95 protein-coding genes, 1 tRNA gene and 5 pseudogenes (1 of these 101 running past the window's edge) are annotated in these 115,343 nt (G+C 37.9%); 46 read left to right on the top strand and 55 right to left on the bottom strand.

Annotated features, from left to right (window positions below; translation table 11 throughout):
• Together NG743_RS08090 and NG743_RS08085 are read left to right on the top strand one after the other, a co-directional pair.
• Positions 1-8: pseudogene (locus NG743_RS08090) on the top strand (sodium:solute symporter family transporter); its annotated part reaches 517 nt to the left of the window's first position; the annotation flags it as partial.
• 202 nt (positions 9-210) lie between these two features.
• Positions 211-696, top strand: a pseudogene (locus NG743_RS08085) (sodium:solute symporter family transporter); the annotation flags it as partial.
• A gap of 9 nt (positions 697-705) precedes the next feature.
• On the opposite strand, the gene NG743_RS08080 reads toward NG743_RS08085, so the two are convergent.
• The 3 genes from NG743_RS08080 to rbp all read right to left on the bottom strand — a co-directional run bounded on the left by NG743_RS08080 (position 706) and on the right by rbp (position 3,525).
• Positions 706-1,548, bottom strand: a complete 843-nt coding sequence (locus NG743_RS08080; RefSeq protein WP_027404085.1) for a tetratricopeptide repeat protein — start codon at positions 1,546-1,548, stop codon at positions 706-708.
• 320 nt (positions 1,549-1,868) lie between these two features.
• A complete protein-coding gene (locus NG743_RS08075) occupies positions 1,869-2,783 on the bottom strand; it encodes a ribonuclease D (protein ID WP_193964734.1) in 915 nt (304 codons plus the stop codon).
• Between the two features lie 427 nt (positions 2,784-3,210).
• Positions 3,211-3,525, bottom strand: coding sequence for an RNA-binding regulator (gene rbp / locus NG743_RS08070; protein ID WP_027404087.1), 315 nt, complete (start codon positions 3,523-3,525; stop codon positions 3,211-3,213).
• Positions 3,526-3,893: 368 nt separating this feature from the next.
• On the opposite strand from rbp, the gene NG743_RS08065 reads away from it, so the two are divergent.
• Positions 3,894-4,340 carry an SRPBCC family protein gene (locus NG743_RS08065; protein WP_027404088.1) on the top strand — a complete coding sequence of 149 codons (447 nt, stop codon included), beginning with the start codon at positions 3,894-3,896 and terminating at the stop codon, positions 4,338-4,340.
• Positions 4,341-4,394: 54 nt separating this feature from the next.
• Here the strand turns inward: NG743_RS08065 and psbA (NG743_RS08060) are convergent, their stop codons facing one another.
• From psbA (NG743_RS08060) to NG743_RS08045, 4 genes are all read right to left on the bottom strand, one after another.
• Complete coding sequence (gene psbA / locus NG743_RS08060) at positions 4,395-5,477, bottom strand: photosystem II q(b) protein (RefSeq protein WP_027404089.1); 1,083 nt, start codon at positions 5,475-5,477, stop codon at positions 4,395-4,397.
• A gap of 1,074 nt (positions 5,478-6,551) precedes the next feature.
• Positions 6,552-7,634 carry a photosystem II q(b) protein gene (gene psbA, locus NG743_RS08055; RefSeq protein ID WP_027404090.1) on the bottom strand — a complete coding sequence of 361 codons (1,083 nt, stop codon included), beginning with the start codon at positions 7,632-7,634 and terminating at the stop codon, positions 6,552-6,554.
• A gap of 173 nt (positions 7,635-7,807) precedes the next feature.
• Entirely contained in the window at positions 7,808-9,307 is a 1,500-nt protein-coding gene (locus NG743_RS08050; protein ID WP_257121831.1) for an MBOAT family O-acyltransferase, read from the bottom strand.
• 125 nt (positions 9,308-9,432) lie between these two features.
• A complete protein-coding gene (locus NG743_RS08045) occupies positions 9,433-12,456 on the bottom strand; it encodes a DUF1574 domain-containing protein (RefSeq protein ID WP_257121830.1) in 3,024 nt (1,007 codons plus the stop codon).
• A 1,495-nt stretch (positions 12,457-13,951) separates the two neighbouring features.
• Between NG743_RS08045 and NG743_RS08040 the strand changes: the two genes are divergently transcribed.
• Positions 13,952-14,488: an REP-associated tyrosine transposase gene (locus NG743_RS08040; RefSeq protein WP_257121829.1), complete on the top strand. Its 537-nt coding sequence runs from the start codon at positions 13,952-13,954 to the stop codon at positions 14,486-14,488.
• Here the strand turns inward: NG743_RS08040 and NG743_RS08035 are convergent.
• Genes NG743_RS08035 through NG743_RS08025 form a run of 3 tightly spaced genes read right to left on the bottom strand, consistent with a single transcriptional unit; the run spans position 14,485 to position 15,305 of the window.
• The gene (locus NG743_RS08035) at positions 14,485-14,691 is read right to left on the bottom strand and encodes a DUF4926 domain-containing protein (protein ID WP_027404094.1); all 207 of its coding nucleotides are present in this window, start codon (positions 14,689-14,691) and stop codon (positions 14,485-14,487) included. The two genes, NG743_RS08040 and NG743_RS08035, sit on opposite strands and share 4 nt — an antisense overlap.
• Positions 14,684-15,061: a type II toxin-antitoxin system RelE family toxin gene (locus tag NG743_RS08030; RefSeq protein ID WP_193964921.1), complete on the bottom strand. Its 378-nt coding sequence runs from the start codon at positions 15,059-15,061 to the stop codon at positions 14,684-14,686. The genes NG743_RS08035 and NG743_RS08030 overlap by 8 nt, the downstream gene beginning before the upstream one ends.
• Entirely contained in the window at positions 15,051-15,305 is a 255-nt protein-coding gene (locus NG743_RS08025) for a hypothetical protein (RefSeq protein ID WP_257121828.1), read from the bottom strand. Before NG743_RS08025 ends, NG743_RS08030 begins: the two co-directional genes overlap by 11 nt.
• Before the next feature lie 173 nt (positions 15,306-15,478).
• Here NG743_RS08025 and NG743_RS08020 point away from each other — a divergent pair, with 173 nt between their 5' ends.
• The 3 genes from NG743_RS08020 to NG743_RS08010 all read left to right on the top strand — a co-directional run bounded on the left by NG743_RS08020 (position 15,479) and on the right by NG743_RS08010 (position 18,820).
• A complete protein-coding gene (locus tag NG743_RS08020; protein WP_193964917.1) occupies positions 15,479-16,255 on the top strand; it encodes a DUF5131 family protein in 777 nt (258 codons plus the stop codon).
• Between the two features lie 553 nt (positions 16,256-16,808).
• Positions 16,809-17,351, top strand: a complete 543-nt coding sequence (locus NG743_RS08015) for an REP-associated tyrosine transposase (protein ID WP_027404097.1) — start codon at positions 16,809-16,811, stop codon at positions 17,349-17,351.
• A 164-nt stretch (positions 17,352-17,515) separates the two neighbouring features.
• Positions 17,516-18,820 (top strand): hypothetical protein, encoded by a 1,305-nt coding sequence (locus tag NG743_RS08010; protein WP_257121827.1) that lies wholly within the window; start codon positions 17,516-17,518, stop codon positions 18,818-18,820.
• A gap of 24 nt (positions 18,821-18,844) precedes the next feature.
• Here the strand turns inward: NG743_RS08010 and NG743_RS08005 are convergent, their stop codons facing one another.
• Both NG743_RS08005 and NG743_RS08000 read right to left on the bottom strand, forming a co-directional pair.
• Complete coding sequence (locus NG743_RS08005; protein ID WP_035083200.1) at positions 18,845-19,627, bottom strand: DUF4276 family protein; 783 nt, start codon at positions 19,625-19,627, stop codon at positions 18,845-18,847.
• The gene (locus NG743_RS08000) at positions 19,627-20,820 is read right to left on the bottom strand and encodes an AAA family ATPase (RefSeq protein WP_027404100.1); all 1,194 of its coding nucleotides are present in this window, start codon (positions 20,818-20,820) and stop codon (positions 19,627-19,629) included. Before NG743_RS08000 ends, NG743_RS08005 begins: the two co-directional genes overlap by 1 nt.
• 164 nt (positions 20,821-20,984) lie before the next feature.
• Here NG743_RS08000 and ileS point away from each other — a divergent pair, with 164 nt between their 5' ends.
• The 3 genes and pseudogenes from ileS to NG743_RS07985 all read left to right on the top strand — a co-directional run bounded on the left by ileS (position 20,985) and on the right by NG743_RS07985 (position 25,425).
• Positions 20,985-24,002: an isoleucine--tRNA ligase gene (ileS, locus tag NG743_RS07995; RefSeq protein ID WP_257121826.1), complete on the top strand. Its 3,018-nt coding sequence runs from the start codon at positions 20,985-20,987 to the stop codon at positions 24,000-24,002.
• A gap of 178 nt (positions 24,003-24,180) precedes the next feature.
• Complete coding sequence (locus NG743_RS07990) at positions 24,181-24,786, top strand: Uma2 family endonuclease (protein ID WP_027404102.1); 606 nt, start codon at positions 24,181-24,183, stop codon at positions 24,784-24,786.
• Positions 24,787-24,842: 56 nt separating this feature from the next.
• Positions 24,843-25,425, top strand: a pseudogene (locus tag NG743_RS07985) (Uma2 family endonuclease).
• 164 nt (positions 25,426-25,589) lie between these two features.
• Here the strand turns inward: NG743_RS07985 and NG743_RS07980 are convergent.
• Positions 25,590-25,868, bottom strand: a complete 279-nt coding sequence (locus NG743_RS07980; RefSeq protein ID WP_035083202.1) for a hypothetical protein — start codon at positions 25,866-25,868, stop codon at positions 25,590-25,592.
• 335 nt (positions 25,869-26,203) lie between these two features.
• Here NG743_RS07980 and ppsA point away from each other — a divergent pair, with 335 nt between their 5' ends.
• The 3 genes from ppsA to rpsN all read left to right on the top strand — a co-directional run bounded on the left by ppsA (position 26,204) and on the right by rpsN (position 31,143).
• Positions 26,204-28,639, top strand: coding sequence for a phosphoenolpyruvate synthase (gene ppsA, locus NG743_RS07975; protein ID WP_257121825.1), 2,436 nt, complete (start codon positions 26,204-26,206; stop codon positions 28,637-28,639).
• 279 nt (positions 28,640-28,918) lie between these two features.
• Positions 28,919-30,427, top strand: coding sequence for a pyruvate kinase (locus NG743_RS07970; RefSeq protein WP_027404104.1), 1,509 nt, complete (start codon positions 28,919-28,921; stop codon positions 30,425-30,427).
• Between the two features lie 413 nt (positions 30,428-30,840).
• Positions 30,841-31,143 (top strand): 30S ribosomal protein S14, encoded by a 303-nt coding sequence (gene rpsN, locus NG743_RS07965; RefSeq protein ID WP_027404105.1) that lies wholly within the window; start codon positions 30,841-30,843, stop codon positions 31,141-31,143.
• A 142-nt stretch (positions 31,144-31,285) separates the two neighbouring features.
• Here rpsN and NG743_RS07960 read toward each other — a convergent pair whose 3' ends face one another.
• Entirely contained in the window at positions 31,286-31,615 is a 330-nt protein-coding gene (locus NG743_RS07960) for a DUF8822 family protein (RefSeq protein WP_027404106.1), read from the bottom strand.
• A 53-nt stretch (positions 31,616-31,668) separates the two neighbouring features.
• Between NG743_RS07960 and aat the strand changes: the two genes are divergently transcribed.
• The 3 genes from aat to NG743_RS07945 all read left to right on the top strand — a co-directional run bounded on the left by aat (position 31,669) and on the right by NG743_RS07945 (position 34,964).
• Complete coding sequence (gene aat, locus NG743_RS07955; RefSeq protein WP_257121824.1) at positions 31,669-32,244, top strand: leucyl/phenylalanyl-tRNA--protein transferase; 576 nt, start codon at positions 31,669-31,671, stop codon at positions 32,242-32,244.
• Positions 32,245-32,604: 360 nt separating this feature from the next.
• Positions 32,605-33,792 (top strand): glycosyltransferase family 4 protein, encoded by a 1,188-nt coding sequence (locus tag NG743_RS07950; protein WP_027404108.1) that lies wholly within the window; start codon positions 32,605-32,607, stop codon positions 33,790-33,792.
• A gap of 125 nt (positions 33,793-33,917) precedes the next feature.
• On the top strand, positions 33,918-34,964 hold the full coding sequence (locus NG743_RS07945; protein WP_027404109.1) for a cyanophycinase: 1,047 nt from the start codon (positions 33,918-33,920) through the stop codon (positions 34,962-34,964).
• A gap of 75 nt (positions 34,965-35,039) precedes the next feature.
• Here NG743_RS07945 and NG743_RS07940 read toward each other — a convergent pair whose 3' ends face one another.
• Complete coding sequence (locus NG743_RS07940; RefSeq protein ID WP_257121823.1) at positions 35,040-35,471, bottom strand: DUF29 domain-containing protein; 432 nt, start codon at positions 35,469-35,471, stop codon at positions 35,040-35,042.
• A gap of 51 nt (positions 35,472-35,522) precedes the next feature.
• A complete protein-coding gene (locus NG743_RS07935; RefSeq protein WP_027404111.1) occupies positions 35,523-35,801 on the bottom strand; it encodes a helix-turn-helix domain-containing protein in 279 nt (92 codons plus the stop codon).
• Between the two features lie 200 nt (positions 35,802-36,001).
• Between NG743_RS07935 and NG743_RS07930 the strand changes: the two genes are divergently transcribed.
• Together NG743_RS07930 and NG743_RS07925 are read left to right on the top strand one after the other, a co-directional pair.
• Positions 36,002-36,244 carry a CopG family ribbon-helix-helix protein gene (locus NG743_RS07930; RefSeq protein ID WP_257121822.1) on the top strand — a complete coding sequence of 81 codons (243 nt, stop codon included), beginning with the start codon at positions 36,002-36,004 and terminating at the stop codon, positions 36,242-36,244.
• On the top strand, positions 36,234-36,512 hold the full coding sequence (locus tag NG743_RS07925) for a type II toxin-antitoxin system RelE/ParE family toxin (RefSeq protein WP_027404113.1): 279 nt from the start codon (positions 36,234-36,236) through the stop codon (positions 36,510-36,512). The genes NG743_RS07930 and NG743_RS07925 overlap by 11 nt, the downstream gene beginning before the upstream one ends.
• Before the next feature lie 40 nt (positions 36,513-36,552).
• Here the strand turns inward: NG743_RS07925 and NG743_RS07920 are convergent, their stop codons facing one another.
• The 3 genes from NG743_RS07920 to NG743_RS07910 form a co-directional block, all read right to left on the bottom strand.
• Complete coding sequence (locus NG743_RS07920) at positions 36,553-36,828, bottom strand: lipopolysaccharide assembly protein LapA domain-containing protein (RefSeq protein ID WP_027404114.1); 276 nt, start codon at positions 36,826-36,828, stop codon at positions 36,553-36,555.
• Positions 36,829-36,953: 125 nt separating this feature from the next.
• A complete protein-coding gene (locus tag NG743_RS07915; protein ID WP_027404115.1) occupies positions 36,954-38,384 on the bottom strand; it encodes a DUF4335 domain-containing protein in 1,431 nt (476 codons plus the stop codon).
• A gap of 10 nt (positions 38,385-38,394) precedes the next feature.
• Entirely contained in the window at positions 38,395-39,021 is a 627-nt protein-coding gene (locus NG743_RS07910; RefSeq protein ID WP_027404116.1) for a DUF3038 domain-containing protein, read from the bottom strand.
• A gap of 285 nt (positions 39,022-39,306) precedes the next feature.
• Here NG743_RS07910 and NG743_RS07905 point away from each other — a divergent pair, with 285 nt between their 5' ends.
• From NG743_RS07905 to NG743_RS26845, 5 genes are all read left to right on the top strand, one after another.
• Entirely contained in the window at positions 39,307-39,825 is a 519-nt protein-coding gene (locus tag NG743_RS07905) for an adenine phosphoribosyltransferase (protein WP_027404117.1), read from the top strand.
• A gap of 173 nt (positions 39,826-39,998) precedes the next feature.
• Positions 39,999-41,045 (top strand): ABC transporter permease, encoded by a 1,047-nt coding sequence (locus tag NG743_RS07900; protein ID WP_027404118.1) that lies wholly within the window; start codon positions 39,999-40,001, stop codon positions 41,043-41,045.
• A gap of 53 nt (positions 41,046-41,098) precedes the next feature.
• On the top strand, positions 41,099-41,371 hold the full coding sequence (locus NG743_RS07895) for a hypothetical protein (RefSeq protein ID WP_027404119.1): 273 nt from the start codon (positions 41,099-41,101) through the stop codon (positions 41,369-41,371).
• A 22-nt stretch (positions 41,372-41,393) separates the two neighbouring features.
• Positions 41,394-41,846, top strand: coding sequence for a hypothetical protein (locus NG743_RS07890; RefSeq protein ID WP_193963898.1), 453 nt, complete (start codon positions 41,394-41,396; stop codon positions 41,844-41,846).
• A 1,082-nt stretch (positions 41,847-42,928) separates the two neighbouring features.
• Positions 42,929-43,984, top strand: coding sequence for an AIPR family protein (locus tag NG743_RS26845; RefSeq protein ID WP_371316534.1), 1,056 nt, complete (start codon positions 42,929-42,931; stop codon positions 43,982-43,984).
• Positions 43,985-44,050: 66 nt separating this feature from the next.
• Here the strand turns inward: NG743_RS26845 and NG743_RS07880 are convergent, their stop codons facing one another.
• From NG743_RS07880 to NG743_RS07870, 3 genes are all read right to left on the bottom strand, one after another.
• Positions 44,051-46,267, bottom strand: a complete 2,217-nt coding sequence (locus NG743_RS07880; RefSeq protein WP_257121820.1) for an NHL repeat-containing protein — start codon at positions 46,265-46,267, stop codon at positions 44,051-44,053.
• Positions 46,268-46,810: 543 nt separating this feature from the next.
• Positions 46,811-47,914, bottom strand: a complete 1,104-nt coding sequence (locus NG743_RS07875; protein WP_257121819.1) for an alkene reductase — start codon at positions 47,912-47,914, stop codon at positions 46,811-46,813.
• 268 nt (positions 47,915-48,182) lie between these two features.
• Complete coding sequence (locus tag NG743_RS07870; protein WP_257121818.1) at positions 48,183-48,359, bottom strand: transposase; 177 nt, start codon at positions 48,357-48,359, stop codon at positions 48,183-48,185.
• A gap of 233 nt (positions 48,360-48,592) precedes the next feature.
• Between NG743_RS07870 and NG743_RS07865 the strand changes: the two genes are divergently transcribed.
• The 3 genes from NG743_RS07865 to NG743_RS07855 all read left to right on the top strand — a co-directional run bounded on the left by NG743_RS07865 (position 48,593) and on the right by NG743_RS07855 (position 52,587).
• Entirely contained in the window at positions 48,593-49,747 is a 1,155-nt protein-coding gene (locus tag NG743_RS07865) for a glycosyltransferase family 4 protein (RefSeq protein WP_236630636.1), read from the top strand.
• 311 nt (positions 49,748-50,058) lie between these two features.
• Complete coding sequence (locus NG743_RS07860; RefSeq protein ID WP_027404125.1) at positions 50,059-51,210, top strand: glycosyltransferase family 4 protein; 1,152 nt, start codon at positions 50,059-50,061, stop codon at positions 51,208-51,210.
• 102 nt (positions 51,211-51,312) lie between these two features.
• Positions 51,313-52,587 carry an ABC transporter ATP-binding protein gene (locus NG743_RS07855; RefSeq protein WP_027404126.1) on the top strand — a complete coding sequence of 425 codons (1,275 nt, stop codon included), beginning with the start codon at positions 51,313-51,315 and terminating at the stop codon, positions 52,585-52,587.
• Between the two features lie 466 nt (positions 52,588-53,053).
• Here NG743_RS07855 and NG743_RS07850 read toward each other — a convergent pair whose 3' ends face one another.
• From NG743_RS07850 to NG743_RS07805, 10 genes are all read right to left on the bottom strand, one after another.
• Positions 53,054-53,722 carry a dienelactone hydrolase family protein gene (locus tag NG743_RS07850; protein WP_257121817.1) on the bottom strand — a complete coding sequence of 223 codons (669 nt, stop codon included), beginning with the start codon at positions 53,720-53,722 and terminating at the stop codon, positions 53,054-53,056.
• Between the two features lie 15 nt (positions 53,723-53,737).
• The gene (locus tag NG743_RS07845) at positions 53,738-54,400 is read right to left on the bottom strand and encodes a phosphoribosyltransferase (protein ID WP_193962728.1); all 663 of its coding nucleotides are present in this window, start codon (positions 54,398-54,400) and stop codon (positions 53,738-53,740) included.
• Between the two features lie 17 nt (positions 54,401-54,417).
• On the bottom strand, positions 54,418-55,356 hold the full coding sequence (locus NG743_RS07840) for a ribose-phosphate diphosphokinase (RefSeq protein ID WP_257121816.1): 939 nt from the start codon (positions 55,354-55,356) through the stop codon (positions 54,418-54,420).
• A gap of 138 nt (positions 55,357-55,494) precedes the next feature.
• Positions 55,495-56,268 (bottom strand): photosystem reaction center subunit H, encoded by a 774-nt coding sequence (locus tag NG743_RS07835; protein WP_027404130.1) that lies wholly within the window; start codon positions 56,266-56,268, stop codon positions 55,495-55,497.
• Positions 56,269-56,991: 723 nt separating this feature from the next.
• Entirely contained in the window at positions 56,992-58,680 is a 1,689-nt protein-coding gene (locus NG743_RS07830) for an NAD+ synthase (RefSeq protein ID WP_257121815.1), read from the bottom strand.
• A gap of 47 nt (positions 58,681-58,727) precedes the next feature.
• A complete protein-coding gene (locus NG743_RS07825; protein WP_257121814.1) occupies positions 58,728-59,474 on the bottom strand; it encodes an NUDIX hydrolase in 747 nt (248 codons plus the stop codon).
• Positions 59,444-60,034 carry a nicotinate-nucleotide adenylyltransferase gene (locus tag NG743_RS07820; protein ID WP_027404133.1) on the bottom strand — a complete coding sequence of 197 codons (591 nt, stop codon included), beginning with the start codon at positions 60,032-60,034 and terminating at the stop codon, positions 59,444-59,446. Before NG743_RS07820 ends, NG743_RS07825 begins: the two co-directional genes overlap by 31 nt.
• 82 nt (positions 60,035-60,116) lie before the next feature.
• A complete protein-coding gene (locus NG743_RS07815) occupies positions 60,117-61,502 on the bottom strand; it encodes a nicotinate phosphoribosyltransferase (RefSeq protein ID WP_027404134.1) in 1,386 nt (461 codons plus the stop codon).
• A 282-nt stretch (positions 61,503-61,784) separates the two neighbouring features.
• The gene (locus tag NG743_RS07810; RefSeq protein ID WP_027404135.1) at positions 61,785-62,222 is read right to left on the bottom strand and encodes a DUF29 domain-containing protein; all 438 of its coding nucleotides are present in this window, start codon (positions 62,220-62,222) and stop codon (positions 61,785-61,787) included.
• Between the two features lie 71 nt (positions 62,223-62,293).
• A complete protein-coding gene (locus NG743_RS07805; RefSeq protein ID WP_257121813.1) occupies positions 62,294-63,703 on the bottom strand; it encodes an aspartate ammonia-lyase in 1,410 nt (469 codons plus the stop codon).
• Between the two features lie 413 nt (positions 63,704-64,116).
• Between NG743_RS07805 and NG743_RS07800 the strand changes: the two genes are divergently transcribed.
• The 3 genes from NG743_RS07800 to NG743_RS07790 all read left to right on the top strand — a co-directional run bounded on the left by NG743_RS07800 (position 64,117) and on the right by NG743_RS07790 (position 67,030).
• Positions 64,117-64,299 (top strand): hypothetical protein, encoded by a 183-nt coding sequence (locus tag NG743_RS07800; protein WP_027404137.1) that lies wholly within the window; start codon positions 64,117-64,119, stop codon positions 64,297-64,299.
• 506 nt (positions 64,300-64,805) lie between these two features.
• Positions 64,806-66,194 (top strand): GAF domain-containing sensor histidine kinase, encoded by a 1,389-nt coding sequence (locus NG743_RS07795; protein WP_257121812.1) that lies wholly within the window; start codon positions 64,806-64,808, stop codon positions 66,192-66,194.
• Positions 66,195-66,958: 764 nt separating this feature from the next.
• Positions 66,959-67,030, top strand: a tRNA-Lys gene (locus NG743_RS07790).
• A gap of 260 nt (positions 67,031-67,290) precedes the next feature.
• On the opposite strand, the gene NG743_RS07785 is transcribed toward NG743_RS07790, so the two are convergent.
• The 6 genes from NG743_RS07785 to NG743_RS07760 all read right to left on the bottom strand — a co-directional run bounded on the left by NG743_RS07785 (position 67,291) and on the right by NG743_RS07760 (position 72,117).
• Complete coding sequence (locus NG743_RS07785) at positions 67,291-68,358, bottom strand: glycosyltransferase family 4 protein (protein ID WP_257121811.1); 1,068 nt, start codon at positions 68,356-68,358, stop codon at positions 67,291-67,293.
• A gap of 26 nt (positions 68,359-68,384) precedes the next feature.
• Positions 68,385-68,720 carry a XisI protein gene (locus NG743_RS07780; RefSeq protein ID WP_027404140.1) on the bottom strand — a complete coding sequence of 112 codons (336 nt, stop codon included), beginning with the start codon at positions 68,718-68,720 and terminating at the stop codon, positions 68,385-68,387.
• Positions 68,708-69,124 carry a XisH family protein gene (locus NG743_RS07775; RefSeq protein ID WP_027404141.1) on the bottom strand — a complete coding sequence of 139 codons (417 nt, stop codon included), beginning with the start codon at positions 69,122-69,124 and terminating at the stop codon, positions 68,708-68,710. Before NG743_RS07775 ends, NG743_RS07780 begins: the two co-directional genes overlap by 13 nt.
• Positions 69,125-69,320: 196 nt before the next feature.
• Positions 69,321-69,668 carry a hypothetical protein gene (locus tag NG743_RS07770; RefSeq protein WP_193964861.1) on the bottom strand — a complete coding sequence of 116 codons (348 nt, stop codon included), beginning with the start codon at positions 69,666-69,668 and terminating at the stop codon, positions 69,321-69,323.
• Between the two features lie 203 nt (positions 69,669-69,871).
• Complete coding sequence (locus NG743_RS07765) at positions 69,872-70,951, bottom strand: glycosyltransferase family 4 protein (protein WP_257121810.1); 1,080 nt, start codon at positions 70,949-70,951, stop codon at positions 69,872-69,874.
• A gap of 5 nt (positions 70,952-70,956) precedes the next feature.
• A complete protein-coding gene (locus tag NG743_RS07760) occupies positions 70,957-72,117 on the bottom strand; it encodes a glycosyltransferase family 4 protein (RefSeq protein WP_257121809.1) in 1,161 nt (386 codons plus the stop codon).
• 936 nt (positions 72,118-73,053) lie between these two features.
• Here NG743_RS07760 and NG743_RS07755 point away from each other — a divergent pair.
• The gene (locus NG743_RS07755; protein WP_257120501.1) at positions 73,054-74,721 is read left to right on the top strand and encodes an IS1634 family transposase; all 1,668 of its coding nucleotides are present in this window, start codon (positions 73,054-73,056) and stop codon (positions 74,719-74,721) included.
• Between the two features lie 477 nt (positions 74,722-75,198).
• Here NG743_RS07755 and NG743_RS07750 read toward each other — a convergent pair whose 3' ends face one another.
• Positions 75,199-78,900: a DUF4214 domain-containing protein gene (locus tag NG743_RS07750; protein ID WP_257121808.1), complete on the bottom strand. Its 3,702-nt coding sequence runs from the start codon at positions 78,898-78,900 to the stop codon at positions 75,199-75,201.
• A 15-nt stretch (positions 78,901-78,915) separates the two neighbouring features.
• Positions 78,916-79,320, bottom strand: coding sequence for a DUF4214 domain-containing protein (locus NG743_RS07745; RefSeq protein WP_257121807.1), 405 nt, complete (start codon positions 79,318-79,320; stop codon positions 78,916-78,918).
• A gap of 235 nt (positions 79,321-79,555) precedes the next feature.
• On the opposite strand from NG743_RS07745, the pseudogene NG743_RS27045 reads away from it, so the two are divergent.
• A pseudogene (locus NG743_RS27045) lies at positions 79,556-81,033 on the top strand (IS1634 family transposase).
• Between the two features lie 787 nt (positions 81,034-81,820).
• Here the strand turns inward: NG743_RS27045 and NG743_RS07730 are convergent.
• The 8 genes from NG743_RS07730 to NG743_RS07695 all read right to left on the bottom strand — a co-directional run bounded on the left by NG743_RS07730 (position 81,821) and on the right by NG743_RS07695 (position 91,883).
• Positions 81,821-85,177, bottom strand: a complete 3,357-nt coding sequence (locus NG743_RS07730; protein WP_257121804.1) for a glycosyltransferase family 4 protein — start codon at positions 85,175-85,177, stop codon at positions 81,821-81,823.
• Positions 85,174-86,514 (bottom strand): class I SAM-dependent methyltransferase, encoded by a 1,341-nt coding sequence (locus NG743_RS07725; RefSeq protein WP_257121803.1) that lies wholly within the window; start codon positions 86,512-86,514, stop codon positions 85,174-85,176. Before NG743_RS07725 ends, NG743_RS07730 begins: the two co-directional genes overlap by 4 nt.
• Before the next feature lie 35 nt (positions 86,515-86,549).
• A complete protein-coding gene (locus tag NG743_RS07720) occupies positions 86,550-87,281 on the bottom strand; it encodes an ABC transporter ATP-binding protein (protein ID WP_257121802.1) in 732 nt (243 codons plus the stop codon).
• A gap of 249 nt (positions 87,282-87,530) precedes the next feature.
• Complete coding sequence (locus NG743_RS07715; RefSeq protein WP_027404151.1) at positions 87,531-88,298, bottom strand: Uma2 family endonuclease; 768 nt, start codon at positions 88,296-88,298, stop codon at positions 87,531-87,533.
• A 595-nt stretch (positions 88,299-88,893) separates the two neighbouring features.
• Positions 88,894-89,700: an ABC transporter permease gene (locus NG743_RS07710; protein ID WP_027404152.1), complete on the bottom strand. Its 807-nt coding sequence runs from the start codon at positions 89,698-89,700 to the stop codon at positions 88,894-88,896.
• A 244-nt stretch (positions 89,701-89,944) separates the two neighbouring features.
• On the bottom strand, positions 89,945-90,544 hold the full coding sequence (locus NG743_RS07705) for a Uma2 family endonuclease (protein WP_257122129.1): 600 nt from the start codon (positions 90,542-90,544) through the stop codon (positions 89,945-89,947).
• 208 nt (positions 90,545-90,752) lie between these two features.
• Positions 90,753-91,040 (bottom strand): hypothetical protein, encoded by a 288-nt coding sequence (locus NG743_RS07700; RefSeq protein WP_193963441.1) that lies wholly within the window; start codon positions 91,038-91,040, stop codon positions 90,753-90,755.
• A gap of 60 nt (positions 91,041-91,100) precedes the next feature.
• The gene (locus tag NG743_RS07695; protein ID WP_257121801.1) at positions 91,101-91,883 is read right to left on the bottom strand and encodes a Uma2 family endonuclease; all 783 of its coding nucleotides are present in this window, start codon (positions 91,881-91,883) and stop codon (positions 91,101-91,103) included.
• Between the two features lie 102 nt (positions 91,884-91,985).
• Here NG743_RS07695 and petP point away from each other — a divergent pair, with 102 nt between their 5' ends.
• The 3 genes from petP (at position 91,986) to chlG (ending at position 94,493) form a co-directional block, all read left to right on the top strand.
• Entirely contained in the window at positions 91,986-92,177 is a 192-nt protein-coding gene (gene petP / locus NG743_RS07690) for a cytochrome b6f subunit PetP (RefSeq protein ID WP_027404155.1), read from the top strand.
• A gap of 85 nt (positions 92,178-92,262) precedes the next feature.
• Complete coding sequence (locus tag NG743_RS07685) at positions 92,263-93,363, top strand: Get3/ArsA fold putative tail anchor-mediating ATPase NosAFP (RefSeq protein WP_027404156.1); 1,101 nt, start codon at positions 92,263-92,265, stop codon at positions 93,361-93,363.
• A 95-nt stretch (positions 93,364-93,458) separates the two neighbouring features.
• A complete protein-coding gene (gene chlG / locus NG743_RS07680; protein ID WP_027404157.1) occupies positions 93,459-94,493 on the top strand; it encodes a chlorophyll synthase ChlG in 1,035 nt (344 codons plus the stop codon).
• A gap of 419 nt (positions 94,494-94,912) precedes the next feature.
• On the opposite strand, the gene NG743_RS07675 is transcribed toward chlG, so the two are convergent.
• Complete coding sequence (locus NG743_RS07675; protein WP_027400631.1) at positions 94,913-95,035, bottom strand: histone H1; 123 nt, start codon at positions 95,033-95,035, stop codon at positions 94,913-94,915.
• Positions 95,036-95,166: 131 nt separating this feature from the next.
• Here NG743_RS07675 and NG743_RS07670 point away from each other — a divergent pair, with 131 nt between their 5' ends.
• From NG743_RS07670 to NG743_RS07660, 3 genes are all read left to right on the top strand, one after another.
• Positions 95,167-96,642, top strand: a complete 1,476-nt coding sequence (locus NG743_RS07670) for an RNA-guided endonuclease InsQ/TnpB family protein (RefSeq protein WP_257121800.1) — start codon at positions 95,167-95,169, stop codon at positions 96,640-96,642.
• Positions 96,643-96,727: 85 nt separating this feature from the next.
• On the top strand, positions 96,728-97,294 hold the full coding sequence (locus NG743_RS07665) for a transposase (RefSeq protein WP_027404158.1): 567 nt from the start codon (positions 96,728-96,730) through the stop codon (positions 97,292-97,294).
• Positions 97,295-97,497: 203 nt separating this feature from the next.
• Positions 97,498-97,749: a hypothetical protein gene (locus NG743_RS07660; protein ID WP_257121799.1), complete on the top strand. Its 252-nt coding sequence runs from the start codon at positions 97,498-97,500 to the stop codon at positions 97,747-97,749.
• Between the two features lie 273 nt (positions 97,750-98,022).
• On the opposite strand, the gene NG743_RS07655 is transcribed toward NG743_RS07660, so the two are convergent.
• Entirely contained in the window at positions 98,023-98,259 is a 237-nt protein-coding gene (locus NG743_RS07655) for a DUF433 domain-containing protein (RefSeq protein WP_027404159.1), read from the bottom strand.
• A 137-nt stretch (positions 98,260-98,396) separates the two neighbouring features.
• Complete coding sequence (locus NG743_RS07650) at positions 98,397-99,029, bottom strand: bifunctional 4-hydroxy-2-oxoglutarate aldolase/2-dehydro-3-deoxy-phosphogluconate aldolase (RefSeq protein WP_027404160.1); 633 nt, start codon at positions 99,027-99,029, stop codon at positions 98,397-98,399.
• An 811-nt stretch (positions 99,030-99,840) separates the two neighbouring features.
• Between NG743_RS07650 and NG743_RS07640 the strand changes: the two genes are divergently transcribed.
• From NG743_RS07640 to panD, 5 genes are all read left to right on the top strand, one after another.
• Positions 99,841-101,019, top strand: coding sequence for an MFS transporter (locus NG743_RS07640; RefSeq protein ID WP_193963620.1), 1,179 nt, complete (start codon positions 99,841-99,843; stop codon positions 101,017-101,019).
• Between the two features lie 165 nt (positions 101,020-101,184).
• Positions 101,185-101,976 (top strand): DUF4231 domain-containing protein, encoded by a 792-nt coding sequence (locus NG743_RS07635; protein WP_035083214.1) that lies wholly within the window; start codon positions 101,185-101,187, stop codon positions 101,974-101,976.
• Between the two features lie 203 nt (positions 101,977-102,179).
• Entirely contained in the window at positions 102,180-102,368 is a 189-nt protein-coding gene (locus NG743_RS07630) for a TLTLP motif-containing protein (protein ID WP_027404162.1), read from the top strand.
• A gap of 201 nt (positions 102,369-102,569) precedes the next feature.
• Complete coding sequence (locus NG743_RS07625) at positions 102,570-103,088, top strand: inorganic diphosphatase (protein ID WP_257121798.1); 519 nt, start codon at positions 102,570-102,572, stop codon at positions 103,086-103,088.
• Positions 103,089-103,344: 256 nt separating this feature from the next.
• Positions 103,345-103,734, top strand: a complete 390-nt coding sequence (gene panD, locus NG743_RS07620) for an aspartate 1-decarboxylase (protein ID WP_027404164.1) — start codon at positions 103,345-103,347, stop codon at positions 103,732-103,734.
• Between the two features lie 52 nt (positions 103,735-103,786).
• On the opposite strand, the gene NG743_RS07615 is transcribed toward panD, so the two are convergent.
• The 3 genes and pseudogenes from NG743_RS07615 to NG743_RS07605 form a co-directional block, all read right to left on the bottom strand.
• The gene (locus NG743_RS07615; protein WP_027404165.1) at positions 103,787-104,824 is read right to left on the bottom strand and encodes an anthranilate phosphoribosyltransferase family protein; all 1,038 of its coding nucleotides are present in this window, start codon (positions 104,822-104,824) and stop codon (positions 103,787-103,789) included.
• 114 nt (positions 104,825-104,938) lie between these two features.
• Positions 104,939-105,869 (bottom strand): annotated as a pseudogene (locus tag NG743_RS07610) (LysR family transcriptional regulator).
• A 300-nt stretch (positions 105,870-106,169) separates the two neighbouring features.
• On the bottom strand, positions 106,170-106,610 hold the full coding sequence (locus NG743_RS07605; RefSeq protein WP_257121797.1) for a QcrA and Rieske domain-containing protein: 441 nt from the start codon (positions 106,608-106,610) through the stop codon (positions 106,170-106,172).
• 822 nt (positions 106,611-107,432) lie between these two features.
• Here NG743_RS07605 and NG743_RS07600 point away from each other — a divergent pair.
• The 4 genes from NG743_RS07600 to NG743_RS07585 all read left to right on the top strand — a co-directional run bounded on the left by NG743_RS07600 (position 107,433) and on the right by NG743_RS07585 (position 113,351).
• Positions 107,433-108,806 (top strand): CmpA/NrtA family ABC transporter substrate-binding protein, encoded by a 1,374-nt coding sequence (locus tag NG743_RS07600; protein WP_193963855.1) that lies wholly within the window; start codon positions 107,433-107,435, stop codon positions 108,804-108,806.
• A gap of 267 nt (positions 108,807-109,073) precedes the next feature.
• Complete coding sequence (gene ntrB / locus NG743_RS07595; RefSeq protein ID WP_027404169.1) at positions 109,074-109,913, top strand: nitrate ABC transporter permease; 840 nt, start codon at positions 109,074-109,076, stop codon at positions 109,911-109,913.
• Between the two features lie 298 nt (positions 109,914-110,211).
• The gene (locus NG743_RS07590; RefSeq protein WP_027404170.1) at positions 110,212-112,218 is read left to right on the top strand and encodes an ABC transporter ATP-binding/substrate-binding protein; all 2,007 of its coding nucleotides are present in this window, start codon (positions 110,212-110,214) and stop codon (positions 112,216-112,218) included.
• A 290-nt stretch (positions 112,219-112,508) separates the two neighbouring features.
• On the top strand, positions 112,509-113,351 hold the full coding sequence (locus NG743_RS07585) for a nitrate ABC transporter ATP-binding protein (RefSeq protein ID WP_027404171.1): 843 nt from the start codon (positions 112,509-112,511) through the stop codon (positions 113,349-113,351).
• 420 nt (positions 113,352-113,771) lie between these two features.
• On the opposite strand, the gene NG743_RS07580 is transcribed toward NG743_RS07585, so the two are convergent.
• Positions 113,772-115,133 (bottom strand): NAD(P)/FAD-dependent oxidoreductase, encoded by a 1,362-nt coding sequence (locus NG743_RS07580; protein WP_027404172.1) that lies wholly within the window; start codon positions 115,131-115,133, stop codon positions 113,772-113,774.
• Between the last annotated feature and the right edge of the window lie 210 nt (positions 115,134-115,343).

The raw sequence follows: 115,343 nt of genomic DNA, 5'->3' as shown, positions 1-115,343 counted from the left end.
GCATTACCTAGTGTGTTAATTTTGACAGACAAACCAGAAATTTCCTTCATGCAGAAAGTGTGATAGAAAAAAGAATCCCTGAAAGCCTGAAACCTTAAATCCGCAAATATTTCTGACACGGAACTTGCATGAAGTCTTACGGGTAAAGGATTCACAGAATTAACACACTAGGCATTACCAGGACACAAGTAGCCCAGTATTGTGTATTGATTATTATTAGTAATTTCTAGTTCTGTCGCTCACGATGTTTATTATCGCATTTTTGATTCCCAAGCTTCAGAAAAAAAACGGGTATTTGTAGGGCGAGTTGTTGTTGGTTTCGCCATTGTTCTCGCTGGATATTTTGGTGTAAATCCACCAGGATTTGTGAGTGAAGTGGTAGCTTTTGCCTTTGGTTTAGCGGCTGCAAGTTTTTTCCCGGTAATATTTCTGGGAATTTTTGATAAACGCACCAATTCTGAAGGTGCAATTGCCGGAATGTTAGCAGGTTTGATATTTACAGTTATTTACATTGTCGGCGTAAAATTTTTCGGTATGACACCTTGGTTTTTTGGCGTTTCTGCTGAAGGAATTGGCACTTTAGGGATGATTATTAACTTTATTGTCACCCTCACAGTTTCTCGGCTTACACCACCACCACCCGCAGAAATTCAGGCTTTGGTAGAGGATTTACGCACCCCAATTATTGAAGAATAGATGACAGAATTACTTACCCAATTCCTCAATATTCTTCATTGCTTGTTGATATAAGTCCTTATTTCCTTGTTTGTCAAAAATAGCTGCTGCCCGTTGTAAATCTTTTAATGCGCCCCGTTTATCGCCAATTGCAGCATAGGCGTTACCGCGATTATTAAAAGCAACACCAAAATTAGGATTAATGCGAACGGCTTCATTATAATCGGAGATTGCTTTTTGCTGTTCTCCTCTTGCAGCATAAGCATTACCCCGATTATTATAGGCTACAGCATATTCTTGATCAATCCGAATCGCTTGAGTATAGTCCTCTAACGCCCCGTTCTTATCACCTTGGTTAGCACGGGCATTACCTCGATTATTGTAAACCTCGGCAGATTTTGGTGCAATGCTAATTGCTTGATTATAATCCGCAAGCGCTCTTCTATAATCTCCGATAGAAGCAAAAGCATTAGCACGATTATTGTATGCTTCCGCATCCTTGGGCTTGAGACGCAATGCCTGATTATAATCCGCGATCGCTCCCTCTTTATTACCAGTATCAAAATAAACTAATCCCCGCCCCTTAAATGCTGGTGCATACTCAGGATTAAGACTAATAGATTTACTATAGGCAGCAATAGCCGCTTGGGAATTACCTTTAAGATGTTGAGTTTGTCCCTGAACATAAAATTCCCCAGCTTTAGATGTTCTCCCTATCTGGGGATTGGGGGTACTTGCTCCCCTTTCTGTTACCAAAACATCTTGATTATTACTGCAAGAAACGCAAATAATACCACTGAAAATTGTAAACATTGCTATAGTGAATGCCCTGTTTACTCCTCGCTGTTTTTGTGTCAATAACTGCCATTTCATAATTTACCAAAAATGCCATCTTACTGGGAGTAAATCATTCACTAAATTACTTACTTCTGGAATATGTTTGCTTTTTGATTAATATTCAATTCAAATTATAAAATTCCCTGAAGTTATTGAGAATTAATCAATAAATTTATCTAGCCAATCACCGCATATTAGTAAATATTAAAAATAAAATCCTTACTATCTAGATTTAGATTATTACTAGATTACCGCTGATAATTCTGTTAATTTTGTTAGCACTTTCATGAAAATTTTCATACCAGTATTCGGAAGTATGATTAAAATTAGTTCACAGAGGTTTTCAATATTTGCTCTTAATCTTCCTCATCTTCCTGATTTTTAGGAGTGATTTTCCAATAAGTATTTGTATCAACATTTACAGTTAACTTTTCCAGATTTACCCCCAAATTTTTGCGAATATCTTCAGTTAAAGTAATAGTAAAATCTAAATCAACACCTTGATTTTCTACTAAATTTACCAATTCCTGAAACTGAGTTTTAAAAGTTTTTCGCTCATAACTTGTTAATTTACAATGCGATGTTTCGGCAATATTTTGAACTAACATCGCTTTTTTTACCCGTTCTTGTAAATGCTCAAATTCTGACTTAAGTATTTTTTGTTGCTGTTCAATTTCTCTATATCTAGCAGTCAATAAATTTAAATCTTCCTTAATTGGATCTACCTGAAAATTAGCCTCTAATTCTAATAATCTTAAATGTACTTGAGCCAAATAAATACAATCAAGATAAGCATATTCTAGTTGAGATTCAGTTAATGGTCTTTTTCCCCAATCACTCCTTTGTTCTTGTTTATCAATATCATGAAAATTACAAAGTTCAGTTGCTAGAGTTTTCAGTTGATAATTAGGTAACGGTAGTAAATAAATGGGAATTTTCTTAGCCATTGTCAAAGTACAGGTAATATTTTTAGCCCTTTTACCTCCCAAATATTGCACATCATAACCAGCATTATGAAAAACTTTTTCAATAGCATCATTAGTCATAATCCTTTCCACAAAATCAGCAATTACATCTGATTTATCGAGAACATCTAACAAATAAACACTATTACCAGTCATATCAGTAGGATTATTCAACACCTGAATTAGTGATAATCTAGGATTACGAGTTTTATAATCAGCAACTTCTGTATCTATCCACAGAGTTTTAGCTTTGCTATATTCAGTAATTAGGGAACGAATTTCCCCAGCAGTGATAAGATAAGGCATGGGTAGATGTGCGAAAATATGACTTAGTTATAGTTTTCTAAAGTAACATTTTATGACTAATCATGCTGACAAGTGCTGACCCCTAATTATGATAATATTTGTCCATAACTTGTGCCAATTTGCCAAAATATCTCTTTTGATGCCATTTTACCCTGGATTTTTCACCAAAATTCTCAAACCCTCGTAAAATCTGGATTCTGGAGTTTCACACTGCATCAAAAATCAACCCAGTAAAAAATACCGGAAACCGATTCTCTATACGGGTTATAGAAACTGCGATTACATTGTTCGTGAGAAATACGGGTTAAGTCAATATTGATCCTGTGCAGAAAATTTGCCATAAAAAAGCCCAGGTATTCATTCCTGAGCTTTTGTTAAACCTAATTATCCTCAATGCGGATATTTATCCACCTTAAATCTATGGATATTAGTAACGGTTACGGCTTCCACCGCCGAAGTTCCCACCACCCCGATTTCCACCACCAAAAGGAGTACGTTCTTCTCTTGGTTTAGCTTTGTTCACTTTTAAATCACGTCCCATCCATTCAGCACCATCAAGTGCTTCAATGGCTTTTGCTTCTTCTGCTTCTGATTCCATTTCTACGAAACCGAAACCGCGAACTTTACCAGTTTCTCTGTCGGTAGGTAGCTGAACACGCTTTACAGTGCCATACTCCTTGAAAATTTCGCTTAAGCCGTCTTGGGTAACTTCATAAGAGAGGTTGCCTACATAAATTGACATAGATTTTCTCCAAAATCATAAGAGTGTAGAGATTTAGATTTCGGAGAAAAGTCTGTAAATACCAAAGGGAAAAAGCCTATCAATACTAAAAACAAACGAGGTCCACCGAATTACTTCTCGACTCCCATTATTGCATAATAAATGATATATCAACGGGTAAATTCCAAAAACTTGATAAAATATTTTTTATACCTCAATTAGCGAACTGCTTGCAGCAGCACTTCCCTATCGCCGCATCAGCTTTTTAGTGCATTCTCTCGTTATACTAAATTTAACTATTTTTAGATGACAATTCCGAGGTTTTCAGCCTATTTCCTCATGAAATTGTCAATAATGAATCTAAAGGCTCAATTTTAGGTTTTTTGTTCATGTTGCACTTTAAACATTCCTCAATCATTAACGCACCAGTTGAAGTAGTTTGGAAATTCCACGAAAGACCAGACATACTCCAAATACTCACTCCACCTTGGCAACCTGTACAAATCGTTAGACGTGAAGGTGGGCTAGAAGCCGGGGCAATTACAGAATTTCGGCTTTTTCTGGGTATTTTACCTTTAACTTGGTTAGCACGGCACACAGACTATGAAAAATATCGCCTATTTACCGATGAACAGATATCTGGACCTTTTGAGTCCTGGGTACATCGTCATGAATTTACAGAAGAAAACGGCAAAACTAAATTAACCGATAATATTACTTATGCCATGCCCGGTGGTGATGGCATAGAATTTATGAGTGGTTGGTTATTACAAGCACAACTAGAAGCCATGTTTCGCTATCGGCATTATGTGACTAAACGCGAATGTGAAAAATGAACACAAAAAAACGCCCCCCATAATTGGAGAGCGTTTTCTATTTAACTAAACCGATTAACCGTTGATTGCAGGAGCGCTTAAAGCAACAGGAGCAACATCAGCAGCAGCCAAGTCTAGGGGGAAGTTGTGAGCGTTGCGCTCGTGCATTACTTCCATACCTAAGTTAGCGCGGTTGATTACGTCAGCCCAAGTAGCGACTACGCGACCTTGAGAATCCATGATTGATTGGTTGAAGTTGAAACCGTTCAAGTTGAACGCCATGGTGCTGATACCCAAAGCTGTGAACCAAATACCAATTACAGGCCATGCAGCGAGTAAGAAGTGTAGTTGACGGCTGTTGTTGAAGGAAGCGTATTGGAATATCAAGCGACCAAAGTAACCGTGAGCAGCTACAATGTTATAGGTTTCTTCTTCTTGTCCGAATTTGTAACCGTAGTTCTGTGATTCGTTTTCGGTTGTTTCTTTAACTAATGAAGAAGTCACCAAAGAACCGTGCATTGCGGAGAACAAAGAACCACCGAAGACACCAGCTACACCTAACATATGGAAGGGGTGCATCAAGATGTTGTGTTCTGCTTGGAACACGATCATGAAGTTGAATGTTCCAGAGATACCTAAAGGCATACCGTCAGAGAATGAACCTTGACCGATTGGGTAGATCAAGAATACTGCGGTTGCTGCTGCTACAGGTGCAGAGAAGGCTAGGCAAATCCAAGGGCGCATACCTAAGCGGTAAGAAAGTTCCCATTCACGACCGAGGTAGCAGAATACTCCGATCAAGAAGTGGAATACTACCAACTGGTAAGGACCGCCGTTATACAACCACTCGTCTAAGGAAGCAGCTTCCCAAATTGGGTAGAAGTGTAAACCGATAGCGTTGGAGGAAGGAACTACTGCGCCGGAAATGATGTTGTTTCCGTAGAGTAAAGAACCTGCAACTGGTTCGCGGATACCATCAATGTCAACTGGAGGTGCGGCGATGAATGCAATTACGAAGCAAGCGATCGCAGATAGGAGGGTGGGGATCATGATTACGCCGAACCAGCCGATGTATAAACGGTTGTCAGTGCTTGTGATCCACTCGCAGAAGCGGCTCCATACGTTAGCACTTTCGCGCTGTTGTAAGGTGGTTGTCATGTGTTTATAATTGCGTTTGAGTTATGTATGTTCTGGTAGGTATTTCTACCTCATGTCTTTATAGTAAGCCTTATATTTCGATTTGTAAAGGGGTTTTCGTAATATTTTTCGATAAATCTAGAAACCTGGGTCGTCTTTATGGCTATAACCTAGATATGGCAAGGCTTTCTACTGTTAATATTTCTTATAAAAACTTTTAATTTTCTTGTTACCTACGCAAAACATTCCTCAAACCCTCATTTCTCTGTGTTCTCTGTGGCTGGAGTTGTATATCTATAAGTAATTGGACAAAAATATTTACAGTCATTGCGAGCGAAGGGAAGCAATCACAACCCTTGCGATTGCTTCATTTCGTTCCATATGGCTAACGCTGCGCTAACGCAATGACATTGTGTAATTAATTCTGTCTCACTACTTAACAAAACCCTTACGGTACAAGGGTTATAAACAATTATTTCCATATTTTCATGTCTGTTAGCTTCTACACCCGCCCGGAAATTCATTTCCGGGCTAATAGCGAAAGTAAACTCAAGTTTACTCAAAAATTTCCGGGTTATTTAGTCATCTTCAGATGACTTCTGCTATTAGACTGGGAATATGGCTAACGCCACGCTACGCTATCATTCCCAGGCGGGATAGATGTTTTACGTTAAGTTGACACCAATGAAGCTCTTGCTTTACCCCTACGTTTAGAATCAAACAATTAAGCCGTTTTCAGTATAACGCCACGCTGCGCTATTAGGAGGATTTAGAAGAAGTTAGAAGTAATATCAAGTCTGGAAAATTGAACGATTTTTTTTGACGGGTAATGATCGGAAAAACTTCTGTTCTTCCCTCCCCTGCCTCTTTTCTCCCCCTGCTTGCCTTCACCCGTCATTTTCGGGTTGACAGACTACTAGTACAAAACGGCGTAAATAAACCAACCATTCTAAATCCTCCAAAAGCCTATACTGTCTTCATTTTGACTTTTGACTTTTGACTTTTGACTTCCGCCTTGCGGTACTAGTCAGTATGTTCCCAAAACAAAAAAACGCTCCCCATAATTGGAGAGCGTTTTTTATTTAACTAAACCGATTAACCGTTGATTGCAGGAGCGCTTAAAGCAACAGGAGCAACATCAGCAGCAGCCAAGTCTAGGGGGAAGTTGTGAGCGTTGCGCTCGTGCATTACTTCCATACCTAAGTTAGCGCGGTTGATTACGTCAGCCCAAGTAGCGACTACGCGACCTTGAGAATCCATGATTGATTGGTTGAAGTTGAAACCGTTCAAGTTGAACGCCATGGTGCTGATACCCAAAGCTGTGAACCAAATACCAATTACAGGCCATGCAGCGAGTAAGAAGTGTAGTTGACGGCTGTTGTTGAAGGAAGCGTATTGGAATATCAAGCGACCAAAGTAACCGTGAGCAGCTACGATGTTATAGGTTTCTTCTTCTTGTCCGAATTTGTAACCGTAGTTTTGCGATTCGTTTTCGGTTGTTTCTTTAACTAAGGAAGAAGTAACCAAAGAACCGTGCATTGCGGAGAACAAAGAACCGCCGAAGACACCAGCTACACCTAACATATGGAAGGGGTGCATCAAGATGTTGTGTTCTGCTTGGAACACGATCATGAAGTTGAATGTTCCAGAGATACCTAAAGGCATACCGTCAGAGAATGAACCTTGACCGATTGGGTAGATCAAGAATACTGCGGTTGCTGCTGCTACAGGTGCAGAGAAGGCTAGGCAAATCCAAGGACGCATACCTAAGCGGTAAGAAAGTTCCCATTCACGACCGAGGTAGCAGAATACGCCGATCAAGAAGTGGAATACTACCAACTGGTAAGGACCGCCGTTGTACAACCACTCGTCTAAGGAAGCAGCTTCCCAAATTGGGTAGAAGTGTAAACCGATAGCGTTGGAGGAGGGAACTACTGCGCCGGAAATGATGTTGTTTCCGTAGAGTAAAGAACCTGCAACTGGTTCGCGGATACCGTCAATGTCAACTGGAGGTGCGGCGATGAATGCAATTACGAAGCAAGCGATCGCAGAGAGGAGGGTAGGGATCATGATTACGCCGAACCAACCGATATATAAACGATTGTCGGTGCTGGTGATCCAACCGCAGAAGCGATCCCACACATTAGCACTTTCGCGCTGTTGTAAGGTAGTTGTCATTTTATGATTGCTTTATGTTCTTATGATGTTAGTAGGTTGTTTTACTTACCTGAATACAATAGTAGAGGATAAGTTTAAATTTGTAAAGATAATTAAAATTAGTATTAGTTATATCAGTTATATGTTTTCCTAATGTGATGAGATGTACAGGAATTGCAGCAGAAAATTCACCTCTAAAAATCAAAGTATATATAAGGTAAACTACCCTCAGGAGCTAGTAACCAAACTGCATAAAAACATAGGGGAACCAAAACAATTTTAATTGGCCAGCTAAATTCTAATTTCATGCCTCGCTTAAAAGCATATGCTATGAACATTGTTAAAGCTATGCCTATTAACAAATAAGAAAGTTGGTACTGACTTATATTTAAGGCTTCTACATAGATTTTTTCTGAAAATTGTTGATCACCGGCATGACCCCAAAAGTTTTTGATCACTAAAGCGGAGTCTTGGAGGTTGGGGAGACGAAACCAAATCCAGGATGTGAAAACCATGATTTGTGTTAAAAGCCAAGCAAAAATAACTCCTAGCGGATTTTGCCAAAATGAATTAAGAATTGTCAAGCGATCGCTTAGTACAAATGTGAGACGATGAACTACTAAAGCGACACCATGCAATAGACCCCAAATAATAAAACCCCAAGCTGAACCGTGCCAAATACCAGCCACTAACATGACTATCAATAAATTTCCGCAGGTACGCATTAATCCGCGCCGAGAACCGCCTAAAGGAAAGTAAAGATAATTACGTAGCCAATCACCTAATGTAATGTGCCAGCGTCGCCAAAAATCAGCAATACTTGTACTGAAGTAAGGAAAATCAAAGTTTTCCGGTAAAACCAACCCAAATAGTAAAGCGCTACCACGAGTAATATCAACATAACCATTGAAATCTAAATACAACTGTAAGCCATAAGCAAAGGTAGCTAACCACAAATCTGTACTACCTGCCCTTTGTAAGTTACCAAAACATAAATCTACAAATATACCCAAATTATCAGCAAGGATACCTTTTTTAACTGCACCTCTAGCAATTAACCACATTCCTTCAGCAACTCTATCAATGCTGGGAAATCTGAGGGTATCAAATTGAATCGCTAAATTATGGTAACGAGTAATGGGTCCAGAAATTAGTTTAGCAAAAAATAATTTATATGTAGCAAATTGGATAAATTTAGTAGCAGCCTGAGCACCACGATAAATATCTATTAAATAAGCAATACATTCAAAGGTAAAGAAGGAAATTCCTAGAGGTGCAGCTAACTTAATCAATGATTCTGGTGAACTTGTTGGCTGATTAAAAACTAAATTTAGAAAATGATTTATGTATTTAAAGCCTAAAAGAATAAAAACATTAAAACCTATGCCAATCCACAATACTTTAAGACGGCGTTGATTCCAGTCAGCTTGAGCAAATTGCCATTCCTCATTAGATAAATTCCAGTTTTGAGAATGTTTTCCTGGTGAAGTATTACTGCCAATTTCTAAACCTAGATAGAAGTTGATAAAAGTTAGTGTTAAAAGTAATGGTAAATATTGAATATTCAAAGATGCGTAAAATAAAAGACTAGCTATTAACAGTATCCATAATCTTATATTTGCTAAATTAACAGTCCAGTAGATGCCTAAAACACTCAATAGAAACAACCCATAAAAAATTGATATAAATTTCATTGTTTGTTAATTGATAATTCTGAATTTGTGATGAGGAAGAAAGAATACAAGTATTTTGTTATTTTTCGTAAGTTAGGAGTTAGGATAAAGAATATTTTCTCATCTATTCTCTATTTCCTATTTAATCATTTTGTTGGCCAGCTAATCATTGGATCTATAGCTAGTTTCTTGGATACTTCATAAGCACCATAACGATTGAGGTGACTGGGATCTGAAAAGTAATCATTTGCTTTTGTCCATAGCTGACTTAAATCACGATAGATAAATTGAGGGTGATTGGTAAAGGTTAATAAATACTCTTGAAACTGTTGCTCATATTTCATGCGTACAGGATCTAAATAATCTGAAGTAAGAGGCATATTCACAAAGACGAGAGAGATATTATTATTTTTGGTAAACTCTAACATGGAATGGAATGCCTGATCTTGTTTACCTGCTAATTGGAAAGATTTATAATCATTATCGTAGTCTCCAGAAACTTTGGGATGTTTTTGATAGTATGTGGTGGGATTATAGCGAATAGATAAAGGTAAGAATCCATCAAAATCAACTCCTTGGAGAGAAGAATTATTGTCTATTTCTGAATCATGGGTGATGTGGACTTTTGATTTGACTGGGGAATGTTGATAGCTAAAAGGTAGATATTGAAGTTGTTTTTGGAGAAGAATTTTAATTTGATCACGGCTTTTATAACTAGCAGATAAATTAGCTACAGACTGATTTAACCAATCGTTAGTGGTTTGATAGATATTAGTATCTGCTGTTTTAGGTTTATTACTAACTTTTTCTGTGGGATCTTTTAGATTTTTATTACCTTCATTAGCTTTGACTTTTGTTGGAGATTTCTGCAATATTTGTTTGTATCCTGGTGAAGATTCAATTGCATTGAAAGTAATATCTTCTCTCCCATTGTTAAAGGCACGAGAACCATCTGCCCATAAAATTATTTTTGGTAGTTCTTGGGGTTCTAAAACCTGACGGATGAGGACATCAACGACTTGGGCTGTTGCTCCATTAATGCCAAAGTTAAATATATCAATATTGCTATGGTTTTGGGAGGATAAAGCTTTAGAAAGGGCGACAGGATCAACTCCTCTCAGTGCGCGAGAAGAACCAACAATTAAGACATCTGGCGGACGTTTTTTTGTAGCTAACCGCTGTTTATATAGAGCTAATTGTTCATCTAGTTGCCTAGCATTAAAACTGGGTATTTGCGATCTGGCTGCTAATAAAATAGCTGTAGAAGTGGCTTTTTCTTTTAATGGTCCGGCTGGCAAATTTCCTGATTGAGCATTATTATCATTAATAAATCCAGAAGCATTAAAGGCGGAGGGATCATTATTAAGTAATTCTGTTGTCCCTGGTTGATTTGAAAATGATGTTTTCTGATTATTTGGTGATAGTGAGGATGCTTGTGCTTGTGAGGATAATGGTGAAACAATATTATTACTAGCTTTTGGTGAATTTTTAACAGTATGTGCGACGACGTAGCCTAACATAAAATCACTTTGTAAGGCGAGAAGTAATCCTAATGCTAACCAAATCATCCCGCTGCCAATTCCTTGATTATCGGGATTTTCGTCTATTTCCTGATTAGATGGTGTAAATATTTGACTGTTTAAAAGTAAATTTCTGATTAATTTATTGGTGTTTAGCAACAAATTATTTGATGCTTCTTTGAGAAAGCTTTTTACTTTTTCATTGGTTAAATCGGGACGCAAAATTTCTTCACTGTTTTCATCTATCATTAGGGAATTTACATATTCTGATGTAGCGGCAAATTCTGGTGTTGCTTCGGGAACTAATCGAGAACGTTCTTCTAGATCAGCCCCATGATGCCATACGGGTTCTTTATCACCAGCACGACGACCATAAACACGGACACCAGTAATACCAGAAATTTTTAGTTGGCGGATAAATTGAGTCACTTTACTAGAAACTTGATAGCGTGTAGGACAAACGGGAGCATCACACATTATGTGTAATAAATCTTCTTTGCGAACTAGTAGTACCCGGATACCACCTGTTTTCAATCGCCAATCTAGGTTGGGATTGAGTAGTCGCTCTAGTAAAAAAATCATGGCTGGTTGATCACCAGCACGGGCAAGCTCCAATGCAGATGTGAGCAGGAATGGATGCTCAGATGCTGGTAAAGATACCCAATCTATCCAAGTTGGTTGTTTGTCTGTGGTTTTTTGTCCGTATATGGCGGCTGAGATAATGGCTTGAGGAGCAATACTTTCGAGTAGGGGGATAATGGCTTGTAGTGCGGTCGTTTTATCCGGTGCGGGTGCGGTTTCTAAGGGGTCAAAAGCTGGGGTACAGAAGATGTGCAAGGTAGATTCTTTGAGGGAAGTTTGCAGTGCTATTTCGAAGCCTAATAATTCTTCAGTTAATATTCTAGCGATCGCTTGCACATCTCCCCACCGCGCCCATTCTTTTAACATCACCTCTGGAGGTGTCAAATCTACTCTTACCCGCCAATCTGGCTCTGTTTCCCCTCGAACTTGGGCAACAATAATGGCATCCTGATAACCGACAAGCTGCAAATGTCTGAGCTTTTGGGCTACCGTTTCTGCCAATAATGATGAATCAGGGCTATAGCTAGACTGACAAAATACCCAAAGACGATTAGCGACAATCTGAGAGTTATTTTTCGCCGCAGAGGGTTTAATTTTTACCTGTACTGCTATACCTAAATGGCTGAGATGTTCGCTCAAATAGCGAGCAATGGCATCCCCATCCCCTTGACGTGCCAAACTTTCATTAGAGATAATCAGCGAGCCTCCGGGGCTTATAGGCATTTCTGTCTGTGCCAATAGTGCCTGTTCTAAATGTCGTTCCAGTTGATTTAAATATACCCGATGGCACCATTGAGGACGGTGTTCCCCTTTTTTTCGACCATAAATTAATACTTGGTATATTGACGGTTGTTCGTCATTGGTGAGGGTATCTACATCAGTTTGCTGTAGTGCTTGCAATAACTCCAATAAGGTTTGCCAGCGTTGTGGACATTCAGCATTTTCACAGAGAATATGTAGGTCATTACCTAGCAATCGGACTTTTACACCGAAAGTATTTATACCCGTTGCTTGGCTTACCCATTGCACTAAGGAATTTTGACGATCATCAAGTAATACTGTTTTCATGGGCGGTGGGATTTAACAGCAAGGTTGTATGGGGGAATTTCGGCTGTACTTGTCAACTAGAATCATAGAACTATCACATTTTGCCATTTTTTTAAATAATTTAGGACTTACGCAGCTTGCAAAATTGACAAAGATGGTCTTGGAGAATGTTTGAAAAGTGGTATCCCGTAATTTTCATCACATTGTTACCCCCCGTTTCCCTAAAGGAGGGTAACAATAAAAATCTAGTACAACACGGCATAAATAAACCAACCATTCTAAATCGTTAAAAAGCCTATACTGTCTTCGTTTTGACTTTTGACTTTTGATTTTTGACTTCCGCCCTGCGGTACTACTTCCCTCCGCTTTATAAGGGGAGGGTTAGGGAGGGGTAAAATATTTGATACAGCAATCATGACTTTTCAAACACCATCTTATGGAAGAATTTAGGAATTAGGAGGTAGGGGCGCAGCAGGGTTAGCGCATCTCAACCCCTATTGACAAAGGGATTTACTCGATATATGGGAGGATGTTCAATTGACACAACTCAAGGTAGTTTAAGAGATAACCCATCTAACCACTGTATCTAAGTAATGTCAACGGGATTTAAGAAGAACTGCAAAACCAAAACATCTGTTATACCCAGTGTAGACAGCAAAGAGATTACCAGTAAGTTTCTGCACCACTTTACGGGAATAAAAGATCCTAGAGCAGAAAGGACTCGAGTTTCACCATAACAATACTCGGTAACTGGGAAACTCAGGTTTTAACCGCTTTGAATATTTTTTCATTACCGCCTTGGAGTTGGGAAATTTGGGGTACTTTTGTAATTCACTTTCAACGGGACAATTACCGATTCAAATTTCCCAACTCTGTACGCATAATGTTTTGCTCACTCATAGCCTTCCATTTCTGGGGTAATGTTAGCTGATGCCTACGGCACGCTGCGCGAACAACCTGTTATAAGAGTTTGTTAGACTTGCAACACTGTTTCAGTGACATTGAAACAGTGTTGCAAATGACAGAGCAGAGAACTAGCTATGCCTTCCGGGGTGTCGTGACTCAAATAACGGCTACTATGAGAGTAAACTCAGGGTGGTCTGGTCTAGTACTGCTTGCTTGATTTCTCTTACAAGCCCAGTCCATTTAGGGCTGGGTTACTGACTAATCTTTCCTCAGTTCAGCAACAAGCGATCGCTCACCGCACCCTACAATCATACGATCTCCTATAATTGATCGGATAACCTGCACACCTACATTTAGGCATGAAACTGTGACTGAAACTGGAAAATACAAAGATACCGTCAACTTACCCAAAACCACCCACCAGAATAAGTAGTCGGACAAAATTAAATTCACTTGTTGAGAGAGGGAACAGGTGACAGAAAAATAAGTTGTGCAATTAATTCTGTCCCATTGCTTATTATAGTTAATGTTGGGTTTCCTTACGTCAACCCAACCTACGGGGTAAAATTAAGATCATAAAACACAACTTTAATCACAGGATATTTATAGTATGGAATATCGCCGCGCCAATGTGGCAGGAGGAACATACTTTTTTACAGTGGTGACAGAGAAAAGACAAAAAATATTATGTTTACCAAAAAATGTTTCTTTATTAAGAGATGCTTTTGGTTATGTAATGCAGAAACATCCATTTATTATAGATGCTATTGTTATTTTACCTGATCATCTCCACTGTATTTGGACTTTACCAGAAAATGATCAGGATTTTTCTACCCGTTGGCGTTTAATTAAAAGTTATTTTAGTCGTCAATGTGAAACTATTTCACCAGAAAATATATCTGCATCTAGAAAAAAGAAAAAACAACGGGCTATATGGCAATATCGTTTTTGGGAACATTTAATTAGAGATGAAATAGACTTTCAAAATCATGTTGAATATATTCATTATAATCCGGTGAAACATGATTTGGTAACAGCACCAAAAGATTGGGAATATTCAAGTTTTCATCGCGCTGTGCGTCAAGGTATGTATGACATGATGTGGGGTGCGGGTGAGGAAATTATTTTTGATGATGATATTGGCTAAAAATTTAACACTATTATTTGCTCTGGACGTAAACCAAGAGATTCATAAGTTTGTCCACTGCGATCGCTAAATTCTACTTCAAATACAGTACCATCGGCTAATAATTCAACTATTGTACCAACTTGACCACGTAACAAGTTATATTCAGGTAAATCCACTGTTAATGCTACTACGTCTAGTAATTGGGGCATACTTTTAGTCATCTGGAATTGTCTTTCCTTCTTCATATTGAGCTATTGCTTGTTCAATTATTTCATTACTCACATCTGTCAGATCAGATTTAGAATAAATTGTAGTGAGTATAATTCCTTGAGCATTTTTCAGATAATAAATCACCCTATATCCTCCACTTTTTCCTTTTTGAATGTTACTATTTTTAATACGAACTTTGAAAACTTGATATTTAATTCCTGCAATTCTATCTCCAGGAATTTCACCTGCTTGTAGTTGATCAATTAAAGGTTGAACATCACTACGAATTGAACGATAGCGTTTAGCCAGTTCTCTTAAATCCCTTTGAAAACGAGGAGTAAGAGCAATTTCAATTAGTAGTGGTTCATTATTATTCTGCATCTATTCCTTCCCACATTTGTGAAAGGGGTATAGTTTGTCCACTTAATGCTTCTTTTATTCCCTGATGAATACCTTCAATGACAATTTCTGTGGGTGTTTCTTCAAAAGCTGAATTTTTCTCTAATTGGAAAATAGATTTTTGTAGTAATTGTAATGTATAAGTTTCCACAGAAAGTCCTTGCTGTTGTGCTTGCTGTGTTAAATACTGTTCTAATTCTGGTGGTAAGCTGAGGGTTAGTGTCATAAGTCTATTGTGGATGACTTTATATATTGTAAACCTGCAAAAATAAAAAATTGTAAGTTAGGAGAAAATTATTTTCGATACTCATAAAATCTGTTATATTATAGTACATACGAATTAAAAACATCAAATCCAGATAACTTACAAAATTCATAACTAACTAAGGTTAAATCATCATGTCTAGTATAAACACAGGTATTGAGTGGACAGATAAAACTTGGAATCCTACAACTGGTTGTAACAAAGTTAGTCCAGGTTGTGTGCATTGCTACGCAGAAGCTATTACTAAACGCTTTCCTAATAATTTTAAAAATGGATTTGATTTAACTCTACATCCAGAAAGATTGACAGAACCTTTAAAATGGCGTACTCCTAGTAGAATATTTGTTAATTCAATGAGTGATCTTTTTCATGAAGAAGTACCTTTAGATTTTATTCAAAAGGTATTTAAAGTGATTCATGCTACACCTCATCATATATATCAAATATTAACAAAAAGACCTGAAAGATTAGTTGAATTATCACCACATCTAGACTTTCATAAAAATATCTGGTTAGGTGTATCAGTGGAAAATCAAAGTTATGTTTCTCGTATTGATTTACTTCGTCAAGTTCCTGCAAATGTGCGTTTCCTTTCCTGTGAACCATTGTTAGGTTCATTAAATCTTGACCTCACAAATATTGATTGGGTCATTGTTGGTGGAGAATCTGGTCAAAAACATCGTCCAATGAATATTGAATGGGCTGAAGACATTCGTGACCAATGCCAAAAAGCAGAAGTTGCATTTTTCTTTAAGCAAATCGGTGGTAGAACTTCTAAAGCTGGTGGTAAGTTATTAGATGGTAGAATATGGGATGAAATGCCAGAAGCTTGGCAAGAACATCAGAAAAAATGGGGTCAATCTCCACGAAAACTATCATTAAAAAAAGAAAGTTTGCAACTTACTGCTTAGGTGGAAATGTAACTTTAACAAAATCTCCAAAGGTATTTTTTATTCGTTCATTAACAGGTGGTTCTGTAGTAAAAAACACAATTTTATTTAAAATATATTTACAGTTAATAAAAAATAAAGTTTTCTTATGAAAGATAAAATATTTGTGATAAAATGAATCTAGTTTTATCAACTTACCAAAGTTTTTGATAATGGCGACAAAAAACTATGACTAATCTCTTACAACAAGCTTATGCTGTCATACAGCTAATGTTGCCAGTATTATTTATCAAGATTTACGTCAAAGAGGTTTATTAATTACTCCCCTTGACTTACTGATTGGAGCATCAGCAATTAATAATAAATGCGTTTTAATTACTGCTAATATTAAACACTTTCAAAATATCACTAATTTAGAATATGAAAATTGGGTAGCACCAACCACTGATATATTATAATTAATATTGGGTTGCGCTTCGTTTTATAATTAATGTTGGGTTTCCTTGCGTCAACCCAACCTACGGGGTAAAATCAAGATTATAAAACACAACTTTAATCACAGGATATTTATAGTATGGAATATCGCCGCGCCAATGTGGCAGGAGGAACATACTTTTTTACAGTGGTGACAGAGAAAAGACAAAAAATATTATGTTTACCAAAAAATGTTTCTTTATTAAGAGATGCTTTTGGTTATGTAATGCAGAAACATCCATTTATTATAGATGCTATTGTTATTTTACCTGATCATCTCCACTGTATTTGGACTTTACCAGAAAATGATCAGGATTTTTCTACCCGTTGGCGGTTAATTAAAAGTTATTTTAGTCGTAAATGTGAAACTATTTCTCCAGAAAATATATCTGTATCTAGAAAAAATAAAAAACAACGGGCCATATGGCAATATCGTTTTTGGGAACATTTAATTAGAGATGAAATTGATTTTCAAAATCACGTTGAATATATTCATTATAATTCTGTGAAACATGGTTTGGTAACAGCACCAAAGGATTGGGAATATTCAAGTTTTCACCGTGCTGTGCGTCAAGGTATGTATGACATAATGTGGGGTGCGGGTGAGGAAATTATTTTTGATGATGATATTGGCAACGAGTAGGTTGGGTTGAATGAAATGAAACCCAACATTAATTTTAAAATACCAATGGGTGATGTTGGGTTTCGTTCCATTGCTCCGCAACGCTAACGCGAACAACCTAACCTACATTTGCTACATTTATCAGAATATGATAGGATAATTTGCGTTCTTTGAATATGCAGTTTATGTTAGATAATATTGTTGAACTTAGATTAGGAATTAAACCCAACCTAAATGAAAGTAGAAATACTATACATGGAGGTATGAGGAATATTATTTGTACATTTAAAGGAGCAGGGGGCAGTATTTCCACACTAGAGAATCGAGTAGGAGATACTATTTATAGTGGGATTATTCCTTTTCAGAAAATTATTGATTATGAATATCTCGATAAATCAATAACTCAGAATTTACTAGCTTTACAAAATGGTAATGTCTTAGATTTAAGTCAGCCACAAGTTTATAATCATCAAACATATTTACCTACTAAAATTAGATATAAAATTGATGATAATTATTCGCAATGGGATGATTTAGTATCAGAAATAGAAAGCATAGATGAACAATTAACGCTGAGTTTATATTTTGATATATCAAGAATTAATACCAGCAATTACCAAGTTATTCAAATCAAAGAAGAATCGTATTTAAACATAGTTATTAATCCGATTTTATTTGAAATCAAAAAAGAAGTTTATTGGCTTCCAGAAGCAGGAAAACCTTTACCATTTCCAAGATATGAAGATCCAGAAGGTAATTTTGGTTTTTATGGAAATGATCAACTTTATCCCATACCCAAAAGAATATTAGATGTTGTTTGTAAAGACTATAGTGCTAATACTTTATATTCTACAGATACCCCTGAATATGAAATTGGTGATGCTTCAGTTAAAAGAGTTATATTAGCTTTAGAAAAGTTAGAAAATATTACAGCTTATCCCACAGGTGAAAATAGTATTGCTGATATTAAATTCAAATGGGATTTAATTGTTAAAGTCAATGACAAAAATTATCCATTACAAATTAAATCTAGTGAACTACAAGCTATAGAAGATTGGCAAATTTACAAGGAATTATGGACAGATAGACAAATTCCATTTCTTCCTGCTATTGTTTGGACAAATTTTGCTTCATCAATAGATGCAATGGCAAAGCAGTTTTCTCAATTATTTGATGTGGAGTTTAAAAAAGAATTACCCATAGTTAATAATAACATCAATAGTCAAATAGTTAGAAATAAAGATCAGTTACCGCAAAATGTTGATCAAGTTGGAACTGGAAAGAAAGCACATACATCTTTACAGAAAGCATTGTATGAAGCTGCGGGGAGAGGAACTTGGAATAAAGAAGTTGAAGATTTATTGCAGGAAATTGTTGATAGAGGAAAAAACCCAGTTTATCAGTTAATTAATCATTGTCGCACGATTGCGAAAGCGCGAACTATGCAAGCTGAAACATTGAAAAATCAAGAACAGAATCTACAAGAATAAAAATATTGATGTATTTCTAATTTTTTATTCAATGTCTTCTAATTGCTGTCTTGTAATATCACTTAAAATACCACCATGAAAGTGATACTGTTCTACAGGGAATAGCTCTAAAACATCTGGTTCTGGGTATTTTTGCAAAACTTTATAACACCAATAAAATAAAGTTCGCAGTGATGCACAAGTATCAGAACGAGATAGAATATGTTCAACTCTCAAATGTTTGATTATTTTACCTCCATCTTCTTTTTCGTCAAACCCACGATGTAATGATTTTAACTGATTTTTCGGGTGAGGAATAGTTTCAACATCTTCAAGATAATCTGTTAAAGAAGTGCCTAAAACTGTATTGATAGCTTGTGCATCAGCAAAGTAATAAGCTTCAATCATATTAACCAGAAAATGAAAGGAAGCACGATGTTTTTGATTTTTTAAAATGGTATCTAAAGCATTTTGATATCGTAGAAAAATTTGTTCTGCTTGAGCTACTCTATCATTTTCTAAATCATCTACTAATAATACATATCTACATGGGTTCTCAGACAGATACTCTCTGGCTGGAAATCCAATTTTTTCAGCATCTTTATCAGGTATGATCTTACCCATTCCAACCATTTTTAAATTCTTTTTTTTGGAAGTTATAGGGTTAAGTTGTCCAATACGATGTATAACTTTAAATGTACATATACCAGTTTCCATCAAAGTTTTAAATAAATCTTGTAGATGCTGTTCTTCAGTTTCCCCTGTTACAAATAATCCAAATTCAAAAAAATAGCATGGTTGGTTGCTATTTATATTTTCTTGATTCATTATTTTAACTCCTCAGTAAAAGCTTTACTTTGAGGTGCTATAGCTTCAGCCATATACAAAGAACCTGTGGCATAATCTTCTAATAAATCTTGTATTTCCTCTATTTCGCTAACCCGTTTCATCATAGTTTGACCATTTTTATCAAGTTCCATTGCCCATATATTTTCTGGTGCAAACTGACTAATGAGTACAGGAGAATGGGTTGATACAAAAACCTGTTTATTCCATTTTTCGGTAGCGAGTTTCACAGCTTTTGCTAACACTGCTAACGCCCAAGGATGTAAAGATATATCAGGTTCGTCTAATAAAATTAATGAATAACCATTAGGCTTTTCAGAAAATAAAGCAGTCAGATTAATTAACATTTGAAGATGTCCATCGGATACTCCTGATGCTTGTATTGGTTTACGTCTTTTTTTATCTAAAAAATTAGCATAGACCACATTTCTTCCAGTTTGTTCAAAATACAAACCATCAAAACCAGGGAAACTTTCTTTCATAAAATTCATGATAGTATCGTATCTTTCATCAATCACTCGTCTATCATGCAAATTTCTCAAAACAGACCATAAATTTTCACATCTATCTTGTAATCTATCACCCGCTTCTGATTCTGAACCTGCTCTTCTGAGACTAAATAAAGAAGCACCTCGTAAATGATAGGAACGAGCAGCACGCAACAATCTATCTAACTCTAATGCAGTTATATCACTTGTCCCAAAAGCTACGTAGCTAGTGAGGGCTAGTTTCTCCGGTTCTCTGAGAGTGATAGTAGTTTTATCTTGTCCCATGCCAAGATGATAAAATGTGGCTTTATCACTACCTATAGTTCTATCAATTAGTAATTCATTATTATTTTTTCTAACTAATTTTTCACCAACAAAAGGTTCTATTCTCCCAGCAGATAAACCAAATAAAACCTCATATTTAGTTGATTCATCTTCTATGGAAATTAATATATTATCAGTTGTATTTGCTCCATCCCACAGAATACCAATACCATGATCTCTAAAAGAAGCAGCAGAATCAACACCTCTAATTGCACAATCTCTAATGAACCATATTGTATCTAAAAATGTTGATTTTCCTGCTCCATTAGGACCAAAAAGAATGTTTAAACTACTAGGTGTAATATGAATATCCGCAAGGGAGCGAAAATTTTTGATGTGTAAATGATTTAGTTTATTAGGCATTAACAATACCATTACCATTTATTAACGCGTTAATTTTATCATAGATTACGGCAGCATTTCTTATATATCTCTTTCAATGTGAGCAAAAGAGAGAATTTTGGTTTTCATGCCAATCTCCTATAATTGATCGGATAACCTGCACACCTACATTTAGGCATGAAACTGTGACCGAAACTGGAAAATACAAAGATACCGTCAACTTACCCAAGACTAACTTCGATATGCGGGCAAACGCAATCAAGCGCGAACCCGAAATCCAAAAATTCTGGGAAGAAAACAACATTTATTCTCAACTGGCACAAAACAATCCTGGCGAATTATTTATACTGCACGATGGTCCTCCCTATGCTAACGGTCAGTTGCATATTGGTCATGCTTTAAATAAGATTCTCAAAGATATTATTAACCGCTACCATTTGCTACAAGGTCGTAAAATTCGCTACGTTCCTGGCTGGGATTGTCACGGATTGCCCATTGAGTTGAAAGTTCTGCAAAATATGAAACAGGCAGAACGGCAAAATCTCACTCCTTTGCAATTGCGTCAAAAAGCGAAAGAGTTCGCACTGAAGACCGTAGACGAACAACGAGAAAGCTTTAAACGCTATGGGATTTGGGGAGATTGGGAAAATCCTTATTTAACCTTAAAACCGGAATACGAAGCCGCGCAAATTGGCGTATTTGGGGAAATGTTCCTCAAAGGTTATATTTATCGCGGTTTAAAGCCAGTGCATTGGAGTCCTAGTTCTAAAACCGCTTTAGCAGAAGCTGAGTTAGAATACCCTGAAGGTCACGTTTCTCGCAGTATTTACGCCGCTTTCCCGGTCGTTAGGGTTTCTGAAGGGTTAGAAGCTAATTTAGATGGCTTCTTGCCTGATTTGGGCGTGGCTGTGTGGACTACTACACCCTGGACTATCCCCGGTAATTTGGCTGTGGCTGTGAATGCTGCGTTGGAATATGCGGTGGTGGAAGTAAAACCCCACCCCTTAACCCCCTCCCCGCAAGCGAGGAGGGGGGATGAGAAAGAGGAAGTTGCTTCCACCCCACAAGCAGGAAATGAAGAATTTACCTCCCCCTCTCTGCTTGCGGAGAGGGGGACTGAGGGGGTGAGGTTTCGATATCTGATTGTGGCGGCTGAGTTGGTTGATAGGTTGGCTGCGGTTTTGGATTGTGAGTTAACGGTAAAAGCCAAGTTCGCAGGGAAGGATTTGGAACATACTATTTATCGTCATCCTCTTTTTGACCGTGAAAGTCCAGTGGTGGTTGGTGGTGATTATATCACTACTGAGTCGGGGACTGGGTTGGTACATACTGCTCCTGGTCATGGTCAAGAAGACTACATTGTTGGTCAGCGTTACGGTTTGCCGATTCTTGCCCCTGTTGATGATAGTGGGAATTTTACGGATGAGGCTGGTAAGTTTTCTGGCTTGAATGTTTTGGGTGAGGGTAATCAAGCGATTATTGATGCTTTAAGCGAGGCTGGTTCTCTGTTGAAGGAGGAAGCTTATCCTCACAAGTATCCTTATGATTGGAGAACGAAGAAACCGACGATTTTCCGCGCTACTGAACAATGGTTTGCTTCTGTGGCAGGATTTAGGGAGGAGGCTTTAAAGGCTATTTCATCTGTGCGTTGGATTCCGGCGCAAGGTGAAAACCGCATCACGCCGATGATAGCAGAAAGATCCGATTGGTGTATTTCTCGTCAACGTTCTTGGGGTGTGCCGATTCCCGTGTTTTATGATGAAGCGACTGGGGAAGTTTTGCTGAATGCGGACACGATTAACCACGTTCAAGCTATCATTGCCGAAAAGGGTTCTGATGCTTGGTGGGAGTTGTCGGTAGAGGAGTTGTTACCGGAAACATATCGCCATAATGGCAAGACTTACCGCCGAGGTACAGATACAATGGATGTCTGGTTTGATTCTGGTTCTTCTTGGGCGGCAGTAGCGAAGCAAAGACCGGAGTTACGCTATCCTGCTGATATGTATTTGGAAGGTTCTGACCAACATCGCGGTTGGTTTCAATCATCTTTGTTAACCAGTGTGGCGGTTAATGGCATTGCACCTTATAAAACTGTGTTAACTCATGGTTTCGTCTTGGATGAAAATGGACGAAAAATGAGCAAATCTGTGGGGAATGTGGTAGACCCTCAATTGATGATTCAAGGTGGGACTAACCAAAAACAACAACCTGCTTATGGTGCGGATGTTTTGCGGTTGTGGGTTTCTTCGGTTGATTATTCTGGTGATGTCCGGTTGGGTGGTAACATCATCAAGCAATTAGCTGATGTCAGAAATAAGATTCGCAACACAGCGCGGTTTTTATTGGGGAGTTTGCATGATTTTGATCCTCAGAAGGATGCTGTAGCTTTTGATGATTTACCAGATTTGGATAAGTATATGTTACACCGCATTCGTGAGGTGTTTAATGAGGTGACGGACGCTTTTGATAGTTTCCAGTTTTTCCGCTTTTTCCAAACTGTGCAGAATTTCTGTGTTGTGGATTTGTCGAACTTTTATTTAGATGTTGCGAAGGATAGATTATATATCAGTTCGGCTGATGCTTTCCGTCGTCGTAGTTGTCAAACGGTGTTGCAAATTGCTTTGGAGAATTTAGCCAGAGCGATCGCCCCTGTTTTGTGTCATACTGCGGAGGATATCTGGCAATTTATCCCCTACGAAACACAATATAAATCAGTGTTTCAAGCTGGTTGGGTGCAAGTGGATGATAAATGGGATAATCCTGAATTAGCGGAATTTTGGAAAACACTGCGCCGGATTCGTGGTGATGTTAATAAGGTTTTAGAACAAGCACGGACAGAAAAGTTAATTGGTTCTTCTCTAGAAGCTATTGCTTTGATTTATCTGAGTGATGAAAAATTATCCACTGCTATCGAACCTTTGAATGTTAGCGGTAATGGAATTGATGAATTACGGTATTTGTTCCTAACTTCCAGTGTGCAATTATTAGATACTCCTGACGCATTAAAAGGATTAAAAACTTTGCGGGTTCAAGGTGAGGATAATTGGGATATTGGGGTGGTTAATGCCGCAGATTACGAACATGATGGAAAATCATATCACAAATGCGATCGCTGTTGGAACTATTCTCCCCATGTGGGTGAATCAGCAGAACATCCATTATTGTGTGAACGCTGTATTCCCGCTTTAGCTGGAGAATTTTAAAATCATGTAAGGGTTTAGCAATGCTAAACCCCTACACGCAACAATGTTTTCCCTATCATACATAATCAGGACTTACGCACGAATCACGGAATATCTAACCACAGAGGCACAGAGGACACAGAGGAAAGAGGTTTTGAGGATATTTTGTGTAAGTCCTAATAATATGAAAACAAAAACTATGAAAACTCAAACAACTGTAGTTATAGAAACCTTACCAATGGTTTTGAAAATGCAACCAAATATTATTATAAGTGATGAGCAATTCTTTGAGTTTTGTCAATTAAACCGTGATTTAAGAATTGAACGTAATCAATTTGGAGATTTATTAATTATGTCACCTACAGATTTAGAAACAGGTGAACGTAATTTTAATTTAATTGGTGAATTAGGTATTTGGACAAAACAAAACGGTACAGGAGTAGGATTTGGTTCTAGTGGTGGTTTTACCTTACCCAATGGTGCAGTCCGTTCTCCTGACGCAGCTTGGATAAACCGCACAAAATGGGAAGCAATACCAGCAGAACAAAGGAAAAAATTTGCGCCTATTTGTCCTGAGTTTATTATTGAATTGCGTTCAGAAACTGATAATTTAAAGATTCTGCAAGAAAAGATGCAAGAATATATAGATAATGGTACACAATTAGGATGGTTAATTGATAGAAAACAATGGAAAGTATTTATTTATCGTCCCGGTCAAGCTGTGGAAGAATTAGATAATCCCCAAACATTAACTGGTGAGGATTTATTACCCGGATTTGTTTTAGATTTAAGTCAGATTTGGTAATCAATAAATGTGCTTCAATCTTTTTGACAAAAAATAGAACAAAAGTGTAATATTCAATGAATACCACGACTTTACCTCCTCAGCTAACACTAAATATCAATTTAACAGATGAGGAATTTTTCCAACTCTGTCAAAATAACCGTGATTTGAGATTTGAACGCACAGCAGCAGGGGAATTAATAATTATGCCACCAACTGGTAGCGATACGGGAAATAGAAACTTTGATATTGCTGTGGAATTAGGAATTTGGAATAAACAAACAAAATTAGGTAAAGGTTTTGACTCTTCCACAGGTTTTAAACTACCAAATGGAAAAGATATTTCTCCTGATGTTGCTTGGATAAAAAAAAGAACGTTGGGATAGTTTAACCCCACAACAACAGAATAAATTTGCTCCTATTGCACCTGATTTTGTCATTGAATTACGTTCTTCCAGCGACAATTTAAAACCATTACAAGAGAAAATGCAAGAATATATAGATAATGGCGTTAAATTAGCTTGGTTAATTGATAGAAAACAACGTAAAGTATTTATTTATCGTCCTGGTCAAGCTGTGGAAGAATTGGATAATCCTCAAACATTAACTGGTGAAGATTTATTACCCGGATTTATTTTAGATTTAAGTCTGATTTGGTAATAAATAAATTGGGTGTTGCTGAGTAAAAGTATGATTTTATTCCACGCAGAGGCGCAGAGAGTAAGAGTTTGAGAGATGGAATTTTCGACTTTCATACCCCAATTCACCAACGCCGTAAATTGTATTCCAGCTTTAGCGAGAAAATTTTCACCACAAATTACAAATTAAAATTCTCTAGGAACGTTGCTTACAATGTCTCTATCCCAGTTTCCCTCTAATCTTGATTGGAAAGAATTTGGTTGAATCAAACCATGAGAACCGAGACGATGTTCTGGTAGGGCGATTTTTTTAGCTAGTTTTGCTAAAATCGGTTTCGGGACATTAGCAGTGTGACGTTGAGTTAATACAGGCATTTCTTGCCAACAACTGCGGCAAAACCAATAAGATTCAGTGCCACGAATATGGTGTAAGAGTGAATCGGAACAACAAGGGCATTGAGGCATAATAGTTTTAAGTCCTTCTTTGCAAGCGTTTGGCTAAATGTAGTCATGTAATGAATTGAGATAAAATAAAACTTCTTATGTACATTCCTGAATTTTAACTCTCAAGGATGGGGGGATTGTGAGAATATTTGCAAGAACAATATATTACGTAATATTTCGCTATATTGCCTCTATATTTATTTACATTCTAAACTAGAGTAATCTTAAATGGGTGAGACATCTGGTAGTAAATCCCGTCCCCTCCTCTATATCCTCGCAACATCTTTAAACTGTCCGTGCATAAACAGAATGGGTTCTGAATTAAATAACAGTAGCTATTTAAGGAATCTCAGAATATGTTGGAAATTAAACGCAACCAAGAAAATAGCCAAATTACACAAGAAGCTTTAGTATTACCCTTTAATGCCGTAGGAATTGCGGATATTCCCCTAGTAGGTGGTAAAAATGCCTCTTTAGGCGAAATGATTCAACAGCTAAGTTCTCAAGGGGTAAAAGTTCCCACGGGATTTGCGACTACGGCTTATGCTTATAGATACTTCATTACTGCGGCTGGGTTAGAGGCAAAACTGCGAAAGATTTTTGCAGATTTAGATGTCGAAGATATGGATAATTTGCAAGAATGTGGCAAAAAAGCCAGATCATTGATGCTAGAAACCCCATTTCCGCTAGAATTACAGGAAGCGATCGCTAAATCCTATCAAAATCTTTGTGAAGAATACGATATTAATACTGATGTAGCTGTTCGTTCTAGTGCTACAGCCGAAGACTTACCAGATGCTAGTTTTGCGGGACAACAGGAAACCTACCTGAATGTTCATGGCATCAAAGGTGTATTAGAATCTTGCCATAAATGCTTTGCCTCTATTTTCACAGACAGGGCAATTTCCTACCGACAAATAAGAGGTTTCGATCATTTTGAAGTAGCCTTATCAGTCGGTGTCCAAAAAATGGTACGTTCTGATTTAGCATCTTCTGGAGTCATGTTTTCCATTGACACAGAAACAGGGTTTCAAAATGCCGCTTTAATTACCGCTGCTTATGGTTTGGGTGAAAATATAGTCCAAGGTGCAGTTAACCCAGATGAATATTTAGTATTTAAACCAACTTTAAAAAAAGGATATAAACCCATTCTCCAAAAGCGGTTGGGAACAAAAGAAATTAAAATGGTTTATGATCTAGGCGGATCAAAATTAACCAAAAATATTTCCGTTCCTCAACTTGAACGGCATCAATTTGCCCTAAATGATCAAGAAATCCTCCAACTAGCGGAATGGACTTATATCATTGAAGATCATTATTCCCAAGTTCGGGGAATATCCACCCCAATGGATATTGAATGGGCAAAAGATGGCATAACTGGTGAGTTATTTATCGTCCAAGCTAGACCAGAAACAGTTCAATCACAAAAATCAAAAACCGTTCTCAGAAGTTATCAACTCCAAGAAAAAAGTCAAGTTTTGTTAACAGGTCGCAGCGTTGGCGAAATGATCGGTCAAGGTAAAGCTAGAGTAATTCTAGATGTGCCGGAAATTCATCTCTTCCAAGCCGGAGAAGTGTTAGTTACTAACCGCACAGACCCCGACTGGGAACCGATTATGAAAAAAGCTAGTGCTATTGTCACTAACTCTGGTGGGAGGACTTGTCATGCATCAATTATTGCTAGAGAAATGGGTATTCCTGCTATTGTGGGTTGTGGAAATGCAACAGAAATATTACAAACAGGACAAGAGATTACTGTTAGCTGTGCCGAAGGGGAAACCGGTCAAGTTTACTCAGGTTTATTAAACTTTGAAATTCAAGAATTACCATTAGATAACTTACCCCGTACCCGCACCAAAATTATGATGAATGTGGGTAATCCTGAAGAAGCTTTAGGTTTGACAGCAATTCCTAATGATGGTGTTGGTTTAGCCAGAATGGAATTTATCATTGCTAACCATATTAAAGCCCATCCTTTAGCATTACTACATTTTAACGAATTAGAAGACGAACTTGCCAAATATAAAATTAGCGAATTAACGGCACAATATGAAGATAAAGCCGAATTCTTTATTGCTAAATTGGCGCAAGGTATCGGCACAATTGCCGCAGCATTTTATCCCAAACCTGTAATTGTCCGATTATCAGATTTCAAAAGTAATGAATATGCAAACCTCTTAGGTGGTAGACAATTTGAACCCAAAGAAGAAAATCCCATGCTTGGTTGGCGTGGTGCTTCCCGTTATTATGATCCTCGTTATCGTGAAGGTTTTGCCTTAGAATGTCAAGCCATGAAACGGGTACGAGAAGAAATGGGTTTAACCAATATGATTCTCATGGTTCCCTTTTGTCGCACTCCCGAAGAAGGAAAACGGGTATTAGAGGAAATGGCAAAAAATGGCTTAGTCAAAGGCGAAAATGGCTTAGAAGTTTACGTTATGTGCGAGTTACCAAGTAACGTTTTATTAGCTGATGAATTTAGCCAAGTCTTTGATGGGTTCTCCATTGGTTCTAATGATTTAACCCAATTAACATTAGGATTAGATCGAGATTCTGAATTAGTAGCCCATTTATTTGATGAACGCAACGAAGCTGTAAAACGAATAATTGCCAAAGCCATAACTACTGTTAAACAAAATGGTCGCAAAATTGGTATTTGTGGACAAGCACCCAGCGATTATCCAGAATTTGCCCGTTTCTTAGTTGAACAAGGTATAGATTCTATTAGTCTCAACCCTGATTCTGTGATTAAGACAATGTTAGAAATTGCGAAAGCAGAAAAAGGGGAATAAGTAATAGGTGAATCGAAAATCTGCGCTTTCTGTGTCTGAAGTGGGTTGAAAATAATTTATCTAACCACAGAGGCACAGAGGACACAGAGGAAGGAGGTTAGGAGAGAATTTTTCAACATTTTTATTTTCTTTGAAAGGGTTAGTTAACAGTAGGTAAAAAGTGAATTTAAATATCCGTTATAGTCCAATACAATTCAGTCAAGAATTTTTTCTTCTCTCTGTTACCTCTGTGGTTAGATAAAAAAAGATTTTTAAATTAGTGGAGTTGAATTTATTAATATGCAGTCTACTAATGTAGAGTTGGACTTATCTGATCCTTGTGTTTTGCTTACCACATTACAAGAACTTCGTCAATCTGTTGATGAGGAAGGAAAAGAAATATTTCAAAGGTGGAAAAAGCAAATTCACCGACAATCTTTTATTAATAGTAGTCTCAATCTTGCCTATTATCTGGCACTGAGAAGACACGATTTGCGACAACTGCAAGCGGCTTTAATGCCTTGGGGTTTGTCCTCATTGGGGAGGATAGAAGCTAAGGTTTTACCGACCTTAGATGCGGTGATTGCCACCTTACAGGCAGTTTGTGGCACAGATAATGATTCTGTAATTATACATCCACCTTTGGACGCATTTTTTGAAGGCGATCGCCTACTTCAACAAAATACCGAAGATTTATTTGGCAATACCCTCGATCACCGTCGTGTCAGAATTATGGTAACGTTACCAACTGAATCTGCTACCAATTACAAATTTCTACGAGATATCATTCGTCAAGGGACAAACTGTGTAAGAATTAATTGCGCCCATGATACCGCCGTTGAATGGTTAGCAATGATTAACAATGTCAAACAAGCAGAATTAGAATTAGGATCTGCTTGTAAAATTCTCATGGATTTAAGTGGTCCAAAAACCAGAATTAAATTTGCCATTGCCCCCAGCCCCAAACAACGAATATTTAAAGGTGAATCTCTCCTCCTCACCCATGAGTTACCCACGAATATTGATTCTGAATGTTTCCAAGTTAGTTGCACAATTCCCGAAGTATTAACAGAACTGAAAATTGGCACATTAGTTTGGATTGATGATGGGCGCATTGGTGCTTATGTCGAGTCAATTACATCCGAAGGAGTGTGGTTGAAAATCACCCATGCCCGTCTCAAAGGTGAGAAAATATCACCAGAGAAAGGCATTAATTTTCCTGACACTGACTTACATTTGAGTTCTTTAACAACAAAAGATCAACAAGATTTAGATTTTATCACCACCCATGCCAATCAAGTTGATATTATCGGTTATTCCTATGTGCAAACACCCGCAGATATTCAGCTTTTACAACAGGAATTAGCAACAAGATTACCAGAAAATTCTCCCACACCTGCCATAGTTGCCAAAATAGAAACACCCTTAGCAGTGAGTAATTTGCCAGAATTAATTATTCAAGCCGCCGGGAAACAACCCTTTGGAATTATGATTGCCAGAGGAGATTTGGCACTGGAAATTGGTTATCAACGGCTGGCAGAAATTCAAGAAGAAATACTATGGTTATGTGAAGCTGCCCATATCCCTGTAATTTGGGCAACTCAAGTCTTAGAAAATCTTGTTAAACACGGAATGCCGTCACGGGCAGAAATTACTGATGCTGCCATGTCAGAACGGGCAGAATGTGTCATGCTCAATAAGGGTGATTATATTATTGAAGCCGTAGGCATTTTAGATGATGTCCTCACAAGAATGCAAGCCCATCAAGTCAAAAAAACACCTCAGTTACGGGCTTTACATTCTTGGTAACTATCTTTATAAGGAAGAACGCCGAAAACCCTTGAAAATGTGGGTGACTCAGGATAGCCACATTTGGGCTTTAGACAAGGGATGAAGGCTAGAGGCAGGATTTATCCTGCATTGATTTTAATCCATATTCGTGATACAACTATACTGTCACTAAAGACATAAAAAGCTACCGAGGGACTCTCGGAAAGTTACGCTTGTCAGATATGATTTCGCCCGCCAGGTCCAACGAAATCAGGGCAAGAACCCAAATATTTAAGGCAATGCCTGAAACTGGGATAACTGAGGGATATAGACTGAAACTCTCTATAGAATCTCCGCGTCTTTAGACCGGAGAGTGTCAATGCCATTTTCTCTATAATCGCCAATAAAGGTGTAGAATAGGGAATGCTGTCTTTCATTAGATTAGGGAATTCATGGCGAAAAAGAGTATGATTGAGCGCGAGAAGAAACGCGCCAAAATGGTAGCTAAGTATGCTGAAAAGCGAGAAGCACTATTAGAAGAGTTTAGAACAGCAGAATCTCCGTTGCTGAAGTTAGAAGTTCACCGTAAAATTCAACAACTACCCCGTAACAGTGCGCCTACTCGTAAGCACAACCGTTGCTGGTTAACTGGTCGTCCTAGAGGCGTTTACCGTGATTTCGGACTATCTCGGAACGTACTTCGGGAATGGGCCCATGAAGGTCTTTTACCAGGTGTTGTTAAGTCTAGCTGGTAGTTAGTCGTCAATGGTCAGTGGTCAGTAGAAGGAGGCAAGAGGCAAGAGGCAAGAGGCAAGAGGCAAGAGAAATATCCCCCTATTCCCTGTTCCCTGTTCCCTATTCCCTATTCCCTATTACCAATGACCAATGACCAAGGTATTATTGCCCACAACAATAATCAATTCCCAGGCTATCTAAGAGTAGATCGCTAACGGCGTTGGCGATCGCAAACTCTCCAAAAAAACTTTTAGAAAAATCAAATGATTGCATCTCTGTGACAATAGCAATTACCAGAGAACCTAAATCATTTTCTCCCTCCATGCGTTGTCTTACAAAAATCTGTGATACCCGCTGGGCAATATTTTGATTGATTGCTTCAGGAATAAACTCTTCATCAAGCCAATGTAACAGGTTTTGTTGTAACCATTCACCTTCTTGCTGGGGATTTTCCGAAGGAGGTAAGGTAATGGGTGGAATTGCTGGAGTCATTTTTGTATATTTTATATAGAATTTGTTCGCTAGGGTAATCTTAGAAGAAGATAATGGAATATGATGTTGCTGCTATTGTTCGGGGTTATGCTCAAGGTTATTTTCTCATGTCTGATGAAAGTAATAACCTGGGATGGTATGGAAGTAAGGAACGGACTCTAATCCCTTTGGATGAACGCTTTCGCTATCCTAAATCATTACAGCGCGTCATTAACCAAGAAAGGTTTACAGTTGCCATTAACCGGGACTTTTTAGGAGTAGTTGCTGGCTGTGCTAACCGGGACACAACTTGGATTTCTCCAGAATTAGTCAAGATTTATGAGTTACTTTACCAAAATGGTTACGCTTATAGTTTTGAAACTTGGTTTGGTGATAAATTAGCTGGGGGAATTTTGGGAATTGTCATTGGTGGCGCTTTTATTGGTGAATCCATGTTTTTCAACATTTCCGAAGGTTCTAAGGTAGCAATGGTCAAGTTAGTGGAAAGATTGCGTCAACAGAAATTTAGACTATTTGACGCACAAATGATGAATCCTCATTTAGCTAGATTTGGCGCTTATCATATTAGTAGTGAAGAATATGCAGTTTTACTTAAACAAGCTGTATCAAGTTCTTGTAACTTAATTTAAGGAGTCAGGAGGTAGGGGCGCAGGGCCTGCGCCCAGTCAGGAGTCACTTGGCAGTTATATCCTGTACCTCAGTGATCTGCAATATGATTTAATCTGATGAATATCTAGCATACCTCTAAGATACAAGGTTGGGTTGTTCGCGTCAGCGTTGCGGAGCAATGGCACGTTCACGAAGTGTGGCGATAGCTTGCGTGGCGACGTAGGAGCCATAGCCATAACCCAACAAATGCGTCGGGTTGCGCTGTCGCTTAACCCGACCTACAAAAAATGGACAAGGTATTGTAGTAGCCAAAGTTATTTTTTTTGAGATAATTATAGTTTTTAAACTTTCGAGATTTTTGTCAATCATCGGGGAGTCAAATGAAGATATTAGTGCTGAGTTGGGAATTTCCACCGAGGATAGTTGGGGGAATTGCTCGTCACGTTGCTGAGTTGTACCCGGAACTAATCAAGCTAGGTCATGATATCCACCTAATCACGCCAGAATTCGGTCCAGCATCCTTGTATGAGGTGGTTGAAGGAATTCATATCCATCGTGTCCCAGTACCTGCTAGTAACGATTTTTTCCACTGGGTGGTAAACTTAAATGAGAGCATGGGAAAACATGGTGGTCAGTTGTTGACCGACAAAGGTCCATTTGATCTGATTCATGGCCATGATTGGTTAGTTGGAGATGCAGCGATCGCTCTCAAGCATACCTTTAAAATTCCCCTCATTGCCACAATTCACGCCACTGAACATGGACGCTATAACGGCATTCATAATGATACCCAACGCTATATTCATGATAAAGAATATGCACTAGCTCACAATGCTTGGCGAGTCATCGTTTGTAGTGAATATATGCGTCAGCAAATGATTCAAACGCTACATATTACTAATGATAAAATTGACGTAATCTATAATGGTATCCGCCCAGAAAAGAAAATACATCATCAAGATTTTCATGCTCAAGATTTTCGGCGACGATTTGCCGCAGATTATGAAAAAATTGTGTATTATCTTGGTCGCATGACTTATGAAAAAGGCGTACCCATATTACTTAATGCCGCCCCCAAGGTACTATGGGAAATGGAAGGTAATGTTAAATTTGTTATCGTCGGTGGTGGTAATACTGACCATCTTAAACGTCAAGCTTGGGATTTGGGAATTTGGAACAAGTGTTACTTTACTGGGTTTCTGACTGATGAATACTTAGATAAATTTCAAACCATTGCTGACTGTGCAGTTTTTCCCAGTCTTTATGAACCCTTTGGTATAGTTGCCTTAGAAAGTTTTGCCTCTCGCGTACCAGTCATAGTTTCCGATACTGGTGGTTTACCAGAAGTAGTTCAACACACAAAAACGGGAATTACCACTTGGGTAAACAACTCGGACTCTGTAGCTTGGGGAATATTAGAAGTTTTGAAAAACCCAGATTATTGTCAATGGTTGGTAAATAACGCTTATGCAGATTTAGAAAAAAGATTTAGCTGGACAAAATTAGGTAAGCAAACAGAAATGGTTTATAAAAGAGTAGTGCAAGAACGAGCAGAAATTGTCTGGTAACGAGAATCAAAGATTACGCTGATAATTTGCCATAAAAAAACACTACAAACCCTGTACGCTAGGAATTTAGCCTTGGACAATGCGAAAGTTAGAAATGATTGCTGTTTGCTTGACAAGATTTTAATATGACAAAGGCATTCCTAAATACATCCAAGCATTTGCAAAATGCAAAAAACAGCTTATTGAAGATGATAAATCGTATCCTAGATCGTTTAACAGCCAAGTTAAAACGGTTCTTTGAGGATATCATCGCCGATAGCCGGACTCCCACCGCCAAACCAGCTTATAAACTCCCTAAATTAGCTGGTCCTGTTCATAACTTAGGTGGAGGTGGTCCTGATGTTGATGACGCTATCCAATGGATGATTAATCAAGTCAGAGGCGGTAGTTACAGCGACAATAAAGTTAATGTTTTAGTCATTCGGGCTGCTGGTAATGATGATTACAATCAGTTAATTTATCCCATGAGAGGTGTCAAATATGTAGAAACTCTCATCATTCGTAATCGTCAAGAAGCGAACAGAACCGATATTTTTGATAAAGTCAGAAATGCTGGCGTAATTTTCTTTGCAGGTGGTGATCAATGTGAATATATTCGCCACTGGAAAAATACTAAATTAGAAGTTGCTATCAAGTCAGTTTACGATAAAGGTGGTGCGATTGGGGGTACAAGTGCCGGGGCGATGATTCAAAGTGAATATGTTTATGATTCTTGTGCTTGTGAAGATAGTATTGAAACTCATGAAGCCCTTGATGATCCTTACGGGAATATTACCTTTACCTATAATTTTTTCCAGTGGAAATATTTGCGCGGAACTATCATTGATACCCACTTTGATGAACGCAAAAGAATGGGAAGAATTATGGTTTTTATTGCCCGACAAATTCAAGATGGTGTATCTTCAAAAGCATTAGGGATAGCAATTAGTGAACAAACATCTTTACTAGTTGATAAATATGGTATTGCTAAAGTTGTGGGTAAAGGTTCAGCCTATTTTGTTTTAGGAGATCATCCCCCAGAAATTTGTGAAAAGGGGACTCCTCTCACCTATCACGACTACAAAATCTGGCGAGTTCCTAGAGGTGACACTTTCGACTTAAATAAATTACCGTCACGGGGTTATTATCTCAGAAGTGTGAAGCGGGGAAGGTTTGATTCAGATCCTTATTAATACCATTTCTCTACACAAATCCACCTCATTAGCCCACTCAGGTGGGCTTTGTGATATTCACCGAATGTGAATTTACTATTGTGGCAGCCAATTTTCATCTAAAATTAATTCCAAAGTATAAAGACATTTTTCAGGAAATGTAGAAATTATCAATCCTGTTTGTTTAGCTGCTTGACGACGTGCTTTTTCATAGCTGTCTTCCAATTGTTCTTGAGGATAATTTTTGAGACTAGGACTATCTTTAATAGTTAATTCAATTTGAGTACGAGCATCTGTGATAGAATCTAGCCAACTGTCAGAACGTCGTTGAGGTTGATATTGCCATTTGAGTAGGTGTAAAAGTAGACGAATTAATTGACTAGAAATTGCTCGTCGTTCACTTTTACCCAATTCAGAAATCTCCTCAATTAAATGTTCTTTATCTATTTCTTGCCAGCGATTTTCTAGTAATAATTGGGCTGTTTCTTCAAGCCACATATTGAAATCTGTTTGATAGGTTATGGTCATAAATTTAATTTACCTCTGACTACTATTATTTGATGATATTATAATCAATAATCACTGAGTCATTTCATTTAAAGCTATATTAATTATTTCTTCACTAACTCCATGATGTTTTAAATTTTCAATAAAAGTATAAACTCCTTGATTACGACTTTCTAAATAATATAATATGGCTGCGATAGGAGATGGAGGATCAATAGGATAATTTTGTTGTTCATAGACTTCTACTAAAGTCGTTAAAATATCTAATTTTTCATATTCTGGTGTATTAGGTTCAGCATCAAAAATTTGTTCGATTTCTTTTAATGCCTGTTGATAATCTGATTCTTCCATAGTTTTCTCCCGAAAATATAACTCGGTAGGTAGCACCTCAATTTCATGGATATCTTCTGCAATTAACCATTGCACAAAAGATAGGGGGTAAGTATCCGTGAGGTATCGGCAAATATTATCGTAAGCCAAAGGTTTTTAGTAAATATCTAACATCGTTTTATTATATAATATAATGCAATACAAATGAGATTTACACAACCATGAGTAAAGAAAACATTACATTTAGAATAGACAGCAGCAAAAAAGCCGCCATTGACGCATTAGCGAAAGGCATAAACCGCGATAGAAGTTATATTCTTAATGAAGCAGTAAACGCTTACTTAGAAATGTATCAATGGCAAATCAAAGAAATACACCAAGGTATTGCAGAAGCGGAGGCTGGAGATTTTGCCAGTGATGAAGAAGTAACAGCCACATTTGCTAAACTTAACCATGCGGGTTAAATGGCTACGTCAGGCGCTGCGTAACTTAAAACAAGCGCATAATTACGTTTTCCCAGAAAATCCTACCGCAGCACAGGAATTAATCTTAAAAATTCAAAATGCTGCTAATCAATTAGAAAATTATCCCTTTATGGGAAAATCTGGAAGAGTTGACGGTACAAGAGAATTGATAATTTCTAATTCACCGTATATGATTATTTACCGAGTTAAGGAAGAAACGGTAGAAATTCTGCGAATTTTGCATACATCAAAACGCTACCCAGAATAACTATCTAAAAGCAAAAGTCTTGAGGGCGGGGTTTCCCCTACTAAAAATCCTCATCATCAACAAAAAACTCTGCATCTTCATCTATTCTAGATTGAGACTCTCCCAAACCCCAGAGGGGCTGCAAAACTGCTGTACCTAATAAACCGACAGCCACACTAAAAGCTAACATCAAACCAAAGGGAATTTGTACGGATTGAAAGACCAAAAACTGTAAAGATACAGGAGTAGCATTTTGGACAGAAATTAGAGCGATCGCCACTACCCAAACAGCTATAATTACTAATATGAAAAAATTTGCCAAAATTTTGAATATCATAACTGGAAAAATCTTTCCGTGATAGCGCAGCGTGATGTAAGTCAGGAGTCAGGAGGAAGAAGAAAAAATTTTTTCCCAAACAAAGAACAAAGAACAACTGACAACTGACAACTGACAACTGACAATTATTTGTATCCCTTCCAGTGCATAACTTTTAATTCTCCCTTGGGTGTAAATACTACCTGAAAATGAGCTAGAGGTTGTTTGTTATCAGGTGCAGCTACATTTGAGCCATAAACTGATTGAAACATCTGAGGTAGAGGAGTTTCCCGGAAATGATCAAAAGCAACTTGATTAAGTGGTTCATAGTCAGCTATTACGCCTTCTTTATTCACCGCTACTCGATATTTTAAATCGTTAGCAAAGGTAGGAGTAACACTCCAATTTTGACGAATTGTACTATACAGCTTTTGATTTAAATCCTTAATTTTACTGGTATCAGTAATTTTTTCGCCAGTTACTTCCGGTGTTTTAGCGTATCCTAACCAGGGACTAATTTCTAGAAACCCTTTTTGGGTAAATACGACTTTGAATTGAGCAATAGGTTCATTAGGGACGCGATTAGCAGGATTATAAAGTAGTTTAGGCAGTGGTGTTTTCTCGATTGCGTTACTAGCTTTTTGATTTACTGCTTTATAACCAACGACACTACCATCGGCAGCTACACCTAAACGATACACTAAATCCTCTGGTAATCCTGAGCGATTTGTCCAAGCTGGATGAATTTGATTGTAAACTTGGCGATTTAATGCCCGTAATTGAGATGGATCTGTTATTTCTGGAACTGTCTTTAAAAGTGCTTCCAAATCCTTGGTAACGGCGGTTTCTGATGCTGTGGGTGTGGTTGTAGGGGTGGCTGCTGCTGTGGGTGTAATTGAGGGTGATACTGACGCTGTGGGAGTGGAAGTGGAAGTGCTGGACTGTATTTCTGGTTTGACTTGAGGTGGACGGAGTTGGGGTGCAGGAATTAAACTAAAGGCTACGGCGGCTACGGCGAGGCTGGATACGCCGACGGTAGCGGGAATTGCTTGTTTGATTAAGGTTTGACTAGAACCACCATAACTGCGATGAACTGGGTGTAGTTCTAGGGATAATTCTGGTAAGGTCTGGCTGTCAGCAAAAAACTGATCTACGGCTTCAACTAAATCAAATAATTGGACTGTGTTGAGGACGATTTGCAGCGGTTGTCCGGGGTTGTTGTTTCCCCCTTGATTGTCTGCTGTGATTTCGGAGTGAACAATTAATTTGTGTCTGTTGCTGTCAATTTTTTGTAATTCAACTAACTCTGAATTTTGATGTTCAAATTTTTTGCCTTGGGGATTGGGTATATTGCTTAAAACTTCTTGAGCGTAAGCACTAACCGCTCTAACTAAGCTTTCAAAAAATTCCCTACCTCCACTTATAGGTTGATCATAATTAGATAAATGGCATTCTGCATTCACCAATATGGATAGTTCGGGACGGAGTTCTTGAAAGTTAACTGTCCGTGTCATGTCACTCAACCCTTCTAGGAGCAGGGTGCAATTAGGTAAACTATATTTACGTTGGATATTCATTTTATTTACTCTACTCCACTTCACCGTCAAAAAGAGAAATCCAGTATCGCTGCATTCCCGCCGTACCTGTGCAAAATAGTAATTTTCCTAATAAGTCTATAGCTAGTTCATCTAATTTTTCATCAGAGGTTAATGCTAGGACACCGGAACGCCGGGAATTCATCCGACTTTTAAAGTGGGTTCTAAACCTTTCTAGGTAATTAGCTAATCTTAAATTTTGTTCTGGGGGAATCTGCTTTTGGGCTAATTGTTGATATATGGTTAGTAGTTGGCGAATGACAACTGTTAACCGCCGGGCGATGTAACAAGCAATGACTACGAGAGCTTTGGCTTCTAAAATATCTAAGGGACGGCGACTATGCGCTCTCCTCATGGGGTTAGAGCCTCGCATTCGCCAAAGGTTTACCCGATTTTTGATGATTCCTTGGAGGTCTAATTCTTCAGCAAAGGATAGAATGGCTTCAGAACCGCCTAGTTCTAAGGCTTCAATGGCTAGTAACATTAAGTCTATTTGCAATCTAGTTCTGGCTGGACATACTTGGCCTGCGATCGCTGGATCTGGTAAAGTATCCAAAATCATCGGCGTTCCCTGGGCGTTTGGGCTGTTTAAAGATGGGATACTAGCGGAGACATTCATTCTAAAAAATACCTTATGCGTTTCCAATAAAGTGATTGATATTAACCTCTCATGGCTAATCGCTGGCGCGATATGGCAGTTCAATTATATACATTACGACCTATGAATTTTGACTTTGGACTTTTAATTTTCGACCCCCGCTTTCATGGGGACATGACTTTTGACTTTCACCTCGCGGCACTAGTCTCTAGGTTATGACATTATAGGGTAGGATTTGGCAGGGATCGGGGAAATTTTTCGCCTCTTACCCTTTGTTTCTTGATTGACCATTAACTACTCACAAATATGGATTTAAAATCTCTGATTCGTGATATACCAGATTTTCCTAAGCCGGGAATTTTATTTCGAGATGTTACTACTCTATTAAGCGACCCAGCGGGATTGCGATACACTATTGACCTTTTAGCACAAAAATGTTCAGAAATTGAACTTCAGGTGGATTATATTATCGGTATGGAGTCGCGGGGGTTCATTTTTGGTGCGCCTGTGGCTTATAAATTAGGTGCGGGGTTTATTCCTGTTCGCAAAAAAGGAAAATTACCAGCAGCGGTTCACTCTATTGAATATCAACTAGAATATGGTACGGATACATTAGAAGTACATCAGGATGCTTTAAACCCAGGTTGTAAAGTTTTAATTGTGGATGATTTGATTGCTACTGGTGGTACTGCTAGTGCAACAGCAAAGTTAGTACAAAAAATTGACTGTGAACTTGTGGGGTTTGGGTTTATCATCGAACTACAAGATTTGCAAGGACGGAAACATTTACCTGATGTCCCTATTATCTCACTGGTTGAATATTAGTCAGTCAGGAGTATGGCTAACGCCACGCTATGCCTTCGGCACACTACGTGAACGATATCAGGAGTATGGCTAACGCCACGCTGCGCTATCAGGAAGTAGGGGCGCAGGGCCTGCGCCCATTCAGGAGAAAAAAGAAGAAAGAAAATTATTCAATTACCAATTATCAATCATAAATGACAAATACAAAAATTTCCTTGGAGACAAGTCGAGACTGGCTGATGAGGTCAGTTACGAATGAAACTTTTATTTATGTGATGAAACGGCTTTTACAGGCGCTATTGACGATTTTTTTAGCGTCGGCCTTGTCATTTTTTATTATGAAGTTTTCTCCAGGGGATTATGTAGACACCCTGCGACAAAATCCGAAAATTTCCCCAGAACGGATTGAGGAAATTAGACAACAATTTGGTTTAGATAAATCTTGGCCAGAACAGTTTGGATTTTGGTTGCAGCAAATCGTAACTAAAGGTGATTTTGGCACAAGTTTTGTTTATCAACGTTCTGTATCGTCGCTGTTATGGGAAAGAGTTCCAGCCACGTTGTTATTAGCGATCGCTTCTTTAATTATCACATGGGCGATCGCTATTCCTTTGGGGATTCTCGCGGCTGTGAAACAAAATCGCCGCACTGACCAGGTTTTACAGATAATTAGTTATGCTGGTCAAGGTATTCCCAGTTTTATCACTGTCTTATTTTTGCTATTTTTTGCTCAACTGACTACGCCACTTTTTCCAGTGGGTAATATGACCAGTATTGATCATGCCGACCTGACATGGTTAGGTAAAATTCTTGATATTGCTTGGCATTCGATTTTACCATTAATTGCTTTAAGTATTACTAGTTTTGCTGGTTTACAACGGATTATGCGTGGTCAATTATTGGATGTTTTACGCCAAGATTATATTCAAACTGCTCGCGCTAAAGGACTTCCAGAAAACCGAGTTATTTATGTTCATGCTTTGCGAAATGCTATTAACCCATTAATTACTTTATTGGGTTTTGAATTAGCAGGTTTGTTAGGTGGTGCATTTATTACGGAAAATTTCTTCAACTGGCCAGGTTTAGGGAAATTAACTCTACAAGCTGTTTTAGCTAAAGACCAATATTTAGTCATGGCCAGTTTGGTAATGAGTGCCGTATTATTAATCATTGGTAATTTAATCGCTGACTTAATTTTAAAAGCAGCAGATCCTAGAATTAAATTAGAAGACTTAAATTAAGAACGTAGGGGCGCAGGGTCTGCGCCCTTAACTCCACCAATCACCAATCACCAATGATTTATTATATTATTCGTTCTAGAAGTGATGGTAAATATCTCACAGCCCGCGTTGATGATGATACATCAGGATATTTATTATTGTTTAAAGAAGATTTCGAGGCAATGAGTTATCTAAATACTCATGCTGCCGATTTAGCAAACCGCTTGACAGTCGAACCTCTTGCTAGTAACCAAATAGGTAGTTTGCTCAAACGTTGGGGTTTTGTCGGTGTGGGAATTGTCAATGATCCCTTATTACCTGAAATTGAATTTTTACAGCATATTTAAATATCAACAAAGCAGTAAAAGTATGAACATGAAATTAGCGATTTATACTACATTATTGACGATAGCCTTGCTGTTAATGCCAATTAACTATAGGCTAACATTAGCAGGGACTTGTGCTTCTCGTTGTGGTTCTGCACCCCTACATTTTACGCCAGGACAATATATTCGGGTGAAAGTTGTGAATCACAGTTATGGATCTGTGAAATTAGAACAGTTACCAGAAATAAGACAAACAACCTTAAAGCCGGGACAAAAATTACAATTTGACCTGCGAGGGGACGAACTTACTGAATTTTCTCTGATGTTTTGGGATGATGGGGGAAGATATGTAAAAGGTGTGGTGTCTAAACCGAATTTTGGAACATTGGTTTTGGAAATTCGTCCTAACAGTCGGGACTATCCAGGCGATTCCTACGGAGCGCTTCGCTATCGCTCTCTTTATATTCGCAATAATGGACAAGTTAGTTTATTGTAGTGTAAAAGAGCTTATATTTAACATAAATCTTACAATATGGTAATATCGGCTCTAGTAAAGGCAGGGAATTTACCGCTATTGGTGATGGTGTTAATCTCGGTTTCTGGATATTATTATCTACAGGGAAAATATACAGGAACTTTTGCCTTTTTGTTGTATAGGAATGGAATAGACGGAAAATGAAGGTATAATAAATAGTTAGGCTTGTCAATTTAATGACCTTTAATTGAATACTCAAAAAGAATTTACTTTTATTAGGATTTTATATGCTTACGAAAGAATTTTACAACGTAATTGATAGCAACCTTAATATACTTTTAGAAAAATATCAAGATGATGAATTCATAAAAAAACATAAAAAACATAAAGGTGCTATAAACAATCAAAAATCTTATGCCCTCTTAATTTGGTTTCTCGAATTTTACGGTAGAAAATCTAACTATAAAGATTTCATTACAGATGGTGACAAAGATAGTTCTTGCGACATTGTTTTTGATAACACAAACAATCAAGGAGATAAAATTTTTTATGTCGTTCAGTCAAAATGGAACAATGCTGATAATTCGGAAAAAGAAACTGATAAAGATGAAATACTAAAAGCACTTAATGATTTTGACACCATTTTACGAGGTGAAAAGCAAAATGTTAATGAAAAACTAAAAGCAAAATTAGAGGATCTGGATAATCACCGCAAAGCTAATGGAGAAGTTAAATTTATATTTTTGACACTTTCTCAATATAAAGGAGGAGCGGATGAAAACATTAGTGCTTTTATAAAATCTGATGAAAAAACTAAATTTGAAGTAATTGATATAAACCGTATAAAAGTAGATTATATTGACAGAACATATAAAAAAATAGAACCTTTAAATCCTCTAGAAAGTTATCAAAATCCAGAAGAAAATCCTGTTACTCTGGAAATAGTTCAAAAAAATGGAGTTGTTAAAATAGAGAAGCCTTTTGAGGCATATATGTTCTTACTTCGCCCCAAAAGTATCTATGATTTATTTGAAAAATATGGATTTGCTCTTTTTTATAAAAACGTCAGAAATCCTCTCCTGCAATCACAATTCAATGAAGATATAGAAAAAACGGCGGTGGACAATCCTGCCTATTTTTGGTACTACAATAATGGTATTACAGCAATTACTTATTTCTTACCTACTATTCGCAGAAAAGCTGAACAAATAGAATTAACAGGATTGCAAATTATTAATGGCGCACAAACTGTTTATGCCATTTACCGAGCTTACAAAGATGCCTCACCAACAAAGCGTAAGCAAATGGATAGTGAATCTTTGGTAACTTTACGCTTATTAAAATCAGGCGGAAAAGATTTTGATTTGAATGTTACTAGGTATACTAATTCCCAAAACCCCGTAGATGATAGAGATTTTTGTGCTAATGACGATATACAGATAATGCTGCAAAACGCATCCTATCAAACAAATATTTGGTATGAAAAACGACGTGATGAATTTAGAGAAACTCCAGAAAATATAATAAAAGTTTCAAATTATGTGTTTGCAAATGCCTATTTAGCTTATTATTTGCAAGATCCTTCTACTGTTTTGAAGAACTATAATCAAAGACAAGAAATGGATAAAGATTTGAACTTTATCTCTCATAAAGAACATAAAGATGGTTGTTATGAGAAGATATTCAATGATGAAACAACATTTGAAAATATGCTATGTGCATTTTATGTTTTCAACGTAATTTATCATGCTACACCTGTTTCATATGATGATACTTTTAAAACAGGTTTATATCATTTATTAGCCTTATTTAAAGTAGGCTTTACAAAATATTTAAAAGCAAAATTTAATGATAAAATAAATGTAAACAAATATATTATCAAAATTTATGAACAAGGTGATAAAAAAATTATTATTAAAACCTTCAAGTTTCTTAATCAGTTTGTTGAGAAACAAATTGAAGTAAGCGACAATGAAGAAAAAACGATAGAAAGAATGTTTAAGTTCTTATTTGAACCGGCTCACTATGAAAAAATAAAAGAAGCCTTAGAAGATTTAGAAATTTCCGTCGAGGATATTGAAAATATAACTATTAAAGATAACGAACAACTTATTGAAGTAGAAACCGACGAAGAAAATAATAGCGGCAACAATGACTGATACACAATAGTAGGGGCGGGGTTTCCCCGCCCTCCATTGTATTTTATGAGAACGAGAATTGCTGTATCAAATAGGAAACTGATAGATAAGCACCTTACCTTGCCAGTTTTCTTCTACAAATACAAGATATTCATCATTAGCACGACGGAAAGCACGGATACCATAGGGAATATCAACCCAACCACTTTCTTTCCCAACTTCTGCACCTGGAGTCATCTTTTTCACGAGTTCTCCGGTAGCAGTTTTATAAACATATACCTCGGCGGTTTTTACACCCACTGCAAACACATAATCACCAGCTACACTCATGGCTGCGGTAGCAACTAATCCTTTACCTGTAGTGTCGTAGGGAACGACAGTGCGCCATTTGGGAGTACGATTTCCTTGACTCCAATTATCGAAGCGAGCAATTTCTGATCCTATGACTTTGGCATCATCAGCAAATGCAGGATGTTCCATCGTAAAACCGGATAAATACATGGTATCTGTTTCGGGAAAATACTCAATCCGTCGCAAGTCTTTGAACGTGCTAGGAGTTTTGAGTTTTTTCATCGAACTATAGGTATAAATGGGATTTCCTTTAGTATCTAATCCCTGTAAAGGATAATGACGAATACCATCTTCAGTTCGCAAAGTTTTCCAAACATCTCCTTTGCTATCTACCCACCAACCTCCGATATAGGGATAGTCTTGACTGCTATCATATTCATTTTTTTCAAATGCACCATTGCCATTACTATCGCGCCAAATCCATTCTCCGTTTGCGGGTTGATTGGGTGGCCAATTGCCATGAACAGATTGTTTATTCTGATCATTAGTACCCACAAACATCCCAGCAGGAATGGCAATTTCACCATCTGTATTCGGTTGAAACCGATAAATTTGCAAAAAGCTATTGTACATATCTGTCAGGAATACAAAAGGTTTACCTTGAATCCGCCGCACAAAAGTTCCATCTGGTGATGTATGTAGACGTGGATCTTGAGCGTATTTAAAAGGATTAAGTGTGTAGGCTTTATAAGTCCACTGTTTACCAGCAGACTTGCTATAATCCATGACATATTTTTCTTGTTTGGTGAATATATTTACACCATCTGTTTTTGGATCTGTATCTGCATTATCTACAAATATTAATCCTAGTAATTGCCATACTATTTTTCCTGATGGCGAAAATTTTCTTAAATCTGTTCCCGATGTATTAAAGCCATTATTATTTACATAAATATTGCCTTTGGCATCTGTACCAACTCCAGTAATGCCGTAGAGTTTGGATGTTTTTACTTCTCCAGGTACACCACCAAAAACACCTTTTTTATCCCCAAAAGTATCCACGCGAACTGGCTGATTATTAATATTGTAAATTACCAATTGTTGATTAATCCCATTTTCTGCTACTAACAGTCTGCCGAGATTATCAATGGCTAATGCTGATGGTTTATCAACATCTGTAATTTCTTGATGTAATTTCTTTCCGGCTGGAGAATAATTGACAATTTTTCCAAATTTAGCACCTTTTTGATTTTGAATAATCCACAAACTACCTTTTTTATCAATGGTAATTTCTTCAGGACTATTAACGGTAAATTTGTTTATCTCTGCCATTGTTTCGGTGTTATAAACCCGAACAATATTCTCCCCAGCATTACTAACAAATAGGTGATTATTTATTGTTGCTATTCCTGTGACTTCATGGCTTTTGCTGGTAATTAACATACTTTTATCCCAGCCATTCCCTTTCTCAAAAGGTGCAGGTTTTCCTGTTAAGTCATAACGTCTGACGCAATACCAAGTTTGTCCTTGGGGAGGATAATCTTCTTTTGTTTGATCTACTCCACCTTGAATCATAGAAATATAAATATATTTGCTATTTACTGTTATTGCTTTACCCCCTAAACGATTCCAACCATGTGTATCTTCGAGGATAAAAATTGGTTTACCATCTTTATATATTCCTGCTTCACTACCAGCTTCATCCCAAGCACTATTTGTATAAATTGTCCCGTCATCTTTGACATACATTCCTTCTATATTATTTTGTACTCGCAATTTACCATTACCAATGGTATTTCCTAACCAAGAAGTAATATATGTAATTTCAGGAGTTCTGACTGCTTTGGATTTTTTAGTTGTGGCTAAATCCATTGTCATACCAACAAATGTTACGAGTAGTCCACAGGTTAAACCCAATAAAATCTTGAAAGTTATTTTTTTTCGCCAATATCCCCTCGAAAATAAGTTATGAAGATATTGATAAAGTTTGTAGCAAGTTTTACTAATCTGCATAAATAATTCGGTTGCTGTAATATGCTTTTTGAATTTTTAATTTATCCCTGTGGGATAGGCTTTTAAATTCTTACTCATAAATTATAAGGAAATTTTATCTTGCATTTAATTTCATCAAAACTTTATTAATAACATATACTTTTAAAATAAAAAAATTATACTCAATGCTGCTAAAATTACTAATTTTTAGATAAAAAATAACTTTTTTATGAATTAATGATAGTAATATTTCTGAGTTCACGAAAAACGTTTATCTAGTAATACAATTGAGGGAGGGGAGACCCCAAGGCTGTTTCATTCGTTAAGGAGGATGGATTTGTCAATATCATTAGCGATAATTTTTGGGACGAAATTGATAGGACACAAACATATTGACCCAAAAATTTTAGATTTTTATCATAAAAATTAGAGCGATAGCGTAAGCGCTGCTGCAAGTGCCAGAGGCGATCGCCACGAATCACAAAAATATTTCTAGGCAGGTTTTGGGAGTGCCAATCACGAAGCTAGAGCAACTTTTAAAATCGGCACTCCGAGATCATAAATTTACGCTTCTGCTAAAAAGGGATAGTCAGTGTAGCCCTGTTCTGTGCCGCCGTAAAAGGTACTGCGATCGTAGGGATTTAACGACGCATTCAGGGCAAAACGTTTCACAAGGTCAGGATTAGAAATATAGATGCGACCATAGGCAATTAGATCAGCTTCGCCCTTGGAAATGATTTGTTCGCCAATTTCACGGTTTAATCCGCCAGCGGCAATAATTTTGCTGTTAAACAGGGGACGGAAAAAACCAGCGGTGAGGTCGCTACTGAGATGTTCTAGGGTATCTTGGCTTGCATTGAGACGGGGTTCGATGAGGTGTAGGTAGGCTAAGTTAAATTTGTTGAGTTCCTGCACGACATAGCTGAAGAGAGTCCTGGGGTCTGAGTCGCCCATGTCGTTAAAACTGCCGGAAGGAGATAATCGTAAACCAACGCGATTGCCACCCCAGACTTCAATCACGGCTTCCAGAACTTCCATCAAAAAGCGTGATCTATTTCCTACTGAGCCGCCATAGGCATCGGTGCGGTGGTTGGTGCAGTCTTGCAAAAATTGATCAATCAGATAACCATTTGCGCCATGTACTTCAACGCCGTCAAAGCCTGCTTCAAGGGCATTTTTCGCACCTTGACGATATTGGTCAATCACGCTGGGGATTTCTGCGAGTTCAAGGGCGCGGGGCGCGACGTAGGGTTTCATGCCTTCGTAAGTTCCGACTTCTCCTGTTGGGGCGATCGCGCTAGGGGCAACGGGTAATTCACCATTTGGCTGGAAATCAGGATGGGAAATGCGTCCAACGTGCCAGAGTTGCAGAAAAATGTGACCACCTTTGTCGTGAACCGCTTGGGTAACTTTTTTCCAGCCAGCAATCTGTTCAGCGGAATGGATGCCGGGGGTAGCGGGATAACCTTGTCCTTGGGGACAGACTTGGGTTGCTTCGGAAATAATCAGTCCAGCGGTTGCTCGTTGTGCATAGTAGGTGGCATGGAGTTCGTAGGGAACGTTGCCAGCCGCAGCACGACAGCGAGTTAAAGGAGCCATCACCAGACGATTCGGTAAGGTGTAAGTACCGAGTTGTATAGGGGTTAATAATTGCAGCGTGTTATCCATAAATCTAACTGGAATCGTTTTTAAGTATTCAGGATAGTCTATATCAAAAATGACGGGACGATTACTGGCAAGTTGGAGATTGTGAGATTGAAGATATTAAAAAAACAGTTTTTGGTGGACGTAAAGCCCAAGAAATTGTATGAATAAGGTTGTGCAGAGGTTGAAGTAGATGACGTTGAAATCGAGATTAAAACTCTTTTTTGATAAGGGTTACGTCTTTTCATTTTGAAAAAGTGATAAAAAAGGGTTAAATTTTACACGATGTGTACTATAGTTTCCTTTTTTTTCCTCTAGCTGTAACACCATCAATGACAGCGTAAGCAAGGTCTAACTCATCATCAAATATTTGCCCGGATAGCTCATCTTTTTTAAGGTGCTGCCACTTCAATTCAATTGGATTCATTTCGGAGCAGTATTTTGGTAAAAAGAAAATGTACAAACCCATGTCTTCCCACTTTTTCCATAATTTGTTATGTAAATATATTTTTTTGATGTATTTTATTTGTGGAAATGGAATAATTTTTATATTTAAACTGGTTTTGATTCTCAGCGTCGTATTAAAGGATCATGCGGAAAATAAATTATTTTGGCATCGGTAACATAAATAAAAGCGTAAATCAAAATCACTAATTTAAATTTATCTATCACAAGGAAGATAATTACGTGAAGAGTAAAGATATGAAGTTAAGTTCAGCATCGGCATCTATTCTAACTTTAGGTACGGGTTGGTTTCCTAATAATCCTGGCGGATTGGAACGGTATATTTATGAACTAACTCATCAATTAGCAGCATCTCAAGACCAAGTAGAATTATGTGGTGTGGGTTTACCTATAGATGCTAAAAATACACAAATTAAGTTAACTAATTTAGCTTGTCCAGATAGTAAGATTGGTGCTAGGTTATGGTCAATTCGTAATAATTTCCAGAAAACAAGATTAGGTAAACCTGATGCAATTAATCTGCATTTTGCATTATATAGTTTTCCGATTTTAGATATTTTGCCTAAAGGAGTACCGGTTACTTTTAATTTTCATGGACCTTGGGCTTCGGAAAGTCAGGAAGAAGTAGTTAATCAGAAATTTAGTGTTTGGTTAAAGGAAAAAATAATAGAACAAAGCACTTATAATCGGTGCGATCGCTTTATTGTTCTTAGTAAAGCTTTTGGTCAGATTCTCCATCAAAAATACCAAATTCCCTGGGATAAAATTCATATCATTCCCGGTGGAGTTGATATTAATCATTTTCAGAATAATCTCTCACGTCAAGAGGCTAGAATCAAACTGGGGTGGCCAAGGAATCGTCCCATATTATTTACTTCCCGGCGCTTAGTTCATCGCATGGGAATTGATAAGTTATTGCAAGCTGTAGCTATGATTAAATCTGGCATTCCTGACGTTTGGTTAGCGATCGCTGGTCGGGGACATATTCAAGCTTTACTACAACAACAAGCTAGAGAATTGGGTTTAGAAAACAATGTGCAATTTTTAGGTTTTTTACCAGAAAATGATTTACCTGTGGCTTATCAAGCAGCGGATTTAACTGTGATGCCGAGTCAATCTTTTGAAGGTTTTGGATTAGCTATTGTGGAGTCTTTAGCCTGTGGTACTCCTGTTTTATGTACTCCTGTGGGGGGAATGCCAGAAATCTTAGAGAAATTTTCCCCAGATTTAATTACTGAGGCGATTACTGTGGAAAGTATTGCTGATAAATTAGCACAAGTTTTGCTAGGAAAACTGCCTTTACCTGCTAGGGAAGAATGTCGTCATTACACGATTAAAAATTATGATTGGACAAATATTGCCCAACAGGTGCGGCAAGTTATTTTAGCTTAAGTAGGTTGGCGTTGAAAATTGTCGTTATGGCAAGGCAAAAGGCAAGAAGCAAGAGTGAAGAGGGTTTGGGCGATTTTACGTTTCTTTACATAGTTTGGTTTTATTGTGTTCACCTACTTAGAGGATATTTTAAAAGTGGTATTCCGTAATTTTCATCACATTGCTACCCCTCTTTCCCCTTGTAAAGGGGGGAAACAATAAAAATCCAGTTCCCTCCCCTTTACAAGGGGAGGGTTAGGGAGGGGTAAAAAATATTTGATACATCAACCATAACTTTTCAAACACCCTCTTAAATTGATGATAAAAATTGTATGAAAGTTCTATTTTTAGACCAAAGTGGTAAACCCGGTGGTGCTGAGTTGTGTTTAGTTGATATTGCTAAACCTTATGGTGAAAATGCTCTGGTTGGTTTATTTGCAGATGGTGATTTTAGAAAGCTACTTGCAGAAAATCAAGTCCCTGTGGAGGTTTTGACAACTCAAGCCATTAAAGTTGGTAAACAAAGTGGTTTATTTCAAGCATTAGGTAGTTTAGGGCAAATAGTTCCTTTAATTAATCAGGTTGTGCAACGGGCAAGGAAATATGATTTAATTTATGCTAATACTCAAAAGGCTTTAGTCGTGGGGGCAGTAGCTAGTTTCTTGGCTCGTCGTCCTTTGGTTTATCATTTACATGATATTCTTTCTTTAGAACATTTTAGTAAAACTAATTTGCGAGTTGCCGTTAATTTAATTAATCGTTGTGCTGCTTTGGTGATTGCTAATTCTCAAGCTAGTAAGATGGCATTTTTAGAAGCTGGAGGAAAATCAGATCTAGTTCGGGTTGTTTATAATGGCTTTGCGGCGAAAAATTATGAAGTTGATGAATTAGAAGTTAGAAATTTAAGGGAAAATCTCAGGTTGGAAGGCAAGTTTGTAATTGGACATTTTAGCCGTCTTTCTCCTTGGAAGGGACAGCATATTTTAATTGATGCTCTTTCCCAATGTCCACAAGATGTGGTAGTAATTTTAGTTGGTGATGCTTTATTTGGTGAACAGGAATATGTCAAGGATTTACACCAAAAGGTTGCTGGATTGGGATTGGAAAATCGAGTCAATTTTTTAGGTTTTCGCGCGGATATTCCCCAATTAATGACAATGTGTGATTTAATTACCCATACTTCTATTGCGGCTGAACCTTTTGGTAGGGTTATTGTTGAGGCTATGCTGTGCGGTAAACCTGTGATTGCGGCTGAAGCTGGTGGTGCTATGGAATTAGTGGAAGATGGAATTAATGGCTTTTTAGTCACACCTGGAGAACCTCAAAAATTAGCCCAGGTGATTCATAATTGTCGGCAAGAATCTGTAAAAACTGCGAATATTGCCAATAATGCCAGAATTAGTGCTAGTGAACGTTTTGATGTCAGGATTATTAATCAACAAATTCAAGAATTGCTAAAATCAATCATATCCCCAACTTCTTGAAGAAGTCGGGGATCTTGGTTTTGGGAAACAATGTATAATATGGTAGTGTATGGGTGGAAATTTTCCGCTTCTATAAATTAATAAATTTTAAAGTGAATTCTCGTGGCACAAGTTGTATTAGAAAACGTTTATAAAAGTTTTCCCAGTCGCGGTGGGGAAGGGGCAAAAGCGCAACAAGACGGTACAGATGGTGTAAGTGTCTTGCGACGGATTAATTTAACCATTGCTGATGGTGAGTTTATGGTGCTGGTGGGACCCTCTGGCTGCGGTAAAAGTACGCTGCTGAGGTTAATCGCTGGCTTGGAGGTGATGACTGGTGGTAATATTTGGATAGGCGATAGCGCTAGTGCGCCTCCAGGGCTTCGCTTGATTAATGACTTACCCCCCAAAGCCAGAGACATCGCTATGGTGTTTCAAAGTTATGCACTCTATCCCCACATGACTGTATATGACAACATCGCTTTTGGCTTACGTCGTCAGTTTCCCGATGAGGAAGCTGGGAAGAAAAGACTGACTCAATGGGGGGAAAATCTACTGGTAGGATTGACAAAAAAGTTACCTGTGGGATTGCGCTATATTTCTCCAAAAGAAAGAATTGTTGATCAACAGGTGCAAAAAGTTGCAGGTTTGTTACAAATTGAAACTTTGTTAAATCGTTTACCGAAACAACTTTCTGGGGGACAAAGACAACGGGTAGCATTAGGAAGGGCGATCGCTCGTAATCCCCAGGTATTCTTAATGGATGAACCATTATCTAATTTGGATGCTAAGTTACGGGCTGAAACCCGCAGCCAAATTGTCAAATTGCAACATCAGTTGGGAACAACGACGATTTATGTCACCCATGATCAAACTGAAGCTATGACTATGGGCGATCGCATTGCGATTATGTCAGAAGGTAAAATACAGCAAGTTGCAGCACCCTTAGAACTGTATAACCGTCCCGCGAATCGTTTTGTGGCTGAATTTATTGGTTCTCCACCCATGAATTTTATCCCGGTGGAATTTCATGCACCTTTATTAATTACTCATGCTAATTTCCGCTTCACGCTTTCATCTGTTTGGGGAAATGCACTGCAATCTTATGACGGACAAACTTTAATGTTGGGTATTCGTCCAGAACACCTGAGTTTGGGTGTACCTGCTACTAAAAATTTGCCAGTCAAAGTAGACTCAGTAGAAAACTTAGGAAATGACACTTTTCTATCTGTAAAAATTGCTGATCCTGATTTACAAAATCTAGACGGACAAACTTTACAAGCAAGAATTCCACCTGATAGATTCATCACCATAGGTGAGCAACTTTGGCTATCTTTAACTCCTGAGAAACTGCATTTTTTTGACCCCAAAACCGAATTAGCAATATTTCCAAAATAGGGAGAAACAGCGATCGCATTAAGTAGGTGAACACAATAAAACCAAACTGTGTAAAGAAATGTAAAATCGCCCAAACCCTCTTCACTCTTGCCTCTTGCCTTTTGCCTTGCCATAACGACAATTTTCAACGCTCACCTACTTAGACTGGGAATTCATTCCCAGGCGGGCTATGGGTTTTACGTTAATGCTATTAGGGACTTCCAAGAAATAAATTATCCTGATTAACGAACCACAGAGGCGCAGAGGACACAGAGGAATAAGGGTTTGAGAGATTTTTGCGTTAGGTGGTTGAGTATTTTTTTATTTGGAAGTCCCTTAGACTGGGAATTCATTCCCAGGCGGGCTATGGGTTTTACTTTAAGTTGACACCAATGAAGCTCTTGCTTTACCCCTACCCGCTTAAATCAAATAATTAAGCCGTGTTGAGTATAGTATAGCAACTTACGTTAATAGAGGATTTAATCTTTTACCTGAGGTAGTGCGTAAACCATTCACTCGCCAGTTGTGCTACTGCTGCTAATTTACCTGGTTCTTCAAATAAATGGGTGGCTCTAGGAATAATCTCCAGCCGTTTTACTGAGTGCAACTGTGCCAGTGCATCCTCATTCATTGCTATTACGGGCGTATCGTAACCGCCAACAATGAGCAGCGTTGGTGCTTTGACATGAGATAATGCTGAACCCGCTAAATCAGGTCGTCCACCACGGGAAACAATAGCTTGTACTGCCTCTGGACATTCTGCGGCAGCAACCAGGGCTGCACCTGCTCCTGTACTAGCACCAAAGTAACCTACTTTGAGGTTACAAGTATCTGGGTTCTGTTGTAACCAATTTGTAGCCCCAACCAACCGTGATGCTAACAACCCAATATCAAAGCGTAAATGTCTGGTTCGCAAATCAATTTCTTCTTCTTCAGCAGTGAGCAAATCAATTAATAAAGTTGCTAGTCCCGCCTGTTGTAAGACTCCGGCAACATAGCGATTACGAGGGCTGTGCCGGCTGCTACCACTGCCATGAGCAAACAATACTACACCCATAGCACCATTTGGAATCATCGAATTCCCCTCTAAGTTAACCTTACCTGCTGTCACTGACACCAGATGTTCTTGGGGATGCTGTGTTAATGTTCTATCCATCACCTCAACCTCCATTTACGAATTATTAGCTACTAGTAATTTTTGCCTTGTTAACAGTTCACATACCTCTGTGTCGGTTGTTTGCTGAAAATCTTCGTACCAAATACCGATGGCACACAAATCTTCTGGCATCATTACGCACACAACCTGATCTACTTCTGCTTGCAGTTCTTCACAGGTAGATGCTGCTGCAACTGGAACTGCAACCACCAGTTTACCGGGCTGTTGCTTTTTCAATGTAGCGATCGCTGCTCGGATAGTAGCACCCGTAGCAATGCCATCATCAACTAGAATAATGGTATGATTTTTGACTTTTGGTAGGGGACGATTACCCCGATAGGTATGGCTACGGCGGTCTAATTCCCGCATTTCGATAGCTGCTACTTGATTAATAGTTTCTGGGGAAATCCGCAACCAATCAACGACATTCTCATTAATTACACGCACCCCTCCGGTGGCGATCGCACCCATCGCAAGTTCTTTGTGTCCAGGTACACCGAGTTTCCGCACCAAGCAGACATCTAATGGGGCATCAAGTTCCTTTGCCACCTCATAAGCCACAGGCACACCGCCACGAGGAAGCCCCAATACTAAAACATCTGGACGATTGGCATACTCTGTTAACTGGGCAGCTAAGAGTTTACCGGCTTGCGCCCGATTTCGGAATCTTTGTAGCATATTTTTATACCTCTTTATTAAAATAAATCACTAATGGAGTCCGGAGATTTGATCGTAAATCGTTGAATAGCATTAGCAATTAAAGGCGCAACTGAGACAATTTTTAATTGCTGCCAGTCGGTTTCTTTTGGTGTTACGGTGTCTGTGACAAAAACAGCCTCGATGCTGGGGTGACTTAATTTCGCCCGTGCATCCTGAACAAATAGCCCGTGAGTAGCAGCAATAATTATTTCTGGACGGGCTTGGGCTGTGAGTAGTGCTTCAATACTCCTAGCAAGGGTGCCGCCTGTGGAAATCATGTCATCAATTATTAAACAGGAACAATCTTTTACATCCCCGACAACACGAGTCACTGCTGTTTCCGTGCCACTTTTGCGGTGTTTGTGTAGCACCACTACCTCACTATTCAGCCATTGAGCATACTGGGTTGCCATTTGGACGCGCCCCGTGTCTGGCGATACAACTACAAAGTTAGGGGGCAAATGATGGCGGATAGCTTCACAAAAAATGGGTACAGCCGTCAGACTATCTACAGGAATCCGAAAGAAACCTTCAATTTGTGGGGTGTGTAAATCCAGTGTGACAACATGATTAACCCCGACAGCTTGTAATACTTCAGCTACCATACTGGAAGTAATTGGCTCTCGTCGTCCTTGGCGTTTATCTGCACGGGCATAGCCAAAGTAAGGGATAATTGCCGTAATTTGAGCGGCAGCAGCCCGCCGACAAGCATCTGTAAAAGCTAAAAGTTCTACTAGATGGTCATTGACAGGTGGGGCTGTGGACTGAAGGATAAAAACAGCCTTTTGGCGTACCGACTCCAGGAGTTGTACATTTACCTCACCATCTGGAAAGCGTTCGACTACAGATTTACCTAAGGGGATATTGAGTTTTTGAGCAACTGCGGCAGCTAAATCAGGGTTAGCTGTGCCTGCAAAAAGGATGAAATTGTCCATAATCACGACGTTAAGTAGGTGAACACAATAAAACCAAACTGTGTAAAGAAACGTAAAATCGCCCAAACCCTCTTCACTCTTGCCTATTGCCTCTTGCCTTTTGCCTTGCCATAACGACAATTTTCAACGCCAACCTACTTATTTGGTGATTTGCTGCCAAGCTGCATCTAGAGCCGATTTTGTGCGCTTGCTGGCACGGGAAATACTCTCTTGCAAACTATGCCATTGTTCTTGTAAAAACTCCGTAGCCTCTTCTAAGGCGTGATGTGGATGCTCAGTAGAAGCTGCCACTTCGTCGCTAACTTCTTTAATTTTGACGCGGACAACTTCGGGTTTATCGTTGGGGGTAATGAGATGATGTAAGCGATGCCTTCGGCAGGCTACGCCAACGCCTATAATATGTACAAGATGTTGTACTTGTTGAGATTTCTCACTAAGGAAACCCTGCAATCCTTCTGATTCTCCTTGAAGTTGGTCTTGAACACCTTCGCGGATAATTAGTTTATTGGTGCTAATTTCCTGGATATCTTCGGGATACAGAACTGCGCGTCCATCAAAAGGAACTGCAATTTCTCCAGCCACAATATAAGCGGCGATTTCTCCAGTTTGCCAATCAAATAAAAAATCTTCCACCCAACCTTGAGTTTCACCCAGCGCAGATTCAACCGTAATTTGATCCAAGCGGTGAAGATTGTCTGGAATGTCTGGCACTGGATGATAATAAATTGACACCGCACCCATACCTATTCCAGCAATTCCCTGTACTGGCAAATAAGCTTCCTCACCCGAAAAATAGGCAATACGCCCGGAATCATCCAGCCAGACTTCTTCTAACTCAGCAAAACGAGCAGATGTCGAGCTATCTATGGCTATTGAACCGATAATTTGACTACGACGCACAACATTGAGCATATTTCCCCTCCCATACTCTCTATTTCTGAGGAGTTTGATTAATACAACACAGCGGCTAATCTTTTGCCACCTTGTTGTTTGGAACTTGAACTCTACTTTGAGGGTAGCAAGAAAATGAGAGAAATTGTTCCATCAATTTGTAGAAAAAATGTAGAAGGAATTAATCCCAGGAGAACGAACTTAGTTATTAAGCAATAAGTAGTGAGACAGAATTAATTACACAATGTCATTGCGTAAGTGTTGCGTGGCGTTAGCTATATGAAACGAAGTGAAATGAAGCAATAGCGTTCGCGGAGCGTCCCGAAGGGAACTAGCGCTGCTGCAAGCAGTTCGCAACGGTTGTGATTGCTTCTCTTCGCTCGCAATGACTGTAAATATTTTTGTCCAATTACTTAACATTCCCTAATTACAAAAAAAGGGAACAGGGGACAGATAAGAAACAAAAGTTACTGAGTTTAAGAGGGTGTTTGAAAAGTTATGGTTGATGTATCAAATATTTTCTACCCAATATTTTCTACCCCTCCCTAACCCTCCCCTTTACAAGGGGAGGGTTAGGGATTTTTATTGTTTCCCCCCTTTCCCCTTGTAAAGGGGGGTAGCAATGTGATGAAAATTACGGAATACCACTTTTAAAACATCCTCTAAAGCTCAGTCAAGAAAAAGATGTGAAATATTCGCATATTACAAAATGAAGTGCGGAATATGGGATCTAAATCAGCAATTTTAGATACATATATTCCTCAATGCAGACCAACTACTAGCAATAGGCATTCTCCAACCAGTCCCAAAAGCGCGGTCGGTGATTTTTAATCCTGGTGCAGCTTGTCGGCGTTTAAACTCCGCACGGGATAATAATTGTAATACCCTATCCACAATTGCTGGTTCATGACCTGCGGTAATAATTTCTGCTGCTGATTGATGTTGATGAATCAAACGGTCGAGAATATCATCTAAAATTTCATAAGGTGGTAGGGAATCTTGGTCAACTTGACCCGGTTTAAGTTCCGCGCTGGGTGCTTTGGTGAGAATATTTTCGGGAATAACTTCTTTTTGTTGATGGGAATTTAACCATTTGCAGAGGGAATAAACGCTGGTTTTAGGAACATCAGCAATAACCGATAAACCGCCATTCATATCACCATAAAGAGTGCAATAACCAACAGCAACTTCCGATTTATTACCAGTAGATAAAAGCAAATAACCAAACTTATTAGAAATTGCCATTAATAAATTACCACGAATGCGAGATTGGAGATTTTCTTCCGCAATCCCAAATTCTGTGCCGGCAAATAACTCACCAAGAGATTTATCAAAACTTTCCATTAATTCCCCAATGGGTAAAATCTGAGTTTGAATATCTAAATTTTCTGCTAATGCTAAAGCATCACTAATAGAATGTTCAGAACTATAGGGAGAAGGCATTAACACACCAATCACATTTTCTTTTCCTAATGCCGCAGTCGCAATGACCGCAACTAAAGCAGAATCAACTCCCCCACTTAAACCTAACAATACTTTAGAAAAGCGACATTTACCCACATAATCTTTAACTCCTAAAACTAAAGCATTCCAAATTTCCTCATCTTCAGATTCATCAATGGGGGAAATATGACTTAATTGTAAATCCCGTTTATCGGCATTAAATTCAACGGTCAAAAAATCAGATACAAAACCTTTAGCACGACAAACAATTTCACCTTGTTTATTTAAAGCAAAACTCCGTCCATCAAAAATCAAATCATCATTTCCGCCAACTTGGTTTGTATAAATAATTGGTTGTTGAAAATTAACTGCACTATGTTTTAACATCGCTTCTCGCAGATGTTGTTTACCAACAGTGTAGGGTGAAGCAGATAAATTCACAATTAAATCAACTCCTAAATTTGCTAAATCAGCAATGGGATTAACTGCGTAACTCCGCTTACCCCAAAATTCTTCATCATTCCATAAATCTTCGCAAATTGTCACACCAATATGAAGATTATCTAATTTAAAAGAATTGGCTTGTAGTCCTGGTTCAAAATAGCGTTTTTCATCAAAAACATCGTAAGTTGGTAATAGCCTTTTATGAAAAAATTGCTGGATTTTGCCATTTTCTAATAAAGCCATACTATTAAATAAATTTTTACCCCCAGTAATATGTGCTGGGGAATTTTTAACCACAGTTCCCACCAATACAGCTAAATTTGCGGGTAAATCTTCAGCTAATTTTTGCAATGTTTTATCTATTGATTCCACAAAACTAGGATTTAATAACAAATCTCTCGGTGGATACCCACAAATAGATAATTCAGGTGTTAATAATAAACGAACATTTTCTGATGCTGCTTGTTGTGACATTTCCAGGATTTTTTGAGTATTTCCTAGTAAATCACCAATAATAGGATTAATTTGAGCGATAGCGATTTTCATAATTTATCTGCGTCTATTTGCGTTCATCTGCGTTCAACTATTATTCCTTAAATAAACACCAAAGGTTTATCTTTAAATGGTGCAAAAGCATCTTTATCAAACCTATACAAACTTGCAGGACGACCCGCACCTCGTGATACTTTAATGCCAGTATCCGATAAAAAGCCCAATTTGAGTAACCGCGCTCGAAAATTAGAATAATCGGCAAAACATTCTCCTAAAACTGTAGTGTATAGTTGATACAAATCGTTTAAAGTAAAAGTTTCTGGTAACACTTCAAAAGCTATAGGACTATATTCTAATTTGTTTTTTAATCTTCTATGTCCATAGGTAATAATCTCATTATGGTCAAATGCTAATTGTGGTAATTGTTTGACGGGATACCAAGCAATACCCGCTACTTTATCGGCAATTAATTCTGCTTCTTCAAATCTGACTAAAGCAAAGTAACTAACTGATAAATAACGGACTCCATAGCTATCAATTTTTTCTCTGGGGTCACGGTTTGGACCACCAAAAGTATAAAGTTGTTCTAAATAGAGATTATTTACCTTTATTTTCTCAGCCATAATCCGATAAGCAGCATCTTCTAAAGATTCTCCTTGACGAACTAACGTACCAGGAAGACTCCAATCATTTAAAAATGGTTCTTGCTGTCGCATGACTAAGAGAACTAACAACCGATTTTGAGCAGTATCTACAGAAAAAATCACATTATCAACACCAACTTTAAAGTCAGCTAAAGGTTGTTGATTTATGGAGGTTAGAATCTTTTTTTGGTTACGTATTGGCATTCGTACAAATGCTGTTGATGAATATAGGCAATGACGGGAGGTGTGAGAGTATTAATATCTCCTTGTTCACGAAAAGCGGTAGAGGAAACATCTAAACCAATTAAATTTGCAATTTTAATTTTTCCTCCGATTTGTTTAACTTTTTCTAAACTAGAATCATCTATTATATATCCTGGTCTGGGAATTACCAGTAATTGCACTTGTTGTAATAGATCTTCAATATGATACCAGCGCGGCAATTGATTGACTAAATCAGCCCCAATTACTAAGGTATATTCAATATCTTCTCCCCATTTTAATTTTGCTTTACCTACAGTTTCTAGAGTTTTCCAACTACTCAAATCTTGTTCTAAGGCAATATTTTGGTTAGCAACATTGATATCTTTAATTAACAGTTCTAACATTGCTGCCCTGTGCGGTAAAGGCGTTTGTTGGGATTTTAGAGGATTATCCGCCGCCCATACAGCCACCCAATCATAACGTTCAGATAACCATTTGAGAATTATTAAATGTCCAGCAGTTGGCGGGTCAGCACTTGTACCAAATAAAGCAATTTTCATGATTTTTGATTCTGCTTTTTTGCAATTTTTAGAGTAATTTAAACGAACCACAGAGACGCAGAGGGCGCAGAGGTAAGAGAAATTATATTAATTTATCTCTTCTTTTCGTTTTATTTGTCAATTTCTGTAATGGTTCTGAGATTTCAATTTTCACGGAAGTGGGATTTTCTAATCTTCTTGTTTCTGCTGGTAAACTAGCAACTGATGCCGCAGTTCGTTGACGAATGATTGTTAAAGTTTCTGGTGTTTGTAATTGTTTACCTGCTTTGATTACTAACTGTAATAAAGATTTTTCATGGTCAGATTTTTCTTCTGTTAAGCCTAATCTATCTTTCTGGATTTTACCATCTAAGAAGGATCGAAAAATTTGTTTTTTACCTGGATAAGTGAATTTACCACTTGATTCTTTCATGACGGGAATTCCATCAATATCTACAAGTTTATAAACTCCATTCACAGGTTGACCTGTAACTAATTTTGTGCCTAATCCATAACTATCAATTTCTGCCCCTTCTTGCTTGAGTCGGCTAATTTCCCATTCATCTAAATCACCACTGGCGAATATTGATATATTCGGTAAGAGCGATCGCACTTGTTTTGATAAACTAACTAAATCCCCAGAATCTAACCTGACTCCAGATAATTCTAATTTTCCAGAATTGACTTTTTCTGCTAATTTCTCCGCCGCAGCAACGGTATCATAGGTATCAATTAGTAATGACGCACCGGGAAAATATTGATGAAATGCCGTAAAAGCCTGTTCTTCACTCCCTTCTAAAGCTGATAAAGCCATTACTAAAGCGTGTGCCATTGTCCCACTTGGTTTTTGTCCTAGCTGTAGCGCCGCTAACACATTGGAAGTACCATCTAAACCACCTGCCAAAGCCGCCCGTGCTGCCCATAAAGAGGCTTGAGGACTAAAAGCCCTGCGTGTACCAAATTCTAGAAGTGTGGCTTTTTCTCCCGCTATATCCCTTAATCTTGCGGCTTTGGTGGCAATTAGAGTTTGATAATTCAGAGTATTTAAAAGATATGTCTCTACTATTTGCGCTTGCCATAAGGGTGCTTCTATTCGCAGTATAGGTTCATTGGCAAATATCGCTGTTCCTTCCGCAACTGCCCACACATCTCCAGTGAAGCAACCTTCCCGCAAAAGCTGCCAAAAACGCTCATTTGCGTGGGTAAAAATTCCCGTTGACTGCAAATCAGCAATTTGACTGTCATTAAACCGGAATTTAGTCAAATATTCCAAAGCTTGGGCTAAACCCATAGCTATTAAATAGCCAAAACCATCAGGTAAGCTTCTGACAAACAATTCAAAACTCGCTTGCTTCTGTTCTATACCTTCACCAACATAACAAGCTGTCATTGTTAGCTGATAAAGGTCTGTTAGTAAGCTGTAATCCTCACAACTGAGATTTAATTCGGAATTTTTCCTTTCATAGTCTATATCTAGGAAAGTTGTCATCTGAGATGCCTCTAGCAAGAATGTCTCTTCATTTATGGTAGTATTTACCATAAATAATGTCAAGCCTTGGCTAATAAATAATAAAAAATTCCCTAAAAGCCTATGTTCACAAGGGAGTTAGGCTATTTTTTACAATTAATTTATATTTCTTAATAGTACAGATAAGTAGGTGAACACAATAAAACCAAACTGTGTAAAGAAACGTAAAATCGCCCAAACCCTCTTCACTCTTGCCTCTTGCCTTTTGCCTTGCCATAACGACAATTTTCAACGCCAACCTACTTAGTCAATATCAAGAAGTTGGTTGAGTGAGTAAGGACATCCTGATGGAAAATTTACGGAATTTTGAGTTTTGATTTTTACAAATCCTAACGCATCTTTGTAAATAGAATCCAATTCTGATTCTAAATAATTGCGAAGATTAGTCGTAATTCTGCGATTTAATTGAGTTCTAAAAGTATAAATTTCTCCTTGCCAGTGAACTGTATTATTTTCAGATTCACTTGTCCAATATTGAAGTAATAATAAATGACGGATAATCTGTTCTAGAAGGCTGGCTACGGCATTTTTATCTCTTTTTCCCAAATCTTCTAACTCCCCAATTAAATTCTCTAAGTCTAATTCTTGAAATTTGTGATTTTTCAGTAATTTGATTGTTTCTTCTAGCCATTGAGAATCATCAAGTTCGTAGAGTTGTTTTAAATCGGTGATGGTTTTCATAACTCTGACCTATTAGAGTAATCTTATTTTATCAGATCCCCGACTTCTTAAAGAAGTCGGGGATCTTGTGTTTACGTTAAAGGTACTATTGCACTCATTTGGTCTAAATCTAACACAGTTGCTAATTCTGATTCTGTCATTAAACCTTTTTCGAGAACTATTTGCCGTAAAGATTTACCTGTTTCTAGGGATTCCTTAGCTACAGCAGCAGCATTCAAATAACCAATGTGGGTGTTCAATGCGGTGACTAATGCTAAACTGCCTTCAGCGTAGGCTAAACAACGTTCTTTGTTAGCAGTAATTCCTTGAATACAGCTTGTGGTTAAAGCCGAAATTGTGTTACCTAAAATCTCAATGCTGTGAATTAAATTATAGGCAATGAGGGGCATCATTACGTTTAATTCTAATTGTCCAGCTTGGGCGGCAAAAGCGATCGCATTATCATATCCCATTACCTGAAAACATACCATTGATGTCATCTCTGCCATCACAGGATTATATTTTCCGGGCATAATTGAAGAACCGGGTTGCACAGGTGGAAGTTGAATTTCCTTAAATCCGGTTTTGGGACCAGAATCCATTAACCGCAAATCGTGGGATATTTTCACCAAATCCTGGGCTAAATTCCGCAACGCCCCAGAAACATTCACAAAAGCCCCCATACTTTGCATAGCAGCCATTAAATGGGGTGCTGGTTCTAGGGGAAATTCCAATAATTGCGACAGGATATCCACAACTCTTTGCCGATATTCCGGGTGAGTATTCATACCTGTTCCCGCCGCACTACCACCTAAACCTAACACCATTAAATCCCCAGAAGCAATGTAAAGCCGGTTTTGGTGTTCTGAGAGAATTTGCGCCCAAGCCCGAAAATTATCCCCTAATCGCACGGGTACAGCGTCTTGGAGGTGAGTTCTCCCCGATTTGACGATATCTTGGAATTCTGTAGCTTTGGCTTCTAAAGCCGAAATTGCCTGTTCTAAAGCTGGTTGTAAAGTGCGAGAAAGTGCCAATAAGCCACCAATGCGAATGGCTGTGGGGATGACATCATTGGTAGACTGTCCGTAGTTTACATGATCGTTGGGGCTAACGAATTTGTAATTACCTTTTTGATCACCCAGAATTTCTAAAGCGCGATTTGCTAAAACTTCATTAATATTCATGTGGTGAGAAGTTCCCGCACCAGCTTGATAAACATCAACGACAAATTGATCTCGTAATTTACCTGCTAAGATTTCATCAGTGGCTTGAATAATGGCTTTGCTGATATCTGCGGGAATACAATCCAATTCTCCGTTGACAATAGCGGCGGCTTTTTTAATATATAAACCAGCATCTATATAAGTGGATAAAGGTTTAATACCGCTAATGGGGAAATTTTCGATCGCCCTTTGGGTTTGAATCCCATAATATACGTTATTGGCAATTTGGCGATCGCCCATCGAGTCTTTTTCAATCCGAAAATCTGAATTGTTAGTCATATAAATGGAGAATGGCAACGGAAGAACAGGGAACAGGCAAAAAACTTATTTTTAACTCAATTGAGGATTGCTATATTTCCCACTTATCATAATACACACACCCGTGATTAAAAACGCCAAGGCACTGCAAAATCCAGCAAGTACAGATGTTATTGTTGCTGGAAATACAAAACCAAAAATATTCATAAAATAGTAATATAGATACCCGCTAACATGGCTTATTTTCCTAATAAGTAATTGGACAAAAATATTTACAGTCATTGCGAGCGAAGGGAAGCAATCACAACCCTTGGAATTGCTTCATTTCACTTCGTTCCCTATGGCTAACGCCACGCTGCGCTAACGCAATGACATTGTGTAATTAAACTGTTACGCAGCTAAATTTGATAACCATAATTTACTTGAACTTTGTAGTGCGGGCATCTTGCCCGCTAGAATTATACAAACTAAATGCACAACAGCTTAATTCTGTCTCACTACTTAAAGAAATTGCCGGAGAACGAAATACTGTCATTGCTAATGCCCAAGCAATCAAAACTCAAGGTAAAATTCCTTGGCTCTACCGTTCCCTTTATGTAAAACAATATTTATTGTAGGTTGGGTTGAGCCGCGAAACCCAACAAAATCCGGCTCTTGCGTCTCTTTTATGGTGATTGAGGATTGATTATAACAAAACCCTTAGAGGATACTTTAAAAGTGGTATTCCGTAATTTTTATCACATTGTTACCCCCCTTTGCAAGGGGAAAGGGGGGTAACAAGAAAAATCTGGTTCCCTCCCCTTGTGAAGGGGAGGGTTAGGGAGGGGTAAAACATTATGATTTTGTAAATAATTGCAGATTTATCAAGATTAGTATTAATTTTTAACAATGCAGTAAAATAGCGTTATGGGATTAGCTGTAACTTAACGTACCTGTTTACAAACCGTCACAAGGGTTGTTATCAGCAATACACAATATTTGGTATGCTCGCTCATACTCATGTTATTTCTTCGTTAAGGAATAGGTAATAGGCAGATGGAAAAATCAGTCATGAGTAAGTATTATTTCCACTTACCTCTTCCCCGATGATCAATTATCCATTATTTCTTTCCTAAACTATTGCATGAATCTAAATCGAGTTAAATCCATCCCCAAATGGACACAATTACCATCTCCACCCATATTTTGTTCAGAAGTATCTATGCAATTGGGTGGAGATACATCCGTTGCCCAATTACAACAGCAGGTAGAATATTTACAAATCCAATTAGAGTTAGAAAGACAGGAAAATATTCAAAAGATACAGCAAATTCAGAAATTCCAAGGATTGCTACAATATATTACTGAACATATCCGCGATAGTCTGGATGATCGCAAAATATTAACAATTATTACTCAAGAATTAGTTGATTTATTACAACTTAATCGCTGTCAAATTGAACTTTATAATCCTTGTTTGACTGCTGCTACAGTTACCTACGAATATAGTACGAGTTTACCCCACTTTCAAGGTTTAACCACAAAAGTTGCTGATTTCCCCCGAATTTATCAATCTCTATTGCAAAAACAAATCTGGCAATCTATAGAAATTGTTCCCGGACATGATTCTGGCTTACAGATGATGAGTCAATTGGCTTGTCCGATTTTTGATTATCAAGGTGTTTTGGGCAATATTTGGCTAATTCGGCATACAGAGGCAAAATTTGGAGAATTAGAAATATCTTTTTTACAGCAAATAGCTAATCAATGTGCGATCGCCATCTGTCAATCTCAACTCTACACCAAAACTAAAGTCCAAGTTCAAGAAATTGCAATCCGAGAACATCATCATAACGAATTTATCAGACATCTTGCCCAAGAATTACGCACACCGATTACTAATATTAATCTTGCTGTGCAAACCCTAGAAAGTCTCATGACACCAGCCGGGATTGTAGATATAGAAATAGTATGCCAACTATTACAAATTCTCCATTATGAATGTGGACGAGAAGATAAATTGCTTACCGATCTTCTTACATTAACATATCTGAAAATCGATCCTGAACCTCCTAATTTAATTACTATTGATTTTTCAACTTGGTTATTTTCCATTGTGGAATCTTTTCGAGATGTTACCAATTGTCAGCAACAACAATTACACCTAGATATCCCCGCAGAAATTTCTCCTTTATCCACAGATATCACCAAGTTAGAAAAAATTATTACCCTGCTACTCAATCAAGCTTGTCAATGCGCTCCCGCAGGTGAATCAATTACAGTTACCGCCGATGTGAATGCAAACACGGTAGAATTAAAAATCACTATTTCTGGTGTAGAGATGCCTCACCATCAACTGTCACAAGTTTTTCAGCCATTTTACCGCATTCCCAAACATTCCCCCTGGCAAGCACAGAACACCGGCTTAGAATTAGCATTAGTGAAAACAATAGTACAGCGTTTAGGTGGATTTATTCAAATTATGAGCATGAACAATCGCATCACTTTTATCATGCAATTTCTACTGTTGTAGTTGTTTAGTGTCTTCAGCAATCTGTTGATAAATTTCGTGATTCAACAATTAATAAAGTGACATACAGACTTCCAGCAATATGACAGATGATTGGGAAAGGTTTTCATCATTTTCATCTGTTTATTAGACTTCTCCGGTAAAGATTGTAGAGACGTTCCATGGAACGTCTCTACAAGGGTTTCAAACGACGCACATTTAATTTTCGGAGATGTCTATTGTTTATGAAACCCCTCTGGTAAACCTCTCCCTAACCCTCTCCTCTTAGGAGAGGGAAAAGGAATAATATTTAATACTGGAGAGGCTTTGAACTTGTTATTTGTATGATAAAAAAGTCCAGCTTCTAGCCGTTGTGAGTATAATAGACATCTCCAAAAAAGATTGGAGAGCCGAGAATCCCTACCCATGGAACGTCTCTACAAGGGTTTCAGATCAAGGATCTTCAATTTCTGGAGATGTCTAATGGTAATGGCGATCGCCTAAGTAATTGGACAAAAATATTTACAGTCATTGCGAGCGAAGGGAAGCAATCACAACCCTGGCGAACTGCTTGCAGCAGCGCTAGTTCCCTCCGGGACGCTCCACGAACGCTATTGCTTGATTTCACTTCGTTCCATATGGCTAACGCCACGCTTTGCTTACGTAATAGCCTTGTGTAATTAATTCTGTCTCACTACTTATTAATCAACCCCCAAGAAAATTAACGATTTTTAAACCATGCAACACTAGCACAAAAGTCAAAAGTCTGATATGATGATCTAATTAGCGGGTGAGTAGCTCAACGGTAGAGCAGTTGACTCTTAATCAATTGGTTGCGGGTTCGATTCCCTCCTCACCCATTAGCTTTCGGCGTTTTGGTTACTAATGTTTTTTATTGATACAGTTTCAAGTTCAAATAATTCTATATAATTTTTATTTGCTTTTTTTATTATCAAGATTATTATAAAGATTATAGAATTTTAGGAATATTACTTTGATTTAGCCAATTAATCATTAAATAAGACGTTAAGGAAATAAGCATGATCAAATAAAGGACATTTGAAGAACAAGCAGATCCTTGACTTCTTTAAGAAGTCGGGGATCTTCTACTCTGCTACGATCAAAGATATTGTTTCAAAACTTCAACTGTAGCTTTTCCAGTTTTTTCCCAACTAAATTGACTTGCTCTTTTTAGACCTTTTTCTGAAAGTTGTTTTCTCAGTTCTGAATCATTAATAATTGCTTGCATTGCTGCTGTAATCTCCCTCGTATCATAGGGATTAATTAAAATAGCAGCATCTCCCGCAACTTCTGGAAGTGAGGAAATATTAGAAGTAATAACTGGTGTACCACAAGCCATAGCTTCTAAAACCGGTAAACCAAATCCTTCCCACAGAGTGGGGAAAACTAGTGCTAATGCTTGATTAATAATTATTGGTAATTCGTCATAGGAAACATAGTTAAGGAATTTAACAAGATGACTTATTCCTAATTCTTGAGTTTGTGTTTCTAATAATTGAGAGTACCGTTGATCATAGGGTCCCGCTAACCATAGTTCATAATCATTTTTGTGAGGTAATGCGGAAAAAGCGGTAATTAGTCTTTGGAGGTTTTTGTAAGGGTCTTGACGACCAATATATAGGAAGTAATTGCGGGTAGGAAGGTTCAGGAATTGGAAATGTGAGTTATCTCCCGCCAAGAGAATTGGTGTAATTTTATTACTAGGAATTTGGTAAAATTGGGTGATATCATTGGCTGTTGATTCTGATATACAAATAATATGTTCTGCTTGTTTAAAAACTTCAGGAGTATAGTATTTATGGTATGTCGTCAATGGTGAAAAGCGTTTAGGAAACCGCAGTGGTATCATATCAAATGCTGTAACAACAAACTGACAATTAGTATATAAAGGTGCTTCGGGAATAGGGGAAAATAAAAGTTGGGATTTGAGGTTTTGATAGATTTTTGGAAGTTGAAATTGTGTCCACAATAAACGGCGTAAATGTCCTTTTAAACCTTGTTCTGAGGTTAGGTTAGTAGGAGTTTGATAGCAGTTATAGTTAGGGAAAGATTGGGAAGTTAAAAGTATTGGCTCAAGTTTTTGTAAATGAGTTAAAAGATTAAGAGCGTAGGTTGTTGTACCTGTAGGTTTGGTAAGTAAGAATGAAAGATTAGTGAGTAATTGCATTTCTCATTTTTAGTGCATAAGACCTCTTACTGCACTGCATAAGGTGTAAATTGCCGTTTAAAAGCAGAATGAAAACCAAGGACAATATCTGAATTTGGTACACCCATTTGCACTAATCTTTCAGCTATAGATTCTTCGGTTCCGTTGTACTGAATCCAAATTTTGCCGTCTTCAATGTCAAAGTGCATCACTGGTCCAAACACTCGTTTATCGCCTTGCCATCCGATATAATTGAGTTGATAATGGTCATGTTCCCTATCAAATATTAGTTGTGCTTTGACTGGATCATTTGTGGTACAAATCTGGGCGTGTTCTGTTAAAATTTGTGTGATAAATTGTCTATACTTTTCTATTTTATCCATTGTCGAACTTCCTCCTGTTTGGGATCATAAATCATCAGCTTGACTTGATATCGCTGTAGCATTCGTTGAATAAATGGAAGTTGAAAAAAGTCATAATAAGTCTCAAAAGGGATGGCTAAGTAAACAATTCGGTTTGGTTCTTGTTCTTCAAGTGCTTGGCTATAGTTAAGATATTGACCTAATGCTGTATGGAAACTACTGATATCTGAATCTCCAATAAAGCTTTTAATTTCTACAGCAATTTTTTCTGAGTCCCTTTCTGCAGCTATAGTAGTTTCTGCTGCTAAATCAATTTGGAGTTTGACTGCTTCACTAATGCGAATGGTTAAGGGGTCATGGGTAATATTCCATCCTTCTTTTATTAAAGCATTTTTTACCTGTTGATGGAAAACATCTTTTGCCATTGTTTTTGTGTGAATATGAGTTAAAATTATCTGTATTTCAAGATTTAGTTTTCTTTCTTCTCCTAGTTCATCATAATTTTATTATATCATTTGAAGGTGAGAAGTGATCCTGACAGAAGAATTTTGTTCAAATAATTCTATATAACTTTTATTTGCTTTTTTATTATAAAGATTATAGAGACGTAAGCGTAAAGGATTAGACATCACGAGTTAACTCAACTGAAGCATAGAGTATATCATCTTCAGTTTCTAAGGAATTTAACCACTTTTGATCTATATTTTGGGCAATTCTTTGTTGAGCGAGGTTGTATTGGTGATGCAATAAAACTCTTGTAATTTCTTGACTAATTTCTTGCCACTGTGCTTCAGAAGCAACCCCATTTAACTGTAAGAGTGCTGACCAAGCATTATGAGGTAACATAGCTCCTAGCTTGATTGCAGCACTGGCTATTTGGGATGTTGAGCGATTTTCCATTTGTGATAATGCACTAATTCGCTCTGCTGTTTCTATATCTAGCTCTGCTGAGATGGTTTTTTCTGTCATTGCTCTATTTTTCTCATGAGTTCTATAAAATTATAACTTTTAAAAAACGGTAATTAGTCTTTGAAGATATTGATAACCGATGTATAGAAAGTGATTGCGAGTAGAGAAATTAAGGAAATAAGTATGATCAAATAAAGGACATTTGAAGAACAAGAAGATCCCCGACTTCTTTAAGAAGTCGGGGATCTGCTACTCTGCTACGATCAAAGATATTCTTTTAAAACTTCAACTGTAGCCAGTCCGGTTTTTTCCCAACTAAATTGATTTGCTCTTTTTAGTCCTTTTTCTGAAAGTTGTTTTCTCAATTCTGAATCATGAATAATTGCTTGCATTGCTGCTGTAATCTCTGCTGGATTATAGGGATTAATTAAAATAGCAGCATCTCCCGCAACTTCTGGAATTGAGGAAATATTAGAGGTAATAACTGGTGTACCACAAGCCATTGCTTCGAGAACAGGTAAACCAAAACCTTCCCACAGAGTTGGAAAAACTAACGCAATTGCTTGATTAATAATTGTTGGTAATTCGTTGTATGATACATAATTAAGGAATTTAACAAGATGATTGATTCCTAATTCTTGAGTTTGTATTTCTAATAATGGGGAGTAACGTTGATCATAAGGTCCTGCTAACCATAGTTCATAATCATTTTTGTGAGGTAATGCGGAAAAAGCGGTAATTAGTCTTTGGAGGTTTTTGTAAGGGTCTTGACGACCGATATAAAGGAAGTAATTGCGGGTAGGGAGGTTCAAAAATTGGAAATGTGAGTTATCTCCCGCCAAGAGAATTGGTGTAATTTTATTACTAGGAATTTGGTAAAATTGGGTGATATCATTGGCTGTTGATTCTGATATACAAATAATATGTTCTGCTTGTTTAAAAACTTCAGGAGTATAGTATTTATGGTATGTCGTCAATGGTGAAAAGCGTTTAGGAAACCGCAGTGGTATCATATCAAATGCTGTAACAACAAACCGACAATTAGTATATAAAGGTGCTTCGGGAATAGGGGAAAATAAAAGTTGGGATTTGAGGTTTTGATAGATTTTTGGTAATTGGAATTGTGTCCACAATAAACGGCGTAGATGTCCTTTTGTACCGTCCGCAGGAGTAAGATTATTTGGAACTGGGTAGCAGTTAAAATCAGGATAATTTTCTGCTGTTAATAGTGTAGGATTAAGAGATTTTAAATAAGGGAAAAGATTTTTAGCATAGTTGCTTATACCTGTTGGTTGAGAGAAAAGAATGGATAAGTTAATGATTAATTGATTAGAATCTACCATATTTATTAAATAATACTTTTATAAGCTTTTAAAGTTTCTTTTGCTGTTCTTTCCCAGGAAAATAAATCTGCTCTTATTTTTCCTTTATTAATCAAGTTTTGTCGTAGCTGAGAATCGCTAATTACTTGTAGCATAGCTTCAGCTAATTGCATATAATCATTAGGATCAATTAGTATAGCTGCATTTCCTGTAACTTCGGGAATTGAAGAAATATTAGATGTAATGACAGGAGTACCTAAAGTCATTGCTTCTAAAACTGGTAAACCGAATCCTTCATAATGAGAAGGATACAGGAAAACGTCAGCTTTTGAATAAAATAATGCTACTAATTCATTAGATAAGTAGTCAAGATGATGTATTTCGTTTTTCCAAGGTGAGGTTTCAATTGCTGTAAATATAGGTTGATAGTTCCATCCTTTTTTACCAATTAATACTAATTGATGTTCTACTTTATATTTCTGTTTTAAAAAATTAAATGCTGATATGATGGCATTAATATTTTTTCTAGGTTCTATGGTACTAACAAATAAAAGATAAGGTTTAGAGAAATCATAATTTATATTATCAACTTCCTTATCTAAATCTAAACTAGATAAAAAGTTAGCATTATACCGACTAGCAAGGGGCGTAACAAAAATTTTTTCTGCTGGAACTTTCAAATAATTAATAATATCTTGTTTAGAACTTTCGGAAATAGTAATAATTAAATCTGTCCATTCAAGGCATTTAATTAATCTTTTTGTATATTGTTTTACCACAAAATTAGTATATTCTGGATATCGGATAAAACTTAAATCATAAATAGTAATAATTTTCTGAATATTTTTATAAGGATAAACGGTATAATTAGTTCCATGAAAAACATTAGGTTTTCCTAAAATTGGTTGAAGATAATGAGGAAAAATTTGAGGTAAATAATCTAAGAAAAGATTAGAAAGACGAACAGGTATAGGAATCTGATAAATATTTGAATAAGGCTGAAGATTATCTGGGAAATTTAATTTTCCTTTTAACCAATTTTTTAATCCAGGTTGATAAGCTAATCCTAATTCAAAAGATTCTGTATGTTCTAATTTAGACAAAGCTTCTACTAAATTAAAAACATATAAACCCACACCACTGGGCTGAGAATCAATTGGAGTAACATCAATAATAACTTTAAACATTGAACAAATTATAAATCATTTTTACTTAGGGACTTCCAATCAAAAAAATACCCAAAAATTTCTTGTGGTGCGGGCATCTTGCCCGCTAATCATCAAGGACGGGCAGGATGCCCATCCCACAAAATTGGGTAATTTATTTTTTGGTGTTCCCTTAAGGGTAATTTTACCAAAATTTCTATTAATAATTCAGCAAAATAAAAGCTATACTCAAAACGGCTTGATTGTTTGATTCTAAACGTGGAGGTTTAGCACTGCTCATTGGTGTCAACTTAGGTTACAGATGGCTTATTTGTTTGGCTTCCACACCCGCCAGGGAATAAATTCCCTGTCTCATAGCTCAAGTCCGTTAAAACGGACTAATGAATTTTCCTAGTATTTAGTCATCTTTTAGATGACTTTCGCTATTAGCAAGGAACTTGAGTTCCTTGCGGGATGAAGATTTTGCGTTAAGTTGACACCATTAAGCTTTTGCTTTACCCCTACACATCTGGGTTCTTTGTCATTTGGCAAAAGTTTAAATCTCACCCGTGTTTAGTATATGTTAGAGGAAGTGGTAGACTGTCCCAACCTGGGTCAGAAAAGACCGCTTTGGACAAGGTATTGTCATTACAGCACTTTTCTTTTAAAAGTACCACACCTAAATAAGTAGTGAGACAAAATTAATTACACAATGTCATTGCGTAAGCGTTGCGTGGCGTTAGCCATATGGAACGAAGTGAAATGAAGCAATCGCAAGGGTTGTGATTGCTTCCCTTCGCTCGCAATGACTGTAAATATTTTTGTCCAATTACTTATCTAAAACCCACATTCCGCAGATACTAAAGCAAATTTAGGAATTAAAAATTTAGAGAAAGTAAAGCCTGAAAAGATTGCCGAGCAAAGATTTCAGGCTTTTATTTGTTAAAATAGTGTAATCAAATAGAGAGGGGGGAAACCATGAAAGAGTCAAAAAAAGCCATGGAAATCCTAAATATAGACCATTTAGGAATAGTAGCGGGAATAATAGACGAGATGGAATTAGTAGAAGAAGTGAATAAAATAGTTGGAATAAAAACAAAAGAAACCCTCAACCCAGGACAAGTAATAAAAGCAATGATCTTAAATGGATTGGGCTTTTTAAGCGCCCCATTATATCTATTTGAGGAATTTTTTGTAGGAAAACCAACAGAACATTTAATAGGAGAAGGAGTATTACCATCACATTTAAACGATGACAAACTAGGAAGAGAACTAGACAAATATCATCAAATAGGAACAACAAAAATATTTACAGCAGTAGCCATAAAAGCAGCCCATAAATTCAAAGTAGAAATGGATAGTATTCATTTAGATGGGACTTCAATGAGTGTAGAAGGAGAGTACAAAAAAGAAAGCGAAGAAAGAGATGAAACAAAGCAAGAAACAGGAGAGAATAAAATAGAAAGAGAACCAGAGATGAAAGGAATAGAAATAGTTCATGGATACTCAAGAGATAAAAGACCAGACCTCAAACAATTTATCATAGACATGATAGTAACAGGAGATGGAGATATCCCATTATATTTAAAAGTAGACTCAGGAAACGTAGATGATAAAAGTGTATTCGTAGAAAGATTAAAAGAATTTAAAAAACAATGGACATTTGAGGGCATAAGTGTAGCAGATAGTGCCTTATATACAGCAGAAAACTTAGCAGCAATGAGAGAATTGAAATGGATAACAAGAGTACCACTAAGTATCAAGGAAGCAAAAAATAAAATCGTAGATATAAAAGAATCAGAATGGAAAGATAGTCAAATATCAGGCTATAAAATAGCAGCCAAAGAATCAGAATATGCAGACATAAAACAAAGATGGATAATCGTCGAAAGTGAATTAAGAAAAAAATCAAGTATCCAACAGGTAGAAAAACAAGTCAAAAAACAAGAATCAAAAGCAAAAGCCGCACTCAGTCAACTATCCAGGCAAGAATTTGCTTGTCAAGCAGACGCAAAAGTAGCAATAGAAAAGCTATCAAAATCCTGGAAATATCACCAAATAAAAGAAATTGAGTATTTAAAAAAATCTGAATATAAAACAGCAGGTAGACCAAGTAAATTGACCGAACCAAGTCAAATAAAATATCAAGTTAAAAGTCAAATAGAAACGAGAGAAGAAGTAATAGAAACTGAAAAAATTAAAGCAGGGAGATTTATATTAGCAACAAATATCTTAGATAAAAATGAATTGAGTGATGAGCAAGTATTAGAAGAATATAAATCCCAACAATCTAACGAAAGAGGATTTAGATTTTTGAAAGACCCCTTGTTTTTTACATCCAGCGTATTTGTCAAAACTCCTGAAAGAGTAGAAGCAATAGCAATGATTATGGGATTGTGTTTGTTAGTCTATAATCTTGCACAAAGAAAGTTAAGGCAAGAATTAGCTAAATTCGATGACGGGATTAGAAATCAAGTCAATAAAATCACAAATAAACCGACAATGAGGTGGGTATTTCAGATGTTTCAAGCTGTACATTTGGTAGTCATAAATGGACAAAAACAAATGAGCAATTTTACAGAGGAACGTGAAAAGATTGTCAGGTATTTAGGAAAGAGTTGTAGTAAATATTATCTAATTATTTGATGTGGTTTATTTGAACAAAAAGATGTAGATAGTTCAAGGGTAAAATTAGTAAATAGAAATTTTTAGCGAGGATGTAAATATTCTTAGCTGTAATTGTCATGTTTATTTTACCCGAAATTACTAATTCAATATAGAGAGAGAATATATTTTAAAACCTCGTAAAATGAAGTTACTTAATATGTTCTATTTTTTGGCAAATAAAGTTAAACTCAACCAGAAAATTAGGTAGATAAAATTTTCCTGGCTGAAATTTTTCAAAAATCCCAATAATCTAGGTCACATCTGCGGAATGTGGGCTAAAAGATTTATGGAACAAAGATTATAGGATTTTGTTTTGTACGAAACCGTTACACAAAGTGCTGTATCAAAACAAAAAAGGGCATAAAAGTATTATGCCCCCTACAGAAAACTATGGAAAAGATATCCTTTGCATGATGGTGGTGATTGTATTTAATTCAACCACTCCATAGCCTGCAATTAGGCATATATGAAGTCTGTAGTAGCCAGAATTGAGGTACCACTGAAATCACCAGTAAGTTTAACCAGTAGGTCATTTCCAGTAATTGCAGCAGCAGCGTCATTACCAAGGATATATGTGCTACCTCCTAAAACAAAAGTACCTAATTTACTCACACCAATTGCACCAGCAGCAGCGGTTAAAACCGCAGCGTTAATTTCTGTTTCATTTGTTGCGTTAACTTTTTCTTGTGCATTAAATAAAGCAGTAGCAGCATTAAATCCTAGTCCAACAACGCTGATTTTATCCTGTCCTTTGTTGAAGTCAGTGATAGTATCGAAGGTTATTGCACCTGTCAAAGTACCTGCATTAGAATCGGTCAATGCGGCATAGCCGAAGATGTCATTACCAGCACCACCTGTTAAAGTGTCACTACCAGCACCACCTGTTAAGGTGTCATTACCATCACCACCTGTTAAGGTGTCATTACTAGCACCACCTGTTAAGGTGTCATTACCAGCACCACCTGTTAAGGTGTCATTACCAGCACCACCTGTTAAGGTGTCATTACCATCACCACCTGTTAAGGTGTCATTACCAGCACCACCTGTTAAGGTGTCATTACCAGCACCGCCAGTAGCAGTTAACTTGGCAGTAAAGGCAGTTGCATTAAGATTAAAAACTGAACCTTCCTTAAGGGTCGGGGCAGCCAGTACGAGATCTCTATCTTGGTTAGCACCAGCCCACTGAATTGTTAAATTCAGGTTACCATCCGCTTTGAGTTGAGTTACTGTATTAAATGGAACAGGATCAGCATCTCCTTTGCTGGATTGTAAATTTAGGGTTTGAACTGCTGCACCCTTTAATGTCAAATCAACTTTCTGTGCTACCCCGCTAAGATTCAGAGTACTAACGTTAGTCAATACAGTGAACTTATTACTTTCCGTTGCACCGATAACAGTGACGTTAGCATTAGCACCACCAATTTCATACTCTTTAACAGCAGTAATCTTCGCAACATCTACTGTACCAGTATTCAAACTTAACACTTCAATAAGTTTGGCGGCATCGTTGATAATTTTAGCTTCATCAGTTTTAGTTACGGTTACAGCACCAGTGAACTGCAATGTATCTATGCCATCACCGCCATCAACTTTATCATCAGCGTTAAAATCGGCAAAGGTAAAGTTAAAGGTGTCCTTATCCTTACCACCTGTAAAGTTATTCTTGCCGGCACCAGCAGTGAAGGTGTTATTACCACTACGTCCATTAAAGATGTTATCAACAGTACCACCTGTGAATATATCATCCAGATCAGTACCAGTAGCCTCTAGTTTTGCAGTAAATGCGCCTGCATTAATAGTAACACCTTGGACTGCGTTGCTTGGGAGGACGGGGGAGGCGATTTTCAGTTCTTTGTCACCTGTGACATTAACGGTTAATGCAGGAATCGCAGCTAACCCAGCAAAATCTGTAGTCAGGTTGGTGATCTCATTTTTCTCAGTCCCAGTGTCAGTACCCTTGTTAGAGCTTAGATTCAGGGTTTGAACACTTCCTTTCAATGTTAAATCGGCACTTTGACCCTTTCCTGTCAAGTTTAAAGTGTTAGCTCCAAAATTATTCAAGGTGAATTTGTTACCTGTAGCTGCACCACTGAGAGTGACAGTATTGGCTAGGAAATCATACTCTTTAACAGCAGTAATCTTAGTTGCATCTACTGTGACATTATTTACTGCATTGCCTGGTTGTCCAAAGCCTAAGACCTCAACGCCTTTAAAAGCATTGATGTTAGTAACTGCGGCGGCTGCACTAATGTCAATGTTAGCACCAGTAAATCTCACCGTATCTATGCCGTCACCGCCATCAACTTTATCATCAGCGTTAAAATCGGCAAAGGTAAAGTTAAAGGTGTCCTTATCCTTACCACCTGTAAAGTTATTCTTGCCGGCACCAGCATTGAAGGTGTTAGTACCACTACGTCCATTAAAGATGTTATCAACAGTACCACCTGTGAAGGTGTCGTCTTGATCAGTACCAGTAGCCTCTAGTTTTGCAGTAAATGCGCCTGCACTAATAGTAACGCCTTGGACTGCGTTGCTTGGGAGGATGGGGGAGGCGATTTTCAGTTCTTTGTTACCTGTGACATTAACTGTTAATGCGGGAATCGCAGGGGGACCAGCTAACCCAGCAAAATCTGTAGTCAGGTTGGTGATCTCATTTTTCTCAGTCCCAGTGTCAGTACCCGCGTTAGAGTTTAGATTCAGGGTTTGAACTTTTCCTTTCAATGTTAAATCGGCACTTTGACCCTTTCCTATCAAGTTTAAAGTAACAGCGTTAGCGTTAAATCTATTATTCAAGGTGAATTTGTTACCTGTAGTACCTGTAGCTGCACCGCTGAGATTGACAGTATTGGCTAGGAAATCATACTCTTTAACAGCAGTAATCTTAGTTGCATCCACTGTGACTGTGGGAGTTTCAAAGCCTAAGACCTCAACGTTTTTAACACCGTTGATAGCAGTAACTGCGGCGGCTGTAGTAGCATCAATGTTAGCACCAGTAAATCTCACCGTATCCTTGCCGTCACCACCGTCAACTATACTTTTATCGTCAAATTGGGCGAATGCAAACCCAACACTATCATTACCCTTACCGCCTGTGAAATTAACCTTACCTTGATCCGTAAAGGACAATTTCACACCACCAGTGTTTTCTTTCGCATTTACAGTTGTTACTGCATCAGGATTTGAAGTATTTAAGTTTAAAGCTACCGTTGTAGAACTGTTGGGATTATTAATGTCTGTGCCAGCTAGTCCAGCATCTCCAGTAATATTCAGTGTTCTTCCGGTAGCACTAGAAGATAGAGTTGGAATAGTTAGGGTCGCAATTCTATTAACCCCATCTGTAAACTCACTTTCCAGAGCAAGGTTAATGGTAGCGACTTTATCACCTTGAATGGTGAGTGTATTCAGTGTAGAATCTGTCAGGGAAACACTTGCAGTTGTTCCATTACCAAAATTACCAGTGATACTGTTGTCGTTAGTAACGTTGTCAATACCAAGCTTAATATCTCGTAGTCCAGTGACGGTGGAACCAAATAATAATGGGTCAAATTTGAGGGTGACTTCCTCCAGACCCGAACCAGCAGCGGGGCTGAAGTCAATTACTGGACTCAGTAAATTAATCAACTCTACCTTTTCAACATTGAGGAGAGTAGGCAATATTCCCTTGCTGTAGGAGTATTTTAAGGTATCAATACCAGCACCCCCGTCAATTCTATCCCCAGGTTGGACAGTGGCAAAGAAGTCGTTACCATTGTCGCCTGTGAACAAATCCTTGCCATTTGTACCTGTAAGGTTGTCAGTTTCCTTGGTTAAAGCAAACTGTGTTTGGAAATTGTCAGTAATTCCCTGAGCAACATCCACCTTATTGTTCAAAGTTTGTCTATCTGCATTACCAGCAGCACTCAGTATCTCCAGTGCCACTGCTGCTCTTGTTGAACTATTTAGTGTCCCAACCCAGTAATCTAAACCTTCTTTGTCTGTTGACCGACCGAAGGCATTACTATAAATTAGCTCAACAAATTGACTGTTTACTAAACCAGTATATTTATCCTGCGCCTCTTTTGAAGCGATAATATCTTTGGTGACATCAGCGATGGATGCACCATTATTCAAACGTCCTACCCAATAGTCCCGACCACTTGTTTCTGCCGCCCGCCCCAAAAATGTAATATAAAGCTATTGGACGGACAACTGATGAGTGGTGTTTTTAGCGGTATCAACCCTGCTGTTTAAAACTTGTTTATCAGCAGAACCAGCAGAGTTAATAATATCGGCAATGACAGAGGCTTTTTTTGCTGAGTCTGGTGTTGTTCCTAACTTTCCAGTCCAGTAAGTCTTACCAGCACTGTCAGGAACTCGACCGAAAGCATTACTGTAAACGTAGTCTATGAAATCACCACTACTTAAATTGCCAAATAGGTTTTGCGCTTCTGCTGAATCAATTAGGTCTGTGGCGATTTTGGTGATAGCGACACCTTTGTCGAGTTGGGAAGTCAAATCAGCCAAATTTTTGGTATCTGCTTGACTTTTCAAAAGGGTAATAAAAAGACCCTGGACTGAATTAATGCTTGCTACTGTCATAGTTTTACGTTCACTCCACGAAATAAAAATGAATTAATAGTCAAAAAACTGTATCTATCTAAAGACAGATACGGACAACAGCATAAAGGAAATCCATATCATTTTCATCTATCTAAAGTATGATTTTTAACTCCCGGTTCGCCCATTTTTTAGGGAGTTAGGAAAAATGTGCAGATAAAAGTATAATCAGGGACAGGTTATACAAAATAAGCTAAGTAAGTATATGTTCGACGTTATGGCAACTGAATCCATAATTACAAACGAACGAGTAGATGACATACCCGTACTACTCACACAGATAGAACGGATGGGTGTACAAAAGCTAATAGATAAAAACTTCCCCACCCATGGAAATTGGCGAGGACAAAGCTTGGGGAATGTAGCAGTGATCTGGTTAACACATATCTTATCGCAAGCAGACCACCGTTTAAATCAAGTTCAAGCCTGGGCTGGTAAACGGTTAGAAACATTGAAAAAATTGATTGGTGAAAGCTTAAACGAACTTGACCTAACCGATGACCGATTAGAAGCAGTATTGCGTTACCTTAACTGTGACGAGAACTGGTATGCGTTTGAGGAAGAACTGGGAAGTAATTTGTTGCAAGTGTATGATATCAAACCAGAACGGGTAAGACTGGATAGTACAACAGCTTCAAGTTATTGCGGGGTGAATACTGAAGGGCTATTTCAATGGGGTCATAGCAAAGACCATCGTCCAGATTTGGCACAAGTCAAAATCATGCTATCAACATTAGACCCATTAGGAATGCCAATAGCAACAGAAATATTATCGGGAGAAAAAGCAGATGACCCTTTATATATCCCCGCAATTGAGAGAGTCCGTTCGACGCTAAAACAGCCAGGATTACTGTATATTGGGGACTGTAAAATGGCATCAATGGGGACAAGAACCCATATTGTATCAGGGGGAGATTTTTATCTATGTCCTTTAAATGCCAAGCAAACACCGACAGAAAAATTAAGAGAATATCTGCAACCAGTTTGGGATGGAAAACAAGAATTGACAACTATCAATTATAGTTATCTGTAGCTGAGATTCTCAAGCGTTATCGGACTGGGGGATTATTTGAAATTGATATTCAAACTCAGCGAGTTGAAAAAGTTAAAAGACAATATGGCGAACGTCAATCTCAAATAATAAAAGAAGTTCCCTTTAATTTGGATTTTAAAATTAATGAAGACGCGGTAAAACAACAAGTTCAACTGTTAGGCTGGCGAGTTTATGTCACTAATGAAACTGACGCTAACCTGAGTTTGAAACAAGCAGTTCGTGCTTATAGAGATGAGTATTTGACAGAACGAGGATTTGCTCGACTTAAAGGCTTTCCTCTTTCTTTAACTCCAATTTATTTACAACGTGAAGACCATATTACTGGTTTGATCCGACTACTTTCAATTGGTTTGCGAGTTTTGACTCTTTTAGAGTTTCAGGTTCGTCGCCATCTTGACAAAAATCAAGAAAAATTGGCTGGACTTTATGCTGGTAATCCTCAGCGTAAAACGGCACGTCCTACTGCTGAAATGCTTCTTGCTGCATTTAAAGAAATCACATTGATATTAATTGAGGTTAACAATGAAGTCTACACTCATTTAACTACTCTTTCCCCTTTACAGCAGCGTATTCTTGTTTTACTTGGGTTTCCCCCTACTATTTATACTCAGCTTAGTGGTCAATCTTTTACTCCTGAGTAGAATTCTTCTAACTCTCGCAAAAATGGGCGAACCGGGAGTTTTAATACAAAACTGATTACTGATTTACAGTAAAATTATCTATACGCTACACAAAGCATCTGTGGCATAAGCAATTTGCGTTTAATTGCATTTGTATCATTGGTTTAGATATTTTTGATCCGGTTATCAGTCTGATTCTTCCTGGTTTTTGAATAAAATGCTTACAAAACAAGGCTTTCAACCCACATTCCACACCCACAACTGTCACAGAGGGAAATTACCGAGGCAAAAAAGAGATTTGAGCAACCATGAATCGCCCAAAATGGCATCAAAACCTATTCTCAATAGACATCTCGAAAAAAGACGGTAGAGCCGAGAATCCCTACCTATGGAATGGAACGTCTCTACAAGGGTTTCAGGTCACGCATATTTAATTTCTGGAGATGTCTAATCAGGAGCAATAAGAATTTCAGGCGTTGCTGATTAAGGGGATGAATTTTAGTCTGACGCAAAGGTAAGAGTTTTAAAGGTTCAATTTGAGAATTTCATACCTCGATTCAGCAACGCCGAATTTCAATTAGAGAACTCCACAAAAAGAAATACCCAATGTCATTCTGTTCGTGCAGCGTGCCAGAGGCATTACGAAACGAAGTGTAGTGAAGAATCTATTGAGATGCTTCGTTTCGCTACACTCAGCATGACAAAACAGGATCATTTATTTTGTGGCTTACTCTTAGAGAGATTCGTATAAGATAAGGGACTACCAACTACATCGTTATTTTCAAGGCAAAATTATAATTTTTGGTAGTCATTTATTAAGAGAATCTTTTACTAGAGCTTGAATCACACCCGCAAGTTTATCTGATAATTTTTGCCAAGAATGTTCTTTCAGCCATTGTTGTTGTATTTCCCGCTTACTATTGAATATTTCCGGCGTATTGAATAAGTTTATAATCTCCCTGGCTATACTATTAGGATCTCTCTCAGGTAAAAAATGCACAGTTTCTTTTACATCTTCAAAGATTTCCAGTTTTGAACATAAAACTAATCTGTTGGAGGCTATTCCAAATCTGACAGCCGCGCTCGAAGATTCGTTAGAGTTTTGATATGGGAAGACTATTATATCAGCACATTCCAATAAACATAGTGATTCCTCATCTTCTAAATATTCATTAATCATTACAACACTGTTGGTTAGTCCAAGACTAGATATAAGTCTTTCGCACCTAACCTTAAGTTCATGAGAAACAGGATTTGGATAAAGAGCATTAACTAAAAGCAAAGACATTTCTGGATATGAGTTTTTAATAATAGAAAAAGCCTTAATCAGTTGTTCAACCCCTTTATTAGGAAGTAAAAAGCCATAGGTAGCAATTACCTTCTTATTTAAGAAAATATTGAGCTTTTTCTTTAAAAGAATGGAATCTATAAACTGTCTACACTGAACTCCGTGGGGAAAAAGTGCAGTATTTCTGATCAGTTGAAAATCTTTAAGTCTATTTAAATCTGCAATACTATGAACTAGTAACCTATCTGCCAAAGAAAGTTCATAGTGAATTGTTGCTAAAGAAGCCTTAAAATCATGTTTATTGACATCTCTTGTGGAATGGAACATAACAATAGTAATTATACCACGTTCTGATAACTTAAGCAGCAGATTACCAAATGCAGTTAGTTCAAAGAATCCGAAATTAAATTGTATAACCACAGCATCGAGTTTCTCTGCTTCAATACATGACTCAAGATCACTGAGATTTGGATTGGAAAAGTCATCCCAACACCTGATGACATTATCACTATCTTTACTCTCAGGCAAATCCTGGCGACTGGCTAATATTTTGACATCAAATTTCTCAGATATACTGCCATTAATTAAATAACTGGAATAAGCAGCAATACCGCACTTAGAATTCCATGTACTCACCCATCCCAATTTTATTTTCCGCGTCATGGAAAGCTTTTGTGATTCAATAGTTTCAAGCATATTTTCAATCCTTGCAGCACAAGTCTTCCAAGTGAATTTATCTTGAATCAAAGCTTTTGCGGCTACAACCTTGGATTGAATCTGCTGCTTTGGAGCTTGATATATTTCTCTCATTAGTTTAGCCAGATGCCTAACATCAGGTTCAACCCAAACAGAATTAAATTGGCTTAAATGAGTTTTTGCGATTGTGAATTGAAAGTCAATTAGCCAAGCGGTTTCATCGCTACAGAAATCAGTTTGTCCTCCAAATCCTGTGGTAATTACAGGGATATCAAACAGCATTGCTTCAGCCATTGGTAGACCAAATCCTTCACCCCGGCTAGGTGCAACCAGAGTATGACAACGGCGATATAAATCTACAATACAGCCGACTGGAATATCTTCATTTATTAAAATAATTTCGGGAATATTTTTGTAGTTTGCCTTTAAATTATCTATTTGTTGCTGAATATCATTATGAGGATTCGGAAAAGTTTTAATTAGCAAACTGACATCATCATCAGAGGTAAAGACCTTAACATAGGCTTCCAATAGTACATCCACACCTTTCCGCGGAAAACAAGAGGAGATGTGTAAGAATCGGAATGATTTTCCGATATAACCATGATAGGTTTGAGGCTTCTGTCGTAAAACTTGCTCTATACCGCAACCTGCTATTTGAATTGGTACATAAACCCCAGCATCTATTAGAACTTTCTTAACAAAACTAGAAAGGACTGTAAGACCGTCAAGACATTGGTTGAATGAATCTACCCATTCTTTAGAAAGATTCGATTCTTCCCATGCAAAATAAAGTAGATTAATTAAGCCATCCATATCTACCACCCTGGGTGGATACAAGTTACGAATAACTACATCTGGTCTCGAACCTTTTTTGCTTCGTTTCCACAGTAAGTCCAATCCTTCTACCTGATTAATAGCAGTTGTGTCAGGTGTATAATCGCCAAATCCTTCAGTGGGGAATAAACCCACCTGACCAGGAAATTTCTCGTCTAGGGCAAATCCCAATTCTCTATTAACAATAGCTAAACTATAATTCGTCTCAAAAGGTCCTTCAATTTGAAAGTGTAATTCCTCAGTTTTATTTTCAGTCAAAGTTACTGGGCGAGGAATTTCTACTCCAACGTCTATCAATACTTTTGCTAAGTCGGATATTAAACAATCGCGAGAGAAATCTTTTAATCTGCTCCTTTGACTCTTTAATATTCTCCGGCGAAGAGGGCGATCCTTTCTTATTAAGTTAACTAAGGCAGCAATTTCTGGAAATCTTTTTTCGTTAAATAATATTCCACCTTGTCCCAAGGTATACGGGACATTTGTGCTTTTATAAGCCACAACAGGAACATCAAAAACCATTGACTCAACTAGAGGAACACCAAAACCTTCATGTTCACTCATACATATAAATACATCCGCTGCACGATACCAACCATAAAGTTCTTCGTCAGAAACTTTTCCGACCATCTTTACAAAGTCTGTAAGTCTATATCGAGCAATTATTTCCTGAAGGGATTGACAGTAGTGATCATCCAGGCTGTAGCCGCCAATTAAAATAAGTTGAATGGGCTGCTCTATCTTTTCTACAAGATATTTAAATATCTCAACAATATCATGTTGGCATTTATTTTGACATACTCTCCCTACAAAAATAACAGTGAAAATCTCCGAATTGCTATCGACAATATTATGATTATAAGGTTTATCTTTAATATTTTCAACATCAATTAATAAAGGAATAGTAGATATATTTGGGTAATTTAATGAAATCAGTTCTTGTGCATTATAAAGTGAATCAGCTATAGAAGCACTCACTGCATTTTTCAAAATCTTTAGTTGTTCTCGTCCTATTAACGAATACTTGTAAATCTCTGAGTTTTCAGGAAAAAAACTTGCCGGAGTAATATTGTGGTAAACCAGTATTTTTATATCAGGAAGACTAAGAACCCAATCAATCAAATCATGGCCAAGAGAATGATGAATTAACAAAAATTGGTTTGGAGAACCAACATAAGTGCTGTAATGGTTTAGCTTATTATTCAGTTCCTTTGCAATATGCTCTACATATATTTCAGATATAAAGCCTAGTTCTCTAAGAAACTTCTGGGTGAGAAATAACCCGTTAGTTACAGCGTCACCATAGGCAGAACCTGAATGAAATTGGTGAATTCCTATTGGTTTCATAATAATTTATAACCTACAATTGCATAATCCTGTGAACTATAGAAAAGATCATTAAAGCGTTCAGCGATACCTTGACCATCAACTTTGGCATTTTCTGGATAAGGATGCAGTGTGATCACTTGAGTATTATATAAACCAAACATTTCAGCCATAAACTTGATTGTGGCACTAGGTAATGGATTAATATGAGTTGGATCTAAATAAAAGGTATTACTTCCCACTAACACATTATCTGGATTTGGAGTTTCAAAAATAACTAATCCCTGGGGTTTGAGTACCCTGACTGTTTCAGAAAATAACCTCATTAATGTTTTAAATGGCAGATGCTCAATAATATGAAATCCGGTTATAGCGCCCAAACTATTTTCTGGTAAAGATTGCAAATAGTTAATGACATCTGCTTCTATTGCCTCCAAACCTCTAGCCTGGCATTGCTCTACCATAACTCTGTTGATGTCTAAACCCCTAGAGATATATCCAGATTCCTTTAGTAATTCTAACCACTCACCCCGTCCACACCCGACATCTAAAATAGGCGAGTCTGGTGTACCAATATTCGCTTTTTCAATCAAGGGAAGATATACTTTTAATCTGTTTAAAATATCCTCACGACTACCTCTAAAATGGTCTTCAAAGGCAAGGTAGAATGCATCAAATAGATGTTCCTCTTCATTGAAAAAGGTTTGCAGTTGTTCTTGATTAAAAGGTTCTGGTAATCGCCGCCGCGCTTCTTCTAAAAATAAGGATATCAATCGCTTCTGCTGCATTAAATCATATTTGAGGTAACTGTCATTTCTCAAATGACGCTCATTTATCTCTTGGTAGCGATTATCCACAGCAACCAGTTGCTTATTAAGTTCATGAATGCTGTTATCTACAATATTCAAACACTCATTTATCTCTTGAAAACGAGTATCCGCAGGAACTAGGCAATCATCCACTTGTGTCTTTAAAGTTTTAATTTCCGCTATTAGTTGGTGATTAATCCTTAAAGATTCTTTTAAAGAAAGGATTAAATTAAAGTTAACTTCTCGTTGATCTTTAAATAGAAAATTGATGGCTTTCAGAATAAATTTTGGTAATTTTGATATTGAGTTAAATGGAAAGCGATTAAGTTTTTCAGGCCATTTTGTCCGAATACAAGCTCTAGATTCCGCATTTTTAAGTAAAGATTCAATATAGTCAATGCTTGAGCTAATATTTGACGTGAAACTTCCTGTATCTACATTATCTTTTGTTCGCATCTGCTGAGAGTGACTTTGACGATTAAGGATCTCTTGACGGATCTTCTCCATTAACTCATCAACATTAATTTCATGGTTATTTTTTTCAATCATAGTTCAAAATATTCAAAATCAATTAAAATACTTAACTAAATCTGTTTAAAATAGTATTTTACAGCTTCATCTGCATCTCCAATAAAGATAACTTTACCTTTCTGTAAGAATATTCCCCGTTGACAACACTGCTTCACAAACTCTAAATCATGGGACACAACCAACACTGTAGCATTACCATCCCAAAACTGATCCATTCTTTGCTTACACTTATTCTTAAAACTCTCATCTCCCACCGACAAAACCTCATCCAAAATCAAAATATCTGGCTGTACATCAGTCGCAATAGAAAACCCCAAGCGAGCCACCATACCGGAAGATAAACCCTTGACTGGGACTAAAGCATAATCCTCCAAATCTGCAAACTCCAAAATAGAACGCGCTCTTGCTTTCATCTCAGCCCTAGAAAAACCCAACAATACACCATAAAGGAGGATATTGTCCATCACAGAGATTTCCGCATCAAAACCTGCTCCTAATTCAATTAAAGGCGCAACTTGACCTCGGACTCTGACAGTACCAGTGGTAGGCTGTAAAATCCCAGAAATTATCTTTAACAGAGTGGACTTACCTGAACCGTTAGCACCAATTATACCTATTTTTTCTCCTTTTGCAACCACCAAGTCAATATTATCTAAAACTAATTTCTTTGCAGGTTGACGATATTTACCCTCTACCACAGATAGGAGCGTTTTTTTTAAATCATAGGAAAATTCCTCTTGAGTCCTTCTCCACAGCGAAACATTGTCCAAACGTATTACTTCCATTTACAGCCAATCCATAAATTGATGTCACCACAGGTGAAAACAAGTCTATCTCAAGCAATACCTTGTCCAAATTGGAAAAAAGCCTTGATTTGTAGATTGGGTTGTGGAACGTGAACGTTCGCGGAGCAATTAGCATAAAACCCAACATGAGCGTTGGTTTGTGCTGTCGCTTAACCCAATAAAGCAGGAAATGGACAAGGTATTGTCTCAAGGCTAAAATAATTATGCCATTAAGCAAAGCCCGGCGATTTATAAACTATCGGGTTCAATACCTAACTCCCTTAATTTTTGCGCTAAAATAGCTGCTTTATTCTCTGCGTCATCAGCACGCTGACGTTCAACTTCAACCTTTTGACGTTCAGATTCAGCCCTTTGATATTCAACCTCAGCCCTTTGATATTCAACCTCAGCTTTTCTCATTTCTTCTAAATTAGCTTCTTCTGGTGTAGGGACTAATCTTCCTTCAACAGTAAAATATCTTAACTTATCTTCCCAAACCCCTAGATATAAACCTAACTCCTGACTCCAATACCAGGCATTTTCTGATGCTGGAATAGTTTTATACTCACTGTCTGTTAATCGCCATCCTACCAATTCTAAGGTATTTGGGGAAAACCAAAAATACTCAGGGGTGCGGAATTGATTTTGATACAACTGTTTTTTCAATCCCTTATCTACCTTCGCTGTAGAATCAGAAAGTAATTCAATTATTACATTGGGATATTTACCATCTTCTTCCCATATTACCCAAGAAAGACGTGGACGTTTTTCCGTATCTTTAACAAGAAAAAAGTCTGGTCCTCTAAAGTCTCGATTTTTTAACTGTTGTCGGCTATAGTAAACGCTAAGATTTGCACCGATAAAAAAATCTTCTCTATTACGCCATAACCATTCTAAACAAGTTACTAATATTAATAGTTGTGTATAGTGTAAGGAGCTTTCCATTTCTGGTTCGTCGCTGAGTAGTTCAGTGCAGTCTGGCATTAATGCTTCTATTTCTTGTGCGGTTAAAGCCATAGATTTTATTAGGATAAATTACTATCTTTGGTTGATTATAAACTATCGGGTTCTAGTCTATGCAATTACCAAACGATAGCTATGTTAGAGGGTGTTTGAAAAGTTATGGTTGATGTATCAAATATTTTTTACCCCTCCCTAACCCTCCCCTTGTAAAGGGGAGGGTTAGGGATTTTTATTGTTTCCCCCCTTGTAAAGGTGGGACTAAGGGGGTAGCAATGTGATGAAAATTACGGAATAAGTAGTGAGACAGAATTAATTACACAATGTCATTGCGTTAGCGTGGCGTGGCGTTAGCCATATGGAACGAAGTGAAGGGAAGCAATCGCCAGGGTTGTGATTGCTTCCCCTCCCTCGCAATGACTGTAAATATTTTTGTCCCATTACTTACCACTTTTAAAACATCCTCTTAGAAGTTGTTTGAAAAGTATTAGATGAAACCGATAATCTCCAAAAACCTAACCCCCCTGCCCCCTTCCCTACGTTAGCGCAGCGTGCCGAAGGCCGGGAAGGGGGGTTTCAAAGCCTCTCCTCGCTTCGGGGAGAGGTTTGGAGAGGGGTTTGTTTATACATTAAAAACTTTTAAAACATCCTCTTACAGCAAATCCATAAATTGATGCCGCCATAGGTGAAAACAAGTCCATCCCAAGGCTAAAATAATGATGCCACTCAGTAAAGCCCCCCAAATCAGACCTAAATCTGGTGGAGAACCTGATAATGTAATCTGACGGAGACTTTCGATGATTGGGGATAAGGGGTTCAAACCTAAAAACTGTTTTACCGGCTTGGGAACAATAGCTGCTGGGTAAAAGATCGGACTGCTAATCCAAATTACAAATACTACTAATTCATAAAAGTAAGGTAAATCCCTGAAAAATACGTACAAAGCGCTGACTAAAAAACCGACTCCTGTAGAAACTAAAATTAATGCTAAAAATGGAAATACTAAAGCGATGACATTGATGAGACTTTTGGAATTAAGCAATGTCATAATTGCTAGTAAGGGAAATGCTCCCACTGAAAACTGAAAGACATTGGACGAAATCATTGATACAGGAAAAACACTAACCGGCAAGCGAATTTTATTTAATAATGCTCCATTGCCGACCACGCTGGTTAAAGCTTGGGATGTGCAAGCGGAGAAAAAATTAATTACTAACAGTCCTGTCAGCGCTGCCAGCATATAGTTAATGATGGAGTTACCATAGTAGGATGCAAAGGTAGCACCAAAGATGGCAGTATACAACCCTGTCATAATCAATGGGTTCAATAATGACCAATAAACCCCCAGAAAAGACCCCCGATAACGGACTTTCAGCGTCCGTCCAACTAAGACGTGCAGGAGTTCGCAATAACGCTGCACTTGTAACCAATTTAAATTATCTTTCAGGGAAAGTGTCATTCTTATAGCACCATTACACACCGGAAAAAAGTCATTTTGGCATTCTATACCATACGAGTGCAATTGTTGACGATTAATTTTCAGATAAGGGACTTCCAATTAAAAAAATCCCCAAAAGTTTCTTGTGGTGCGGGACGAATTGCCCGCTAATTACCAAGGACAGGCAGGATGCCCATCCCACAAAATTGGGTAATTTATTTTTTGGTGATTCCTAAGTGAAATTTTATCTATCTCAGGTAATTACTTACAAACTATCAGAGTCAATACTTAACTCCCTTAACCGTTGAGCCAAAATTGCTACTTTAGCCTCCGCATCATCAGCCCGTTGGCGTTCACTTTCAGCCTTTTCTGCCAATTCTGTGGGTATGAGTAATTTATCACCTGTATCAAGACGGTAAAATCTTAAAAGCTCCCCTTCCACTTCTAGACGCAATCCCAACGGCTGAGATAAACTATCGGTAATGGGTTGATAAATCTCATCCTGTAAACGATACCCCTGTAACTTTTTGTTAATCCATTCTCCTTTCGGGTCAAATAACCAATATTCTAAAATCCCTAATTGTTCATACGATAACTTCTTTTGCTCTTGATCCTGCCTTTGAGTTCCGGCACTAGTCATTTCCAAGACAACTTGGGGAACTTGACCTTCTTCCCAAACCTTATAATTATCTCTACCCCCAGGTGGCACATCAAAAATTACCATCACATCTGGCGCTACTCTTAATTTCGGAAAACTTTGAGCATAGTATAAAAATTGATTTGCGAGTACCGTTGCTTGTCTTCCTGCTAGGTACTGTTTTAAAACTAATTTTGTGGGATGGGCATCCTGCCTGTCCTTGGTAATTAGCGGGCTTTTCGGCCCGCACCACAAGAAACTTTTGGGGATTTTTTTAATTGGAAGTCCCTAAGTATGTGAACACAATAAAACCAAACTGTGTAAAGAAACGTAAAATCGCCGAAAACTTCTTTACTCTTGCCCATTGCCTCTTGCTTTGCCATAACGACAATTTTTAACGCCAACTCACTTACGCCTAGCGATCGCAAGGCGGAAGTCAAAAGTCAAAAGTCAAAATTAAGACAGTATAGGCTTTTGGAGGATTTAGAATGGTTGGTTTATTTATGCCGTTTTGTACTAGCGATCGCCAATATTCTGCTAATTTATCTGCTCGTTGACGTTCATTTTCAGCCCTATTGACAGTTTGACAAGTTTCACTGAGTAAATCTGCTTGAATACAATGAAATTCCTCCGGCAATCCTGATTCTTCTACTAACTCACTGGGTAAATCATACATTGTCGGCATGGTTTCTTTTGGCGACAAGGGTGGATTATATTGATACATATTTACTTACCTTAAACTATCAGGATCTATTCCCAGCGAACTGACAAGTCAGCGCTTGCGCTATCGCAATCGTGCTGCCAAAATTTGTACTTTCTCTCTTTCACCTGCTAACTGTTGTTCGGCTGCAAAGGCTTGATTTTGAGCTTCCTGAGCTTGCTGTTCGGCTGCAAGGGCTTGATTTTGAGCTTCCTGAGCTTGCTGTTCGGCTGCAAGGGCTTGATTTTGAGCAACAAGAGCTTCCTTTTGGATCTTTGTCGCTGCTTCTTCTGGTGTTGGTACTAACTCACCTTCAGATGTAAAATAGCGGAGTTTACCATTTGCCACACCTAAATATAAATTCAGGACTTCACTCCAAAGTAATCCCTGTTTATTAGCAACAATTTCTTGATATTGACTGCCTACCAGTTTAAAACCCACAAATTCTAAACTTTCCGGGCTAAACCAGAAATATTCAGGGGTACGAAAGCGACTTTCATAGAGAACTTTTTTTAAATTGCGGTCAACTTTTGCTGTGCTATCTGACAGTAATTCAATAATGAGATCGGGATAGCGCCCGTCTTCCTCCCAGACAACCCAAGAAGTGCGGGGACGTTTTTCTGTATTTTTAACTAGGAAGAAATCTGGACCTCTAAATTCTCGATTTTTTAACTGTTGACGACTAAAATAAATACTTAGATCTGCACCAATAAAAAAATCATTTTGATCACGCCATAACCACTCTAAGCTAGTTACTAGGATGAGTAACTGCATATAATGTAAAGAACTTTCCATTTCCGGCTCATCACTTAATAACCGAGTCGCATCGGGCATTTGTTGTTCTAGCTGTTGGGCTGTAACAAACATAAGAGTATACCTACTTGCTTACTGATTTAATTTTAAACCATTGAAAACAGAGTGCCAGATTCAGCTACACTGAGATTTGGATTATTTTATTTTAACTAGATCATGGACATCGGACAGAAAGTTAAGGTGATTCGTTTGCGCGATCGCGTATCCTCTACTATCGCTCAAAAACTCGGAGAAATCGGCATTATCGAGGGCTACAAAGTCACAGATGGTCGGGGAATTGGTGTGGTAGTCAAGTTTGACGACAACTCCTCCACTTGGTTTTTTGAAGATGAAATCAGACCAGCTTAGTCAAAACAACTTATAGCAGAGGCTAAGAAGATTGGTTGAGTGCTAAGTTGTTATTGACAAGATCGGCAAAATTGGAAATTAAGTAATGGCCTTGATACTGACGTTTTTGGGCAAAAACGGCATCGCTCGCAGTAAGATAGCGATCGCCACAGCCATTAGTTTGGCAACACAAGGTAAACGGGTACTCCTAGCAGGACTAGCAGATCCAACATTGTCAATTCTACTCAATACGACTCTGACTCCTGACCCCCAGGACATCTCTCCCAATCTGCAAGCAGTACAGTTTCAAGCATCTGTACTGCTAGAACGCAACTGGGAGGAAGCGAAAAAATTGGAGGCTCAATACCTCCGCACACCAATTTTTAAAGCGGTTTATGGGCAAGAACTGGTAGTATTACCGGGCATGGATAACGCCCTCGCTCTCAATGCAATTCGTGAATATGATGCCAGTGGCAAATATGACGCGATTATTTATGATGGCACGGGTGATGCTGCTAGTTTGCGAATGTTGGGAATGCCAGAATCTTTAAGTTGGTATGTCAGACGATTTCGGCAATTATTTGTTAACTCTGATTTAGGGAAAACAATTTCTGAATCACCCCTAATTCAACCTTTAATTAGTAGCCTTTTCAATTTTAATTGGACTGCTGATAATTTCTCTCAACCCACCAACCAAGTTAATAATTTCCTCGAAGAAGGTAAAGCAGCTTTAGCTAATCCTCGGCGGGTTGCTGCTTTTTTGGTAACAACATCTGAACCTATTGATGTGGCCAATTCCCGTTATCTGTGGGGAAGCGCTCAACAAATTGGTTTAACTGTTGGTGGAGCAATTTTAGTTCCTGGTGGAGAAAATACTAATTTATCCGAGGAATTTGCACCTCTACCTGTGAGCATAGTTCCTGATGTTGTCAATGGGGAATGGCAACCTCTGATAGATGCTTTACCCAACCTTGTTGAACAAGCATTACAAGCTAACCCACCCATTGAAATTGACGTACACAATCGCCAAGTACGCCTATTTTTACCTGGTTTTGACAAAAAACAGGTAAAACTCACTCAACAAGGTCCAGAGGTTACAGTAGAAGCCGGAGATCAAAGACGTAATATCTTCCTGCCCCCGGCTTTAAGTGGTAAACCTGTGACGGGTGCAAAGTTTCAAAATAGTTATTTGATAATTTCTTTTTAGGTAATAGGTAATAGGTAATGGGTAATGGGTAAAAGGTTTTCCAATTACCCATTACCTATTACCAATCACCTCTTCCCCAATTACCATTACACCTTATGTCTGAATCAACTCCCGTTAATCCCAATTCGCAGCCGAATGAGGCGATAGAATCTCCAAATCCAGAGGTGACAATCACCGAAGACCGCAATGCGAAAACTCGGCAACTGCTGGGAATGAAAGGTGCAAGTGCTGGAGAAACTTCTATTTGGAAAATTCGCTTGCAATTGATGAAACCGATTACCTGGATTCCCCTGATTTGGGGTGTGGTCTGCGGTGCGGCTTCTTCTGGTAACTATACCTGGACTTTAGAAAATGTTTTGAAGTCTGCCCTGTGTATGTTGCTTTCGGGTCCTTTATTGGCTGGTTATACCCAAACCATCAATGATTATTATGACCGGGAAATTGACGCGATTAATGAACCTTATCGTCCCATACCTTCGGGGAGAATTTCGGAAAAGCAAGTAATTAGCCAATTCGTGCTTTTACTATTATTAGGATATGGAGTGGCTTACACCTTAGATTTATGGGCAGGTCATTCAGTTCCTAACGTTTTACTGTTGTCTGTTTTTGGTAGTTTCATCGCCTATATCTATTCTGCACCACCATTAAAATTAAAACAAAATGGTTGGTTAGGAAATTATGCTTTAGGTGCAAGTTACATTGCTTTACCTTGGTGGGCTGGTCATGCTTTATTTGGGGAATTGAATTGGAAAATTGTCATTCTGACTCTATTTTACAGTTTGGCAGGTTTGGGGATTGCCATTGTTAATGATTTTAAAAGTGTGGAAGGCGATCGCCAATTAGGATTACAATCATTACCAGTTATGTTTGGCATCCAAAATGCGGCTTTGATTTGTGTCGTCACGATTGACCTATTTCAAGGTTTGGTTGCAGGTTATTTGGTGAGTATTCACGAGAATTTATATGCAGCGATTCTCGTATTATTAATCATTCCCCAAATCACTTTTCAAGATATGTATTTTCTCCGTGACCCCATAGCCAATGATGTCAAATATCAAGCCAGCGCTCAACCATTTTTGGTTTTGGGAATGTTGGTGACAGGTATTGCATTAGGTCACGCCGGCGTTTAAATGTAGGGTGTAATCAGTCGTAAAAACCCCTATCCCGTCTGGGAATGAATTCCCTGGCTATTATTTAGTTAGTGCTTAAAGCATTGTAGGGGTTTAGCAGTGCTAAACCCCTACGTTTGTGGGAAAATGTTAAGATTGGTGTATCGCTTTTCTATATTTGTAGAAAATGCGTATTGCTTGTTTATTTTCAATAATAAATTGCCATCGCTCATCTACCATCCATAATTGGAGGGGTTTAGCAATGCTAAACCCTCACCCACCCGTGATTCCAAACGATTAATCCCAAATTCCCCACCAGGGGATCGCGGGAAGGCTGGGAGCCGCGTCTCTTTAGAGCGCGGGGGAAAGCCTACCCGTGCGGTTTTAACCGCTGCCAATATTCTCGATCATGATGCGGGTCATTAAATCTTTTCAACATTTTATTTCTCTCTAACTAATCTTTTTAAGGCTGACGAAAGACTCATTCCCCAACCTTGGGCGATATCCTCAAGTTTCTTTCTTTCAGTTTCATCTAGGTACACCGCTAGAGGTTTTTTCTTCATATACAATATTGGGTTGACATTACTGTAATACTGCCATATAATAGTTATATCGTCAATCACATCAACAAAATAAACCTGTGCAAATACGCTGGAGATTCAAGCTACAACCATCTATTGGGCAACAAGCCTTAATGTCTGAGTGGCTTGTTACTTTACGGAAACACAGAAATTATTGTTTGGCAGAACGTCAGCGCGGATTTGAAACTAATAACCAGAAATCAGACGAGTCAGTAATTTACCAATATGGTGCATTTTCAGACTTAGATACTCGTATTGAATATGGCTCTTATTGCCCTTTGACCTGCCCCGTCGTTAAGCATGGTGTAATGTCCTCTGGGTTAACAAAAAATAGTAAGAAGCATGGTTTAACCTGGGGTAGTGCGACTGATATTCAAGGCAAGAGAACAACTGAACTACGTTCTGAGTCTGAATGGTATAGCCGAATTAATTCAGATGTTTTACAAGGCAATTTAGCTAAATTAGATATTGCTTATAACGGATTTTTTCAACACAAAAGGGGTTTCCCTGCGTTTCGTAAAGCAGCCAACTTTAAAACATTTCAATTCAAGCCAGGACAAGTAAAATTAACTGTTAATCGTGAATCTAATCAGCCCCGATGCTATTCCCATGCCTACTTTCCTGGACTGGGGACTATGCGCTATTTTGATAGTCGGACTATTCCAATAGATGCTGATATTAGAACGGTGACAGTGATTAAAGAAGCTGACGGCTGGTACATGAGTGTATTACTCGAGTTACCTGAATCCCTACCTGAAGTTACAGAAATTGAAACCGTCAAATCAGCAGTAGGTATTGATGTAGGAATTAATAAATTAATTTCTTTGTCGGATGGTTCGTTTATTGAAAATCCTCAATTTGCAACTAATAAAAAAGTCCGCCGTCAATTAAGAATCAGACAGCGCCGAGTTAACCGCAAAATCAAGGGTTCTAATAATCGCAAAAAAGCCGGGAAAATAGTTGCCAAGCTACATAAAAAGATTGCAGATAAGCGAAATGATCATCAATGGAAAGCAGCCAATAAAGTTGTTAACACCGCTGAGGCAATTGTCCAAGAGCATCTAAATGTTAAGGCTATGAAGTCCCGTTGCCAACCCAAAAGGCAGCAAGGACGATTTATGGCTAATGGTCAATCTGCAAAACGTGGATTAAATCGCTCTATTTCTGATGCCAGTTGGGGCGAATTATTTTCTAAGATTGCTTGGCTGGCATTGAAGTCTGGTAAGCCAGTATTATCCGTTAATTCTAAATTTACTTCTCAAGAATGTTCGGCTTGTCATCATATTAGTAAAGCTAATAGAGATGGCGAAAAGTTCATTTGTGAAAACTGTGGTCATATTGACCATGCTGATACTCAGGCTTCTCGGACAATTTTACGAAGAGCTAATTTGAAATTCGTCAGCAACAGACGTAAAAAGCCGACGCACCAATCGTTAGTGCCTACTCCTGGACTGGGAGAAAGTAACGCCCTTTTATGCAACGATGCCGCCAGAAATGGCAAACGGCATCAGGCGGGGAACCGTACATCTAAGGTAATACCTGAAAAGCGGATATTATTCGAGCAGTTGTGTTTGCAATTATTCGATTAAGAATCCCCGTGTCTTTAGACCGGGGAGTGTCAAACATAATGTATGATCATATAAAAATTTATCAAAACAATTCCTCATCATCAAAGTGTCCTATAATCCAGAAATACACCATCGCCGTTCTATCCGATTAAAAGACTACGATTACACCCAAGAAGGCGCGTATTTTATTACCATTTGCACCAAAGACAAACAATGTATATTTGGTGATATCAAAAAAGGGGAAATGAAGTTAAACTTACTAGGAACAATTGCTGCTGAATGCTGGCAGGAAATACCCCAACATTTTCCCCATGTCAACTTAGATCTATTTGTGATTATGCCCAATCACATTCATGGGATATTATGGATAGTTAACACAATTCCCAAAGAAGACAAAACCAACAGTTATGGTAAAATGATTCCCGGATCAATTCCTACTGTCATCAGGTCTTATAAAAGTGTTGTTACTAAGAAAATTAATATTATTTGCCATCAAAAAGGAATATCTTCTGTATGGCAAAGAAATTTCTATGAACATATTAATCGTAATGAAACATCTTTGGAAGAAATTAGAAAATACATTGTTAATAATCCTCTAAATTGGGATAATGATGATGAAAATATAGGGACAAATATTCAGGAACAACGATTATTATTAGATATACCTTTTTAGATAAAATCTTCCTTTTGTTGCATATATTGTAGGGGTTTAGCATTGCTAAACCCCTACGGTTGTGGGAGAATGTTAATATTCATGTATCACTTGTCTGTAATTCATGGAGAGCGATCGCTGTTTTAATGGATGATGAGAGAGCGATAGCGAAGCGCTCCGCAGGAATCGCAGTATAATGTAAATAGCTTTTACCCTATATTTTTATGACATTAACCGAAATTTTACCATCACTACAAAAATTATCTCATCAAGAAAAAATTAAAGCTATTCAATTTTTAGCCACAGAATTAGCTAGAGATGAACAAAATCCAGATTTTCTTGAAAATGGTAAAACGTATGAAGTTTGGTCGCCTTATGATGCTTTTGCAGCCGAGAAAACTTTAACTGATATGTTACAGCAACATTTACAAGCAGAAACAACAAAGGTATTGCCTTTCTTTCGTTATGAAAAATGAAATGCGATCGCTTTTCTGTAGCTATGGAGAATGCGATCGCTATTCTCTCATCAATATTTGTAGGTAAATTTAGGCTTTTAGCAATGAAAAGTCAATAATTAACCAATATATTCAATTTCACCTAAGTCATTGATTAATATAAGTGATCCCACAGATAAAGATGAAAGGATGTCACTAATTTTTTCCATCAGAGGAACTAAATTATATAACCTTTACTTGAAAAAGGTTGTTTGAGTTTTTTACTTAGAAGATTTTCGTCTAATAATATAATCATTAAGCACAACGTTCCTGAGCGATGATCAATTTAGCTGCATTTTCTAAGACTTTCATAGTTTGAGTCTCCAGATAGGGAAAATCATTAATAAACTCAGCTAATCCTCCCTCACTTTCCAGATAGTCAAACAATGTTTGTAAAGGAACACGAGTTCCCACAAAAACCGGAACTCCACTCATAATTTCAGGATCGGAGTGAATAATACCTTGAGTTTTTAATAAGTTGTTTAGTGTCATATTTCCTTCAAGACATAACTTGATTTTTTTATTATAACAGTGATAAATACGGTGAGCGAACTGATAAGTCAGCGCTTGCGCTATTACTACTCATCTATCGTCAATGATTTGAAGGAGTTTAGCAATGCGCTTTACCCCTAATGTAACCTCTGCACGAGGGTTCTGGCTTGTTCACTGATAGCTTGCCAATTGCCCTGTAATACTGATTCTGTGGGGAATAATTCGCCACTTAACCCCACTGCTACTGCACCGACTTGTAAAAAATCTTGAGCATTTTCTAATGTTATACCCCCCGTAGGAATTAAGGGAATATGCCCAAGGGGTCCCTGTAAACTCTTGATATAGCTAGTTCCGCCCACTGCTTGCACCGGAAACACCTTGACACAACTTGCACCATGATTCCAAGCGGTAATAATTTCTGTGGGTGTCAATGCACCGGGAATAATGGGGATATTTGCGGTTAATGCAGCTTGAATCATATCTAGATCAGTGTGGGGACTGAAGAGAAATTGCGCCCCGCAGGCGATCGCCTCTTGTAACTGTTGAACATTAAATAAAGTCCCCGTACCAATCATACAGTTAGGTAATTTAGCGCGGAGTTGGGTAATTAATTCTGGTGCGCGATCGCTATTCCAAGTAATTTCAATTAACTGCATTCCTCCAGATGCTACAGCTAAAGCCATTTTCTCACCCCATACCATCTTCGGGGCGCGAACAACAGCGATCGCTCGATGTAATTTTAACTGTGACAACCAAACTTGATTAGACATTTTTACCGTAACTTAAACAGCATCAATTAAACTAGTAAGACATCGTGAAAATGTGTATAGTCACAGTAACGATGTCCATCAGGCCTATGGTACATAATATCTACAAATTGATGATTCCACAGAATCTTATTATACTCAACATGGTTGAAATATGGACTTTTGGAAAATTAGGAAAAACCTAGATTTGTAGGGATTTAGCTCTTGCTTTACCCCTAGTAGTTCGTCAAATTTATTTTGACGGGTAATGAGTTTCATCAATCCCAATCAGCAAAATCTGATGTTAGCTTAATAATGCTGAAGTTATCTCATACAGAGGACTGGACTCATCAATAATGTGCATTACCGTCCAAGATAAAGAAAAAAGCATCTAAAAAAGAACCTGGTTTAGCATTAGGGACTTCCAAGAAATAAATTATCCTGATTAACGAACCACAGAGGCGCAGAGGACACAGAGGAATAAGGGTTTGAGAGATTTTTGCGTTAGGTGGTTGAGTATTTTTTTATTTGGAAGTCCCTTAGCAATACAATTTCCTCCTAACCAATAAGGGAACACCAAAAAATAAATTACCCAATTTTGTGGGATGGGCATCCTTGCCTGTCCTTGATGATTAACAGGCTTTTCAGCCCGCACCACAAGAAATTTTTGGGTATTTTTTTAATTGGAAGTCCCTAAGCGATCGCAAATAAAATATTAATAGCCACATAAGTGCCACAAATCAGCAGAAAAAGCCAATCGAAGGAATCGTCAGCAACAGATAGTAAAAGTCTGGTCAATGGTAAGATGACTGAAGATAAATATATTTAATCAAAAATGAATCGAATTTTTTGGATTACCGCCTTAATTGCCTTTATTAATTCCCTGAGTTTTACAATTCTCATCCCCATAATTTATCTTTATGGTAAACAATTTGGTTTAAATGATTTCCAAACCAGTTTATTATTCTCAACATATTCTATTGCTCAGTTTTTCGCCACTCCTGTAATTGGTAAACTCTCCGACAGATTTGGGCGAAAACCATTATTAATAATCAGTTTAGCCGGAACAGTAATTGCTAATACTATCGCAGGAACTGCCACAACAGCAACATTACTATTTCTAGCCAGATTTTTAGATGGTATCACAGGTGGAAATGCTTCAGTTGCCCAAGCCGTTATTTCTGATGTTTCCAGTCAAAAAAATCGCGCTCAGGCATTTGGGATTTATGGTGCGGCGATGGGATTAGGATTTATTGTTGGTCCAGTTATGAGTTTAGTAGCACAGCAAATTTCTTTAGGAACGGCATTTTTAGTTTCCGGTGCAGTTGCTATGATAGCGATGTTAATGACAATCTTCTTATTACCAGAAACTTTACAAAATAAATCTCCGAAAGCTACGAATATCTTTGATTTAGGGCTAGAAAATTTAATTAAAGGCTTTGCCATGCCAGGAATTGGCATTTTATTATTCATTAACTTTTGCACCGGGACAACATTTACCATGTTTACCTATGCATTCCAACCATACTTTATCCAAGTTTTACATCAAAATAATAAATCTTTAACACTATTATTTTTAGTTTTTGGCACATTAGGAGTAATCATGCAAACTTGGGGAGTATCTGTCCTCAGTCGTAAATTTAATGTTGTCAAGATATTATTTTTAGGCTTATTTGTTCGCAGTTTATCATTTTTGTTAATGCCTGTTTGGCCTAGCATCAATTACTTTATTGTAGTTAGCATCCTATTTGCGCTTTTTAATGCCCTAGTCCAACCCATGATTAGTACATTGATTTCTCTCAATGCTCAACCACAAGATCAGGGAACTGTATTAGGATTAAACGCATCCTATTTGAGTATTTCCAACGGTATTGGTCCAGTGATTGCGGGGATGATAGTTCACCAATCCCAACCCATTACTTATGGCTATCCTTTATATCTAGCAGGAGGTTTAACATTTTTGGTTTTAACCTTAGCCATAGGTACGCGCAAAAGATATAGCAGGGCTATTTAAGCGTTAAATTATACTATTGACAATATTGACAGTTAGTACACCTTGTCAATATTGTTACTTTCGTGTAATATACATCATTGTTTGTAATTGTAAAAGTACCATTTTGCAACAACTTTTCTCAGTCACAAATTCAACATTATCCCAATAACTACACCAGGCAAAAATATGTTGTTTTTTTTCAAGTTGATTGATTACTTGTTAGCCGCAGTTGCGATAACATCAGGCTTCATTATTTATGTTGATTCTAGTAATCCACAATATGTAACTGCTGCCTCCGTCGCTTTAACCGTTGCTATTGGTTTATTTCTTTTCAATAGACAATCGGTAAATAATGCTAAAAAGGAATCACAAAAAACTGACCTTTCCAAAAAAGCTGAACTCTATACATCTCTATTAAGCAATGGTACTACATTAGACTATAATACAGTTTTACCAGCACGAGCCAAAGCTTTAGAATATTGTCAAGAGTTGATTGACGACTATAAAAGTTCTCGAAATCTTGCCAGAACTCTTTACTATGTTTTGCAAATTTCCACCGTTATTTTGTCAGGTGTGACACCGATTTTAGTGTTGGTAGATAAATTAGAGGCAGGACAAAGTTGGTTAAAATGGCTGCCTGTTATTTGCCCAGCCGTTGCTTCCATTGTTGCTAGTATCGTTACCTCATTTCCTTTTGAGAAAAATTGGATGGCTGCTAACAAAGCCGTTGAATTATTAGAAGCTGAACAGGAAAAGTTTGTTTTGGGAATTAGCCCAGCCTATCGTTGTTATGATATTTCAGAAGAAGGTAAACAACAACAAAGAGTAAGTCAGGCAATAGAACTATTCATTAATCAAGTGAATAATATTCACCTCCAACTAGTTCAACCAAACAGTGATTCAGAACAGGGAAATCAAGAAAAACAAGAGTCTCCACAATCTGAAGAATCAACTACAGAACAAAAAGTAGCTGCATAGTTTTGGTGTAATCACCAATTTAGGGGCGCAGGATATATCAATCTCTGGGCGCAAGCCCTGCGCCCCTACGGAATTTCTGAATGATTAAAAATGTCAGTTATCCCTGACATTACGGTTTATTGTAAAAAAATAGTTAGAATAGTATAGACACTCTTTTCTAGAGAGTCAACCTACTCGTGATTCTGAATTAATTGCAACTTTGTATGAATTTAAATAGCCCGTCTGCCAATTCTTCCGATACATATTCCCAGCGTTTGGCAGACATCGTGGGAACACTGATCGCTTTGATCACTCTCACTTTACCAGTATTTATCATTGCCCACTATTCTTCTGTTAATGTTGAAAACAATCAACCATCCCTCACTTACAATCTATCTATTCGTGGAGATTAAAATATACAGCAGAATTTAAGACTTAAAGCAGAGGATTAGGGGCAGGGAGTTTTCTTCCCTGCCTTTTTTGCGGATCATTTATGAAATTTACGAGTATTTTAGAAGGAATGTTGAGGAAGAGATCCACAATGTTTTAAGATCTTACACTGGGAGCGAAAATGGCTGCTACCGCTGATTCACTTTTAGTAAAGGAGTTTTATTGTGGATTTATCTTTGATTCCCGCCCAACCAAAGCCAGGTGTAATTAATGTTCTGATTGAAATTGCTGGTGGAAGTAAAAATAAATACGAATACGATAAGGATTTACAAGCATTTGCCCTAGATCGGGTTCTCTATTCTTCAGTTAAGTATCCTTATGATTATGGTTTTATCCCAAATACCTTGGCTGATGATGGCGATCCGTTAGATGGTATGGTGATCATGGATGAGCCAACATTTCCCGGTTGCGTTATTGCCGCTAGACCGGTTGGTTATTTGGAAATGATTGATGGTGGCGATCGCGATGAAAAAATTCTTTGTGTTCCCGATAAAGATCCGCGCTATGCTCATGTATTGTCCCTTAAAGACATAGCCCCTCATAAACTGGAAGAAATTGCCGAGTTTTTCCGTAGTTATAAAAATTTGGAAAAAAAGGTAACACAAATTCTCGGTTGGCAGGATGTTGATAAGGTAGCCCCCTTAGTCGAAAAGTTCATTCAAGCTGCTATTGCTAAAGCATAATAGATTATGGGTGATGGTAATGTGAATTACTCATTACCCACTAAGTAATTGGACAAAAATATTTACAGTCATTGCGAGCGAAGGGAAGCAATCACAACCCTTGGAATTGCTTCATTTCACTTCTTTCCATTCCCAATGACATTGTGTAATTAATTCTGTCTGACTACTTAAACCGATTATTCTGGAATAATTAGTAAGAACCTACTGATCTCATTCCCCCATCTCACACTGGTTGCAAAAAAAAATTTAAAATCAAATGCAGCGCACTCTCTTATCAGCAAAAATTCATAACTGTACACTCACAGCGGCAAATATTAATTATGTGGGCAGTATCAGCATTGATGAGGTTCTCTTAGCAAAAGCTGGTATATTCCCTTACGAGCAAGTACAAGTAGTGAATATTGCTAATGGTGAGCGTTTTATTACTTATGCTATATCGGCTCCAGCTAATTCAGGAGCTATTGAATTGAATGGAGCAGCCGCACGTTTAGGCGTAGTTGGCGATCGCTTGATTATAATGACTTACGGGCAGTTTACTATGGAAGAGTTAAAATGTTACTCTCCTACTGTTGTCATTGTCGGTGAAAAAAACCAGTTATTAGAAGTGCGACATTATGATGATCTGCTTAGTAAGCGGATTAATTAGGAATAGTAGGAGTCACCGAGTCAGGAGTTAGAAGAAAGAATGGGTTATAAATTTAACCCAGCAGCATCTTAATTTGGTGCAGTTTAGCAGCTAATAGACCACTGGTAATTAATTCGGCGGCTTTATCTATACCAGCTTGCATATCTGGACAAATCCCACTGCGCCATAAGTAAAAACCACCATTCCAGAGGGCTGTTTGCATTAATTCGCTGGCTTTTCCCGTCAAAACCCCTTGCATACCTTGAATGAGTTCTTCTGTAGTAGTTAGAGGAACATTTTTAGTAGTAAAGCCATATTCACGGGGTGAAAGTTGTAGACGGGTTAATGTTTCTGGATTTGATGAAGATAAACCAATAATGGCTGTGCGATCGCGTGGTAAGTCACAACTACCTTCTAAGCCCTTAACAAAAGTATATTTTGTCACCCCACGTAATCCTAAAGCGGCTTGAAACATTGCTTCCGTAGGTGGATGAACAAAACCGGCAATAATATGGGCTTCCCCCATGTATGGACACCAAATTAACTCCATTGTTGCTAATGGTGGACGTTTCCCCAATTGATCACGATATTCCCACAAAGTTTGATTTAAAGGAAAATGTTTGGGTGTGTAAATAAAGCCAATTCCTGTTTCTTCAAAAATCCCCTGGGTTTGTTTCAGTGATAAACCAGTCCAATCTATTCCTAAACCTTGCCAAATCTCGATTAAAGGTAAACCATATTTTGTGGGTAAGCGGTCTCCACCGTGCATAATTACAGGTTGTCCCGCAGCAGCTAATAACAAAACCATAATGATATTAATGGGTGCAGTACGGGTTCTGCCATCATGGGGTATACCCAAAACGATGACAGGTTGGGCTATTGCCGACAATTTTGGACCTAGTTCATAGTAAGCATCTAACATTCCTGCTAACTCTTCCCCAGTAGGGCGCTTAATCCGATGGGCAATTAAAAACGCGCCAATTTGTGCTGGTGTCGCCTCAGATAATAACATCATTTTTGTCGCAGTAGCTGCTTCAGTACGGGTTAAATGATCTGATGTGTGACTTCCACTACCTACTTTTTGGATAAATTCCCGAAATTTATTAGTCATTTGTCATTTGTCATTTGTTAATTGTTAGTTGAGTGAAAAAAGGCAATTTAAAAGGAAAAGTGCTGTATAGGCTCAAATTGATAAGGAAACTCCTTCCACAATTCTTTTTTACTCCTAACTCTTGCTAGATTTTTCAGGAATATTATCCTTGACAAGTTGCCAAAAATATTGTATGGGAGGAATGTGGAGACGATCTTGAGTTGTTACCATGACTACCTGACGAGTTAGGGGGGAATTATGAACTAAATTACTATTTTCGCAGAGGGGACGGACAGCCAGAGTGGGGTCATATTTGGCTTCTATGAGTGCTGACTGGGGAAGTAAGGCAATGAGTTCTCCTTGACGAACTACCCCCCGAAAGGCATCTAGGGTATTTACTTCTAAAGCTGTTTTAAGTGTAGTTTTCATCTGTTCAAACTTATCTTGAATCAGACGTTGCATTCCATAACCATCCTTAAATACTACTTGAGGATAACGAATTAACTCTAACCAGGGGATACACTCATATTCAGCTAGGGGATGATTGGCTGCGGTGAGGACTTCTATGGGTTCTTCGTATAGGAATTCTATAGCCATTTCTTTGCCTGTAATCAGAAAGCGATTGTGCATGACAATTGCTAAGTCTACCAAACCATCTTTGAGGACTTTCAGAGAGCGATTCGCTTCCCAATGATGTAACTCGCAATTGGACATCTGGATAATGATGACAAAACTTTTGTAACACGGGTGGTAAGTAAGAAGCACAAACTGAGTGTATCGCTGCAATACATAGTTCTGGTTGCTTTCCTCCGATTAAATCTGTTAATTCCTGTGTAGCCAACTCCCATTCCTGACATATTTTATGCACACGAGGAAGTAATCGTTCACCACCTAACGTTAATTTGGCATGGGAGGTTCTATGAAATAGTTCTATCCCTAAATCTGCTTCTAATGCCTGAATTTGCCTACTAATAGTTGATTGAGTCACACCACATTGTCTTGCTGCTTGTTGAAAGCTGCCAGTTTGAACAATCGCCAAAAAGGCTTGCAACTGCTCTAGACGCATTTTGATTTAACCTAAGTATAAAATTATAGCTCTTATTAATTTAACGGGTTATTTGTATAATTTTAATTTAATTTAATTAATTGTCTAGTATTTAATTTACATAATCAAATTAGCAAAAATACTTGCGAATACTGAATTGATGCGTTGTATAGCGATTTATATAGCAGGGAACAGGGAGGAGAATGTTTTTCCGACTCCTAACTGGGCGCAGTCCCTGTACTAACTGGGCGCAAGTCCCTGCACTAACTGGGCGCAAGTCCCTGCGCCCCTACTTGCTGCTATATGAAATTCTTGAGAAGATCAGGTTGCTTGGACTAAGACAGAACTATCTTCAATTTTGGCTTGGTAAGTTTTCAGTGGTTTTTTAGCGGGTCCGTCTTGTGCCTTGCCATCACGAGCAAATTTTGCCCCATGACAGGGACAAACAAATTTGCTTTCTTCGGCTTTCCAGTCGATCGTACAACCTCGATGAGTACAAGTTGGATTCACCGCAATCAAATCTTTTGCGGTTTTAGATGTGCCAACCACTAATACTGCACCAATTGGGGAATTTTCCACCAATAGTTGACCAGTTTTGTCTAATTGTGCCACAGTACCCACCTTTTGCCAGCCTTTAGTAGCAGAATTAAGTACAGGATTGGCTGATGTACTGGTTTCGGGAGAACAGGCTGCAATTGCGACAGGCAAGGAACTAGCTAAACAACCTAATCCCACCCAATTTATAAATTCACGACGTTTCATATTTGCTGGTAATCAGTATGTGATTTTTCGTCTATTATCGCTGGCAAAGGTTTATCCTGTCATTGTTTAAAGGGTGTTTGAAAAATATTATACTAAACACGGGTGAGATTTAAACTTTTGCCAAGTGACAAAGAACCCAGATGTGTAGGGGTAAAGCATGAGCTAAACCCCTACGTTTAGAATCAAACAATCAAGCCGTTTTGAGTATAGGTAGACCTGAGATCACCAAAATATGTGAAGAAAAGTAAAGTCTCTCAACACTTCTTCACGCTTCACTCTTGCCTCTTGGTTTGCCAGAACGACAATTTTTAACGCCAACCTACTTAGTAATTCTCCGTTATTAAAAATGGTTATCATCAAATTCATCTATGGATGAAGATGTCATTCTATAGTTAACATCAGGATTGTCTATTTCTCTCCTGGTTTATGTGATTAAATAAACCTAAAATTACGGAAACCATAGTTGAGAATAATCATTATCATCAATTAAGCAATATATATTAAGAACTTGTCACAAAATTAAGTCCAGACTATAAGTTTTTACTTATATGTCTAATCTAATATTTATTTAATAACTACCTTGCCAAGTTGATCCATTTCCCAAAAAAACCTGTAAACTGATTTTAATTGGTTCAGAGGTTGTTTTCCATCTTACCCAAAAACCCAAAGTAATTAAACTTTGCCCCCATACCTAAATCAGCTTTTTTATCTAGAAAAGGCAATTCTTTTATGGCATTAGCAAGAAAATATTATGATTTTGCTTGAATTTTAATGTCTAAATTATGGCTAAAAAATAACTTTGTAAATGTAGGAGATTTAGTTATGTCCGACTTTTTGAATCAAATTACTCGCCGTAAATTTATTGTCACTGCTGGAGTTTCTGCCAGTGCCGTATTACTGAAAGGCTGTTTAGGAAACCCACCAGAAACCACTGGTAATTCTGCAAAATCTGGTGTTCAAGCAGTAGCTAATATTAGTGACGAACAAAAACCAGAAACGACAAAAGTTAAACTTGGATATATTCCCATTGTTGAGTCTGCACCATTAATAATTGCTTTAGAAAAAGGCTTTTTTCAGAAATATGGGATGTCAGATGTCGAAATTTCTAAACAAGCTTCTTGGGGTTCAGCAAGAGACAACGTAGAAATTGGTTCTGCTGGTGGTGGTATTGATGGTGGTCAATGGCAAATGCCCATGCCGCACTTAATTACAGAAGGAAAAATTACTAAGGGTAATAAACCAATACCCATGTATGTGTTGGCTCAGTTAGTTACACATGGTAATGCAATTGCGATCGCAAACAAACATCTAGGGAAAGGTATTAGCTTAAAACTCGATGCGGCAAAACCATTATTTGCCCAAATGAAATCTTCCACACCTTTTACCGCAGCTTTCACTTTCCCGCACGTTAACCAAGATTTGTGGATTCGCTACTGGTTATCAGCCAGTGGAATTGACCCAGATACAGATGTCAAATTGCTGACAGTCCCAGCGGCGCAAACCGTCGCCAATATGAAAACCGGCACCATGGACGCTTTCAGTACAGGCGACCCCTGGCCATTCCGCCTGGTTAACGACAAAATCGGCTTCATGGCGGCATTAACAGCCGAAATTTGGAAAAATCACCCCGAAGAATATTTTGCCATGAGAGGTGATTGGGTTGACCAAAATCCCAAAGCCACAAAAGCCTTATTAAAAGGTGTCATGGAAGCCCAACAGTGGCTAGATAACTTTGATAACCGCAAAGAAGCCGCAGAAATTCTCGCCGCTAAAAAGTATTTTGGTCTATCTTCCCCAGCAGTTCTGGCTGACCCATACCAAGGTAAATATGACATGGGTGATGGTCGTAAAATAGACGATAAATCAATGGCTGCTTATTACTGGAAAGATGCTAAAGGTAGTGTTTCTTATCCTTACCAAAGTCATGATTTATGGTTTATCACTGAAAACGTGCGTTGGGGATTCTTGCCCAAGGATTACATTACCAATGGTGCAGCCAAAGCTAAGGAATTAATTAAAAAAGTGAACCGGGAAGATATTTGGAAAGAAGCAGCTAAAGAATTAGGAATACCTGCTGCTGACATTCCTACTAGTACATCTCGTGGAGTTGAAGAGTTTTTTGATGGAGTCAAATTCGACCCTGAGAAACCAGAAGAATATCTCAAGAGTTTAAAAATTAAAAAAGTAGGTGTTTAATCAATAGACCTGTCCGAAAATGTAGAGATATAAGTAATTGGACAAAAATATTTACAGTCATTGCGAGGGAAGGGAAGCAATCACAACCCTTGCGATTGATTCATTTCACTTCGTTCCATATGGCTAACGCCACGCAACGCTTACGCAATGACATCGTGTAATTAATTCTGCCTCACTACTTAGAAAGTCTCTACAATGATTTTAAATAAACCATACTTAATTTCCACAAAATACCCATTAACCATTCATAAATTTGAGGAAAAATTCATGACCATAGCTCAAAAACGTTCGACAACTCCTAAATTTGATAATAGCTTTTTATCTAGTTTACAAAAACAATTTCCTGAACTTATACCTCCGGCGATCGCATTACTTATTTTTCTAACTATTTGGCAACTATTTTCTTGGACTCCAGGGGCAACATTACCCGGACCAATCCAAGTTATTCAAGACACTTGGATCTTGATTCTGTATCCCTTCTATGACAAAGGAGGCACTGATAAAGGACTTTTTTGGCAAATTTGGGCTAGTCTCCAACGGGTTGCTATTAGCTACACATTAGCGGCAATTGTCGGTATTGCCTTGGGTGTTTTGATTGGTGTTAATAGAACCATGTCAAAAGCTTTAGATCCTTTGTTTCAGTTATTAAGAACAGTACCTCCTTTAGCGTGGGTTCCTATTTCCCTAGCAGCATTACGCCAAAACGAACCAGCCGCATTATTCGTAATTTTCATCACCGCAATTTGGCCGATTCTCATTAACACTGCGGTGGGTGTAACTCAAATTCCTCAAGACTATAACAACGTTGCTAAAGTTCTGCAACTTTCTAAAAAAGAGTATTTCTTTAATATCTTAATTCCTTCAGCATTACCCTACATTTTTACAGGGTTAAGAATTGCTATTGGTTTGGCTTGGTTAGCGATTATTGCGGCAGAAATCGTGATGTCGGGTATTGTTGGTATCGGCTTTTTTATCTGGGATGCTTATCAAAATAACAACGTTAGTGAAGTAATTTTAGCACTAGTTTATATCGGTGTTGTTGGTCTCATTCTAGATAAACTCATGGCTGCATTACAAAACTGGATTTTACCAAGTGAACAGAAATAGTTATTAGTCATTAGAGGTTGTTTGAAAAGTGGTATCCTGTAACTTTCATCACATTGTTACCCCTTTCCCCTTGTAAAGGGGGGAAACAATAAAAATCTAGTTCCCTCCCCTTTATAAGGGGAGGGTTAGGGAGGGGTAAAATATTTGATACAGCAATCATGACTTTTCAAACACCCTATTAGTCATTAGTCAGTGGTCATTAGTTAATAACAAAGAAATAACAACTGACAACTGACAACTAACAACTAACAACTGACAACTGACAACTAACAACTGACAACTAACAATTACCAAAATTATGTCTATATTTGTTGGCGTTGAGCAAATTGATAAAGTTTTTGAATTAACTGGTGGCGGTCAATATATCGCCCTCAAAGGTATTGACCTCCAAATTAAAAAAGGCGAATTTGTTTCTCTTATCGGTCACTCTGGTTGCGGTAAATCCACGCTTTTAAATATGATTGCCGGTTTGGATTTACCAACAGAAGGTTTAGTCACTTTAGAAGGACAAAGAATTAAAAAACCAGGACCAGATAGAATGGTCGTATTTCAAAACTATTCGCTTTTACCTTGGCGAACAGTAAGAGAAAATATCGCCTTAGCGGTAGACTCAGTATTAAATGGAATGCCCGCAGCCGAACGCAAAGCGGTTATTGATAGACACATAGATATGGTCGGTTTGCGTCCCCATGCTGATAAACAACCAGGGATGTTATCAGGTGGACAAAAACAACGGGTAGCTATAGCCCGCGCCTTGGCAATTCGTCCTAAACTATTACTGTTAGATGAACCCTTCGGTGCATTAGACGCACTGACTCGCGGGAATTTGCAAGAACAATTAATGCAAATTTGTGAAGAAAACGAAGTTACCGCCGTTATGGTGACACACGACGTAGATGAAGCCGTTTTGTTATCTGACAGAATTGTCATGCTAACCAACGGACCAGAATCAAAAATTGGCGATATTTTAGAAGTTGATATTCCTCGTCCTCGCAAACGCATGGAAGTAGTAAAACATCCCAGCTACTACACCTTGCGAAGTGAAATGATTTACTTCCTTAACCAACAAAAACGCATCAAAAAAATTCGGGCAAGAAAAACTCCAGATATTGCCCGTCATGGTTTAGAAAAAGTTAATTTAGAAATCGGTTTCTTACCCCTTACAGCTTGTGCGCCATTAGCTATAGCCAAAGAAAAAGGCTTTTTCACCAAACATGGTTTAGATGAAGTTTCCTTAGTCAGAGAAAGCAACTGGCGCGGAGTCGTTGATGGCATCAGTGGGGGTTATTTAGATGCGGCACAAATGCCGTCAGGAATGCCAATTTGGTTATCTTTAGGAGGCAATAAAAACGAACCATTACCAGTAGTTACCTCCTTAACCATGACTCGCAACGGTAACGCCATTACCTTAGCAAAGAAATTTTACGAAGAAGGTGTACATGGTCTTTCAGACTTCAAAAATTACCTCCTCAGAACCCGTGATCAAATGCACAGAATGGGCGTAGTCCATCCAGCATCAATGCACAATTTACTTCTGCGTTATTGGTTAGCTGCAGGAGGGATTGATCCAGATATTGACGTAGACATGAAAAATATTCCCCCCGCCCAAATGGTAGTAGATTTAAAAGGGGGAACAATTGACGGTTATTGTGTAGGTGAACCTTGGAATTATCGCGCTGCGGTAGAAGGTTCAGGTTTTACAATTGCCACAGATTTAGAAGTTTGGTTAGGACATCCTGGTAAGGTTTTAGGAGTACGGGAAGACTGGGCAAATAAGTATCCAAACACTCATATTGCCTTAACCAAATCATTATTAGAAGCTTGTAAATATTGTGCTGATACCCAAAATGCCCAAGAAGTTAGACAAATTCTAGCAAGTCGGGATTATGTCAGCACCGACATTGATTTTATCCAAATTGAAGATCCTGATGGCATTAATACCTGTGATTTAGATCATCCCATGCGTGAGTATGCCCATCATCAATTTTATTCTGATTCTGCTATTAATCGTCCTAGCAGAACCGAACAAATCTGGATCATGACACAATTAGCAAGATGGGGAGAAACGCCATTTCCTCGCAACTGGGTAGAAATTGTGGAAAGAGTTTGTCGAGTTGGTGTATTTAGTACCGCAGCTAGAGAATTAGGTTTAGATATTAGCTACACTCGTCAACCAATTCAATTATTTGATGGTAAACCTTTCAACTCTGATGATCCTTTTGCCTATCTCACCAGTTTAGACATTAAACGCGATTTTTCCGTTGCAGAAGTTATTCTTGATGCACCGCGTAAAATTGCAGCTTAAACCAGATACCCGATTTCTACTAAAGATTCATGATTTATTGACATCATCACATTAGAAGTCGGGTATCTTTCATCATAAGACCTCGCGGTAAGTGGGAAACGAGCGGGTCTTTTCCTCGTTTTTCCTCGTTCCCATACTCTGTTCCTCGTTTTCCTCGTTCCCATACTCTGTATGGGAATGAAGTATAGAAGGCTCTGCCTTCATTTTACTAGAGGCAGAGCCTCTTGATAGCATTTCCAGTCGGAGACTGGGAACGAGTTATTAAAAAAATTCAAAACTAAAAATTTAAAATGCAAAACCGCAACTTGAGAACTACCAACACAGCTACTAGCACAATTAGCAGTCAACCGTTTTTACAAATCCAAGATGTTTGTAAAGTTTATCCCACTAAAAATGGACCATTTACAGTTCTCGATGGTGTTAACCTCAACGTTGAACAAGGGGAATTTCTTTGCGTTATCGGTCACTCTGGTTGCGGTAAATCAACTTTATTAAACATGGTTTCCGGTTTCAACTTTCCTACCACTGGACAAGTTTTATTAGAAGGACAACCTATTACAAAACCAGGTCCAGATAGAATGGTCGTATTTCAAAACTACGCCTTACTACCTTGGAGAACAGCATTTGAAAATATTTATTTAGCTGTAAATGCAGTTTATCCAACTAAGCCAGAAGCAGAAAAACGGGCTATTGTCAGAGATCATTTAGCAATGGTGGGTTTAGCTGATGCAATGGAAAAGAAACCTATGCAAATGTCTGGGGGAATGAGACAAAGGGTTTCCATTGCCCGGGCTTTAGCTATTCGTCCGAAAGTGTTGATTTTAGATGAACCTTTTGGGGCGTTAGATGCAATTACTAAGGAAGAATTGCAAGAAGAATTGTTGAAGATTTGGGGTGATAATCGTTGTACAGTTTTGATGATTACCCATGATATTGATGAGGCTTTATTTTTGTCCGATAAGTTGGTAATGATGACCAATGGACCTCATGCAAAAATTGGGGAAGTGATGGAAATTCCTTTTTCTCGCCCTAGAGATAGAGCGAGGATTATGGAAGATCCTCAATATTATCAACTGCGAAATTATGCCTTAGATTTCTTGTTTAACCGTTTCGCTCATGATGATGTTGGTTAGAGAATGTTACTAAAAAAATGTTGGCGAAGAGTAAACCGGAGGTTACGAAGTTATTGTTAGAACAAGCGCAAATGGAAGTAAATCCTAGATAGGAAATGTATTAATGTTTAGCAAATAGGTAATTATATCCCCGACTTCTCAAAGAAGTCGGGGATATTTTGGTTCACCATAGATTTTGAATATGAAATAAATATGTGTTACTATCTTAGTAGTATTTACCCAGATTTGATTGGTTTCTAATGATAGTGATTTATTGAAAATTGAAGAATTAAGTTTAGAAAATTGGTTACAGGCATAAGTTTTGTAGGTATTTAATTAGAAGAACTCAATGCCAAGAAATAAATCCCCGACTTCTCTAAGTAGTCAAGGATCTGGGTATTAAGTGTTTTTAGTTGAGCTACTTAATGCAAACCACAAGTGCTAGAGATTGACTGGTTGCTTATTTTTGTTAGGTTGGGAATCACTACCACTGTTAACAGGTTGTGTTGCTAAAAAAGCCTCTTTACCTGTAATCAAGCGAGAGCGCCGATTTCGAGTAATATAATTCCATGCCCACTGAATTACTACTACTAGTTTAGTGTCAAACTCAATTAAGAAATAGATGTGAATTACTAGCCAAAATACCCAAGCAATGAAACCTGTGAGTTTGATGAAGCCTAAATCTACAACGGCTAAATTTTGCCCAATCATTGCCAAACTACCTACATCATTGTATTTAAATTCTGGCAAAGTACGACCTTGAAGCCGTCGTTTGATGAGTTTACCTACATACTCTCCTTGTTGTTTGGCTACGGGGGCAACACCCGGTAAGGGTTTACCATTTTGATGGGAGAAATTAGCTAGATCTCCAATTACGAAAATGTTTTTATAATCCTTGATAGTCAAGTCAGGTTCTACAACTACTCTGGCAGAGAAATCGCACTCTACATCTGTGCGTTCTGCAAGGATTTTCCCCAAAGCCGAACCTTGCACACCTGCTGCCCACAAAATAGTTTTTGAGGGAATTTCTGTCAATTCACCGTTTTGCTTGAAAGTAACAATGTCATTTTCAATATTTGTGACTCTGGTTTGAGTATGTATAATCACACCCAATTTTTGTAAAGATTCTATTGCTACTTTCGATAATTCTGGGGCAATGTGTGGGAGAATGCGATCGCCTCCTTGCAATAGTAAAATTTTCGTTTCTGCGGTGTCAATGTTACGAAAATCTTCTTTGAGGGTTTGGTATGCCAACTCTGCGATCGCACCTGACAATTCTACACCAGTCGGACCTCCCCCCACAATCACAAAAGTTAACAAAGCCCGACGCTTTGCCGGATCACTTTCTTTTTCTGCGGCTTCAAATGCTGAAAATATCTGCCGACGCATTTCTATCGCATCTTCCACAGTTTTCAAGCCAGGGGCAATTTCTTTCCAATTATCCTTACCAAAATAGGAATGATTAGCACCAGTGGCTAGAATTAATGTATCATAATGTACGGATTCATCACCAAAAATAACTCGTTGCGCTTTGGGATCAATATTATTTACTTCTCCTAACAACACCTTTGTATTCTTACTTTTGCTGAATACAGATCGTAGTGGTGCAGAAATATCCGAAGGTGATAGGGTACCTGTGGCAACTTGATATAAAAGCGGCTGAAATAGGTGGAAATTACGTTTATCAATGAGAGTAACATTTACCTTCGCGTTCGCAAGAGCCTTGGCTGCATACAGTCCACCAAAGCCACCACCAACGATAACAATCTCATGTGGTGCATTCTTCTCATTGGGAACAACCATAAACAATATTTCCTTTTGTTAAGAGTCATGTAACCTTTCTTAACAAATATGTAACAATATTATAATATATTTTGCCGTCTATTTAGAACTCTTGAAAAAATACTAAAAGTATTCAAAGTTACGAATAAATCATTATGAAAAAATATGAGGATAAATGCTGATATAATATTCATATACGTAATGAAATATCAAAATCGGCAAGTGTCAATG

This window comes from Dolichospermum heterosporum TAC447 (assembly GCF_024584745.1).
GTDB classification, from domain to species: Bacteria; Cyanobacteriota; Cyanobacteriia; order Cyanobacteriales; family Nostocaceae; genus Dolichospermum; species Dolichospermum heterosporum.
Note: the sequence above shows the minus strand (reverse complement) of the source record. Positions and strands in the feature narration are given on the sequence as shown.

Bases quoted from the DNA above. Each gene is read 5' to 3' on its own strand.
- NG743_RS08080 (WP_027404085.1), bottom strand. From the start codon at position 1,548: ATGAAATGGCAGTTATTGACACAAAAACAGCGAGGAGTAAACAGGGCA.
- NG743_RS08075 (WP_193964734.1), bottom strand. From the start codon at position 2,783: ATGCCTTATCTTATCACTGCTGGGGAAATTCGTTCCCTAATTACTGAA.
- rbp (WP_027404087.1), bottom strand. From the start codon at position 3,525: ATGTCAATTTATGTAGGCAACCTCTCTTATGAAGTTACCCAAGACGGC.
- NG743_RS08065 (WP_027404088.1), top strand. From the start codon at position 3,894: ATGTTGCACTTTAAACATTCCTCAATCATTAACGCACCAGTTGAAGTA.
- psbA (WP_027404089.1), bottom strand. From the start codon at position 5,477: ATGACAACCACCTTACAACAGCGCGAAAGTGCTAACGTATGGAGCCGC.
- psbA (WP_027404090.1), bottom strand. From the start codon at position 7,634: ATGACAACTACCTTACAACAGCGCGAAAGTGCTAATGTGTGGGATCGC.
- NG743_RS08050 (WP_257121831.1), bottom strand. From the start codon at position 9,307: ATGAAATTTATATCAATTTTTTATGGGTTGTTTCTATTGAGTGTTTTA.
- NG743_RS08045 (WP_257121830.1), bottom strand. From the start codon at position 12,456: ATGAAAACAGTATTACTTGATGATCGTCAAAATTCCTTAGTGCAATGG.
- NG743_RS08040 (WP_257121829.1), top strand. From the start codon at position 13,952: ATGGAATATCGCCGCGCCAATGTGGCAGGAGGAACATACTTTTTTACA.
- NG743_RS08035 (WP_027404094.1), bottom strand. From the start codon at position 14,691: ATGACTAAAAGTATGCCCCAATTACTAGACGTAGTAGCATTAACAGTG.
- NG743_RS08030 (WP_193964921.1), bottom strand. From the start codon at position 15,061: ATGCAGAATAATAATGAACCACTACTAATTGAAATTGCTCTTACTCCT.
- NG743_RS08025 (WP_257121828.1), bottom strand. From the start codon at position 15,305: ATGACACTAACCCTCAGCTTACCACCAGAATTAGAACAGTATTTAACA.
- NG743_RS08020 (WP_193964917.1), top strand. From the start codon at position 15,479: ATGTCTAGTATAAACACAGGTATTGAGTGGACAGATAAAACTTGGAAT.
- NG743_RS08015 (WP_027404097.1), top strand. From the start codon at position 16,809: ATGGAATATCGCCGCGCCAATGTGGCAGGAGGAACATACTTTTTTACA.
- NG743_RS08010 (WP_257121827.1), top strand. From the start codon at position 17,516: ATGTTAGATAATATTGTTGAACTTAGATTAGGAATTAAACCCAACCTA.
- NG743_RS08005 (WP_035083200.1), bottom strand. From the start codon at position 19,627: ATGAATCAAGAAAATATAAATAGCAACCAACCATGCTATTTTTTTGAA.
- NG743_RS08000 (WP_027404100.1), bottom strand. From the start codon at position 20,820: ATGCCTAATAAACTAAATCATTTACACATCAAAAATTTTCGCTCCCTT.
- NG743_RS07990 (WP_027404102.1), top strand. From the start codon at position 24,181: ATGAAAACTCAAACAACTGTAGTTATAGAAACCTTACCAATGGTTTTG.
- NG743_RS07980 (WP_035083202.1), bottom strand. From the start codon at position 25,868: ATGCCTCAATGCCCTTGTTGTTCCGATTCACTCTTACACCATATTCGT.
- ppsA (WP_257121825.1), top strand. From the start codon at position 26,204: ATGTTGGAAATTAAACGCAACCAAGAAAATAGCCAAATTACACAAGAA.
- NG743_RS07970 (WP_027404104.1), top strand. From the start codon at position 28,919: ATGCAGTCTACTAATGTAGAGTTGGACTTATCTGATCCTTGTGTTTTG.
- rpsN (WP_027404105.1), top strand. From the start codon at position 30,841: ATGGCGAAAAAGAGTATGATTGAGCGCGAGAAGAAACGCGCCAAAATG.
- NG743_RS07960 (WP_027404106.1), bottom strand. From the start codon at position 31,615: ATGACTCCAGCAATTCCACCCATTACCTTACCTCCTTCGGAAAATCCC.
- aat (WP_257121824.1), top strand. From the start codon at position 31,669: ATGGAATATGATGTTGCTGCTATTGTTCGGGGTTATGCTCAAGGTTAT.
- NG743_RS07950 (WP_027404108.1), top strand. From the start codon at position 32,605: ATGAAGATATTAGTGCTGAGTTGGGAATTTCCACCGAGGATAGTTGGG.
- NG743_RS07945 (WP_027404109.1), top strand. From the start codon at position 33,918: ATGACAAAGGCATTCCTAAATACATCCAAGCATTTGCAAAATGCAAAA.
- NG743_RS07940 (WP_257121823.1), bottom strand. From the start codon at position 35,471: ATGACCATAACCTATCAAACAGATTTCAATATGTGGCTTGAAGAAACA.
- NG743_RS07935 (WP_027404111.1), bottom strand. From the start codon at position 35,801: ATGGAAGAATCAGATTATCAACAGGCATTAAAAGAAATCGAACAAATT.
- NG743_RS07930 (WP_257121822.1), top strand. From the start codon at position 36,002: ATGAGTAAAGAAAACATTACATTTAGAATAGACAGCAGCAAAAAAGCC.
- NG743_RS07925 (WP_027404113.1), top strand. From the start codon at position 36,234: ATGCGGGTTAAATGGCTACGTCAGGCGCTGCGTAACTTAAAACAAGCG.
- NG743_RS07920 (WP_027404114.1), bottom strand. From the start codon at position 36,828: ATGATATTCAAAATTTTGGCAAATTTTTTCATATTAGTAATTATAGCT.
- NG743_RS07915 (WP_027404115.1), bottom strand. From the start codon at position 38,384: ATGAATATCCAACGTAAATATAGTTTACCTAATTGCACCCTGCTCCTA.
- NG743_RS07910 (WP_027404116.1), bottom strand. From the start codon at position 39,021: ATGAATGTCTCCGCTAGTATCCCATCTTTAAACAGCCCAAACGCCCAG.
- NG743_RS07905 (WP_027404117.1), top strand. From the start codon at position 39,307: ATGGATTTAAAATCTCTGATTCGTGATATACCAGATTTTCCTAAGCCG.
- NG743_RS07900 (WP_027404118.1), top strand. From the start codon at position 39,999: ATGACAAATACAAAAATTTCCTTGGAGACAAGTCGAGACTGGCTGATG.
- NG743_RS07895 (WP_027404119.1), top strand. From the start codon at position 41,099: ATGATTTATTATATTATTCGTTCTAGAAGTGATGGTAAATATCTCACA.
- NG743_RS07890 (WP_193963898.1), top strand. From the start codon at position 41,394: ATGAACATGAAATTAGCGATTTATACTACATTATTGACGATAGCCTTG.
- NG743_RS07880 (WP_257121820.1), bottom strand. From the start codon at position 46,267: ATGCAGATTAGTAAAACTTGCTACAAACTTTATCAATATCTTCATAAC.
- NG743_RS07875 (WP_257121819.1), bottom strand. From the start codon at position 47,914: ATGGATAACACGCTGCAATTATTAACCCCTATACAACTCGGTACTTAC.
- NG743_RS07870 (WP_257121818.1), bottom strand. From the start codon at position 48,359: ATGGGTTTGTACATTTTCTTTTTACCAAAATACTGCTCCGAAATGAAT.
- NG743_RS07865 (WP_236630636.1), top strand. From the start codon at position 48,593: ATGAAGTTAAGTTCAGCATCGGCATCTATTCTAACTTTAGGTACGGGT.
- NG743_RS07860 (WP_027404125.1), top strand. From the start codon at position 50,059: ATGAAAGTTCTATTTTTAGACCAAAGTGGTAAACCCGGTGGTGCTGAG.
- NG743_RS07850 (WP_257121817.1), bottom strand. From the start codon at position 53,722: ATGGATAGAACATTAACACAGCATCCCCAAGAACATCTGGTGTCAGTG.
- NG743_RS07845 (WP_193962728.1), bottom strand. From the start codon at position 54,400: ATGCTACAAAGATTCCGAAATCGGGCGCAAGCCGGTAAACTCTTAGCT.
- NG743_RS07840 (WP_257121816.1), bottom strand. From the start codon at position 55,356: ATGGACAATTTCATCCTTTTTGCAGGCACAGCTAACCCTGATTTAGCT.
- NG743_RS07835 (WP_027404130.1), bottom strand. From the start codon at position 56,268: ATGCTCAATGTTGTGCGTCGTAGTCAAATTATCGGTTCAATAGCCATA.
- NG743_RS07830 (WP_257121815.1), bottom strand. From the start codon at position 58,680: ATGAAAATCGCTATCGCTCAAATTAATCCTATTATTGGTGATTTACTA.
- NG743_RS07825 (WP_257121814.1), bottom strand. From the start codon at position 59,474: ATGCCAATACGTAACCAAAAAAAGATTCTAACCTCCATAAATCAACAA.
- NG743_RS07820 (WP_027404133.1), bottom strand. From the start codon at position 60,034: ATGAAAATTGCTTTATTTGGTACAAGTGCTGACCCGCCAACTGCTGGA.
- NG743_RS07815 (WP_027404134.1), bottom strand. From the start codon at position 61,502: ATGACAACTTTCCTAGATATAGACTATGAAAGGAAAAATTCCGAATTA.
- NG743_RS07810 (WP_027404135.1), bottom strand. From the start codon at position 62,222: ATGAAAACCATCACCGATTTAAAACAACTCTACGAACTTGATGATTCT.
- NG743_RS07805 (WP_257121813.1), bottom strand. From the start codon at position 63,703: ATGACTAACAATTCAGATTTTCGGATTGAAAAAGACTCGATGGGCGAT.
- NG743_RS07795 (WP_257121812.1), top strand. From the start codon at position 64,806: ATGAATCTAAATCGAGTTAAATCCATCCCCAAATGGACACAATTACCA.
- NG743_RS07785 (WP_257121811.1), bottom strand. From the start codon at position 68,358: ATGCAATTACTCACTAATCTTTCATTCTTACTTACCAAACCTACAGGT.
- NG743_RS07780 (WP_027404140.1), bottom strand. From the start codon at position 68,720: ATGGATAAAATAGAAAAGTATAGACAATTTATCACACAAATTTTAACA.
- NG743_RS07775 (WP_027404141.1), bottom strand. From the start codon at position 69,124: ATGGCAAAAGATGTTTTCCATCAACAGGTAAAAAATGCTTTAATAAAA.
- NG743_RS07770 (WP_193964861.1), bottom strand. From the start codon at position 69,668: ATGACAGAAAAAACCATCTCAGCAGAGCTAGATATAGAAACAGCAGAG.
- NG743_RS07765 (WP_257121810.1), bottom strand. From the start codon at position 70,951: ATGGTAGATTCTAATCAATTAATCATTAACTTATCCATTCTTTTCTCT.
- NG743_RS07760 (WP_257121809.1), bottom strand. From the start codon at position 72,117: ATGTTTAAAGTTATTATTGATGTTACTCCAATTGATTCTCAGCCCAGT.
- NG743_RS07755 (WP_257120501.1), top strand. From the start codon at position 73,054: ATGAAAGAGTCAAAAAAAGCCATGGAAATCCTAAATATAGACCATTTA.
- NG743_RS07745 (WP_257121807.1), bottom strand. From the start codon at position 79,320: ATGACAGTAGCAAGCATTAATTCAGTCCAGGGTCTTTTTATTACCCTT.
- NG743_RS07730 (WP_257121804.1), bottom strand. From the start codon at position 85,177: ATGAAACCAATAGGAATTCACCAATTTCATTCAGGTTCTGCCTATGGT.
- NG743_RS07725 (WP_257121803.1), bottom strand. From the start codon at position 86,514: ATGATTGAAAAAAATAACCATGAAATTAATGTTGATGAGTTAATGGAG.
- NG743_RS07720 (WP_257121802.1), bottom strand. From the start codon at position 87,281: ATGGAAGTAATACGTTTGGACAATGTTTCGCTGTGGAGAAGGACTCAA.
- NG743_RS07715 (WP_027404151.1), bottom strand. From the start codon at position 88,298: ATGGCTTTAACCGCACAAGAAATAGAAGCATTAATGCCAGACTGCACT.
- NG743_RS07710 (WP_027404152.1), bottom strand. From the start codon at position 89,700: ATGACACTTTCCCTGAAAGATAATTTAAATTGGTTACAAGTGCAGCGT.
- NG743_RS07700 (WP_193963441.1), bottom strand. From the start codon at position 91,040: ATGTATCAATATAATCCACCCTTGTCGCCAAAAGAAACCATGCCGACA.
- NG743_RS07695 (WP_257121801.1), bottom strand. From the start codon at position 91,883: ATGTTTGTTACAGCCCAACAGCTAGAACAACAAATGCCCGATGCGACT.
- petP (WP_027404155.1), top strand. From the start codon at position 91,986: ATGGACATCGGACAGAAAGTTAAGGTGATTCGTTTGCGCGATCGCGTA.
- NG743_RS07685 (WP_027404156.1), top strand. From the start codon at position 92,263: ATGGCCTTGATACTGACGTTTTTGGGCAAAAACGGCATCGCTCGCAGT.
- chlG (WP_027404157.1), top strand. From the start codon at position 93,459: ATGTCTGAATCAACTCCCGTTAATCCCAATTCGCAGCCGAATGAGGCG.
- NG743_RS07675 (WP_027400631.1), bottom strand. From the start codon at position 95,035: ATGAAGAAAAAACCTCTAGCGGTGTACCTAGATGAAACTGAAAGAAAG.
- NG743_RS07670 (WP_257121800.1), top strand. From the start codon at position 95,167: ATGTCTGAGTGGCTTGTTACTTTACGGAAACACAGAAATTATTGTTTG.
- NG743_RS07660 (WP_257121799.1), top strand. From the start codon at position 97,498: ATGACATTAACCGAAATTTTACCATCACTACAAAAATTATCTCATCAA.
- NG743_RS07655 (WP_027404159.1), bottom strand. From the start codon at position 98,259: ATGACACTAAACAACTTATTAAAAACTCAAGGTATTATTCACTCCGAT.
- NG743_RS07650 (WP_027404160.1), bottom strand. From the start codon at position 99,029: ATGTCTAATCAAGTTTGGTTGTCACAGTTAAAATTACATCGAGCGATC.
- NG743_RS07640 (WP_193963620.1), top strand. From the start codon at position 99,841: ATGAATCGAATTTTTTGGATTACCGCCTTAATTGCCTTTATTAATTCC.
- NG743_RS07635 (WP_035083214.1), top strand. From the start codon at position 101,185: ATGTTGTTTTTTTTCAAGTTGATTGATTACTTGTTAGCCGCAGTTGCG.
- NG743_RS07630 (WP_027404162.1), top strand. From the start codon at position 102,180: ATGAATTTAAATAGCCCGTCTGCCAATTCTTCCGATACATATTCCCAG.
- panD (WP_027404164.1), top strand. From the start codon at position 103,345: ATGCAGCGCACTCTCTTATCAGCAAAAATTCATAACTGTACACTCACA.
- NG743_RS07615 (WP_027404165.1), bottom strand. From the start codon at position 104,824: ATGACTAATAAATTTCGGGAATTTATCCAAAAAGTAGGTAGTGGAAGT.
- NG743_RS07605 (WP_257121797.1), bottom strand. From the start codon at position 106,610: ATGAAACGTCGTGAATTTATAAATTGGGTGGGATTAGGTTGTTTAGCT.
- NG743_RS07600 (WP_193963855.1), top strand. From the start codon at position 107,433: ATGTCCGACTTTTTGAATCAAATTACTCGCCGTAAATTTATTGTCACT.
- ntrB (WP_027404169.1), top strand. From the start codon at position 109,074: ATGACCATAGCTCAAAAACGTTCGACAACTCCTAAATTTGATAATAGC.
- NG743_RS07590 (WP_027404170.1), top strand. From the start codon at position 110,212: ATGTCTATATTTGTTGGCGTTGAGCAAATTGATAAAGTTTTTGAATTA.
- NG743_RS07585 (WP_027404171.1), top strand. From the start codon at position 112,509: ATGCAAAACCGCAACTTGAGAACTACCAACACAGCTACTAGCACAATT.
- NG743_RS07580 (WP_027404172.1), bottom strand. From the start codon at position 115,133: ATGGTTGTTCCCAATGAGAAGAATGCACCACATGAGATTGTTATCGTT.